This is a genomic window from Brevundimonas naejangsanensis (assembly GCF_000635915.2).
GTDB classification, from domain to species: Bacteria; Pseudomonadota; Alphaproteobacteria; order Caulobacterales; family Caulobacteraceae; genus Brevundimonas; species Brevundimonas sanguinis.
In genome coordinates, this window is sequence record NZ_CP015614.1 from 1824695 (window position 1) to 1936783 (window position 112089).

Consider the following 112089-nt stretch of genomic DNA (forward strand, 5'->3'; position numbering starts at 1 on the left):
CAGAGGCTGGAGCTCAGGATAGATGCCGACCAGTTCGTTCGCCTCGACGCTCGCGACCGTCCGCTCGGCGCCCGCCGCGCGGGCCGAGTGAACAGCACTGCACACCGTCAGCGCCTTGTATCCCGCCGCCAAGGCGCGGTGATTGGCCGAAGCCTCAGTCTGGGCGAGAACCGTCGTCGGCAAGGCGAGAACGGCGGCGAGAACAAGCACACGGGACGCGATTTTCATGCGGCCACGCTTCAACGCCGGGCCCCGGCTGTCAACGCTTCTTCCTTCTCCTGCGACGCGAGAAGAAGACGCGGGCTTCCCACGCCCGCCTTCGCGCGCCACCTTGCCGGCTAAGCTCAGGAAAGACCTGTCATGACCTACGCCGCCACCGACCCCACCGGACGCGCCTCGCTGGATGGCGCGCGCGGGCTCGCCGCCCTTCGGATCGGCATCGGCCTGATGCAGGGGCTGATCCTCTATCTGCTCTACCGCTCGGCGTCGGACAGTGAAGCCCTGGCCTGGCCTGCGACCCAGCCGTCGCTGTTCGCCGCCCTGGTGCTGGCGACCCTGTTCGCGCCGGTGATGCTGCTGGCGGGCGTCGGGCGGATGGGATGGAAGGCGCTGGCGCTGTGGGGCGTCGTCGCGGCGGCGGTTCTGGCGCTGATGGGCTGGCATGACGCGGCCCAACGGGCGAGCGACTATTTCCACCCGCCCTATCTGCGCTTTCCGGTCGTCGCCTTCGCGGCGGCGGCCCTGTTCATCGCCCACCATCTGATCGTGCCGGCCGTCGCCGCCAGACGCTGGATCGCTGATTTCGACGACTATTTCGACACGGCCTGGAAGGCCGGCGTGCAACTGGTGCTGTCCCTGGGCTTCACCGGCGCCTTCTGGCTGCTGCTGTTCCTGGGAGCGGCACTGTTCCGCGTCATCGGCCTCAGCTTCCTGAGTGACCTGCTGGGCAAGGAGTGGTTCTCCATCCCCGTCACCTGCCTGGTCTTCGCCGTGGCGGTGCAGCTGACCGACGTGCGCGGCGGGCTGATCCGGGGCGTGCGGACGGTGGCGTTGATGCTGTTATCCTGGCTGCTGCTGGTCATCACCGTCCTGGTGGCGGGTTTTCTGGCCGCCCTGCCCTTCACCGGCCTGGACGGGCTGTGGAAGACGGGCAGCGCCACGGCCCTGGTGCTGTCGGCGGCCGCCGCCCTGATCGTGCTGATCAACACCGCCTATCAGGACGGACGCGAGGATAATCTGCCGCCCGCCGCCCTGCGCCTGGGCGCGCGCGTCGCCTCGGTGCTGCTGACGCCGCTGATCCTGATCGCGATCTGGGGTCTGAGCCTTCGCATCGGTCAGCATGGCCTGACGCCGGACCGCATCATCGCCTCGGCCTGCGCCCTCGTGGGCGTCATCTATGCCGCCGGATACGGGTGGGCCGCCCTGTCGCCGCTGTGGCGAAAGACCGCGTGGATGAAGCCGCTGGAGCGCACCAATGTCCTGGCCGCCGTCCTGACGGTGCTGGTCATCCTGGCCCTGTTCAGCCCCCTGGCCGACCCGGCGCGCCTGTCGGTCAACGATCAGATGGCGCGGCTGAAGCGCGGCGCCGTCAGCGCAGCCCAGTTCGACTACGCCTTCCTGCGCTATGATGCGGGCAAGGCTGGGCGCGCCGCCCTGGCCGAGCTGGCGAAATCACCCGACGCGGAAGTCGCCCGTCACGCCAAGGCCGCTCAAGCCTCGACCTCGCGCTATGAGCTGACGGACGCGACCACGCCCCCGCGCGCGCCCAACATCGCCCCCTGGCCAGCGGACAAGCCCCTGCCCGCCGCCTTCCTGGCCCCGACGGCGCCCCCGGATCCGCGCTACGCCTGCAACAGCGACGACAACTGCCTTGCCGCTCAGCGCGACCTGAACGGCGACGGCCGCGATGAAATCCTGCTGGCGACGACCTACAGGATCGCCCTGTTCGCTCAGGACGCCGACGGCCGCTGGGTTCATCAGGGCGACTATCAGGTTCCGCATTGCCCCGGCCCCGGCGCCGGCGGCCGCGACCTGCGCGAGGCGCTCAAAGATCCCGATCTGAAGACCGCCGCCCCGCCCTGGCCCGATCTGAAAATGGGCGACGTAACCGGTCGACTTCAGCCGGAAACCGTCTGCCCGAAACCCGCTGTCGTTAACCCCTGACTCAGGTCTCCGAAACCCGATCTTCATTCCCTCCGTTCTAGGATTGTGTCGAAACGAGCCAGTCCCGAGCCAATGAGGACGGCCGTTCGATGGTGATGTTGAAGGGTGTGCTCCAATGGCCAAGACCATTCTGGTCGTCGACGATGATCCTACCCAGCGCCGCCTGCTGCAGGCGGTGCTGGAGCGTGAATCCTATGCCGTCGTCCATGCCGAATCCGGCGGCGAGGCCATTGATCGGCTGACCAAGGGCGGCGGCGCCGATGTCGTGCTGCTGGATCTGGTGATGCCGGGCCTGTCGGGTCTGGAAGCCCTGGCCGAGCTGCGCACGGCAGGCGTGACCACGCCGGTCATCGTGCTGACGGCCAACGGGGGCATCGAGACGGTGGTCAAGGCGATGCAGGCCGGGGCCCAGGACTTCTTCGTCAAGCCGGTCGGGCCGGAACGCCTGCTGGTCGGCGTGCGCAACGCCCTGCAGATGACCCAGCTGACGGCCGAGATCGGCCGTCTGAGGAAGCGCGCCGCCGGCCGGACCTCCTTCGACGACATGGTCGGCGACAGCGCGCCCATGCGCATGGTCAAGGCGCTGGGCCAACGCGCGGCCAAGTCCTCCATCCCGGTGCTGATCACCGGCGAGAGCGGCGTCGGCAAGGAAGTCATCGCCCGCGCCCTGCACGGCGCCTCGGACCGGGCAGGCAAGCCCTTCATCGCCGTCAACTGCGGCGCCCTGCCCGCCAATCTGGTCGAATCCATCCTGTTCGGCCACGAGAAGGGCGCCTTCACCGGCGCTCATGAGAAACACGCTGGCAAGTTCGTCGAGGCGAACGGCGGCACCCTGTTCCTGGACGAGATCGGCGAACTGCCGCTCGACATGCAGGTCAAGCTGCTGCGCGCGCTGCAAGAAGGCGAGGTCGATCCCGTCGGCGGCAAGCGTCCGGTCAAGGTCGATGTCCGCATCGTCTCGGCCACCAACCGCGACCCGGCCCAGCAGGTGAAGGAGGGCGCCTTCCGCGAAGACCTCTTCTATCGCCTGAACGTCTTCCCGATCGAGGCGCCGGCCCTGCGCGAACGGCGCGAGGACATCCCCGCCCTGGTCGACCACTTCATCGCCCGCTTCAACGTCGAGGAAGGCAAGCGCGTCACCGGCTGCTCGGCCGAGACCCTGGCGCTGCTGCAGGCCCACGACTGGCCCGGCAATGTCCGCCAGCTGGAGAACGCCGTCTATCGCGCCCTGGTGCTGGCCGATTCGCCCCTGCTCCAGCCGCACGATTTTCCGGCCATTTCCGGCGTCGCCGTGCCGCTGGGGTCGATCACAGCCGCCCCAGCCGGAGCGACAGCGTCCGACCCGACGACAGCCGCCTCGCCGGCCGACGGCGACGACGGCCAGCACGACAGCCCGGTCCGCATCACCGATGAACGCGGCCATGTCCGCACCCTCGAAGAAATCGAACGCGACCTGATCCAGCACGCCATCGAGGTCTATTCCGGCCACATGTCGGAGATCGCCCGTCGTCTGGGCATCGGCCGCTCCACCCTCTACCGCAAGGTCCGCGAACAGGGGCTGGAGGAGCAGGTTCGAGAAGCGGGCTGAAGGCCCCGCCATCGTCAGGCGTCGTCGACGACCGGTCATAGGCATGCGGCGCCTGGATGTTGCGAATTTCCGACAATGGAACCTAGCGTGGCCGATCCACGCTTGCTGGTGAAGGCAACGGACAGCAACAGGCGGCGCAGACGATGGACGCACATTTCCGACTGGATGGGCACGTCGCCCTGGTGACGGGGGCTGGCGCTGGAATCGGCCGCGCCATCGCTGAGACCTTCGCTGCGGCGGGCGCCGCGGTGGCCGTCACCGATCTGGACGCGGCCAAGGCCCTGGCTGTGGCGGACGGGGTTACGCAGGCGGGCGGACGCGCCGTCGGCCTGGCCTGCGACGTCACCGATGAAGACCAGCGCATCGCCGCCGTTCAGGCCGTCGTGGCGGCCTTTGGCAAGCTGACCCTGCTGGTGAACAATGCGGGCGGCGGCGGACCCAAGCCGTTCGACATGCCGATGAGCGATTTCGAGCGCGCCTATCAGCTCAACGTCTTCGCCCCCTTCCGTTTCATGCAGCTGACGGCGCCGCATATGCAGGCCGCAGGCGGCGGGGCGGTGCTGAACATCACCTCGATGGCGGGCGACAACAAGAACGCCCGCATGGCGTCCTACGGCTCGTCCAAGGCGGCGGTCAGCCACCTGACCCGCAACGTCGCCTTCGATCTCGGCCCCGCCGGAATCCGCGTCAACGCCATCGCGCCGGGCGCCATCAAGACCGACGCCCTGGCCAGCGTCCTGACGCCGCAGATCGAAGAGGCCATGCTGAAGCACACCCCGCTGGGGCGGCTCGGAACGGCCGACGACATCGCCCGGGCGGCGCTGTTCCTGTGTTCGCCCGCCGCGTCCTGGATCAGCGGCCAGATTCTGACGGTCTCCGGCGGCGGCGTTCAGGAGCTGGACTGACGCCCTTCGGGGTTCCATCGGCGGGTTTTACAGGCCAAACCTCTTCCCTCCTGTTCACGGAGGGGAGCCTTCCACCTTGCTACGTCCCGTTGTTATCGCCCTGAGTCTGGCGTCCGTCTCCGCTCTGACCGCCGCCTGCTCCAACGCCGAGGCGCCGGCCAAGGCTGAGGCCGCCGCTTCCGCCGCGAGCAAGATCGCCCTGCCGCCCGAGTGCCAGAACCACCCCCTTCTGGCCGCCATGCCGACGGCCCAGACCATCGCCGGCAAGCCGCTGACCGAGGTCGAGTGTCAGGCCTTCTCCGTCGCGATGACCTATGGCGAGCCGGGAGCCAGCGCCAAGATCACCCTGATCGACGCCCAGGCGCCGATTCCCGAGGACGCGGGCGCCCTGGCGGGTCTGCTCTCCAAGGCCCAGCAGACCGCCTATGAGAGCGTCTCTCGCGGCGTCATCATGGTCAAAGGCGTGCGCGAGGCCGCCCTCACCTCCCCGACCGCCGTCGCTTCCGTCGGCGGCGAAAACTATCTGTCCGTCGTGATGGACGGCCCCACGGGCGAGCCCGCCGTCATCAGCGTCGAGCCCAAGGACGCCGACGGCCGCGTCGGCGCGCTGATGAGCGTGCTCAAGGGCCGCTACGCCCTGAGCATCGGCATCGAACAGGACGACCTGTCCGGCGCAGACGCGGCGCGCGCAGCCTACCAGCCCTACTTCAGCGCCATGCGCCTGAACGCCTTGCCCTGAAGCAACAGCAGGGCGGCGGAGTTTGTCTCCGCCGCCCCCTTTCGGGTTTTCCCGGATCAGTTGCGGCTGATCGTCAGGCTGTAGCTTCCTTCCGATCCCCGACGCGCCATGGCCCGAGGCTGATAGGGCGTGATGACGTAGGTCGTGTCCTTGGACGCTTTCAGCTCAGTCGTTTCGCCGTCGACCTCGCCTCGAAATACGGCCGCGCCGCTCTGATCGGCCGCATCGCTGATGTTGACATACAGATTAGCGTTCGACGGCTTGAAGGCGACCTTCAGGGTCTGCCCTGACGCCACGGGCACGGCATAGACCGGCGCCGCATACCCCTTCACCGTCCCTTCTTTCGTCACCGAACCGATCCGCTCGAAGGACAGCGCCTCCAGCGTGGAGCCTGCGTCCCTGACAAAGGCGCGCGCGGCCGCTTCATCGACCGCAGGCAGGGGCGAGACCGCGTCCGGCGCCGCGGTTACCGCCTGGGGCGCGGCCGCAGGACCGCCACTGAGATCCGTCGTCGCCGCTGTAGCGGCCTCGGGCGCGGCGCCTGGACGATCCCCGCACGCAGCCAGGGCCAGGCTGAGGCTCAGAAGACCGCCGGTCAGGGCGGCGGGGCCGAAGCGTGTCATCAGTCTTCTCTCTCGGGAAATACGGAAAATCAGCAGGCGCAACGCACAGCCAAGCTGGGCGGTTGCCTTCAGTCTTCTGTCTTGGGCGGCGCAGGTCGGCCCCAGCCCCGCGCAGATCGGCGCGGTTCGCCCTTGGCCTTGGCGGTGATCTCTTTCAACTTGCGGCCCTGCATGGCCGACAGCGGTTGACCCGGCGCGCCCTTTTCCGGATCGGCGAAGGCGCGGCCGTGTTCACGAATCCGCTCCCCGACCGAATCGAGAAACTCGCCCTCCCATTCGGACAGGGAAACGCCCGCCTTCTCGGCCGAGCGGCGGGCGCGTTTCAGGGCGTTTAGCGCGGACCGCTTGGCCGCCTCCTTCTGCTGCTCCCAGGGGCTCAGCGAAGGCTTGGTTTTAAGGGCGCTATCGCCCTTCGGGCTGCTTGAGCGCAGTTTAGAAGCGCTATCGCCCTTCGGGCTGCTTGAGCGCGAAAGGCCGCTGGAACGCAGCTTCGCGTCGCCGTCCTTCAGGCTGCTGGAGCGTGAAGGGCCGTGGGAGGGCTTGAAGGGCGTACGCTTCAGGCCCGCCTCCCTTAGATCTCGCCGAGCGCCGACAGATAGAGGTCCAGAATCGCTTCTTCTTCCTGACGCTTGGCCTTGTCCTGCTTGCGCAGGCGCAGAACCTTGCGCAGCACCTTGACGTCATAGCCTTCGCCCTTGGCCTCGGCGAAGACCTCCTTCATGTCGCCCATGACGGCCTGCTTGTCCTCTTCGAGGCGCTCCAGGCGCTCGATGATGGAGCGCAGACGGCCCTGGGCCGTGGCGGTCAGGACGTCGGGGCTGGCGTCGAAGGAAGCGTCGTCCATGACTGAACTCCAGAACTCATAAACAGGCTGCGCCCTCAAACAGGCCAAGGGCCGTTAGGGCAAGAAATAAAGCTCTCAAACAGGCCGAAGGCCGTTAGGGCGACTAAGCACGCCCTCAAGCAGGCCAAGGGCCGTTAGGGCCGCTTGAGAAAGAATCACTAATCACGCGCAAGGGCCAGGCTCAACGCCGGACGCGAAAAAGCCGCGGACAACGCCCGCGGCCCTGTGGATAGTCATCCCATCCACCGACGATCGGCGCGCGCCTCGCCTTCAGCAGGCGGGGCGCGCCGGATCGCGCCTGATCAGCCTTGTTTGGCTTTGAAGCGCGGGTCGGTCTTGTTGATGACGTACAGAACGCCCTTGCGGCGAACGATCTTGCAGTCGCGGTGGCGACCCTTCAGCGATTTCAGCGAGCTACGGACCTTCATGGTCGGACGTCCCGGATTTGGAGGCCCGTGAGGGCGGGTAAAACAAAAGAGCCGCGGGCGAACCTGCGGCGGAGGCGGTCGTATAGAGAGGCCTTGGCCTTTCGTCAACATTCCGCGCGGGGAATCCGCTGGAGGCCTGGCCTCCGAGTCGAACGGAGGATCTCCGGACATGCACGTCCGACGCGTCGCCCCTCCGCCACCAGGCCGTGCTCAGGGAACGGCACAATGTAAATTCCCGCCCCTTAACCGCCTGCTGTCGAAAAGGGTTAACGGCGCTTTCACCCTTATCACGGAAACTGATCCTGCCTTCGCGCGCTTGTGATTGGTCGTGGAATTCGGGGGCGTTAGCCTGTGCTCATGCGTATCGCTTATCGCCTTGTTTTGTTGGGTTCGGTCGCCGCGTGCGCCCCTATGGTCCCCATGCCGCCGCAGCCTCAGCCGGCGCCGCCGCCCGTGGTCGAGCCTGCGCCTGCTACGCCTGCGCCCACGCCGCCTCCGGCCCAGACCGATCTGAGCGAGGCCTATGACCACGCCAGCTTCGACGCCTGGAAACAGAGTTTCCTTGAGCGCCACGGCGGCGCGCATAAATGGGAATACGCCCGCGAACTGGAAGGCGTGACGCCTAACCCCAGCGTCGTGCGCCTGGACCGCAACCAGCCTGAGTTTTCACGCCCCGCCGGGGTCTACATCCAGAACGCCACCACCCCGGCGCGAATCGCCATGGCCCGCCAGCGCGTCGACCGCGTGCCCTGGGAGGTGACCCAGAAATACGGCGTGCCGACCGAGATTCTCTTGGGCATCTGGGCGCAGGAGAGCGCCTTCGGCCAGGTCCAGGGCGACTTTGACGTCATCCGCTCCTTGGCGACCCTGGCCTATGACGGCCGCCGCCGCGACTGGGCCGAGGAACAGCTGAAGCACGCCTTGGACATCGTCGTGTCGGGCAAGCGCGACCGCGCAGGGCTGAAGGGCAGCTGGGCCGGGGCGATGGGCCAGACCCAGTTCATGCCGGACAACTATCTGAAGCTGGGCGTCGACCAGAACGGCGACGGCAAGGTCGACATCTGGGGCTCGGACGCCGACGCCCTGGCCTCGGCGGCGAACCTGCTGGCCCAGGCGGGCTGGAAGCGCGGCCAGGGCTGGGCCTATGAAGTGACCCTGCCCTCCAACTTCGACTACAGCCAGGCTGAGGGGCCGAAACACCCGTGGTCCTATTGGGTCGCGCGCGGGGTGCGCCTGGCCGACGGCGCCTCGCCCAACAGCGCCGAGGCGGCCGAGGGCGCGGCCATCCTGCTGCCGCAGGGCGCCAAGGGGCCGACCTTCCTGGCCCTGCCCAACCACTATGTGATTCGCCGCTACAACAACTCGGTCAGCTATGCGCTGGCCATCGGCATGATCGCCGACGGGGTGGCGGGCAAGCCGCCCCTCAAGGCCTCCTGGCCCAACGACGGCCCCCTGACGCGGGACCAGAGAATCGGCGCTCAACAGGCCCTGACCCGCATGGGCTTCGACACCCAGGGCGTGGACGGCGTCATCGGCTCCAACACCCGCGCCGCCCTGCGCCGCTGGCAACAGGCGAACGGGCGCACAGCGGACGGATACCTGACCGACGTCTTGGCGGACGAGTTGATCAGAAAAGCGCGGTAAGCCTCTCCCTCTCCTGTTGGGAGAGGGCTTGAGCCTCCAAGAGCCGAAGGCGATTGGAACAGGCGAAAGGGTGAGGGTTCGCGGGTGAAGTCGGCCGCAGGCCGCAGCGAGACGGCTGACGCCGACTGACAGGACAAGCCCCGCACCCTTTCGCGCAAGAACGATCGCTAACGCTCTCGTGCGCTCAAGCCCTCTCCCGCAGGGAGAGGGTTTCCTAGCCCTTCATCCGCCAGGTCGCGCCTTGCGGGCCGTCCATGACCACCACGTTCAGTTCGTTCAGGCGGTCGCGGATACGGTCGGCTTCGGCCCAGTTCTTGGCCGTGCGGGCAGCGGCGCGTTGCTCCAGCAGGCCTTCGACCTCGGCCTTCAGCCCTTCGTCGACGCCCGAGAACCATTCCGCCGGATCGGCCTGAAGCACGCCCAGGATCGAAGCCGCCGCGATCAGCTGGCCCTTGGCCGTCGCCACCGCCCCCTCGTCGCCCGCCGTCATGCCGCGCTCGATCTCGCTGGACAGGGCGAACAGGGTCGCCATGGCCCCCGGCGTGTTTAGGTCGTCCTCGATGAACTTCAGGAACTCCACCGGCGGCTCGACCGAGGCCGCCTCGACCGAGGCCGCGCGGTGCAGGGCGCCGTAGAGGCGGTCGAGGTTCTTGCGGCTCTGCTCCAGCAGGGTCTGGTTCCAGTCCAGCGGCTGACGATAATGCGCGCTCAGCAGGGCCCAGCGCACCACCTCGCCCGGCATGGCCTGCACCAGGTCGTGCAGCAGCAGGACGTTGCCGATCGACTTGGACATCTTCTCGGCGTCCACGGTCAGGAAGCCGTTGTGCATCCAGTAGCGGGCGTATTCGTCATGCGCGTCGTCGCCATGGGCGTGGCCGTGGGCGCAGACGCCCTGGGCGATCTCGTTCTCATGGTGCGGGAAGACCAGGTCGATGCCGCCGCCGTGGATGTCGATGGGCAGGCCCAGCGTCTGTTCGATCATGGCCGAGCATTCGATGTGCCAGCCGGGACGGCCTTCGCCCCACGGCGACGCCCAGGACGGCTCGTCCGCCTTGGACGGCTTCCACAGCACGAAGTCGTGCGGGTTCTTCTTGTACGGCGCGACCTCGACGCGGGCGCCGGCGATCATGTCGTCCAGATTGCGCCCCGACAGCGCGCCGTAGGACGGATAGGACGACACATCGAACAGCACATGGCCCTCAGCCGCATAGGCGCAGCCGGCGTCGATGATGGCCTGGATCTGCTTGGTGATCGCCTCGATGTAGTCGGTGACGTGCGGGGCGATGTCGGGCGGGCTGACGTTCAACAGGCCCATGTCGGCCAGATAGGCGGCCTCATAGCGGGCCGTGATCTCGCCGATGGCGACGCCTTCCTTGGCGGCCTTGGCGTTGATCTTGTCGTCCACGTCGGTGACGTTGCGGGCGTAGATCACCTTGTCGGCGCCGTAGGTGCGGCGCAGCAACCGCACCAGGACATCGAACACCACCGGCGGGCGCGCATTGCCGATATGGGCGTAGTCATAGACCGTCGGGCCGCACACATAGAGGCTCACCCGGTTCGGATCACGCGGCGTGAAAAGGCGCTTTTCACGGCGCAGGGTGTCGTGGATGTGCAGGGCCATGGGTCAGGTCTTTTGCGAGTTTTCTTGCGGGACGGACGGGGTGTCCCATATAGCGGCCTGATAGACACTCAGGGCCGCGCGCCCAAGTCCATATATAATAGTATTCTGAACAGGCGCTCTCGCCGCCGCCGGATCGTTTCATGAGCAGCACCCCCGCCAAGCCCGTCCTTGTCGCCAATGAGGCGCCCCAGCGTCCCAGCCGCGAACAGGCTCTGGAAGCCGTGCGCACCCTAATCGCCTGGGCCGGCGACAACCCCGACCGCCCCGGCCTGCTGGACACGCCCAAGCGGGTGGTCGACGCCTATGGCGAGTGGTTCGACGGGTATGACGCCGATGCGGGCAAGGAGCTGTCGCGCACCTTCGAGGACGTGACCGGCTATGACGACATGGTCATCCTGCGCGACATCGAGGTCGAGAGCCACTGCGAGCACCACCTGGCCCCCTTCCTGGGCAAGGCCTACGTCGCCTATCTGCCGGGCGAGAAGGTGGTGGGCATCTCCAAGCTGGCGCGCGTGGTCGAGATCTTCGCCCGCCGTCTCCAGAACCAGGAGACCCTGACCAACGACATCATCGACGCCATCGAATCGCACCTGCAGCCGCGCGGCGTGGCCGTCATGGTCGATGCGGCGCACCAGTGCATGACGACGCGCGGCGTGCACCACCGCCACGTCTCGACCATCACCACCCGCTTCACCGGCGCCTTCAAGGCCGACCCGGCCCTGGCCGAGCGATTCCTCAAACTTGCCCGGGGCTGAGCCGCAAAGGGCTGTGATACGGGGCTGAATTGATCGCGGCCAAGGCGGGCTTACGCCGAATTCGCAATCTTATTCCCCCAGCGGCGTCATTTCCTCGCATTCAACGGCTTTACAAGCTCGCTTGAGGACGCCAAGAGACGAGCGAGACTTTCAGTTTGGCCCGCCGGAGGGTGCGGGTCTTGATAGAGACGAGGGCGTAATGGGCGCGAGACTTTCTTCGGGCGGCGGCGGCGGCAGCGGCAAGCTGGCGGCACAGAACGCGGACATCAACGTCACGCCGTTCGTGGACATCATGCTGGTGCTGCTGATCATCTTCATGGTCGCGGCCCCGATGGCCACCGTGTCGATCCGTCTGGACCTGCCGCCGGCGACGCCGCCGGCCGACAACGCCGAGCCCAAGGAACCGGTGTACATCACCATCCAGGAATCCGGCTCGCTGTTCATCGCTGAACAGGAAACCACGCTGGCCAAGCTGGCCGGCGACGTCTGCGCCGCCCAAGGCGCCGTGGCCGACTGCCGTGAGGAGCGCGTCTTCGTCCGCGCCCAGCCGGAAGTGAAGTACAATCAGTTCATGGAAGTCATGAACACCCTGCAGGAAAACGGCTACTTCAAGGTCGGTCTGCTGAACGAAGACATCACCTGATCGGGTCTTCCAGTTGAACATCGAAAGGGTCGCCTTCGGGCGGCCCTTTTTCTTTGCGGCAAGCCTATCTGCGGCTTGCGCCCTGCCCCTGTTCCGGCCTCAATGCGCGCGTCGAACGAGGGGGAGTACAACATCATGCGTCGCCGCACTTTTCTGTCGGCCCTGCCGGCCGGAGCCCTGATGGCGGGCGCCGCCCGCGCCCAGCAGGCGCCCGCCGCTGCGCCGGTCGCCAATCCGGCTTCGGTCCAGCCCGCGCCGACGCCCGACCCTTACGCCGGCGTCGGCATCGGCGACCGCATCACCGGGCCGCGTTTCGTCGGCCGTTCGACCGTCTGGGGCGCCAACGGCGCCGCCGCCACGGCCCATCCGGCCGCGACGATGATCGGCCTGGACACCCTGCGGCGAGGCGGCTCGGCCATCGACGCGGCCATCGCCATCAACGCCGCCCTGGGCTTTCTGGAGCCGACCGCCAATGGCATCGGCGGCGACGCCTTCTGCCTGATGTGGGACCCGGCCCAGAAGAAGGTCGTCGGCTTCAACGGTTCAGGCGCCAGCCCGCGCGGCCTGTCGCTGGAGACCGCGCGATCCAAGGCCGGGCCGGACGGCTACCTGCCGCGCTACGGCGCCGTGACGGTCAATGTTCCCGGCACGGTCGACGCCTGGTGGAGCGCGCACCAGCGCTACGGCAAGCTGCCGTGGAAGGACGTCCTGCTGCCCGTCGCCGAACTGTGCGAGCAGGGCGTGCCCGTGCCGCAGGTCGTGGCCTACTACCTCGAACGCAACATGGCCGGCTTCGACCGCAGCGCCGCGACGATCGAGGAAAACGACAACCGCAAGAAGGTCTGGCTGACCGGCGGCCGCACGCCCAAGACCGGCGAGATCTTCGCCAATCCGGACCTCGGACGCACCTACCGCCTGATCGCCGAGGGCGGGCGCGACGCCTTCTATGACGGGGTGATCGCCGACCACATCGAGCGCTATTTCAACCGTATCGGCGGCTGGATGACCCGCGCCGACCTGGCCGCCCACCGCACCGAATGGGTCGAGCCGCTGATGACCACCTATCGCGGGGTCGAGGTCTATTCGCTGGGCCCCAACACCCAGGGGCTGTCGACCAATCAGATCCTGAACATCTGCGAACAGTTCGACCTGAAGGCCATGGGCTTCCAGTCCGCCGCCTCGATCCACATCCAGGCCGAGGCCAAGCGCCTGGCGTTCGAGGACCGCGCCCGCTACTTCGCCGATGAGCGCTTCGCCAAGGCCCCGACCACCTGGCTGAACTCCAAGGCCTACGCCGCCGAGCGGGCCAAGCTGATCAACCCGAACCGCGTGATGGACCGCGTCTTCCCCGGCGACGCCCCGACCCAGGGCGACACCACCTACTTCAGCGTGGCCGATAAGGACGGGATGATGGTCAGCTGGATCCAGTCCAACTATCGCGGCATGGGCGGCGGCCTGGTCGCCGACGGGCCTGACGGCCGCACCCTGGGCTTCATGTTCCAGAACCGCGGCGAGTTGTTCGCCCTGAGCGACGGCCACCCGAACGTCTATGCGCCGGGCAAGCGCCCCTTCCACACCATCATCCCCGGCTTCGCCTGCAAGGACGGAGAGCCGTGGATGGCCTATGGCGTCATGGGCGGCGGGATGCAGCCGCAAGGCCAGGCCCAGATCATCATCAACATGGTCGACTACGGCCTCGACCCCCAGGAAGCCGGCGACAGCCCGCGCTGGCAGCACTACGGCTCGTCCGAGCCGACAGGCCAGCCCGCCGAGGGCGTCGGCAAGCTGCATCTGGAATCCGGCGTGCCGGAGGCCACCAAGCGGCAGCTGACCGCCATGGGCTGGGATCTCGGCCCGCCCGACGGCGGCTTCGGCGGCTATCAGAACGTGATGAAGCAGATCAACGAACAGGGCCGCTGGACCTACGGCGCCGCCACCGAGATGCGCAAGGACGGCAACGCCCTGGCCTATTGATCAGCGCCCACATGAGGAAGACGCCATGATCGCGACTTTGCTAGCCGCCGCCGCCCTTGCTGCGCCTTCCGCCTGTGCGCCCATTCCCGGCGTCGAGGCCCTGTGGAAGGACGAGATCCGTTACGTCGTCGTCGGCGAGATGCACGGCACGACCGAGACCCCCGCCGCCTTCGCCGATCTGGTCTGCGCGGCGCGGGACAAGGGGCCGGTGACGGTCGCGCTCGAATTCTCAGAAGGCATGCAGCCGATGCTGGACGCCTTCATGGCGGCCGAAACCGAGCAAGCCGCACGCGCGATCCTGGCCGCCTATCCGCATGGTCCCTTCGTCCACCACGACGGGCGCGGCAGCGTCGCCATGCTGGACCTGCTGCTGCGCCTGCGGGCGATGAAACGTGAGACGCCCAGCCTCAAGGTCGTCGCCTTTGCGCCCGACAGCCCGCGCGTTCAGGGCTTCAGCCAGTCCTATTACGACCTGGACATGGCCCACCGACTGGCGACCGCCGCCCGCAAGGCGCCCGATAGCCGGATGCTGGTTCTGGTCGGCAACATCCACGCGCAACGGAAAACGATCGAGCGCATGAACCTGATTCCGGCCGTCGTGCACCTGCCGCCTGCCGAGGTCCTGAGCCTCTACGTCGTTCAGCAGGGCGGAACATCCTGGAACTGCCGCCGCGACGGCTGCGGCCCGGCCCCCTTGCCTATGTCTTACGACGCGGCTGTACGGGGTGTGATCGTCCAGCCGTACGAGAACGGCGCCTTCGACGGCGTCCTTGCTCTGGGCCCAACCACCGCCGCCGAACCCGCCAAGCCTTGATCTGACGCGGCGTCCATCGCCTAGACGGTTAGCCCGCCCTGATCAGCGTCCACGCCCCCAGCGACTTCGGCGCGCGTCGCATCGGTCACGAGGGAGCCTTCCGCGAGGGGATGGAGCCGCTGAAGGACCGGATTTTCCACTGGCTGGACAATGGCGACGCCCGAGCGGGCGCCTATATCGAAGGCTCCTGAATCTCGCGGAGCCTCCCATGCCCTATTCCAACCAGCCGACCGTCACCGCCTCGGGCGTGGAGATTCCGCTGCTGGGCTTCGGCACCTGGCAACTGGAGCCCGACGACGCCCGCCGCATGGTGCGCGAGGCCCTGCGCATCGGCTATCGCCACATCGACACCGCCTGGATCTACAAGAACGAGAAGACGGTCGGCGACGGCATCGCCGACGCCGTGGCCGAAGGGATCGTCACGCGCGACGACATCTTCGTCACCACCAAGATCTGGGTCGAGCATTTCCATCGCGACGCCCTGCTGCGTCAGGCCGAGGAATCGGCGCTCAGCCTGGGCCTGACGCCCGACCTTCTGCTGCTGCACTGGCCCAAGCCGACGCCCGCTCTGGATGAGACCATCGGCGCCCTGAACGAGGCGCAGGAGAAGGGGTTCACCCGCCACATCGGCTTGTCCAACTTCCCTTCAGCCCTATTCCGCCAAGCGGCCGCCCTGTCGACGGCGCCGCTGATCACCAACCAGGTCGAGTATCACCCCTATCTGTCGCAGAAGACGCTGATCGAGACGGCGCGCGAGCTCGGCTCTTCCATCACCGCCTGGTCGCCGCTGGCTCAGGGCCAGATCGCCGACGACGCCGTGATCGGCGACATCGCCAAGGCGCACGGCAAGACCCATGGCCAGGTGACGCTGCGCTGGATCATCCAGCAGGGCGTGATCGCCATTCCGCGCACCGCCAAGGAAACCCGCGCCGCCGAGAATTTCGACATCTTCGACTTCGAGCTGTCGGCGGAGGAGATGGCGCGCATCCACGCCCTGGCCCGTCCCGACGGGCGCCTGGGCGACTGGCTGGACGCCGCCTTCCAATGGGATAAGGATGCCGTCTGACAGCGCCATCTGATCAGGGCGTCGGGAGGCGAAGGATGGGTTCGGTTCTGGGGTTCCCTAACATTGACCCGGTCGACGCCGTCATCGGCGCCCGTATTCGGCGCTGGCGAGATCAGCGGGGCGTCGCTTCGTCCGATCTCGCCGCCGCCCTGAACCTGACGCCCGAGGCCCTGCGACGGGTCGAGGCGGGCCGCCAGCATCTGGATTCCGCCGGCATCGAAGCCGCCACTCGCGCCCTTCGCCTGCCGGTGTGGGCGCTGGTGTCCGACGTCCCGGTCTATTGACGCGCGCATGGCGTGACAGACGGGCGATTGCCGCCTAAGCGTCAGCGCATGGCCTACAAGTCCCTGCGCGATTTTCTTGCGACCCTCGAAGCCGACGGCGAACTGGTCCGCGTGTCGGAGCCCGTCTCCACCACCCTGGAGATGACCGAGATCCAGACCCGCCTTCTTCGGAATGGCGGCCCGGCGGTGCTGTTCGAGAAGCCGGTCATGCCCGACGGCTCGATCAGCCCCATCCCCTGCCTGGCCAACCTGTTCGGCACGGTGAAGCGGGTCGCCATGGGCGTGACGCTGGAGGGCAAGCAACGCACCACGGCGGGCGAGCTGCGCGAAGTCGGCGAACTGCTGGCCTTCCTGCGCAACCCGACGCCGCCGCGCGGATTCTCCGACGCGATGGAGATGCTGCCCCTGGCCCAGACCGTCATGTCCATGCGGCCCAAGACGGTGAAGAAGGCTCCGGTGCAGGAGGTGGTGCTGAAAGGCGATCAGATCGACCTGACCGCCCTGCCCATTCAGGGCTGCTGGCCCGGCGAGCCCGCGCCGCTGATCACCTGGGGTCTGGTCGTCACCAAGGGGCCGTCGGACGACCGCGAGGACGACTTCAACCTGGGCATCTATCGGATGCAGGTGCTGGGCAAGGACAAGGCGATCATGCGCTGGCTGGCCCATCGCGGCGGGGCCCAGCACTACGCCCGGCACAAGAAGGCGGGCAAGCGCGAGCCCCTGCCCTGCGCCGTCGTTCTGGGCGCCGATCCGGGGACCATCCTGGCCGCCGTGACCCCGGTGCCGGAGACCCTGTCGGAGTATCAGTTCGCCGGCCTGATGCGCGGCTCCAAGGCCGAGCTGGTTCCGTGCAAGACCGTACCGTTGATGGTCCCGGCCAACGCCGAGATCGTGCTGGAGGGCCACGTCCTGCTGGACGAGTTCGAGGACGAGGGCCCCTACGGCGACCACACCGGCTACTACAATTCGGTCGAGAAGTTCCCGGTCTTCCAGGTGACGGCTATCACCATGCGGAAAGACCCCATCTATCTGACCACCTTCACCGGCCGTCCGCCGGATGAGCCGAGCGTACTGGGCGAGGCGCTGAACGAGGTCTTCATTCCCCTGATCCGGCAGCAGTTCCCCGAGATCACCGACTTCTGGCTGCCGCCCGAGGGATGCAGCTATCGCATCGCCGTGGTGTCGATGAAGAAGGCCTATCCGGGCCACGCCAAGCGGGTGATGATGGGCTGCTGGAGCTATCTGCGCCAGTTCATGTACACCAAGTGGATCATCGTCGTGGACGACGACATCAACGCTCGCGACTGGAAAGACGTCATGTGGGCCGTCTCGACCAAGATGGACCCGGCGCGCGACATCACCGTCATCGAGAACACCCCCATCGACTACCTGGACTTCGCCAGCCCCGAGAGCGGCCTGGGCTCCAAGATCGGTCTGGACGCCACCGACAAGTGGGAGCCCGAGACCAAGCGCGAATGGGGCGAGGAAATCCGCATGGACGAGGATGTGATCGAACGGGTCAACGACATCTGGGATCGCCTGGGCCTGCCGGGCGACAAGACTCCGATCTGGAAATAGCTGACTTCTCCCGGTGGGAGAGGGCTGAAAGCTTGCCTCATCGGACCATTCGGCCCACCAAAGCGCATGCGCTCCTGTCTGCTGTTCGCCGCCGCCCTTCTGCTTGCGAGTCCCGCCATGTCCCAGACGCCCCCATCGGCCCTGCCCAATGTCGCGCCGTGGGATCAGGCCTTCCTTCCGCCTGCGCCTGCCTGGAACGGCCCTAGCCGCGCCCTGTTGCGCGACGCCGCCGACCCCTGGGTCACGGGCTTCGAGGCCGATGCGGCGCATGACTTCTCGCCGACCTACGCCGACACCCGCGCTTGGTTCGACAAGCTGGACGCCGCCAGCGACCTGATCCGCATCGAACAGTTCGGAACCTCGCCGGAGGGGCGCCCGATCTACGCCGTGATCGCCTCCAAGGACGGCGCGACCTTCGATCCGAACAAGCCCGTCCTACTGGCCCAGGCCGGGATCCATCCCGGCGAGATCGACGGCAAGGACGCGGGCATGATGCTGCTGCGCGACATCGCCTTTTACGGCAAGGACGGCCTGCTGGACCAGGCCAACCTGATCCTGATCCCGATCCTGAGCGTCGACGGCCATGAGCGCACCGGCCCGTATTCCCGCCCCAACCAGCGCGGGCCGCGCAATCAGGGCTGGCGCCACACGGCGACGAACCAGAACCTGAACCGCGACTTCATGAAGCTGGATCAGGCCGAGATGCAGGCCGTCATGGGCCTGATTCACAAGTATCAGCCGGACCTCTACGTCGACATCCACGTCACCGACGGCATCGATTATCAATACGACGTCACCTTCGGCTACAACGGCGAGGACGGCGTCTGGAGCCGCAGCCCGGCCATCGCCAAATGGCTGGACGCCGCCTTCAAGCCCGTCATGTACGAGGCGCTGGAGGCTCAAGGGCACATCCCCGGCGAACTGATCTTCGCCATCGACGACCGCGATCCCAAGAAGGGCCTGAACGACGGCGGTCTGGGCGAGCGCTTCTCCAACGGCTGGGGCTCGGCGGCCCACATCCCGACCATATTGATCGAGAACCACAGCCTGAAGCCGCACGAACAGCGGGTGCTGGGAACCTACGTCTTCCTCGAACAGGCGCTGAAGCTGCTCGCTGAAAAGTCCGGCGACCTGCGCGCCGCCATCGCCGCCGACCGCGCCCTGCGCCCCGCCGAACTGCCCGCCAATTTCGCCAGCGACGAGACGCCCACGCGCACCCGCCCCTTCAAGGGCATCCGCTATGAGACGTTCGACAGCGTGGCCTCGGGCCGCCCCGAGATCCGCTGGCTGGGCCAGCCGGACGCCGAACTTTGGCAGATGCCCTTCTACGGTTCGCACCCCACGCTGACGCTGAAGCGGCCGAGCGCCTATTGGGTGCCGTCCTATCGTCAGGACGTGATCGAGCGCCTGCGCACCCACGGCGTGCAGATGGAGACGCTGGACGCCCCGCGCACCGTCGCCGTCGAAATGCTGCGCCTGGTCGATCCCAAGGTGTCGGGCCGCACCAACGAAGGCCATGTGCCGATCTCGGTCAGCGACGTCCGGCCCGAGGCCCACGACTGGACCTTCCCTGTCGGCTCCGTGCGCGTGCCGACCGATCAGCCGATGGGCGACGTCGCCATCCTGCTGCTGGAGCCGCAGTCGAACGAGAGCTTCTTCGCCTGGGGCATGTTCCCCGAGGTGCTGAACCGCGTCGAATACATCGAGGCCTACGCCATCGCCCCGCTGGCCGAAAAGATGCTGGCCGCCGATCCGGCGCTGAAGGCCGCGTTCGAGGCGAAACTAGCGGCCGACCCCGCCTTCGCCGCCGACGGCGATGCGCGCCTGGCCTGGTTCTATGAGCGCACGCCCTTCTACGACCAGCGCTATCGCCTCTATCCGGTGGGGCGTGAGAAGTGAGCCTGATCCCGACCATTCAAGCGGCCGCCCTGTGGGGCGGACTGCTGATCCTCCTGCTGCTGGTCCTGTCGGGCGTGGTGGTGAACCGGCGGCGCAAACATCTGGTCGAGTTCGGCGACGGCGGCGTGCGCGAACTGGTCTGCGCCACCCGCGCCTTTTCCAATGCGGCCGAATACATCCCCGCCGGCATGTGCGGCCTGATCCTGCTGGCCTTCCTCGGCGCCCCGGCCCTGTTGATCCATGCGGTCGGCGGGATGCTGTTCGCCGGGCGGGTGATTCATGCGCTGGGCCTGCTGTTCCAGGAAGGGCCGTCGCTGGGCCGTTCGGTCGGCATGATCCTGACCTGGCTGGCCCTGCTGGTGGCCGCGGTCAGCCTGATCGCCTGGTCCATTCTCTAGTCTGGCTGTTGCGGGCGCGGGTTCCGTCCGCCATATCGGGGCATGTCCGATAAGACGCCCTCCCCCGACATCCTGAACGATCTGATCTCCGCCGCGCTGAAGGCCGGCGCCGATGCGGCCGAGGCCGTGTCCGCCCATCGCGCTTCCCTGTCCGTCGGCGTGCGCAACGGCGCGCTGGAAGACGTGGAGCGTGAAGAAGCCCGCGACCTGGGCCTGCGCGTCTTCATCGGGCGGCGTCAGGCGACGGTGTCCGCCTCTGACCTGTCCGACGCCACCCGCGCCCGTCTGGTGGAGCGCGCCGTGGCCATGGCGAAGCTGGCGCCGGAAGATCCCTACGCCTCGCTCGCGCCGCAGGACCGGCTGGCCGCCGCGCCCCATGCCGATCTCGACCTCTATGATCCCGCCGAACGCTCGGCCGAAGCGCTCGAAGCGGCCGCCGCCGAAGCTGAGGCCGCGGCTCTGGCCGTATCCGGCGTGTCCAAGTCGGAAGGCGGCCACGCCTCATGGTCCGCCAGCGAGTGGCGCCTCGTCACCTCGCACGGCTTCGACGGCCGCCATCGCGGCAGCGCCTTCTCTCTGGGCGTCGGCGTCATCGCCGAGAAGGACGGCGCCATGGAGCGCGGCGGCGAAAGCCGCACCGTCCGCCACCTGTCCGACCTGCCGGACGCCGCCTCCATCGGCCTGAAGGCGGGCGAGCGCGCGGTCGCCCGCGTCGGCCCGCGCAAGATCGCCTCGACCACCGCCCCCGTCATCTTCGAGAACCGCGTCGCCACCCAGGTGCTGTCGCCGCTGCTGGGCGCCATCTCCGGCCCGTCGATCGCGCGCGGCAGCTCCTTCCTGAAGGACAAGCTGAACCAGAGCGTCCTGCCGACCGGCGTCGATCTGGTCGACGACCCGTTCCGCCCGCGCGGCCTCGGCTCCACCCCCTTCGACGACGAGGGCGTGGCCGTCGAACGGCGCGAGATCGTCAGGGACGGCGTGCTGACCACCTGGCTGCTGAACACGGCCTCAGCGGCGCAGTTGGGCCTTCAGACCACCGGCCACGCCTCGCGCGGGCTGGCGGGGCCGTCGGGCGTCTCGACCCACAACCTGCATCTGACGCCGGGCGAAGGCGATCTGGACGCCCTGATGGCCCAGGCCGGGACCGGCCTGCTGATCACCTCCATGTTCGGCCCCTCGCTGAACGGCAACACCGGCGACTGGTCGGCGGGCGTGTCCGGCTTCTGGTTCGAAAACGGTCAGCGCGCCTATCCGGTCAGCGAAGTCACCGTGGCGGGCAATCTGATCGACCTCTACGCCCGGCTGCAGCGCGCGGGAGACCTGGAGTTCCGCAGCGCGTTCAACAGCCCCTCCCTGCTGTTCGACAAGGTGGCGATCGCAGGCAAATGAGCGACGCTTCTTCAGCGCTTTGGGCCGCCGACCTCGCCCTGATCCGCGACGCGGCGCTGGCCGCAGGCCGGCTGGCGCTCGAACACCGCGAGGCCGGGCTGAAGGTCTGGTCCAAGGACGGCGGCTCGCCCGTCACCAGCGCCGATCTGGCGGTGGATCAGCTGCTGCGCGACACGCTCCTGACCGCCCGCCCCGACTACGGCTGGCTGTCCGAAGAGACGGCCGACAGCACGGAACGCCTGTCGAAGAAGCGCATCTTCGTGGTCGACCCGATCGACGGCACGGTCGCCTTCATGAAGAACAAGCCGTGGTGGTGCGTGCCCATCGCCGTGGTCGAGGACGGCCGCCCGGTCGCCGCCGTCATCCACGCCCCGATGATGGACGAGCTGTTCGAGGCGACGCTGGGCGGCGGCGCGCGCCTGAAGGGACGGCCGATCAGCGCGTCCGACACCGACGACCTGGAGGACGCCGAGCTTCTGGCCGACGCCCGGCTGATGGAGGCGCGCGAATGGGACGAGCCGTGGCCGCCGATGCGCTTTTCCAAACGCAACGCCCTGGCCTATCGCATGGCCCTGGTGGCGGCCGGGGCCTTTGATGCGGCCATCGCCATCAGCCCCAAATGGGACTGGGACGTCTGCGCCGGCGCCCTGATCGCCGAAGAGGCCGGGGCGAAGGTCAGCGACCACATGGGCCGTCCCTGGCGCTTTAATCGCCCCGATCCGCGTCAAACCAGCCTGATATGCGCAGCACCGGCCCTTCACCCGTTGATCGTAAGGCGCACAGCGCCTATCCCGCTGGCCATCTGACATTCCTCCCGCAATGGACCCCCTCTCCATGGCCGACTCTCACGATCCCCAACTGCTTCACCTCGTCATCGGCGGCGAGATGCGCCACCCGGCCGAGCCGGTCTTCCGCGATCTGTCCCAGGTCGAGTTCGTCGGCGCCTTCGGCAACTATGAAGAAGCCAAGAAGGCGTGGAAGGCCCGCGCCCAGGCGACCGTCGACAACGCCCACATGCGCTATTTCATCCTCCACGCGCACAAGCTGATCGACCCGCGCAGCGACGTCTGATCCAGCGCTCAGGGCGTCATCACGCCGCTGTTCCGGAACCGTCGAGGCGGCTGATGCGCTTTCGTGTCAGTCGCCTTTGTTCTTGAACAGGATTTCACATGCTGCCGACGATCATTGTGCTGCTGCTGGTCGTGGTCGCTGTCGCGGCGATCGTCTGGGTCGTGCGTAGGGGCCCCAAGCACGTCCCCCGTCCCGGCGAGGATCAGGACACCGCCTGGAACGACCCCATCACCCCGGCTGATCGAGACCCTCGACCTTGACCTTTTTCGGCCAGTCGCTGGACGGCCAGCAGATTTTCAGCCTGGTCTCCATGCTCGCCGTGTTGGCGCTTTGCATGGTCACCTTGCGGCGCCGCATCGAACACGACCGTCAAATGAAACGGTGGAAAAAAGAGCAGTCCGTGCGTCAGGCTCCGTCTCGCGGCCCCGAGCCCGGCGGCCCGTGGGGCTGAGCTATTCCCGTCTCAGCAGGCGATCCACCACCAGCTTGCCCCACCAGCCGGCCTTGAACTCGGCCCGAATGGCCTTGGGATCATAGGCGTCGCTTTCGACCCAGTCCTCGAAGCTGACGCCCGTGGGTTCGACCTCGGCGACATATTTCTCGAGCGTATAGTCCAGCACGCCGGTCAGCCCCTCGCGGCTGTGCAGGGTGCGCTTGCCCAGCTCCTTCATCGCCGCCGAGATCGGCTCGCCCAGGTGGAAGTGGCGATAGAAGACCGCCATCATCCCCGCCCGGTCCGCGCCCGACTTGCAGTGGATCAGGGCCGGATACTCCATCGTCTGGAACAGGGCCTTGGCCCGGCGCACCCGGTCCTTGCCCGGCGGATCGCGCGAATCCAGCGGCGCGTCGATCAGGGTCAGGCCCAGCCGTTCGCAGGCGTCCTTCTCCAGCCAGTAATAGGCCTCGTCCCTCTGGCCGCGCAGATTGACGACGGTGCGGACGCCCTGCCGCTTCCACCAGGCCAGCTGGCGCGGCGACGGCTGATTGGTCCGCACCAGGTCCGGTCCTAGCCAGTGGGCGTTGGTGAACGCCGTGCGCAGAAAGGCGTGATCCTTCCAGAAATAGGACCAGCGCGCCTTGAAACGGCCGAACGGCGTAGTCAGATCGTAGCGCCCCATGACGGCGAGATAGCGCCGTTTGCACCCGGCGTCACCCGTCCCAAGGCCGTCTCTCTCGCGCGCGGCCGCTTGACTTGACGCCTCAGCCGTTCGACCGAAGGCCGATGACCGTTCCCGCCCCTCATGACGACGCCCGCGAGCCGCTGCGGCCCCTGCTCGCCCGCATCTGGCGCGAGTATCTGTCGCGGCACAAGCCGGCCTTCTTCGCCTCCATGCTGCTGGCCGGCGTGTCAGGCGGCCTGACGGCCCTGCTGCTGAAGTTCCTGGAACCGGCCATCGACCTGCTGTTCGGCCAGCATCAGGGGCCCGTGACCATCTGGAAGACCGTCACCATCCCGGCGGACAAGGTGCTGATCGCCATTCCCCTGTTCATCATCGTCGTGGCGGTGATCCGTTCGCTGAGCATGGCGGGCCAGGCGGCGCTGGTGAACCGGCTGGGCCACGGCATCGTCGGCGACATCCAGAAGCAGCTGTTCTCAGGCATGATCCGGGCCGACCTGTCGCGCCTGCGCAGCCAGCATTCGGGAACGTTCGTCTCCTCCGTCCTGTTCGACGCCAACCTGGTGCGCGAGGCCTTCACCTCGGGCGTGGTCAACTACACCCAGAACGCCCTGATGCTGCTGGGCGTCATCGTCGCCATGGGCTTCATCGACCTGCCGCTGACGCTGATCGTCCTGCTGGGCGTGCCGGTCGTCAGCTGGATCATCCGCCGCTTCGGCAAGAAGTCGCGCAAAGCCGCGCGCGGGGCCATGGTCGAGACCGAGGCCCTGTCCAGCGCCCTGATGGAGAATCTGGACGGCGTCCGCGTCATCAAGATCGAGAATCGTGAGGCGGCCGAGGAAGCCCGCGTCTCCACCGTCATCGACCGCCGCCAGCGCCATGTCATCAAGGGCGCCGACAGCCGCGCCTTCTCCGGCCCGGCCAGCGACATCGTCGCCTACGGCGTCGTCGCCGCCGTCATGGCCTATGCCGGATGGAGCGCCAGCCAGGGCGAGATGACGGTCGGCGCCTTCGCCTCTTTCATCGGCATGTTGCTGCTGGCCGGTCAGGCCCTGCGCCAGGTGACGAACCTGACGACGGTGCTGAGCGAGGGCTTCACCGCCGCCCGCCGCCTGTTCGCCGCCCTGGACATCGAACCCGAGATCCGCGAGGCCAGCAACGCCGCCCAGGTCGCGCCCGGCCCCGTCACCGTCGCCCTCGAGCAGGTCTCCTTCGCCTATCGCGCTGACGAGGACGGCTCCGCCCCGACCCTGTCGGACGTCAGCCTGCACGTCGCGCCGGGCGAGACCATCGCCCTGGTCGGCCCCTCGGGCGGCGGCAAGTCGACCATCCTCAGCCTGTTGCCGCGCTTCTACGACGTGACGGCGGGCCAGGTGACGCTGAACGGCCGCGACATCCGCGAGCTGAGCCTGTCGTCCTTGCGCGACCACATCGCCCTGGTGACGCAGGAGCCCTTCCTGTTCGACGACACCATCGCCGGCAACATCGCCTATGGCCGCCCCGGCGCGACCGCCAAGGACATTGTCGAGGCCGCCCGCGCCGCCGCCGCCCACGATTTCGTCGCCGCCCTGCCCGACGGCTACGCCACCCGCGTGGGCGAGGCCGGCGCCCGCCTGTCTGGCGGCCAGCGCCAGCGCATCGCCATCGCCCGCGCCTTCCTGAAGGACGCGCCCATCCTGCTGCTGGACGAAGCGACCAGCGCGCTGGACACCGAGAGCGAGGCCCTGGTTCAGGCCGCGCTGGAGCGGCTGATGGACGGCCGCGCCACCCTGATGATCGCCCACCGCCTGTCGACGGTGAAGAACGCCGACCGCATCTACGTCGTCGACGGCGGTCGCGTGGTCGAGGAAGGAACCCACGACGCCCTGGTGGCGCGCGGCGGCCTCTATGCCCGGCTGGCGCGGCAGCAGTCGCTGGACAGCGACCCGGAGGCCTTGCCCGGGTTCGACACCCTGCCGCCTCTGGCCGAACTGCCTGACGAGACGGGCGCATGAGGCCGCTGCGCAACCCGGTCATCCAGGACGCCGCAGCCTGGCTTTTGTCCGAGTGGATGCGGTTCTGCTACGCCACCACACGCTGGACGCATGAGAACGAACATCTCGCCGAAGAGGTGTGGGCCGACGGCGGCGGCGTGCTGTGCGCCTTCTGGCATTCGCGCCTCGCCCTGGCTCCGGTCTGCTGGCCCATGAAGCGGGCGCAGCAGGTCAAGGGGCTGGTTTCGCTGAGCGCCGATGGCGAGTTCTTCACCAAGGCCGTGGGCCGCCTGGGCATTCCCGCCGTGCGCGGCTCTTCCTCCAACAAGGACAAGGCCAAACAGTCCAAGGGGGGCGCTCAGGCCCTGCGCGACGGCCTCAAACAGCTGAAAATCGGCGGCCTGGCCATTACGCCGGACGGCCCGCGCGGCCCGGCGCGCCAGATGGCCGAAGGCCTGCCGCTGATGGCCAAGATGTCCGGCGCCCCGGTCCTGTTCATCGGCCTGTCGTGCAAGCCGGCGATGCGACTGAACAGCTGGGACAAGGCGGTCCTGCCCCTGCCGTTCGGACGGGGCGCCATTGTCTGGGACAAGGCCTGGTATCCCCAAGGCGCCGATCTGGCCGAGGTCGCCGCCGACTGGACCGCGCGCATGAACGCCGTCGAGGCGCGCGCCGACGCTATCACCGGTCTGGAGCGCGTCTGAGCGTGGCCTTCAGCCCTGCCCTGATCGTCTATCAGCTGCTGACCCGCCTTCTGGAGCCGCTGGCCCCGCGCCTGCTGGACGCCCGGGTCCGCAAGGGCAAGGAAGACCCCGCCCGCGTCGATGAACGGCTGGGCCAGCCCGGCATGGCGCGCCCCGACGGGCCTCTGGTCTGGATCCACGGCGTCAGCGTCGGCGAGGCCCTGTCCATCCTTCCGCTGGCCGAGCGAATCCGCAAGGATCGGCCCGATGTGACCGTGCTGGTCACCACCGGCACCCTGACCTCGGCCCAGGTGCTGGCGAGCCGCCTGCCGCGCGGCGTCATTCACCAGTTCGCCCCGGTCGACGGGCCCTCGGCGGTCGCCGCCTTCCTCGACCACTGGCGGCCCAATGTCGGCGTCTTCGTCGAGAGCGAACTGTGGCCCAATCTGCTGACCACGGCGCAAAAACGCGGCGTGCCGCTGGCCCTCGTCAGCGCCCGCATCACCGACAAGACGGCGCAAGGGTGGAGGAAGGCCCCCGGGATGGCGCGCGCCCTGATGAACGGCTTTTCGCACGTCTGGCCCCAGGATCAGGACAGCGCCGACCGGCTGACGGCGCTGGGCGCCCGCGTCGACGGCCAGGTGAACCTGAAGCTGTCCGGCGAGCCCCTGCCCTATGACAGGGGCGAGTTCGCCCGCCTGTCGGCCTTGATCGACGACCGCCCCGTCGTCGTCGCCGCCAGCACCCACGAGCATGAGGAAATGGCCATCGTCGGCGCGCTGGATCATCTGGCCGACCGCCTGTTTCTGATCGTCGTGCCGCGCCACCCCGAACGCGCCAACGCCATCGCCGAGGCTCTGAGCCACGACGGCTACGGCTTTGCGCGGCGCAGTCAGGGCCAGCCGATCTGCGACCAGACCGACATCTATCTGGCCGACACCCTGGGCGAACTCGGCCTGTTCCTGCGGCTGGCCGATGTGGTGGTCATGGGCGGCTCCTTCGCCCCGGCGCTGGGCGGCGGCGCGGTCGGCGGCCACAACCCGCTGGAGCCCGCCCGGCTGGCCAAGCCCATCGTCACCGGGCCGGACGCCAGCAACTGGCAGGCCGTGACCCGAATGCTGAAACAGGCGGGCGGCCTCGTCTCCGTCCTGTCGCCCGCCGAACTGCCCTCGGTCGTCGGCCCCATGCTGGCCGACCCGGACGCCGCCCGCGACATGGGCGAACGCGCCCGCCGCTCCGCAGAGGCCGCCGCCGCCGGGCTGGACCGTCTGTGGCTGGCGCTTCAGACCCACCTGCCCGCCGCCCCGTCGCGGAGGCGCCCGTGAAACTGAACACCCCCCGCTGGTGGTACAGCCGCGAGCGTCGCCACGCCCCGGTGACGCGGATGCTGCTGAAGCCCGCCTCATGGCTGTGGGCGGGCGTGACGGCGCGCAGGATCGCCCGCGCCACGCCCGTCGATCCGGGCGCGGCGGTCGTCTCCATCGGCAATCTGACGGTCGGCGGCTCGGGCAAGACGCCGGTCGCGCGTGAGACGCTGCGCCTGCTGCGAGATCGGGGGATCGAGGCCGCCGCCCTGTCGCGCGGCTATGGCGGCAAGCTCGAAGGCCCGGTCCGCGTCGATCCGGCCGTCCACACCGCCGCCGACGTCGGCGACGAGCCGCTGATGCTGGCGCAGGGCTCGCCCGCCTGGATCGCCCGCGACCGGGTTGCAGGCGCCCGGGCCGCTGCAGCCGACGGCGCCGCCGTCCTGGTGCTGGACGACGCCCATCAGAATCCCGCTCTGAAGAAGGCGATCAGCCTGATCGTGGTCGACGGCGAGACGCGCGGCGACGAATGGCCGTTCGGCGACGGCTCGGTCTTTCCGTCCGGCCCGATGCGCGAGCCCCTGAAGGCGGGTCTGGCGCGCGCTGACGCCGTGGTGGTGCTGCTGCCCACCGACCTGGCCGAGGTCGATCCGGAACTGATCGACGTGTTCGGCGGCCTGCCCGTCTTCATCGCCCGACTGGCGCCCGAAGGCCCGCCGCCGCCGGGGCCGCAGGTCGGCTTCGCGGGCATCGCCAAGCCGTGGAAGGTGGAGCGGTCGCTGATCGCCGCCGGGTGCGATCTGAAGGACTTTGTCCCCTTCCCCGACCACGCCGAACTGTCGGATCGCGACTTCGCCTTCCTGAATGATCGCGCGTCGGTCTACGGCGCCGGTCTGGTGACGACGGAAAAGGACTGGGTCCGGCTCAGCCCAGAAAGAAGGGCCAGGGTTTCGCCCTGGCCCGTCGTCGCTCGTTTCGAGGATGAGGCGGCTTTCGCCGCCTTCCTGCTGGATCGGCTGAAACCTCAGTCCTGACGGAAGACCTGGCCGCCCTTCATGACGAAGCGGACGCGCTCAAGCTCGGTCACGTCGGTCAGCGGGTCGCCGGCGACGGCGATCAGGTCGGCCGGCATGCCCGGCGCGATACGGCCCGCTTCGGCCGAGATCTTCAGGTGCTCGGCGGCGCCGATCGTGGCCGACTGGATGGCCTGAAGCGGCGTCAGACCGGCGCGGACCAGCAGGGCGAACTCCTGGGCGTTGTCGCCGTGGGCCGAGACGCCCGAGTCGGTGCCGAAGGCGATCTTGACCCCGCCGCGATGGGCGCGGGCGGCCATATCCAGCATCTTGGGACCGGCTTCCAGGGCCTTGGCGCTCTGCGCCGGGGTGAAGAAGTTATCGGGCCCCGAGGCCACGCGCGCGACGAAGTCGCCCGCCAGCAGGGTCGGCACCAGCCAGGCGCCGTTGGCCTTGAACAGGCGCATGGATTCGTCGTCCAGATAGGTGCCGTGCTCGATGGAATCGCCGCCGGCCTTCAGGAAGGCGTTGATGCCGTCGGCGCCGTGGGCGTGGGCAGTCACCTGACGACCCATCCGGTGCGCGACCTCGACGATGGAGGCCAGCTCGTCCTGGGTGAACTGCTGGTTCAGGCCAGCGGCGGTGTTCGACAGCACCCCGCCCGTGGCTGTGATCTTGATGATGTCGGCGCCCGCGCGCACCTGGGTCCGCACGGCGCGGCGGCAGTCCTCGGCGCCCGAACACACGCTCTCGTTCGACAGGACGTGCAGGATGTCTTCACGATAGCCGTTGGCGTCGCCATGGCCGCCGTGGACCGAGACGGACGAACCCGCGGCGATGATGCGCGGTCCGACCACGTCGCCGCGCCGCACCGCGTCACGCAGGGCGAAGATCGACTCATTGGCTCCGCCCAGGTCCGCCACCGTGGTGAAGCCCGCATTCAGCGTGCGACGGGCGTGGCGCGCGCCGACCATGGCCTGATCGGCGTTCGACATGGTCAGGCGGTCCAGCCGGCTGGTCGGGCTCTGCTCGCTGCCCAGGTGGACGTGGCTGTCGATCAGGCCGGGCAGCACGAAGGCCGAGCGCAGATCGACGACGTTCCCCTCGCCGACGAAGCCGTCGCGGATTTCGACGACCTGGTTCCCTCTGATCACGAGAGTTTTATCGCGCAGCACGCGGCCGCTGGCCGGGTCGGCCAAAAGCCGCCCCACTTGGACGAACTTCGTCGCCTGTTCAGCCGAAACCGGCGCAGCCGCCGGGGCTTGGCGCGCCTCGGCGCCGGTGGCAGCCAAAACAGCTGCGGTCACAATCAGGGCAAGCTTTTTCATGTATCCCTCCCGTTACTGAAGCGTGCAACATAACCATTCCAATCTTCACGCCAAGGCCAAGGTTGCGTTCCAACGACGCTTCATGAAACAAGCCGATACAGTTGTTTAACCGTGCGGGGGGCGTCGCATGCGGCTTTCCAGACGTGGCTTGATTTTGGGCGGTTCGGCCCTGTTGGCGGGGTGCTCCTCCGCCGCTTCCACCTCTCAACTTCACCTCGCCGGAGCCGTCGCTCCAGCCCTGCCGATCGTGCCTGAGCGCGCGCGCTCGGCTCACGTGCAGATGGCCAACGCCGGGACGACGATCGATCCCCACGGCGTCGTGCGCCCCGACCTGATCGAGCGCGCCCGCGCCGCGATGGACGTGCACGGTCATAAGATCTCGAAGCGCGACCGGATGTATCTGGTCGATTTCCAGAAATTCTCGGGCGAGGACCGCCTGTATGAAGTCGATCTGGAAGGCGGCTGGGTCACGGCCTATCGCACCAGCCACGGGCGCGGCTCGGACCCGGCGCATTCAGGCTTCGCGCAGCAGTTCTCGAACCGTCCGGACAGCCATATGTCCTCGATCGGCGCCTACGCCACGGCGGGCGCAAGCTGGGGCAGCCAGCAGGGGCCAAACGTCCTGCTGGACGGGCTGGAGTATTCCAACAATCTGGCGCGCGAACGGGCCATCATCATCCACGGCGCCGATTACGCCGACCCGGCCTTCCTGGCGCGCCAGGGCAAGCTGGGCCGTTCCTACGGCTGCTTCTCGGTGTCCCACGCCGACCTGGTTCCCTTGCGCGAACGCATGGGCGAGGGTCGGCTGTTGTTCGCCATGACCTAAAGCACGGCGGAGCCGCTTAGCGCGGCTCCAGCGCCCGCCAGCCGATGTCGGTGCGATGGAAACCGCCCGGCCAGTCGATCTTGGCGATGGCCTCATAGGCGCGCTCGCGCGCCTGGGCCACGTCGTCGCCATAGGCGCAGACGTTCAGCACCCGGCCGCCCGCCGCCGCCAAGGCGCCGTCGTCGCGCAGCTTGGTCCCGGCGTGGAAGACCTGGACGTGCGGCCCGAAGTCCTGATCCGCGCCGCGAATGACCGAGCCTTCCAGCGGGCTGTCGGGATAGCCCTTGGCCGCTAGCACCACGCAGATCACCACGCCCGGCTTGAAGGCGGGCGCCGACGCCTGGGTCAGGTCGCCGCGCGCGCAGGCCAGCAGCAGCGGCACGACATCGCCGTCCAGCCGCATCATCAGCACCTGGCACTCCGGGTCGCCGAAGCGGGCGTTGAACTCGACCACCTTGGGGCCTTCAGCCGTCGCCATCAGGCCGACATAGAGGACGCCGCGATAGGGAACGCCTTCCTCGGCCATCTTCTGGATAGTCGGAACAACCACGCGTTCGTTCGCCGCCTCGGTGAAGGCCGCCGTGAAGACGGGCGCGGGCGAATAGGCGCCCATGCCGCCGGTGTTCGGCCCCAGGTCGCCGTCGAAGGCGCGCTTGTGGTCTTGCGCCCCGCCGAACAACACCGACCGCGTCCCGTCCGACAGGACGAACAGGGAGCCCTCCTCCCCGTCCATGAATTCCTCGATCACCACGCGCGACCCGGCCGAGCCGAACCGACCCCCCAGCATCCGCTCGATCTCGGCCTCGGCGTCGGCGCGATCGGGGCTGATGGCCACGCCCTTGCCCGCCGCCAGACCGTCGGCCTTGATGACATAGGGGGCCGAATACCGATCCAGCGCCGCCTTGGCCGAGGCGACGTCCTCATAGACGCCATAGCCTGCCGTCGGGATGCCGTGACGTTGCAGGAAGGCCTTGGAGAAGGCCTTGGAGGTCTCCAACTGCGCCGCCGCCTGGGTCGGGCCGAAGCAGGGGATGCCCGCCGCCTCCAGCCGGTCGGCCAACCCTTCGGCCAGCGCCGATTCGGGGCCGACGACGACCAGGTCCGCCTTCATCTCGCGCGCCAGGGCCGCCAGGCCTTCAGCGTCCGTCGCCTTCAAGTCGGGCCGCATCTCGCCGAGCGAGGCCATGCCGGGATTGCCGGGCGCGACGACAAGCCGCGTGACCAGCGGCGACTGGGCGATCTTCCAGGCCAGGGCGTGTTCGCGCCCTCCCGATCCGACGAGCAGAATGTTCATCCGGGCGGAATGGCCGCGCGCGTCGTCCCGGTCAAGCGCCCGAAAGGGTTAGCGGACATGGGATCAAGCCAATCAGGGCGTCCAGGCGGGCATGGCCTTCAGCTGCTCAAGCGTCATATCGGCCACCAGATCATAGTCGTCGCCTTCCTTTCGGGGCGTCAAACCATCCAGCGAAATGCGCACCCAGCGCGGTCCGCCCTGCCCGGCCGGCTCGATGATCAAGCCCGTAACCGCGCCCGAGGCGTCCACATCGACCCGCTGGACGTCGCCCAGATCAACGCCCGCCGGGGTGATCAGATCGGCGTCCTCCAGTTGCTTGACGGTCAGGCCCAGCGCTGTGGCGCTTGCCGCCGGAGCGGGCGTAGGCGTCATCGTCGGCGCCGAGGCCGCATCGGGCGAAGCTTCCGGCGTCTTTGTCGGCTTGGAGGGCGCCTCTGAGCAGGCCGCCATCAGGGCCAAGGCCGAGGCCGCGGCGAGCCATATCCTCGTCATCACATCCTCCTGTCCTAGATCAGGGCCGAGACCACATAGACGACGGCGCCGGCCAAAAGAATCACGCCCAGTATCAGCCAGGGACTGAGCGCCGGGTTATGACTGCGGCGGGCCAGATCGCGCTCGCGCGCCTGATCAGCCGGCAGGTCATTGTCCGTTGCGTCGTCCGGAGTCGGGTCTGGGGACTGCACCATGATGCGCGAACGCGCGCGGAGAGGCGCCCGTTCCGCCACGCTTGTCGCCCATGTCTTTGCGACGGCGACCGCGCCGGTTAGGGTGGCGTCATGACCTCCGACGACGACTACGCCTTCGAGGGCGCGGCCCTGCAGCCCGCCCGCGACAACAATCCGCCGCTGTCGATCTCGGAGCTGAGCTTCGCCCTGAAACGCACGCTGGAGGAACGCTTCGGCCATGTGCGGCTGCGCGGCGAGATCTCCAAGGTGAACCGCCACGCCTCGGGCCACGTCTATCTGACGCTGAAGGACGACAAGTCGGCCATCGACGGCGTGATCTGGAAGGGCGTGGTGCGCGGATTAAGCGTCCAGCCCGAGACGGGGCTGGAGGTCATCGTCACCGGCAAGATCACCTCCTATCCGGCGCGCTCTTCCTATCAGATCGTGATCGAGAGCATGGAGGCGGCGGGCGCGGGCGCCCTGCTGGCCCAGCTGGAGCGGCTGAAGGTCCGCTTGCGCGACGAAGGCCTGTTCGATCCGGCGAAGAAGAAACCGCTGCCGACCTTCCCGGCCACCATCGGCGTCATCACCAGCCCGACCGGCGCCGTCATCCGCGACATCCTGCACCGCATCGCCGAGCGCTGGCCCTGCCGCGTCATCGTCTGGCCCGTGGTGGTTCAGGGCGACGCCGCCTGCGGCCAGGTGTCCAACGCCATCCGCGGCTTCGACCAGATGACGACGGACGGGCCGATCCCCCGCCCCGACCTGCTGATCGTGGCGCGCGGCGGCGGTTCGGTCGAGGACCTGTGGTGCTTCAACGACGAAGGTCTGGCGCGCACGGTCGCGGCCGCCCGCATCCCCATCATCTCGGCCGTGGGGCACGAGACGGACACCACATTGATCGACTTCGTGTCGGACCGCCGAGCGCCGACGCCGACCGGCGCGGCCGAGATCGCCACGCCGGTGCTGGCCGACCTGCGCTGGGCCCTCAGCGATCTGGAGGGCCGCCTCTCGCGCGCCGGGGCGCGGATGTTGGAGGACCGCCGCACCCGCCTGCGCGCCGCCGCGCGCGGCCTGCCCGCCCGGCCCGAAGACCTGCTGGCCCTGCCGCAGCAACGGCTGGACCACGCCGCCAGCCGCCTCGGCTCGGGCCTGCATCGCAACGTCGCCGTGCATGAGCGACAGCTGGCGGTCGCCGCCGGTCGTCTGACGCCCGGCCTGCTGCGCGCCCGCGTCGAGCGCGGTCAGGACCGCCTGCGCGGCGCCGCCGACCGTCTGACTTCCGCGCTTCAGGCCGGCGTCGCCCGCAACGAGCGCCGCCTGCTGCAGACGGCCGGCCGCCTGAGCCCAGCGCCCCTGCATCGCCGCCTCGACCAGCGGCAGGCGCGGCTGCAGGCGCTCAGCCTGCGTCTGGACGGCGTCATGCCGCGTCGGCTGGAGCGGGCGGAGGACCGCCTGGCCGCCCTGTCCCGCGCCCTGACGACGCTGAACCCCAAGACGCCCAAGCCCGGCTTCGCCCGCATCGAGGACGCCGACGGCGCCATGATCGCCTCGGCCGCCGCCCTGTCGCCGGGCCAGACGGTGCAGATCGTCTTCGGCGACGGCGCCAGGGGCGCGACCATCGACGGCGAGGGCGCGCCACCGCGTCCGACGCCTGCGCCCAAGCCCGCCCCGCGCCCGAAGGCGCCGCCTGCAGGCCAAGGCGACCTGTTCTGACCTTTCCTCCCCATCGCTGCGCGACACGGAGGAGAAATCAGCGCCCCGTGCCGAGCGCCGACGACAGGGACACGCGGCCGGATGACCGCGATTCGGCTCTCGTCCTGCACCCGGTCCGCGCTATGATGGCGTCATGAGCACGCAGATTTCTCAAGACTCGGGCCAGACGGCCAGCCTCCACTATGGCGACGGCGAGTTCGCTGTTCTGTCCGCCGGCGCCTTTGTGCGCTGCGCCGTCAGCGGCGTCGCCATTCCTCTGACGGCCCTGCGGTACTGGTCGGTAGAGCGCCAGGAGGCCTATGCCGGGCCGCGCGAATATCTGGCGGCCGCCTCCTCCCCCAACTGAGCCGCGTCCGTCTTGCGCCACTGTGTCCGCCGGATGCCCCGGCTTCTCCGTTCGCCGGTGTTCCGATGTCCGCCCTGAGTTCGATCCACGTCCTGCTGGTGGACGACAATCCCAATATGCGCGCCATCATCGCCGCCATGCTGAAGTCGGTGGGGGTCGGTCGCTTGACCGAGGCGGAAGACGGGGCGGCGGCGCTTGAACTACTGGGCCAGAAAGCCATCGACATCGCCATCGTCGACTTCCGCATGAAGCCGATGGACGGGGTGGCCTTCACCCGCGCCGTCCGCAACGAGGGCGACAGCGCCAACCCCTATCTGCCGGTGATCATGATGACCGGCCATTCCGAGAAAAGCCGCGTGACCGAGGCGCGCGACGCGGGCGTCACCGAATTCGTCTCTAAGCCGGTCAAGGCGCAGACCCTGCTGACGCGGATCGAGGCGGTGATCCTGCGTCCGCGGCCCTTTGTGCGTTCGGCCAACTATTTCGGGCCGGACCGTCGCCGCACACGAACTGAGAGCTACGCCGGTCCGTTCCGTCGCGCCGACGACACAGGGACCTAAGCCTCAGCCTCTCTCAGCGCCTCATAGACCTGAGACGGCCAGCGCTTATGCACCCAGAACCAGTCGACCGGATGCTCGCGCACCCGGTCTTCGACGAACCGGTTGGCCGCCTGGACGCCCGCCAGGACATCAGCCGCCTTATCGCCCGTGTCGGGCACGGCGATCGGTTCATGCGCCGTGACGCGGAAGCGCACGCCGGGCAGACGCACCACCGACAGGGGTTGCATCACCGTGCCGAACTTCAGCGCCATGCGCGCCGCCCCGGGCGAGGCGTTGACCGGCTGGCCGAAGAATTCGACCTCCGGCCCCTGATTGTATTTCTGGTCGACCAGAAGGGCGATGGATTCGCCGCGCTTCATCCCCGCCATCAGTTCGCGCGTGCCGTCGCCCTTGGGCGCGAACAGCTTGATGCCGTAACGCTCGCGGCTCTGGCGGATCAGGGCGTCGACGTAAGGGTTGTTGGCCGCGCGATAGGTCACCTGGCACGGCACCCCCGCCGCCATGATGACCGCCGCCATGACCTCGAAATTGGCCAGATGGCCCGAGATCAGCACGACCGGGCGGCCAGAGTCGCGCACGGCGTGCAGCCGCTCCAGCCCGACGATGTCGATGCGTCCGCTTTCCGGCGTCAGCCGGTCCATGACGGCCAGTTCTGCGAAGGTGCGACCCGTCTGCTCCCACTGATCCACGGCCAGGCGGTCGCGCTCGGCGGCGCCCATGTCGGGGAAGGCGATGCGCAGGTTGCGCGTCACCGTCTTGTGCGTGCCGGTCAAAGGCCCCAGCGTCCGCAGCAGCTTCCCGCCGAAGCCCGAGGCGCGCTCGACGCCCATCAGGCGCAGAAGGCCAAACAGCCCCTGGAACGCCGCCGCTTCCAGCCGCCAGTTCAGGTCCTGAAGGAACCCAGGCCTTTTCTCTTTCTCACCAGGCAATCGTCAGTCCGCCGTCCACCACCAGGGTCTGGCCGGTCACATAGGCCGACGCAGGACTGCACAGATAGACCGCCGTGCCCGCGATTTCATCCGGCTGGCCGATCCTTTTCAGCGGCGCGGGGTCGGTGACGGTTTTCAGCAACTCCGGATTCTCCCACAGGTAGCGGGCGAAATCGGTCTGGACCAGGCCCGGCGCGATGCAGTTCACCCGCACGTTCGACGGCCCGTACTCCACCGCCAGGTTGCGCGCCAACTGCATGTCCGCGGCCTTGGAGATGTTGTAGGCGCCGATCAGGCCGTTGCCGCGCAGGCCGCCGATCGAGGAGATGATCAGGATCGCCCCGTCCTTTCGCTCCAGCATCTCCGGCGCGACCATCTGGATCAGCCAGTGGTTGGAGATGACGTTGTTCTGAAGGATCTTTTCGAACTGCTCGTCGGCGATGCCGGCCATCGGCCCGGCGTAGGGATTGGTCGCGGCGTTGCAGACCAGGATGTCGATCCGACCGAAGGCGGCGCGCGTGTCATACACCAGCCTTTGCAGATCGTCCTTGGAGGCGATGTTGGCGGGAATGGCGATGGCGCGGCTCTCGCCATGCTTCTCATTGATGGCGACGGCGACCTCTTCGCACGGCCCGGCCTTGCGCGAGGAGATGACGACGCGCGCGCCGTGTTCGGCCAGACGCTCGGCGATAGCCTTGCCAATGCCCTTGGAAGAGCCGGTGATGATGGCGACCTTGCCGCTCAGATCGAACAATTCCATGCGTTAACCTCCTTTTACCGCCCGTTTATCCGCGCGGACCCTAGCCGTTAGGCTTCGTTAACGTGATACTTGATCGATTCTATATGGAAAGGCGGTTCTGACCGGCCCCATGCGAAAGATCACCGGCGGCTTCCTGTTCTTCGGCTACCTGTTCCTCGCCCTGACCATCGGGGCGATGATCTGGCGCGCCGGTCTGGGAGCGGGCGCCGGCGCGGCCGGGGTGCTGGGCGCGCTGGGGATACTGGCCGGCGCCCACGCCATCGTCACCGGCATCGCCGACCGCCGCGCCCTGCGCCTGGAGATCGGCAAGGTGCGCGAGGCCCACCGCCTGCTGGCCGATGCGATGGAGTCGACCCAGGGCGCCCTGACCGAACTGGCCCAGGCCATCGAGACCGGCGCCCTGTCGCGCACCGACGCCCTGACCGGCGAGGTGCGGATGCTGGAAGGCCTGGTCCAGCAGATGAGCGAATCCATCGAGGAGCGGCTGGCAGCCTCCTCCCTGACCGCCGACACCTTCGAGGGCCGTCGTCAGGTCCAGTCGAACACCCTGCTGAAGACCGTCCACGACGCCCTCAGCGAGAACCGCGTCGACCTGTACTTGCAGCCCGTCGTGACCCTGCCCCAGCGGCGGACGGTCTTCTACGAAAGCTTCACCCGCCTGCGCGACCCGTCGAACCGGGTGATGATGCCGGCCGAATACCTGTCGGTGGCCGAGGGCGAAGGCCTGCTGCCGGCCATCGACAACCTGCTGCTGTTCCGCTGCGCCCAGATCGTGCGCCGCCTGGCCGCCCAGGACCGCAAGGTCGGCGTCTTCTGCAACATCTCGCTCGCCTCCCTGGGCGACGAGACGTTCTTCCCGCAGTTCCTCGACTTCCTAAACCAGAACCGCGACCTGAAGGACGCCCTGATCTTCGAACTGGGTCAGGCCACCTTCGACGCGCGCGGCGCCATCGAGGCCCGCAACATGGCCAAGCTGGCCGACCTGGGCTTCCGCTTCTCCATCGACAAGGTGCAGACGCTGGACCTGGACTTCGCCGACCTGCAACGCTCGGACGTGCGCTTCATCAAGGTGGCGGCCGACCTGTTGATCGAACAGCTGCTGGATCTGGACGGCGCCGCCCCCCTGCCCAGCCAGCCGGACATCCGCGCCGCGGACTTCGCCCCTTTGACGCGCCGCCATGGGCTCGAACTGATCGCCGAAAAGGTCGAGAGCGAGAAACAGGTCGTCGACATCCTCGAACTGGACGTCGCCATGGGCCAGGGCCACCTGTTCGGCGAGCCGCGCGCCATCAAGGAAGCCGTCCTGGCTGAAACCGACCCGCCCGCCGACTTCGTCCTCTCGACGCTGAAATCGGCCGAGCAGAGGGTGCGATTGTAAGCTGCTCCCTTCTCCCCCTGTGGGAGAAGGTGGGCGCCGGAGGCGCTCGGATGAGGGGTGTCGGCGGGCCTCCTGACTTTTTGAAATCCAACGCCGCAACAGCCCGTCAGACCGAACCGCTCACACCCCTCATCCGTCAGGCTCCGCCTGCCACCTTCTCCCACAAGGGGAGAAGGAAGAAAAAGGCCCCTCCGTCGAAACGAAGGGGCCTGTCCTTTAAGCCTTCTGCGCGTCCAGCCAGCGCACCGCGTCGGCGTCGCGGGCCGACAGGTCGGGGTAGTCCGGGTCCGAGCCGACGTCCGGCGCCCGGCGCCAGGAGCGAGCGCACTTGGGATAGTCCGCCGTCTTAACCTCGACGGCGACGGCGTCGCCGCCGACCACCAGTTCAGCGCCCGAGGTGCGGAACACCTCGGCGGCGTCCAGCCCTTCGAACGGGGCCAGCAGTTCGGCCGGAGCCGTGACCACCGGCCAGGCGTCCAAGGCACCGCCGATGACCTTGTCGCGGCGCGCGGCTTCCAGGGCTTCGTTGACGACCTCCAGCACCGTCTCGACCTTGGCCCAGCGCTCGGCCTCGGCCGCGTTGCGCCACTGGCCTGGCGTCTCAGGGATCACCCGGGCGCAGTTGGTGCCGGCCTCCGGGAAGCGCGTCATCCACGCCTCGTCCATGGTGAAGGGCGTCAGCGGCGCCAGCCAGGCGGTCAGACGGCTGAACACCTCGTCCATCACCGTGCGGACCGCGCGGCGCTTGATGCTGTCAGGACGGTCGCAATAGAGGCTGTCCTTACGCACGTCGAAATACAGCGCCGACAGGTCGCCCGAGCAGAACTCCAGCACCGGCCGCACTACGTCCTGGAAACGGTATTCCTCGTAGGCCTGGCGCACCTGGCCATCCAGCTCCCACAGGCGATGCAGGATGAACTTCTCCAGCGGCGGGAACTGGTCGTAGTCGGTCAGGCGCTCGGCCTCGTCGAAGCCGTTCAGCGCGCCCAGCAGATAGCGGACGGTGTTGCGCAGCTTGCGATAGGCGTCGACCGTCGTCTGCAGGATCTGCTTGCCGATGCGCTGGTCGTCCGAATAGTCGACCAGGGCGACCCACAGGCGCAGGATGTCGGCGCCCGACTCCTTGATGATGGTCAGGGGGTCCGTCGTATTGCCCCGCGACTTCGACATCTTCTCCCCGTTCTCGTCCAGGGTGAAGCCGTGGGTCAGGACCGCCTTGAACGGCGCCCGGCCGCGCGTGCCGCAGCCCTCCAGCAGCGACGACTGGAACCAGCCGCGGTGCTGGTCCGAGCCTTCCAGATAGAGGTCGGCGGGCCAGTGCGACGGGCGGTCGCCCGTATAGCCGCTGTCGGCCGTGCGCGGGTCCAGCGTAAAGGCGTGGGTCGAGCCGCTGTCGAACCAGACGTCGAGGATGTCCGTGACCTTCTCGAACCGCTCGGGGTCGTGCGCGCCCAGGAAGTCGGCGTCAGGCGCCGAGAACCAGACGTCGGCGCCGCCCTCGGCCACGGCCTTGACGATGCGGGCGTCGACCTCGGGATCGTGCAGGGGCTGACCCGTCTGCTTGTCCACGAACATGGCCAGCGGCGTGCCCCAGGCGCGCTGGCGGCTGATCAGCCAGTCAGGACGACCCTCGACCATGGAGCGGATGCGGTTCTTGCCCGCCGCCGGGTGGAAGGCGGTGGCGTCGATGGCGTTCAGGGCGCGGTCGCGCAGGGTCGCGCCGTCTTCCAGCTCTTCATCCATGCGGATGAACCACTGCGGCGTGTTGCGGAAGATGATCGGCGCCTTGGAGCGCCAGGAGTGCGGATAGGAGTGCTCCATCCGGCCGCGCGCCAGCAGGTTTCCGGCCTCGATCAGCTTCTCCATCACCGCGCCGTTCGCGGGGCCGAACTTGCCGGTCTTCTTGCCCTCGGTCTCCAGCACCTTCAGGCCTGCGAACAGCGGCACGTGCTCATAATAGGCGCCGTCGGGATCGACCGTGTCCGGCACCTCGCGATGGCCGTGGGCCAGCCAGACGGCGAAGTCGTCCGCGCCGTGGCCCGGCGCCGTGTGGACGAAGCCGGTTCCTGCGTCGTCGGTGACGTGGTCGCCCGCCAGCAGCGGCACGGAGAAGCCGTAGCCGCTGTCCAGCGCGGCCAGCGGGTGGGCGCATTCCAGACCCGACGGGTCGATGTCGTAGACGCGCGTCCAGGCGGCGATCTTGGCGGCCTTGAACACCTCTTCGGCCAGTTTGTCGGCGAGGATGAAGCGGTCGCCCGGCTTGGCCCAGGGCTCATAGTCCAGCCCTTCCTCAAGGGCCGTGACCTCATACAGGCCGTAGTTGATGTCCGGTCCGTAAGAGATCGCCCGGTTGGCGGGGATGGTCCACGGCGTGGTGGTCCAGATCACCACGGACGGAGTCTGGTTGCGGAAGGCCAGCAGGTCGTCCGGGTGGCTGTCGGTCGCGCCGACCACCGGGAACTTGACCCAGATCGTGGGCGAGACGTGGTCGTGGTACTCGACCTCGGCGTCCGCCAGGGCCGTGCGCTCGACCGGCGACCACATCACCGGCTTGGAGCCGCGATACAGCTGGCCCGAGTTCTTGAACTTGTGGAACTCGGCGACGATGGCCGCCTCGGACGTGAAGTCCATGGTGGCGTAGCGGTTGGCGAAATCGCCGGTGATGCCCAGACGCAGGAACTGGTCGCGCTGAAGGTCGATGTATTTGCCGGCGTATTCGCGGCAGGCGGTGCGGAACTCTTCCTTGGACACCTCATCCTTGCGGCGGCCCTTGGCGCGGAACTGCTCCTCGATCTTCCACTCGATCGGCAGGCCGTGGCAGTCCCAGCCGGGGACGTAGTCGACATCATAGCCCAGCAGGAAGCGCGAGCGGACCACGAAGTCCTTCAGCGTCTTGTTCAGGGCGTGGCCGATGTGGATGTCGCCGTTGGCGTAAGGCGGGCCGTCGTGCAGCACATAAAGCGGCGCCTTCTGCGACTGACGCAGGGCGCGCAAGGTTCCGTACAGGTCGCCCCACTGGGCCAGGATTTCCGGCTCCTTCTTGGGCAGGCCGCCGCGCATCGGGAAGGGCGTCTCGGGCAGGAAGACGGTGTCGCGATAGTCGCGGCCGGAAGGGGTCTGGGTGTCGGCGTCGGCCATGAGATGTCTTTTCGTCTTTGCGCGCGCGGCCGCTCGAAAAGCGGCGTCAGGCGTCAGTCTAGCGTGAAGGCGCCGGACGGCCCATGCCCTGATGCTTCAAGGCGGCGTCGTCTCGGCGAAATGTTTCGAGAAAATCCCGACGTGCGCGGGGCTGTCAGCCCTGCAGCGCTACGCCGGGCGGCTAATCGAAATCGGACGGATCACGCGAACGGTCATGATGGGAAAGCTCTAGCAGACCCCGCGCCCCCTGCGCCATAGTCCAGAAGAACAGACGGGAGAGGGATCGGATGCGTATTCAAGCCTTGGCGACGGCGGCGGTGCTGGCCCTGACGGCGGCCGCCTGTTCGGAACAGAAGAGCGCCCCTGCGGCTGCGGAGACGCCCGCGCCCGTCCTGACCGGCCGCGCCGCCGTCTATGCGGCGGGCGAAAAGGACGCCGATGCTTTCGTGCGCGCCCTCTACGCCCGCGTCAGCGAGCCGAAGGACACGCCCGACCCGGCCGAGGCGACCATCACCCCCGGGCGCGATCCGCTCTATTCTCGCACCATGAACGCCCTGATCGGCGTCGACGACCGCGAAGCCAAACGCAAGAAGACCGCGCCTCGCCTCGACTACGACCCCATCTGCGCCTGCCAGGACGCCGAGGCCTTCGCCCTGAAGTCCGTGACGCTGACGCCCGAAAGCCCTCAGGCCGCGACCGCCGAAGTCGTCTTCGCCAACGCCGGCCAGGACCATCGCCAGACGCTCAAACTACTGAAGGAAGGCCCGATGTGGCGCATCGCCGACGTCATCGACGACAAGGGCAAGTCGCTGCACGACGACCTGATGGCCATCGCCGAAAAAGCGCCCGGTTAAGGCGTCAGGCGAAGGCCCAGACGCCCGCCGGTCCGTCGGCGTCGTTGGAGGGAGGCGGCGTACTCGGTCGGATGCGGCGCATCCGGATTCTGGGTTTCAATCGGCGCAGGGGCTGAAGGACCGCCGCAAGACGCCGCGCCATCACCGCCTTGATCGGCGCCAGTCGCGTCTGGGCGCCCATCAGACTGACGGCCGTCAGGACTTCAAGATAGGCCAGCACATCACCGGCGGCGAAAAGGGCCAATTCCAGGCCGACCGTCTGCCACAGCATCATCACGCCGATCATCACCAGAACCAATCGCAGCGAGGAGCCCGAAAAAGCCCACGACAGCTTGTCCCTCACCCAGCGTCGAACGCCTTGGCTGATGTTGCAGAGCAAGGCTCCGGCTCCGATCAAGGCGGGCATGGCGACGCCGGCGCCGCTGAAGACGGCCCAGATCGTCCAAATCACGCAAAAACAGGCGACAGCCAGCCAAGCCTGCGAGTTATCGTCCTTCATCCACCCCTCCCGCTCACATCATTCCATTAGCTGGGAACCGGGGGATGCGCGCGCAACCCGCGCAGACGGTGCGCTCAGCCCAGTACGGCCCTCGCGGCGGCGGCGTCGGCGTCGATCTGGACCTTGAGGGCTTCGAGGCCCTCGAACTTCATCTCGCCGCGCAGGAAGGCGACCAGCTCGGTCTCCAGCACCTGGCCGTAGAGGCTCTCATTGAAGTCCAACAGCCAGACTTCCAGCAGAGGCTGTTCGATTTCGAACATCGGACGGACGCCCAGATTGGCGACGCCGTTGATGATCCTGCCGTCCGGCAGGCGGGTGCGGGTCGCATAGACCCCATAGGCCGGACGCATATAGTCGCCCATGGCCATGTTGGCGGTTGGCACGCCGATGGTGCGCCCGCGCTTGTCGCCGTGGATCACCTCGCCCTGAATGGCGAAGGGGCGGCCCAGAATGGCGGCGGCGCGGTCCATGTCGCCGGCCTTCAGCGCCTCGCGCACGGCGCTGGACGACAGCTTGAGCCCGGAGGCGTCGTCGATGCGGTCGGTGACGGAGACGGTGAAGCCCAGCGTCTCGCCATAGGTTCGCAGCAAGGCGGGCGAGCCGGAGCGGCCCTTGCCGAAGGTGAAGTCGAAGCCGATGGCGGCGTGGACGATCCCGAGGCCTTCGGACAGGACGCGGCGGGCGAATTCCTCGTCCGACATGCCCGCCATTTCAGCATCGAACGGCAGCAGATACAGGCGGTCGACGCCCAGCGGCGCCAGGGCGCGCGCCATCTGGTCCGGCGTCATCAGGCGAAAGGGCGCGGCCTCGGGCTGGAACAAGCGGCGCGGATGGGGATCGAAGCTGACCACGGCCCGGGGAACGCCCAGCCGGTCCGCCGCCTCGCGCGCCGAGGCGATGACCGCCTGATGGCCGCGATGCACGCCGTCGAAGGCGCCGACGGCGACGGCCGCCCCCTTCTGCGCTGCGGTCAGACCGCGCCAGTCGCGAATGACTTCGACCACTTCAGGCGGCCTTCAGCGCGCCGACAGCTTGCGGCGACGCGGCACGCGCACGACGGCGACACCGTCCATGATCAGCTTGTCTTCGACAAAGCCTTCGCACTTCAGCTGGGCGCGGGCGCCCTCATGGTCCAGTTCGATGACGGTGATCTGAATGCGCACATCGTCGCCGATCCGCACCGGAAAATGGAACGAAAGCGTCTGAGAAATGTAGATCGAGCCCGCGCCCGGCAGGATGGTGCCCACCACCGCAGAGCCGAAGGCCGCCGACAGCAGGCCGTGGGCGATACGGCCGCGATAGGCCGTCTTGGCGGCGAAGGCCTCATCCAGATGCACCGGATTGAAGTCGTCGGACGCCTCGGCGAACAGACGGATCCGCTCTTCAGTGACGTGAACCGTCTTCTCGGCGGCCATGCCGACATGAAGTTCGTCGAGGATGTAGCCGCCCGACGGGTGCGCTTGGACCAGATCAACCATGTGCGGCCTTTAAGGCAGGTGCGACGAAATGGCGAGACTTACCAGGTCAGTTCCAGCGCAGCGTAGCGGGCGAAGGTCGTCTCGGCCCGGAGCAATTCCGCCGCGCGGGCCGGATCCAGGGTCCCGTCAGCCGCCTTGGCCGCGTCGCCGTGGATGCCCTGGGCGATGAACAGGCAGTCCAGCGCCTGCTCGGCGGCGCCGAGCACATCGGTCACCACCCCGTCGCCGATGCACAGCACGCGCGAGCGGTCCGCCGGGCCGCCCAGCAGCTTCTCGGCTTCCTTCAGCGCCAGGGCGTAGATGGGGGCGAACGGCTTGCCCGCCATGATCACGCGCCCGCCCATGGACTCATACAGATCAGCGATGGCGCCGCCGCAATAGATGATCGCATCCCCGCGCTGCACCACGCGATCGGGGTTGGCGCAGATCAGCTCCAGTCCGCGCTCGGCCGCCGGCGCCAGACGTTCGCGATAGTCCTCGGGCGTCTCGGTGGTGTCGTCATAAGGACCGGTGACGGAAATGAAGGCGGCGTCTTCGGCGCCGTGGGCGCTGGTCAGGTCCAGGCCTTCATACAGGGCGAAGTCCCGTTCCGGGCCGATGATCCACGCAGGGCCGGGCGCGCGGCGCGCCAGCTCCATCCGGGTGGCGTCGCCCGAGGTGACAAAGGCTTTCCAGGCGCTGCGCGGCACTCCCAGGCCGTCCAGCTGCGCCACCACGTCCGAAGACGGGCGCGGCGAGTTGGAGATCAGCACGACATGGCCGCCCTTCTCGTTGAACTTGGTCAGGGCGCCGCAGGCGGCGGCCCAGCTCTCGCGCCCGTTGTGGATCACGCCCCAGACGTCGCAGAGCAGGATATCGTAGTCATCGGCGACGGCGGACAGGCGGGGCAACGGATGAGGCTGGGTCATGCCCCGCTTATAGCGAGTGAAAGCGGGGGGGAAAGGCCAGGGCTGACGATCGATCCGTCTGCGCTTTCCCTCTTCGCCGCTGCACGTCTTCCTGCTAACCGGCTGGACATGAAGATTTCCCGTCTCGCGATTTCCCGTCTCGCGCTGGGCGCCTACGGCATCGCCCTGGCCGTCATCATCCTGGACCAGTTGACCAAGGCCTGGGTGCTGGGGGCCATCGACGCCGCCCATATCTCCCACATTCCCGACGGCTACCGGATCGCCGAGGTCGCGCCGCCGGTCTTCAACCTGACCTATGTGCTGAACACCGGCGTCAGCTTCGGCCTGTTCGGCGGCGGCGCCGGGCGCTGGATCCTGAGCATCTTCTCGGTCGTGGTGGCGGGCCTGCTGGCCTGGTGGGCGACGCGGGCGAATCGCCGCCTGCTGGTCGCGGCCATCGGCCTGGTCATGGGCGGCGCCGTCGGCAACGTGATCGACCGCATCCGCTTCGGCGGCGTGGTGGACTTCCTCGATTTTTCGGGCACCGGCCTGTTCCCGTGGATCTTCAACGTGGCCGACAGCGGCATCACCGTCGGGGTCGTGCTGCTGATCCTGGACAGCTTCCTGTCCGAGCGTCGCACGACTGTTGGCGCGGCCCACGAAAAGTCGTAATCACACCCTCTTAACTTATCGACCCGAGCCAGCGCCCCGACGGGCGCGCCTCCCGGAGCCGAACGACCCATGCGTATCCGTCCCGTCCTGATCGCGACCCTGGCCGCCGGCGCGGCCCTCAGCCTGAGCGCCTGCGGATCGATGAAGCAGAGCATCGGCCTGTCCAAGGTCGTGCCGGACGAATTCGTCACCGTGGCCAGCGCCCCGCTGGTGGTGCCGCCCGAATACGGCCTGACCCCGCCGACGCCGGGCGCCCCGCGTCCGCAGGAACTGGCCCCTGAAAGCGCCGCGCGTCAGATCCTGCTGGGTCAGCGCCAGGCCGTGACCCGCACCCCGGGCGAACAGGTCCTGGCCGCCGAGGCCGGCGCCGATCGCGCCGACCCGCTGGCTCGCTATGTCGTCGATGACGAGTTCGGCAACCTGGCGCACAAGGAAGAAAGCTGGGCCAATCGCCTGATGTTCTGGCGCAAGAACGATCCCGCCAGCCAGGCGGCGACCGTGACCCAGACGCCGGAGGGCGCCAAGACCATCGACGCCTCCAGCGAACACGCCCGTCTGGAAGCCCTGACCGGCGGCCGCGAGGGCATCACCATCGCACCGCGTCGCGACACTCGCTTCAAGCTGCCGGGCCTGTAATCGACCCCAGCCGTGCGGAAGTTTAGAGGCGCGTTCGTTTCGACGGACGCGCCTTTTTGCTGTTCCGATCAGGTCGTCAGGGCGCGCGGCAGTTTGAAGGTCACGGTCTCGCGGGCGCCGTCATCCTCCGTCACGGTCACGTCGAAGCGGGTCCGCAGGGCGTCGATCACCCCCTGCACCAGTGGCTCGGGCGCCGAGGCCCCGGCGGTCAGGCCCACCGTCTCGACCCCGTCGAACCAGCTCCAGTCCAGATCGCCCGCATCATCGACCAGGCGCGCGTCCCCGGCCCCCGCCTTCAGCGCCACATCCACCAGCCGCGCCGAGTTGGAGGAGTTCTTGGAGCCCACCACCAGCACCAGGCCGCAGCCGTCGCCCAGACGTTTGACCGCCTCCTGACGGTTGGTGGTGGCGTAGCAGATGTCTTCCTTGTGCGGGTCGGGCAGTTCGGGGAAGCGCCGCTTCAGCGCCGCCAGAATTTCGGCCGTATCGTCCACCGACAGCGTCGTCTGGGTGGCGTAGGCCAGCGGCTGGTCGCCGGGCCGCTGAAAGCCCTCCGCATCCTCAACCGTCTCGACCAGGCTGATGGCCCCGGCGGGCAGTTGGCCCATGGTGCCGACCACCTCGGGGTGGCCCGCGTGGCCGATCAGGATGACGTGGCGGCCCGCCGCAAAATTGCGCTCGGCCTCGACGTGGACCTTGGACACCAGCGGGCAGGTGGCGTCCAGAAACAGCATCTCGCGCGAACGGGCGGTGGCCGGCACCGACTTGGGCACGCCATGAGCCGAGAAGACCACCGGCCGGTCGTCCGGACACTCGTCCAGTTCCTTGACGAAGACGGCGCCCAGCCCTTTCAGCCGGTCGACGACGTGACGGTTGTGGACGATCTCGTGGCGCACATAGACAGGCGCGCCGTATTTCTCGATGGCGCGCTCGACGATCTGGATGGCCCGGTCCACCCCGGCGCAGAAGCCGCGCGGCGTCGCCATGCGGACGGACAGGGGGCGGCGTTGAAACTGCGAAGGGGGGACAGGCGCGTTCATGGGCGCGAACTTAGGACTTTGCGCGCCGGATCGCCACCGGAAGTCCGCGCGCCGTTTGCCGCGCCTCGCTTTAGCCGCTATCACCACCCAGCGTGGCCCGTTCGGGCGTCTGATCGGCCCGCCTTCATTCGACTGCCGGAAAGCTCCTGATGCGTCGCGTCCTGACCGCCCTCGCCGCCCTTTCTCTTACGGCCGCGCTGATCCCCCACGCCGCCGAGGCCCAGAGCGGGCGCCCACAAGGCGGCCAACAGGGCGGACAGAAGGCTGAAAAGGCGCCGTCGCGCCCGATGCGTTTCGCTCCGCTCAGCCGCCGCGCCAACGCCGGCCCCTGCCCGTATGTGAAGATTCTCTACGACGCGGCCCGCTACGTCGAGCTGGCGGACTATGAGCGCCCGTCGGCGAGCGGCGTCGGCTTCACCGGCGAGATCGAAGGCGTGACCTCGGACTGCGCCTATCGCGAAGACGATCCGATCCGCCTGGACATGAACCTGCTGTTCAGCCTGGGCAAGGGTCCGCAGGCGCAGGGCGACGCCCACACCTATCGCTACTGGATCGCCGTGACCGAGCGGAACTCCGCCGTCCTGGCCAAGGAATATTTCGACCTGCCCGTCACCTTCGGCGGCGCCGACCGCACCCAGGCCGAAGCCAGCCAGACCATCGTCATCCCGCGCGCCGAGGCCACCACCAGCGGCGGCCATTTCGAGGTCCTGATCGGCTTTGAGATCACGCCCGAAAACGCCGAGTTCAACCGATCCGGCAGCCGGTTCCGTCCGACTGCGGGCCAACAGAACGACTAAGACATGACCGACCTCAAGACCTCCCTCAGCGAAGCGGTCGGGGCCGCCTTCGCCGCCGAAGGCGTGGACAAGGCCCTGGCCCGCGTCACCGCCTCCGACCGTCCCGACCTGGCCGACTTCCAGTCGAACGGGGCCCTGGCCGCCGCCAAGGCGCTGAAGGCCAATCCGCGCGAACTGGCCGCCAAGGTGGCCGAACGCCTGAGCAACGATCCGCGCCTGTCGTCGGTCGAGGTGGCCGGTCCCGGCTTCATCAACATGAAGCTGTCGAACGCGGCCCTGGCCCAGCGCGCGGCCGAGGTCGCGGCGGACGTTGAACTGGCCGGCGCCTCGCGCGTCGAGCCGCGCAAGGTGGTCATCGACTACGGCGGCCCGAACGTGGCCAAGCCCATGCACGTCGGCCACCTGCGCAGCGCCATCATCGGCGAGAGCCTGAAGCGGCTGTTCCGCCTGCGCGGCGACGACGTGGTCGGCGACGCCCACTTCGGCGACTGGGGTTTCCAGATGGGCCTGCTGATCACCGCCTGCGGCGACGAGGGTCTGGCCGACGCCTTCATGGCCGAGGGCGACGGCCCCTTCCCGGCCGAAACCCCGGTCACCCTGGCCGACCTGGACCGCCTCTATCCGCTGGCGGCGGGCAAGGCCAAGGAAGACCCCGCCTTCCGCGACCGCGCCCGCAAGGCGACCGCCGAACTGCAGGGCGGCCGCCCCGGCTATCGCGCCCTGTGGCGCCACTTCGTCGCCGTCAGCCGCGAGGCGCTGAAGCGCGAGTATGACGACCTGTCGGTCGACTTCGACCTGTGGAACGGCGAGAGCGACGCTGATCCCCTGATGGACGAGATGATCGCCGACCTGAAGACCAAGGGTCTGTTGGTCGAGGACGACGGCGCCCAGGTGGTCCACGTCGCCCGCGATGGCGAGACGCGCAAGAAGAAGCTGGCCGACGGCTCGGTGATCGAGGCCCCGTCGCCCCCGCCCCTGCTGGTCATCAGTTCGGAAGGCTCGGCCATGTACGGCACGACCGACCTGGCCACCATTCTAGACCGCAAGAAGTCGATCGGCCCGGACCTGATCCTCTACGTCGTGGACGAGCGTCAGGCCGAGCATTTCGAACAGGTCTTCCGCGCCGCCTACCTGGCCGGATACGCGCCTGAGAAGTCGCTGGAACACCTCGGCTTCGGCACCATGAACGGCGCCGACGGCAAGCCGTTCAAGACCCGCGCCGGCGGCGTGCTGAAGCTGCGCGACCTGATCGATCAGGCGACGGAAAAGGCGCGCGAGCGTCTGCACGAGGCCAAGCTGGGCGACGACCTGCCCGCCGAGGAGTTCGAGGACATCGCCCATAAGGTGGCGATCGCCGCGCTGAAATTCTCGGACCTGTCGAACAACCGCACCACCAGCTACGTCTTCGACCTCGATCGCTTCATGAGCTTCGAGGGCAAGACCGGCCCCTATCTGCTGTATCAGGCCGTGCGGGTGAAATCCCTGCTGCGCAAGGCGGCGGAACAGGGCGTGGCCCTGGCCCCCATCGTCATCGAGGAAGCCGCCGAGCGCGACCTGGCCCTGACGCTGGACGCCTTCGACGCGGCCACGGCGGACGCCTATGACAAGCGTTCGCCCAACCTGATCGCCGAACACGCCTATCGGCTGGCGCAGAGCTTCTCGAAATTCTACGCCGCCTGCCCGATCCTGGTTGCGCCCGACGCCGCGACCAAGGGCTCGCGCCTGGCCCTGGCCGCCGCGACCCTGCACCAGCTGGAGACGGCCCTGCGCCTGCTGGGCATCGAGACGCCCGAGCGGATGTAGCATCGACTTTCTCCTCCCTATCGCAGAGCGATGGGGAGGTGGATCGACGGCGAAGCCGACGAGACGGAGGGGCCGCTTTGTTCCGCCCGGCTCCGCCCCTCCACCGCTTCGCGGTCCCCCTCCCCATTGCATGGGGAGGAAAAGTGTTAGGCTGTTTCCAAGCTACGGAGCCTCCCTCATGTCCCTCGACGCCTTCATCGCCGGCCTGCCCAAGGCCGAACTGCACCTGCACATCGAAGGCTCGCTTGAGCCCGAACTGATGTTCGAACTGGCGCAGCGCAACGGCGTCGCCATCCCCTACGACAGCGTCGAGGCCGTGCGCGCGGCCTATGACTTCTCGAACCTGCAGGACTTCCTCGACATCTATTACGCGGGCGCCGCCGTGCTGCTGACGCGTCAAGATTTCGAGGATCTGGCCTTCGCCTATTTCCAGCGCGCCGCCGCCGACAACGTCCGCCACGCCGAGATCTTCTTCGACCCCCAGACCCACACCGACCGGGGCGTCCCCTTCCCCGTCGTGGTCGAGGGCCTGATCGCGGGCATGGACCGGGCCAAGGCCGAGCTGGGCGTGACGTCGGGCCTGATCCTCAGCTTCCTGCGCCACCTCAGCGAGGACGAGGCCTTCGCCACACTGGAGGCCGCCAAGCCCTACCTGCACCACTTCATCGGCGTCGGACTGGATTCCTCCGAGGTCGGCCACCCGCCGTCCAAGTTCCAGCGCGTCTTCGCCGCCGCCCGCGAACTGGGCCTGAAACTGTGCGCCCATGCCGGTGAGGAAGGCCCGCCGGAATACGTGCGCGAGGCGCTGGACCTGCTGCACATCGACCGCATGGACCACGGCAACCGCTCGATGGAGGACGAGGCCCTGATCGCCCGTCTGGCCGCCGAGCAGATGACGCTGACGGTCTGCCCCCTGTCGAACCTGAAGCTGTGCGTGGTCAAGGACCTGAAGGACCACCCCGTTCCCGAGATGTTGCGCCGCGGCCTGCACGTCACCCTGAACTCAGACGACCCCTCCTATTTCGGCGGCTATGTGAACGCGAACTATATCCAGTTGGCTGAGGCGGTCGGCCTGACGCGGGAGCAGGTGACGCAACTGGCCAAGAACAGCTTCGAGGGCAGCTTCCTCAGCGACGCCGACAAGGCTGCGAGGATCGCCGAGGTGGAGGCCTACGCGGCGGCGAACTGAGGCGCCCTCCCCCTCTCCGCCGTCATCCTCGGGCTTGACTCGAGGATCCAGCCAGGCCGACAGCCACGGCATGAAACACCGGCGCCTGCACGCATCCGGCCGGAGCGGTTCTGGATCCTCGGGTCAAGCCCGAGGATGACGGCAGTGGGGAGCAGGCCGGTCATCCGACATCCGACTCCCCCGCACCTAATGTTCCTGATATGTTCACAACATGGAGCACCCCGGCCGACAGCCCGATGAAGACGCCGCCGGCCTGCGCTGGCTTTTCGTCGACCTGAACGCCTTCTTCGCCAGCGTCGAACAGCAGCAGAACCCCGACTGGCGCGGCAGGCCCGTCATCGTCCGCCCTGTCGAGAGCGAATATTCCGGCGCCATCGCCGCCAGCTATGAGAGCAAGGCCTTCGGCGTCCGCACCGGGATGCAGGTGGCCGAGGCGCGCCGCCTGTGCCCCGGCCTGATCGTCGCCGAAGCGCGGCCCGACCTCTATGTCCAGATCCACAAGCAGATCATGGCCGAGATCGACCGCCATGTGCCGGTGTGGAAGGTCGGCTCCATCGACGAATGCTCGTGCCAGCTGATCGGGCCTGAGCGGCGCGAGGCGAACGCCGTCGCCCTAGCCCGGCGCATTCAGGCGGGCATCCTTGAGAACGTCGGAGAATGTCTGCGGTCGTCCATTGGACTGGCGCCCTCGCGGTTTCTGGCCAAGACGGCCTGCGGCATGAAGAAGCCCGCCGGGCTGACCATATTGCGCGCCCATGAACTGCCCGGCGCCATCCTGCACCTTCCGCTGTCGCAGTATCCGGGCGTCGGCTCGCGGATGCGCGAGCGGCTGGCGGCGGCGGGCGTCACGGACACGGCAGGCCTGTGGAACATGACGGCCAAGGAGGCGCGGGCGGTCTGGAACAGCATTGAGGGCGAGCGCATCTGGCGCGGCCTGCACGGCTTCGACAGCGAGCCGACGCCGGAAAAGCCGCCCGCCTCCATCAGCCACAGCCATGTGCTGGCGCAGGCCATGCGCAACCCGGACAAGGCGCGGGCGGTGGCGCGAAGGCTGATGGTCAAATGCGGGGCGCGGCTGCGGCGGATGGGGCTGACGGGCGCAGGCATCAGCCTGCATCTCGACATGGGGCCGAAGGGGACCAAGCGCGGCTGGGACACGACCGGTCTGACCCGCGCCGTCGCCCCGACGCAGGACACCTTCGCCCTGCTGGCCGCGCTGGACGACCTGTGGCGCCGGGTCGAGCCGGAACTGGAGGCCGGGCGGTTGAGCTATGTCGGGGTCGGCGTCCACGGCCTGAAGGCGCGCGACGCCTTTGAGGCCGACCTGTTCGACATCGGCCCGGATCAGGGCGGCGATGCGCCGTCCTTACGCCTTTCGCAGGCGCTGGATGCGCTGAACAAACGCTATGGCAAGGACACGGTCAGCATCGGCCCCAAGGCGGGCTTGCCCGACTACATCGGCGCCAAGATCGCCTTCACCCGCATCCCCGACGAGGCGGACTTCTATGAGTGAGAGATCAGGTCTGCGGCCGCGATCTCGGCGATCTTCAGCAAGCTGAAGCTGGCCTTGGCGGCGGCCGCCGTGTCCGGGGCGATGGCGCGGCAGGCGTCTTCGATGACCACGGCTTCAAAGCCTTCGCGCACCGCATCCTCGGCGGTGAAGCGGACGCAGTAGTCATAGGCCAGGCCGCACAGGAAGACGCGCTTCACGCCCAGATCGCGCAGCAGGCCCGCCAGACCCGTCGCCGTCCTGTGGTCGTTCTCATAGAAGCCGGAATAAGAATCGACCGACGGGTTGTAGCCCTTGCGGACCACGGCCAGCGCCTTGGTCACGGCAGGCGCGGCGTCGGGGTGAAAGTCCGCGCCCGGCGTCCCCTGCACGCAGTGATCCGGCCACAGCATCTGCGGGCCGTAAGCGACCTCGATCTGCGTGAAGGGGGCGACGCCCGCGTGGTTGGAGGCGAAGCTGATCTGGTCCGGCGTGTGCCAGTCCTGAGTGGCTATGACGGTGGCGAATCGCTCGGACAGCCGGTTGATCAGGGGCATGATCGCCGCCCCGCCCTGCACCGCCAGGGCGCCGCCCTCGCAGAAGTCGTTCTGGGCGTCGATGACCAGGAGCGCATCAGTAGCGGCGATCTGCATGGCGTCAGGCCGCCGCGATCTGATCGACTTCGTTGGCCGAGCCGAGGACGACCGGCACCCGCTGGTGCAGTTCGGTGGGGGTCACGTCCATGATGGCCTGCTTGCCGTCGGTGGTGGACTTGCCGCCCGCCTGTTCGACCAGGAAGGACATGGGGTTGCCTTCGTACATGAGCCTGAGTTTGCCCGGCTTGTTCGGCTCTCGCTTGTCCCACGGATAGAGGAAGACGCCGCCGCGCATCAGGATGCGGTGCACGTCGGCCACCATGGCGGCGACCCAGCGCATGTTGAAGTTCTTGCCGCGCGGGCCGTCGGCGCCCTGCAGGCAGCCGTCGACGTAGCGCTGGACGCTCTCGGCCCAGTGGCGCTGGTTCGACATGTTGATGGCGAACTCTTTCGTATCGGCCGGGATGCGCACGTCCTCATGCGTCATCAGCCAGCGGCCGTCGGGCGCCAGGGTGAAGCCCGCCACCCCCTTGCCCGTCGTCAGCACCAGCATGGCCTGACCGGCATAGACGGCGTAGAGCGCCGCGACCTGATGGCGGCCGGATTGCAGGAAGTCGGCCTCGCTCGGCTGGGGCGAGGGCGCCTTCAGCACCGAGACGATGGTGCCGACCGGCGCATTGATGTCGATGTTGGACGAGCCGTCCAGCGGGTCGAACAGCACCAGATACTCGCCCGCCGCATTGGCCGAGGGCTGCACCGTGTCTTTTTCCTCGGACGCCACGCCGGCCACGGCGGGGCAGGCCAGCAGGGCCTCGGTCAGCAGATCGTCGGCGATGACGTCCAGCTTCTTCTGCTCTTCGTCCTGCACATTCACGGCGCCCGACGCTCCCAGCGCCCCGACCAGGGCGCCGCCCGCCACCACCTGACGGATCTGGACGCAGGCGGCGGCCGCCGTCGTCAGCGTCTCGACCAGTCCCTGAGGCAGGTCGAGGGAGGCGAGGTGGGCGGCGAGATCGGTGCGGGCGGTCATGACGTCCTTCAAATCCTGTGGGCGAAGCGCGGTTCCGCCCCTCATGGCCCCTAGGATCGATGGCGGCAAGTCCGGCGCCGCTTGACTCGGCGCTGGATTCGCGGCCTTAGGTCGAACGCTCTCGCGGGAGAGACCGGGGCCGTTCGCGGCGCCCGGAGCCGAAGGCGCAACCGCCCCGGAAACGCTCAGGCAAAAGGACCGCGAAAGCGCACGGACGCTGGAAAGTCGCCGAAGGACGGAGGGTCCCGACGCGCGCCGACGGAGCAAGGCCGAACCTTTTCGGGAACGGTCGGAATCTCTCAGGCTTCAGGACAGCGGGGGCGCAACGACGGCGAAGCTATCGCCGCAACCTGCGACCCGGAGGCGACGCCATGAGCGATCAGGCCCTTAAGACTACCCCCCTCAACGCCGCGCATCGGCGCTTAAGCGCCCGCATGGTCGGCTTCGGCGGCTATGACATGCCGGTCCAGTATGAAGGGGTGCTGGCCGAGCACCGCTGGACCCGCGAGCACGCCGGCCTGTTCGACGTCTCCCACATGGGCCAGGCCAAGATCACCGGCGCCGACGCGATTGCGCAGTTCGAACGCTTCGTGCCCGGCGACTATGCGATCGTGAAGCCCGGCAAGCAAAAATACACCCTGTTGCTGAACGAGCGGGGCGGCGTGATGGACGACCTGATGGCGGGCAAGCCGTTCGAGGACGGCCTCTACATCGTCGTCAACGCCGGCAACAAGGACGCCGACTTCGCCTTCCTGAACGCCGAGCTGTCGGCAGACGCCAAGCTGGAGGTCCTGGACCGCGCCCTGCTGGCCATCCAGGGCCCGGAGGCGGCCGAGGTCATGGCCGCCCATTCGGCGGAGCTGGCGGACATGGGCTTCATGGATTGCCGCGCCATCCGCCTGTTTGACGAAGACTGCATCGTCTCGCGCTCGGGCTACACGGGCGAAGACGGCTATGAGATTTCCCTGCCCAGCGCCGCCGCCGAGCGCGTCTGGAACCTGCTGCTGTCGGACGCGCGGGTGAAGCCGGTCGGTCTGGGCGCGCGCGACTCTTTGCGTCTGGAAGCCGGTCTGCCGCTGCACGGCCACGACGTCGACGCCGAGACCACCCCGGTCGAGGCCGGCCTGACCTTCGCCCTGTCCAAGTCGCGCAAGGAGCGCGCCGACTTCGCCGGGGCCGACGTCATCCTGAAGCAACTGGCCGACGGCCCGGCGCGCGTCCGCATCGGCCTGCACGTCAAGGAAGGCGCCCCGGCCCGCGAAGGCGCCGAGATCGCCGACATGGACGGAAACCTGATCGGCAAGATCACCTCGGGCGGCCCCTCGCCGTCGCAGGGGCGCAACATCGCCATGGGCTATGTGCCGCCCGCCTTCGCTGAAGTCGGCACGGAACTGAAGGTTCTGGTGCGCGGCCGTCCCGCCGCCGCCGAAGTCGTCGCCACCCCCTTCGTGCCGACCCGCTACTATCGGAAGCCGAAATAAGATCGTCGCCCTCGGGCTTGACCCGAGGGCCGGGCGGTCCGCCGCTCGACGCTGGAAGTTTTAGCCCAATCGCCCGCTCCAGGGCTCGATCCTCGGGTCCAGCCCGAGGATGACGAGACAAAAAAAGGAAGACCAGAATGAAGTTCACCAAGGATCACGAGTGGGTTCGCCTGGACGGCGACGTCGCCACGGTCGGCATCTCCAAGCACGCCGCTGACGCCCTGGGCGACGTGGTGTTCGTCGAGACGCCGGAAGCCGGCAAGACCGTCTCGGTCGGCGACAGCTTCGCCGTCGTGGAATCGGTCAAGGCCGCCTCGGACGTCTACGCGCCGATCGCCGGCGAAGTGATCGAAGGCAACGCCGTGCTGGCGACCGCCCCGGAAACCGTCAACGCCGACGCCGAGGGCGAAGGCTGGTTCGCCAAGATCAAGGTGTCCGACGCCTCGGTGCTGGACGGCCTGATGGACCGCGCCGCCTACGACGCCTATCTGACCACCCTCTAAGGTCTCCCCTCTCCGCTCATCCCCGCGGAAGCGGGGACCCAGTTCTTTGGGATCAAGCAGCGGTTGTTTGAAGCTTAAACCTGGGTCCCCGCTTCCGCGGGGATGAGCGGAATAAAGTAATGCGCTACCTCCCCCTGACGCCCGACGATCGCGAGGCCATGCTGGCCGCCATCGGCGCCAAATCCATCGACGACCTGTTCATCGACGTGCCGCAGGCCGCGCGCCGCGACGGCTTCGTCGACCTGCCCCGCGTGGCGGGCGAGCTGGAGGTCGAACGCGCCCTCTCGGCCATGGCGGGCAAGAACGCCACGGCCTCGACCGTGCCCTTCTTCTGCGGCGCCGGCGCCTACAAGCACCATATCCCGGCCACGGTCGATCACGTGATCCAGCGGTCGGAGTTCCTGACCAGCTACACCCCCTATCAGCCGGAAATCGCTCAGGGCACGCTGCAGTACCTGTACGAGTTCCAGACCCAGGTCGCGAACCTGACCGGCATGGAAGTCGCCAACGCCTCGCTCTATGACGGCTCGACCGCCATGGCCGAAGGCGTGCTGATGGCCACCCGCGTGACCCGCCGCAACAAGGCCGTCATCTCGGGCGGCGTGCATCCCCACTACGTCAAGGCGACCGAGACCGTGGTCCACGCCGTCGGCGTCGAGACCCAGGCGCTAAAGCCCGCGGTCGACGCCGAAGACGCCGTCATCGCCGCCATCGACAAGGACACGGCCTGCGTCGTCGTCCAGACCCCGAACGTCTTCGGCACCGCCACCGACGTCACCAAGATCGCCGAGGCCGCCCAGGCTGCAGGCGCCCTGCTGATCGTCGTCGTCACCGAAGCCGTGTCGATGGGCCTGCTGAAGTCGCCCGGCGAAATGGGCGCCGACATCGTCGCCGCCGAAGGCCAGTCGATCGGCAACGCCTTGAACTTCGGCGGCCCCTACATCGGCCTGTTCGCCACCCGCGAGAAGCTGCTGCGCCAGACGCCCGGCCGCTATTGCGGCGAGACCGTGGACGCGGAAGGGCGGCGCGGCTTCGTCCTGACCCTGTCGACGCGCGAGCAGCACATCCGCCGCGACAAGGCCACGTCGAACATCTGCACCAACTCAGGGCTCTGCTGCCTGGCGTTCAGCATCCATATGAGCCTGCTGGGCGAGACGGGCCTGCGCCAGCTGGCCCTGCTGAACCACGAGAAGGCGCTCGCCACCCGCGACGCCCTGGCCGCCATTCCGGGCGTCGAAATCCTGACCCCGCGCTTCTTCAACGAGTTCGCGGTCAAACTGCCGAAAAACGCCGCTGACGTGGTGCAGACCATGGCCGACAATGGCGTCCTGTGCGGCGTGCCCTACAGCCGCCTGAACCCGGATGCGGGCCTCGACGACGTGCTGCTGGTCGCCGCCACCGAGACGACGCTGGACGCCGACATCAAGATCCTGGCGGGTGCGCTCGCCAAGGTTCTGGCCGCCTAAGGGGAGATTGGAATCATGAGCACGATGAACACTGTCGGCCGTCCGACCGCCCCGAACGAAGGCCTGGACGCCAACTACACACCCGCCACCCTGACCGGCGGGCGCGGCCTGCTGCAGGATGAGCCGCTGATCTTTGAAGGCGAAGGCTGGGGCAAGACCGGCGTTGACCTGCCTAAGCCCGCCACCGACGGCTCGGACCTGGGCGACCTAGTCCGCAAGGATCCGATCGGCCTGCCCGGCCTGTCCGAGCCCGAGGCCATGCGCCACTATGTGCGCCTGAGCCAGAAGAACCACGCCATCGACCTGGCCATCTATCCGCTGGGGTCGTGCACGATGAAGCACAACCCGCGCCTGAACGAGAAGATGGCGCGCCTGCCGGGCTTCTCGGACATCCACCCGCTGCAGCCGCAATCGACGGTGCAGGGCGCGCTGGAGCTGATGGACCAGTTGGCCCACTGGCTGACGACGCTGACGGGGATGCCCGCGGTGGCTCTGTCGCCCAAGGCCGGGGCCCACGGCGAGCTGTGCGGCCTGATGGCCATCCGCGCCGCCCATGAAGCCAAGGGCGAGCATGAGCAGCGCCGCAAGGTGCTGGTCCCGACCTCGGCCCACGGCACCAACCCGGCCACCGCCGCCTTCGTCGGCTATTCGGTGGTCGAGGTCGCCCAGACCGACGACGGCCGCGTCGACGTGGCCGATCTGGCGTCCAAGCTGGGTCCGGACGTGGCGGCCATCATGGTCACCAACCCGAACACCTGCGGCCTGTTCGAGCGCGACATCCTGGAGATCAGCCGCCTGACCCACGAGGCGGGCGCCTACTTCTACTGCGACGGCGCCAACTTCAACGCCATCGTCGGCCGGGTGCGCCCCGGCGACCTGGGCGTCGACGCCATGCACATCAACCTGCACAAGACCTTCTCGACGCCGCACGGCGGCGGCGGGCCCGGCGCCGGTCCGGTGGTGCTGTCGGAAGCCCTGGCCCCGTTCGCGCCGGCCCCGTGGGTCGTGAACACCGGCGACGGCTACAAGTTGGTCGAGCGCGAGGAAGACGAGGCCGAACAGGCCTTCGGCCGTCTGTGCGCCTTCCAGGGACAGATGGGCATGTATGTGCGCGCCCTCAGCTACATGATGAGCCACGGCTCGGACGGCCTGCGTCAGGTCGCCGAGGACGCGGTGCTGAACGCCAACTACATCAAGGCCCGCCTCGAGGACCTGATGAGCCCGGCCTTCCCCGAAGGCCCTTGCATGCACGAGGCCCTGTTCGACGACGAATGGCTGAAGGGCACGGACATCACCACGCTCGACTTCGCCAAGGCGATGATCGACGAAGGCTTCCACCCGATGACCATGTACTTCCCGCTGGTCGTCCACGGCGCCATGCTGATCGAGCCGACCGAGACGGAGTCCAAGGCCGAACTGGATCGCTTCATCGAGGCCATGCGTCTGCTGGCAGGCGCCGCCAAGGCTGGCGACGTCGAACGCTTCAAGGGCGCGCCCTTCCATGCGCCCCTGCGGCGTCTGGACGAGACCCGCGCCGCGCGCTCGCCGCGTCTGCGCTGGGCCGCCCCGGAAGGCTCGAACCGCGCGGGCTGATCGCTCCCGCAAGCTGGGGTTCACGGAACGCCGTGTCTTTCAGGACACGGCGTTCTGCATTTCTGAGCCGACTTACGAAAGCGTCATGGCGACGCCGCCTTTCGGCCTTGTCTCGTGCGTTTACTGATTGTCGGCCCTCCCTGGCCGCAATCTTGATTGAGCCGCCGCCCTGTGACCCTGGTCCTGCCCTCTCTGAACCCGCCGCCGCCCCGTCTGGGGCTGGCGCGGCGCGTGCGCCGTCTGGCGCTGATGGGCGTGGGCTTCATCGTCATCCTGCTGGGCATATTGATCGCGCCCCTGCCCGGCCCCGGCGGCGTGCCCGTCATAGCCCTGGGTCTGGTGATCGTGCTGCGCAACTCCTGGTGGGCCAAGCGACAGTTCATCCGCGCCCAGCGCGCCCGGCCCAAATGGGTGTACCCCTTCCGCCGCCTGATGCGGAAAAAGCCCGAGATCGCCCCCGTCTTCTGGCAGCAGACCCTGCGCGCCGAAAAGATGGTGCTGCGCCGCCGTCGCCGCCCGCTGGCGCGCTTTCGTCGCCGCCTGCGCCGGGGCTGGCGCGCCTTCCGGCAATAAAGGCCAAGCTAAGGCGAACACAGGAATGTGAACCGGGTTCACCCCCGAGCGTCCGTGAACGGCGTATGCTCCCCCTTGCGTAGTCACGAGGTTGATAGGCGTTGGGAGGCGCTGTTCACATGATGTCACGCGTAAAAAAGGGAATTATCGCCGGTTTCATCGCTACCGTCGTGGTTTCCGTGCTTGAGCTCGCCAATCTGTTCCTCAACCACCTGTTCGATCCCTTCCCTGGGGTCGTAGCCCGCATGTTCGGCATGCCGGGCAATATGGCGGCGGGATGGGCCATCCACCTGGTCATGGGCACCTTTGTGCTGGGGTCGCTGTTCGGCGTCCTCTATCCGCGACTACCGACGGCCACGCCCATCACCAAGGGCATCGTCTTCGCCGTCGCCGCCTGGGTGGCGATGATGCTGGTCATCACTATGAGCGGCGATAACCGGACCTTCACCGGCTCGTCCGGCTTCGGCACAATCGGCTGGATGCTGGCGCTGCACATGGTCTTCGGCGGCGTCCTGGGCAATGCCTACGCCCGGCTGGTCGAACGTGAGAAGCGCGGCGCCGCGCCGATCGGAGCCGCTCCGGCCCATTAACCGACAGTCTGAACCGTCCTGGATCCCGACAACCGGATCTTGAACAGCAAAAGGCCCCGCCGTCGCCGGCGGGGCCTGATGTTTTTTCGGGTCTGACTAAAACGCGCTCGGCGATCAGTTCAGCTTGCCGCCGATCTGGCCGATGGCCTGGTCGAGCAGCGGGTCCGACTTGGCGTCGGCGATGCGGGCGGCCAGGATCTGTTGAGCGGCCTTGGCGGCCAGGTCTGCGGCGGCGGCCTTGACCTCTTGCGTGGCCTCGGCCTCGGCCTGGGCGATCCGGCGCTCGGCCAGAGCCTGACGGCGAGCGGTCGATTCCTCGATACGGGCCTTGGCTTCGGCTTCCAGACGCTTGGCGTCGGCTTCAGCCGTGGCCAGCAGGTCGGCGGCCTGAGCTTCAGCCTCGGCCTTCTCCTGACGGATCTGGGCCAGCATGGCTTCGGCTTCGGCGCGCAGGCGGGCGGCCTCGTCCAGGTCGCCCTGGATCTTGGCGGCCTTGGCGTCCAGGCTGGTCGCGACCAGCTTGGGCACGCCCGCCATCACCACGATGGCGATGAAGATCAGCAGGCCGACGGCGACCCACAGTTCAGGGTTGGCGACATCATAGAAATGGCCGGTCAGGAAGGCGGGCATATCAGGCGGCTCCCTTGATGGCGGCGGCCAGTTCAGCGTCGGTCGCGGCCTTGCCGGTCAGACGCTCGAGCATGGCGCCCGCCGCGTCCGAGGCGATGGTCGAGACGTTAGCCATGGCGGCGTCGCGGGTCTTGGCGATGGCGCCTTCGGCTTCGGCGATGCGCGCGTTGACCACGGCTTCATCGGCGGCCAGGCGTGCATTGAATTCTTCGGTGACGCGCTGCTTGGCGGCGACAGCGGTCGCGCGGGCGTCGGCGCGGGCCTTGTCCACCTCGGCGCGGGCGGCCTCGGCTTGAGCGGCCGCTTCGGTCTGGACCGAGCGGGCGGCGGCGATCGCGGTGTCGATCGTGTCGGCGCGTTCGTCCATCACCTTGCGCAGGCGCGGGGCGAAGACCTTGGCGACCAGGACGTACAGAAGGACGAACAGGATCAGCAGATAGCCGATCTGGCCCGCCCAGTGCTGGAATTCGAACTGGGGCAGACCGCCCGAGGCATGCTCGGCCGTCGCCTGCGTCTCCGCATGGAGGTCGCCCGGCGCCGGGGTCTGAACGTCAAGTGTGGGTGTGCTGGCCATGAACCGTCTTCGCTAGATCAGGACAGCGGCGCGCAGGTCAGGCCCGCGCGCCGCCGATTCTGAGAGATCGTGGGCTGGGATCAGCCGAAGATCATCAGGACGCCCAGCACGAAGGCTAGGATGCCCAGGGCTTCGGCCAGAGCCGCGCCGACGAACAGGTTGCCGACTTGCGAGGCGGCAGCAGCCGGGTTGCGCAGAGCGCCGGCCAGGAAGTTGCCGAAGATGTTGCCGACGGCCAGGGCCGAGCCGATCATGCCGAGGGTGGCCAGACCAGCGCCGATGTACTTAGCGGCTTCAGCGTCCATGATGATTTCCTAATTTCTTGGAGCGTTGGAGGGTAGGGTTACGAACTGAACTCAAGCCTTAGTGGCCATCGCCCAGGTTGACCACATCATTGAGGTAGATGCAGGTCAGAACGGTGAAAACGAAGGCCTGAAGGAAGGCCACCAGGAACTCGAGCGCCGTCATCGCCACGACCATGCCCAGCGACAGGGCCGCCACCGGGATGAAGGCGTAGGCCAGGCCGCCGGTGACGATGGCCACCGCGCCCAGTTGAACGACGAACTGGGCGAAGATCTTCAGCGCCACGTGACCGCCCAGCATGTTGCCGAACAGACGAAGAGCCAGGGTGGCCGGGCGCAGCAGGAAGGAGACGAACTCGATCAGGCCGACGACGGGGCGCAGCAGCAGCGGCGCGCCTGCGGGCCAGAACAGCTTCAGGAAGCCGACGCCGTTCTTGACCAGACCGACCACGACAACCGTCAGGAAGGAGATCAGGCCCAGGGTGACGGTCACGGCCAGTTGCGAGGTGGCGGTGAAGGTCAGGAACATGCCCAGCAGGTTCATCGACAGCACCATCAGGAACATGGTGAAGGCGAAGGGGAAGTACTTGCGGCCTTCGTGCCCGATGATGGAGTTGGCCAGGTTGTCGACCATGCCGAACAGGCTCTCGCCCGCCGCTTGCATCCGGCCCGGCACCACCTTGGCGCCCGAGGTCGCCAGGGCCAGGAAGCCCACCACGCCGGCGAAGGCGATGGTCATGGCCACGTGCGAATTGGTGATCGCGATCACCTGCTCGCCCAGGACGGGAACATTGACCGTGCCGAACTCTACGAGCGGCTTGACCTCAAATTGTTCAATCGGACCGGCCATTAAGCCTATCGTTCCCTGTTTTCTTCGTCAGCCTCGACGATAGGTTCGCCCTGTTGGGGCAAACCCGCCGCCTTGGCCTGCGCCATCAGCCGGTTGGCTGTGCGGCGCGCCATATAAACCGATAAGGCGAAGCCCAGAAGGACCCCGCCCACAACGCCTATCGGCGTCGTCCCGAACAGCCGGTCGACGCCAAAACCAAGTGCAAGACCGATCAGCACCCCGCCCAGCAGCTCGGCGATGATGCGATAGGCCTGGCCGACCACCTTCTGCGCAGCGACCTCGACGGACTTGTCCGCCTGAACCTTCGCCTCCAGCGCGGATGCGCTTTGGTGGAGGCGTTTGATCGCCTCTTCGCGCGATTCCTTCGTCGGGGACATGGGCCTGTTTGGTCAGCGCCCGGCCGGGGCCGGATCGGGTCTGAATTTCGGCGCGGAACCTATAGGCGGGAGGCCTTCAGGTCAAGGCGGCCTCCTTGGGACTTAAGTCCATGAGTTTTCGCGGTTTCTTGCGGGCGCGACGATCCGTCCCGGCTAAGGTTGCGACTCTTCGTCCTCGCTGATGAAATCCTGGGCGAATTCGGGGGTCTCGCCGTCCAGTCCCGTCAGCAGATCCTCGCCCTCGTCGTCGCCGGCGCGCGAGGGGTCCGGCACCTCGAAACCGACCGGCATGGACAGGTCCAGCAGGCCCGCCGCCTTCATCTCCTGCACGCCCGGCAGGTCATAGAGGCTCGCCAGGCTGAAATGCTCCAGGAAGCGGTCGGTCGTGGCGTAGGTCACCGGCCGTCCGGGCGTACGGCGCCGCCCGCGCAGGCGCACGAAGTCCATCTCCAGCAGCAGGTCCAGCGTGCCCTTCGACAGAGAGACGCCGCGCACGCTCTCGATCTCGGCGCGCGTGCAGGGCTGGTGATAGGCGATGATGGCCAGGGTCTCGAGCGCGGCCTTGGACAGGCGACGCGGCTCCTCGCGCTCCTCGGTCATCAGGAAGCCGAGATCAGGGGCTGTGCGGAACCGCCAGCGCTCGGCCACGCAGTCCAGCTCGACGCCCCGGCCCTGATAGCGTTCCTGAAGGGCGGTCAGCGCCCCGCCGACGTCGGCGCCTTGCGGCAGGCGCCGCGCGATCTCGGCCAGCGACAAGGGGGCGGCGGCCGCGAACAGCAGGGCCTCGACGCGGCGCTCGATCTCCAAATGGTCGGGGGTGAAGTCGAGGGTCACGGCGTCAACTCCAGGGGCTGGCCCAGCCCTCTGCGCTTCAGCCACACCGCGTCGAATGGCCGCTCCTGGCGGATGTCCATGCCGCCCTCCTTCACCAGCTCAAGGCTGGCCGACAGGGTGGAGGCGGTATAGCTGGCCTGGCTCGGCCCCTCCTGCCCGTCCGGCTTCTGCGGCGCGACGCGCTCCAGCGGCGTCCATTCGGCCAGGCGCGGCATGATCTCGCGCAGCCAGTCGCGCGCGGCCTCCAGCTGGAAGGCCTCGACCCGCTGGCCGGGAGCGTATTTGCGGCGCTCCTCGCGGCGGCGTTGGGCGACATAGGCGCTCATCAGTTCATAGAGGCTGGCGTCCACCCGGTCTGACGGGATGATGACCGTCGCCTGAGGGTCGCCGCGCGTGAAAACGTCGCGCTTCAACTGCGGGCGGCCGGTGATGGCCTCGACCGCTGTGCGCATGGCCTCCAGCTTCTGCAGACGGAAGGCCAGGGCGGCGGCGATCTCTTCGGCGGGCGGCTCCTCCGGCTTGTCCTTCTCGTTTCGCGGGATCAGCAGGCGCGACTTCAAATAGGCCAGCCACGACGCCATCACGAGGTAGTCGGCCGCCAGCGCGAAATTCCTCCGCCGCGCCTCATGCACGAAGGCTAGATACTGTTCCGCCAGACGGGTGATGGACAGCTTCAGCAGGTCCACCTTCTGCGTCCGCGCCAGGGCCAGAAGGACGTGCAGCGGGCCTTCATAACCCTCCAGATCGACGACGAAGGCCTCCTGCGCCTCGACCTGTTCGACAGCGGTGAAGTCGAGATTCGGCTGGAAGGCCTCGCTCATGCGCCCTCCCCGGCGATCACCCTTGCGCCTCGCCCACGTCCGGCCCCTTGGCGGCGTCGAAGCGGCCGCTCAGGGCCGCCTCCAGCCGGGCGCGGCCCTCGGCGACATCCAGCGGCTCGGGCGCGCGGACTATGCGGTTCAGCGCGGCCTCGGCGCGGCGCCTGGCCTCGCCTTTCAGCTTCTTCGTCCCCTCGGCGACGGCCGCCATCTCCGCCAGGTCGCCGTTGCAGTGGAGCACCACGTCGCAGCCCGCCTTCAGCGACTGTTCGGCGCGCTCGGTCAGGCTGCCCGACAGGGCCTGCATCGACAGGTCATCGGACATGATGAGCCCCGAGAAGCCCAGCCGCTCGCGCATCAGGCGGATCGCCTTCTTGGAGGTGGTGGCCGGGCGCTTGGCGTCGACGGCGGTGAAGACTACGTGCGCCGTCATCGCCATCGGCATGTCCGACAGAGCCTTGAACGGGGCGAAGTCCCAGGCGTCCAGGTCCTCGATCGCCGTCTCGACCACCGGCAGGTCGTGGTGGCTGTCCGAGAAGGCGCGGCCGTGGCCGGGAATATGCTTGATGATCGGCAGGACGCCGCCCGCCAGCAGCCCTTCCGCCGCCGCGCGGCCCAGTTGGGTCACGGTCGCCGGATCCTGAGCGTAGGCGCGGTCGCCGATGATGTCGTGGGCGCCCGGCACCGGCACGTCCAGCACCGGGACGCAGTCGACCGTTATGCCCAGTTCGCGCAGGTCATGGGCGATCAGCCGCGCGCCCAGCCGCACCAGTTCGCGCGCCGCCGCCGGATCGTTGGTCGCCTTCAGATAGGCGGCGCCCGGCGGATATTTGGGCCAGTGCGGCGGGCCGAGGCGCTGGACCCGGCCGCCCTCCTGATCGATCAGCACCGGGGCGTCGTCGCGCCCCACGCTGTCGCGCAGCTCGGAAACCAGCGCCTTGACCTGTTCGGGGCTGTCCACATTGCGGCGGAACAGGATGAAGCCCCACGGCTTGGCCTCGGCGTAGAAGGCGCGCTCCTCCGCCGTCAGCCGGTGGCCGGAACAGCCGTAGATGGCGGCGGAGGTCATGTTGCGCTCGCCCCTTAGCGGACGATGCAGTCGCGGCCCGCAGCCTTCAGCGCATTGCAGAAGGCGACGGCGCGTTCACGGCTCATGCCGGTGAAGGTGGTGCGGTAGACGGTCGAACCGTTGGAGGCGGTGACTTCCTGAACGCGCTTCTCGGCGCCCGAGGCGTACTGGCCGAAGCGGGCGGCGACGGCGGCGTATTCGCGGTCGGCGATGGCGGTCGAGGAGAAGGCGCCGATCTGCACGCCGGACGATCCGCCCGTCGCAGCCGGAGCGGGTGCGGGCGCCGGAGCCTTCGTCGCCGGAGCAGGCGTTACGGGCGCAGGCGCGGCCGGGGCCTTGGCCGCCGGTGCGGGCGCGGCGGGCGGCGGGGTCGAGGACTCGACCGGCGCGGCCGGGGTCGTCGGCGCGGGGCGCGGCAGCACCTCTTCCGGACCGGGGGTGAAGGTCGGCGCGGCGTCGCTCGGCTCGCCGCCGTCGCGATAGACGCGGATGTCGGCCTCCGGGTCGATCGGCTGCGCGTCCAGCGGCGCCTCGACCTTCATGCTTTCGACCGGGGTTCCAACGGCTGGCGGCGCGTCCGTCGAGGAACGCACGCCCGAGCGGTAGAAGACCACCACGGCCACGATCAGCAGAAGCAGGACGATGGCGCTGATGATCAGGGTGATCGGCGGCGACTTGGCGGCCGGCGCCCGACGCGGGTCATAGCCGCCGCGCGTGAAGGGCAGGTCGTCGTCGGTCGGCGGCGTGTAAGCGCCTCGGTCCCGGCCCCCATTCGGCCCAGCGTTGGGGTTGCCTCGGTGATCGTCGTCGTAGGACATGGGTCGCGCCTTGGTGGTCGTGGGACACGCGCGCGAATCGGCGCGCGTCGGCGCTCAGTCTAACGCGCCGTGAAGCCCTTCTCGAATCACAGATCGAGGGCGAGGTCGAGGCTGAACAGCTTCCTGTGGACCTCGATGGCGTAACGATCCGTCATCCCGGCGATGTAGTCGCACACGGCCCGCGCCCGCGCGTTCTTGTCGTCGGTCAGGGCCGAGGCCTGCCATTCAGGCGGCATCACCTCCGGCTCGGCCATGAACAGCTGGAACAGCTGGGCCAGCACCCGGCGCGCCTGACTGCGGGTGCGGTTGACGCGGTAATGGCGATACATCCGCTCGAACAGGAAGCGGCGCAGGACGGCCAGCTCCGCCATCATGTCGGCCGAGAACTGCACCAGGGTCTCGGGCGCGTTGCGGACATCCTCCACCGTCTCGATGCGGTGCTTGGCCAGACGGGCTTCGGTCTCTGCCAGAACGTCGTCGACCATGACGCCGATCATCCGGCGCACGGCTTCCAGCCGCAGCATCCGCTCGTCGATGTCGGGCCAGTCGGCGCGCGCGCTGGCGATGCAGCGCCCGATCAGCGGCACGTCGGCCAGGTCGGCCAGGCTGAACAGCCCCGCCTGCACCCCGTCGTCCACGTCGTGGTTGTTGTAGGCTATGTCGTCGGCGATGGCCGCGCACTGGGCCTCCAGCGAGGCGAAGGTGCCCAGCCGCAAATCCCACTCGGCCGATCCGCCCGGCGCATAGGCGGCGACCGCCTTCCAGGCCGGGTCGGACAGCAGATGCGCCACCGGGCCGTTGTGCTTGACCACGCCCTCGACCGTCTCCCAGCTCAGGTTCAGGCCCGGGAAGCCGGGATAGCGCGTCTCTAGTTCCGTCACGACGCGGAAGCTCTGGACGTTGTGGTCGAAGCCGCCGAAGGCCTTCATCTGCTCGTGCAGTTCGTCCTCGCCCGCGTGGCTGAACGGCGGGTGGCCCAGGTCGTGGGCCAGGGCCACCGTCTCGGCCAGGTCGTCGTCCAGCCGCAGGGCGTGGGCCAGAGACCGGGCGATCTGCGCCACCTCCAGGCTATGCGTCAGCCGCGTGCGGTAGTGGTCGCCCTCGTGCGCCACGAAGACCTGCGTCTTCTCCTTCAGGCGGCGAAAGGCGGTGGCGTGGATGATGCGGTCCCGGTCGCGGGCGAAGGCGGTGCGGGTGCGGCTGGCGGGCTCGAAAACATGGCGGCCGCGGCTCGCGGCGGGGTTTTCGGCGTAGGAAACGCGGGGCAGGCTCAAGGCGGCGGCACTTCGTGATGGCGACAGGCCTTTGCGAACGCCTGTCAGACCCTCATATAGAGGGCTGTGAGCACCGTCCAATCTACAGAATCAGCCCGCGACCTGTCGCTGTCGATCGCGACCCGGTCGCCCGAAGGCATCACGCTGGCCGAAAGCGGAGCGCGCCGCCTGTCCAAACTGTCCGAAGCCGAGGGCAAGCCGGTGCTGCTGCGCGTCGCCGTCGACGGCGGCGGCTGCTCAGGCTTCCAGTACCGCTTCGAGCTGGTCGACGGTCCGCAGGCCGATGATCTGGTGGTGCGCCGCGACGGCCAGGCCGTCGTGATCGACCCGGTGTCCGTGCCCTTCCTGAAGGATTCCGAGATCGCCTTCGTCGACGAACTGGCGGGGGCGCAGTTCGTGATCCGCAATCCCAACGCCGCCTCCAGCTGCGGCTGCGGCGTCAGCTTCTCGATCTGACGGCCTAGTGGGCTGACGGCCGCGCTTCTTCCGACTTCGCCTCGCGTCGACCTGAGCGAGGCGCCTCGGCGAAGGCCTGGATCATGGCCGCGTTGAAGGCGGGCAGATCGTCGGGGCAGCGGCTGGTGACCAAGCCGCCATCGACCACCACCTCCTTGTCCACCACCTCGGCGCCGGCGTTGCGCAGATCGGTGCGGATGGACTTGTAGGCCGTCAGGGTGCGCCCCTCGGCCACGCCCGCCTCAATCAGAATCCATGGTGCGTGACAGATGGCGGCCACCGGCTTGCCCGCGTCGAAGAAGGCGCGGACGAACTTAAGCGCCGCCTGCTCCGTCCGGAGCTGATCCGGATTTGCGACTCCGCCCGGCAGAACCAGGCCGTCGTAGCGAGAGGCGTCCGTCGTCTTCAGCGTCTTGTCGACTGCGATCCTCTCGTCGGGCGTCAGGTGATCGAAGCCCTGAATCCAGCCGGGCTCCAGAGAGATCACCTCGACCGTCGCGCCCTCTGCGCGCAGCGCCTTCACCGGCTCCTGAAGCTCGATCTGCTCGACCCCGTCGGTCGCCAGGACAGCAATGGTTTTTCCAGCCAGGGTCTTCTTGGAAGTTTCGGCCATGTGAGAGGCTCCTTGGGTTGCGAGGATAAGGATCGGGGGTCCGCTTAGAACCGCTCTTCCGGCCAGAGGTTGCGGCCCCGCTTGGCGCGAAGTGACGCGATGCCCATCTTCTTTCCATGCGCCCCCTTCCGGTTATCCTGTCGCTGTTCGTCGCCCATCTGGGCCTAGCGGGTTCGGCCCAGGCGCAAACCTGGCCTGGATGGCCCGGCCCGCCGCCTGCTGGCTACAGCCCTCAGACGGCGGCCGCTGAACAGCACCGCCAAGCGATCGAGCAACTGCGCCTGCAAGCGGACCAGCGCGAGGCCGACGCCGCCCGGCTGCGGTTTCAGACAGAGCTCGCCCTACGTCAGTTGGAGGCGGCGCGGATCCCTGTCCCCGTTGCTCCGCCTCTGACGGCGTATGAGCCCTATTCAGCCCCCCTGCCCCCGCCACAGCGTCTATCGCCGCCCGTGGATCAAGACGCGGCGGGCGTCCCCGAGATCGACGCCTGGCTGAACCGACCCCCGCACTGATTTCTTAGGATCGGAGAGGTTGCCTTTGCATCTCTTCACCTGCGCCTGCGTTTCAGCCTAGCTTCAGAACAGACGACACAGCGGAGAGCGATAGATGCGTTGGCAGGGCGGACGGCGCGGCGGGGGGATCGAGGATCGGCGCGGCATGGGCGGCGGCGCGGTCGCGGGCGGCGGCATCGGCGTGCTGGTGCTGGCGGCCATCGGCTATTTCGTCTTCGGCATCGACCCCAACACCACCCAGCAGGTCGCCAGCCAGTTCGGCGGCGTGGGTCAGGCCGAGCAGCAGGGCCAGATCGGCACGCCCGAGGACCAGGCCGGTCAGTTCGTCGACGTGGTCGGCACCAACATCAACGACGTATGGACGGCCAAGCTAAACGGCTACACAGCCCCGACCACGGTCCTTTACGAACAGGGCACGTCGACGGGCTGCGGCTATGGCCAGTCGGCGATGGGGCCTTTCTATTGCCCGACCGATCACAAGGTCTATCTGGACCTGAGCTTTTGGCGCGAGATGGAGAAGCTGGGCGGGTCCAGCGCCGATTTCGCCAAGGCCTATGTCCTGGCTCATGAGTACGGCCATCACGTCCAGACCCTGACCGGCGCCAGCCAGCAGGTGCAGCGCGCCCAGCAGCAGGCGGGCAGCAAGGCCGAGGGCAATCGCTATTCCGTGGCCCTGGAGCTGCAGGCCGACTGCTACGCCGGGGTCTGGGCGCGCAACGCTCCGGCAGCCTCGGGCGGCCAGGTGGCGCTGGAGCCGGGCGACCTGGAGGCGGGCATGAAGACAGCTCAGGCGATCGGCGACGACGCCCTGCAACGGCGCGGCGGCGGGCGCGTCTCGCCCGAGAGCTTCACCCACGGCTCCTCGGCCCAGCGGGTCGAGTGGCTGCAACGCGGCTATCAGACCGGCGATCCGGCCGCTTGCGATACCTTCTCCCAGCTTTGAACTGAGCGGATCAGGCGGCCTTCGCGCGTTTCAGCGGCGAGGGCCGCCCATAGGCGAACCAGCGCAGCGCCCATTCCAGCGGTCCCATGCTGAACGCGCGCAGCCACAGGGCGCTGAACGTCATCTGAACCACCCAAATGCACGCCGCGACGCCCCACAGGCCCCACCAGTCCAGCTTGCCCCACAGGTTCAGCCCATAGAACAACAGGGCCCCGATCGCCGACTGTCCCAGATAGTTGGTCAGGGCCATCCGTCCCAGGTTGCGCAACGCCCGTCCGACGAACCCCAGGGCGTTCATCTTCCATAGAGAGAGCAACAGGCCGACGTGTCCCAGGGTCATGGCGCAGCGGCCCAGTTCATAGCTGCTCTGCGTCGCCCAGGCCTGGGACGAGAACTGGCTCAGCCACAGCACCACCGCCTGGCCGCCGTTGACCGCCAGCCCCACGCCATAACCACAGGCCGTCAGAACCAGATAAAACCCCAGCGACCGGGCGCCGCCCAGCACGCCCAGCTTGAACAGCGCCATGCCCAACAGCATGAAGGCGACCGTTTCAATGACCAGGGTGATGGTGTAGCTGGACGCCGCATAGTCCAGCCAGGTCCGCACGCTCCACTTCAGCAGGCCAGCGACGCCGCCGGTGCGCACGGCGACCTCTTCAGCGACAGCCTCCGGCGACAGGCTCTGCGCCTGCTGGGCGCGGCTGTGCGCCTGCAGGGCCTCGGCGTCTTCGGCCGACAGTGACGCGCCCGCCTCGACCTGCAACGCCAGTTCAGACCCGCGACGCGCCTCAATCGTCTGATAGGCGCCCACCACGGCCGACTCGGCCGTCAACAGCAGCAGAAAGGCGGCCGACAGGGCGATCAGGGTACGCGGCCGCGCCATGCGGAAAACAAACAGCAGAAAGCCTGACAGTCCGTAGACGTAGAGAATATCGCCCGGAAACAGCAGGGCCGTGGCGTTGAACACGCCCAGCGCCAGTAGCGCGATGCAACGTCGAAAGTACACGTCCGCCGCCTGGATCGTCCCGCGTCCGTCTTCGCCGCGCAGGGTGATCAGCAGCATGCCGGCGCCGAACAGCAGGGTGAACAACCCCCGCATCGACCCCTGCACGAACAGATGCTGGATAATCCACGCCGACCAGTCCGGGTTGGCCAGCGTCGGCGGCAGGTCCGGATGATACTGGTCCCAGGCGCCGCCCATCATCATGATGTTGACCAGCAGAATGCCGCACAGGGCGAAGCCGCGCAGCAGGTCCAGGCTCTCCAGCCTTTGACCCGGCGATACGGACATCATGGACGGCGAGGCGCTCATGCGGGCCGCTTATCCCCCTTCAGGCCGCGGATGAAACGGATTCTCCGCACTGACAGTCTGCAAAGCTAAACAATCGTCACATCCATCAACGGCGCCACGTGCAACTCTCCGTCGCCAAGGTTGAGAATAATATCGCGCCCTGCGAACGCCTCCATGCCCAGCAGGGCGTCGGGGTAGTTGGGCAGCGCCCGGTCGGCGTAGACGGCGATCGTCGCATCGCGCCAGATTTCCGGCCCTAGAGCCACGCTCTTGGCCTTAATCAGACGCGCCCTGGCCACCCCGCCCAAGACGATGCTTGACCCTTCTCGTTCGGGGCGGCCGTCCAGCAGGCCCGCCAACTGCGCGACGCCTTCGCTCAGGGCCAGAAGGGCGGAAGAGCCAGTGTCGAGCACGGCCTCAACCCTGACGCCCTCCACCACCGTATCGGCGATCAGGGACGTGCCGGCCCGCCGCACGGGCATGGCGCGATAGGCCGGCGACAGCTCCGTCTGCGCCTTGCGGAACAGCCGCAACCGCCGTCGCCGCAGGTCCATTTCCAGCCCCGCCTGCATCAGCAGATCCTGCCCCAGGATCAGCGGCGCCCCCAGCCCCTCTTCTTCCGACAGAGGCCCAAGGTCGAGAATTCCGGCGCGCAGGCGCTCGATGCGCGCCTCGCCAAACGTCAGGTCCAGCGTCACGCCTCGTCCCATCTGGGCGCGCCCGTCCACGCCATAGGCGATCAGCGGCATGTCGAAGAAACGATCCAGCCCCAGCTCGCCCACCAGTCGCCGGTCGATCACCGAATATTGGGCGCCGCTGTCGACCAGCGCCGTCAGCTCGCGCCCCGCCAACCGCACCGGCACGGTCGGCAACAGGGTCCGGGGCGCGACGAACTCCAGCCAGCCGCTGCCCCCGTCTGCGCCGAAGGTCACGCCAGGACGTCGCCACAGCACATGATCCTTGAGCCACAATCCGCCGCCGACGGCGGCGGCGGCGGCTCCGGCGCGAATGAAAAGAGAGCGGCGGTTCATCGGCCTGACATGAACCGGCCACGGCTCCGACGCCAGCCCTTTTCCCTCGAGACAGCGGTCGCGACGGGGCAAGCCGCGCCGATCGCCCAGTCGCAACCAGGTTGTTGCGTCATCTGGCGAAATTTCCCTTCGCACACGCAAAATAATCATGACGAAGCGGCCAACGACGGCTAGAAACAACCTCGATATGACGAATTCAGCTGACCGCTACCTCTCGACGCGCGGCGACGCCGCTCCGACCCGTTTCTCGGACGCCCTGCTGCGCGGAATCGCGCCGGACGGCGGCCTCTACATGCCCCAGGCCTGGCCCGCACTGCCGGTCGACGCCACCCGGCCGGGACGCAGCTACGCCGAGATCGCCAAGGCGGCGATGGCGCCCTTTATCGGCGACGCCCTGCCTGCGGGCGCGCTGGATCGTGCGTTGGACCGTCTGACCAAGGGCTTCGACCATCCGCTGGTGACGCCGCTGGTCGAGCTGGAGCCGGGCCTGTTCGTACTTGAGCTGTTCCACGGCCCGACGGCGGCGTTCAAAGATCTGGCCATGCAGCTGGTCGCCGCCCTGTCGGACGAGGCCCTGGCCGCGACGGGCGAGACTCTGACCCTGCTGACCGCCACCAGCGGAGATACCGGCGCCGCCGCCGTGCGCGCCTTCGCGCGCGCCGAACGCATCAAGCTGATCGTCCTGCACCCGCTGGACCGCGTCTCGCCGGTGCAGCGCAGGCAGATGACGACGGTCGAGGCCGACAACGTCCTGAACTTGGCCGTGCGCGGCGACTTCGACGACTGCCAGCGTCTGGTGAAGGGGCTGCTGGCCGAGGAATCCCTGCGTGAACAGGGCCGTCTGTCCTCGGTCAACTCGATCAACTGGGGCCGACTGGCGGGCCAGATTCCCTATTACGTCTCGGCCACGGCCCAGCTGGGCCAGGCGGCGACCTTCGTGGTGCCGACCGGCAATTTCGGCGACGCCTTCGCCGGGATCGCCGCCAAGAAGATGGGCCTGCCCGCCGCCGGTTTCGTCGCCGCCGTCAATCAGAACGACGCCCTGGCCCGCGCCATCAACGACGGCGTCTATGCTCGCCACCCGGCGGTCGAGAGCGGCAGCGTCTCCATGGACGTGCAGGCCCCGTCGAACTTCGAACGGCTGGTCTATGAAGCCTCCGGCCGCGACGCCGACGCGACCCGCGCCGTCTTCGAGACCTTTGCGCGCGAAGGCTCCGTCACCCTGTCGCCCGACCTGCTGGCCGCCTTGCGCGCCGAAGTCTCCGCCGTCTCGGTCGACGAGGCGACGACCAAGGCAGAGATCGCCCACGCCCACGCCGCCTGGGGCCGCATCGTCTGCCCGCATACGGCTGTCGCCCTGGCCGCCGCGCGCCGCCTGGACCGCAACGGCGCGCCGATCGTCGCCCTGTCCACCGCCCACCCGTCCAAGTTCGGCGCCTTCGTCTCAGACGTGCTCGGGTTCGAGCCCGATCCGGCCCCCGTCATCGGAGCCCTGGGCGACCGCCCCGAACGCCTGACGGTGATCGAGAACACGCCCGAGGCCGCCCTGGCGGCGGTGAAGGGGTTCGCGAAGGCGGGCTGACGCTCACCCTCTAGCGACTCTGGCTCAACGGTCGCCGGTCGAGCGGCTGATGGCGGCCCTCATCCCTTCGGCGTGAAGAGCGCCGGACGGAGCGATCTTGTCGTTCGGGGTGTCGGCGGGGTCGGTATGGGCCGTGCGGTTGTCCGGGATGCCGTCATGCGTCTGTTCGGCCTTGCGTTCCACAGCGGCTTTCAGATTGCGCGTCGCTGAGGTCGATGAGCGACGGCGCTTCTGTTCGTCAGCCGCGCGCTGGATCGCGTCAGCCAGCTGCGCCTTCTTTTCACGCGCGCCCGCATCGATATTGGCCTGCCCCTCGCGGCTGGCCTGACGGGTGCGGGTGCGGATCAGCCGCTGGGCGCGGTCGCGCCGCTCGCGCAGTCGTCGCAGAAGATCGCTCAGTTGGGCGTCAGTCAGGCGCGCGGCCGCACGGCTCATCTCGACCCACTCCGCTTCATTACGGTCCAGGGCGCGGTTCTTGTCGGCTGCGGTCATGCTGTCCTCCATTCTGAGATGTAGAGGGAGCGCATTGGCCGCCAAGCTTGTTCCCCGGTTGCGGCGCCTTGTCCTGCCGCATCAGCAGGGATGAAAAAGGCGGCCCTTTCGCATAAAGAGGCCGCCTTGATCACAGAAGGTTCACACCGCCTCCGCCGCCTTCCAGTAGTCCAGCCGCCGGAAGAAGGGCGCCGGGTCCTTGGGCGTGACCAGGTTGGCCGGGTCGTGGAACAGCCGGTCGTGCAGGCGCGTCAGGGTGAAGCGCACCGCCGCCGCCGCGCCGAGTTCCGGCAGGGCCTGACGCTCGGCGTCCGACAGAGGACGCACGGATTCATAGCCCTTCTGGAAGGCGCGCAGGGCCGACGGCATGGGTCGCCCCTCGGCGTCGAAGCCCCAGGCGCTGAGCGCGATGGCCAGGTCATAGGCCAGCACGTCGATGCAGGCGAAGTAGAAGTCGATCACCCCGCCCACGTCCGTCGCCCCATGCTCGTTCACCGCGAACAGCACGTTGTCGGGGAAGTAGTCGGCGTGGATCGGTCCGCGCGGCAAGGTCGGGTCGCTCCACGGTCGGGCCAGATCGGGCAGCAGGCGCTGCATCTGCTCCAGCATCCTGCGATCCTCGCCCGCAGCGACCGTATCGCAGCGCGCGGCCAGATCCGCCCAGGCGCGCGGCCCGACGGGGTTCTCGCGCACGCCCTCATAGTCGGACGCATCCAGATGAAGCAGGGCCAGCACTTGACCGGCGCGATACTGGTCCTTGTCCGTCGGCTGACGCTTCCAGGCGCCCGGCGTCCATTCGACGATGGCGGCGGCGCGATTGTTCAGGCGGCCGATCACCTGGCCCTCGCGGTCGGCGACGGGCGCGGGCGTGGGGAACCCTTGCGCCGCCAAACGTCCGGTCAACCCCAGGCAGAACGGCAGGGCCGAGGCGTCGGTCCGGCCCTCGAACAGGGTCAGGACGTAGGCCCCCTGTTCCGTCACCAGGCGATAGTTGGTGTTCTCGACCCCCTCGGCGATGGGGGTCAGTTCGACCAGCCCGCCGAGAGGGTAGCGCATGAGATAGTCGTCGGCCTGTTGCGGCGTGACGGGCGTGAAGACGGCCATGACTAGACAAGCTCCGCAGCGGCGCGCCGGGCGCGCATGACGTCGGCGACATCGGCCAGAACGCTCTCGGTGGTGGCCCAGCGCCCTGCGCCGCGCCCCTTGCACGTCCACACCCGTCCGTCCTTTCCATAGACCTTCAAGGCGTTGCGCTCTCCGTTCAGCGACAGGAAGAGCGCGTCCTCAAGCGCGCCGTCAAGACGGACATAGGCGTCCAGTTCGCCGTCGCGGTCGAAACAGGCGCCGATCTGGCGCACCGGCGCCTCGCCCAACGGGGTTTCGGCGGCCAGGACATCGCGCGGCAGGGCGTCGGGCGAGCGGCCGAAGGCCTCGAACGACAACAGTTTGACCTTGGCCTCGGCGTCGAAGCCTTCCAGGTCCGAGGACGGGTCCTCCTCGGCGAAACCCGCAGCGCGGGCGTCGGCCAGAGCGTCGGAGAAGGTCGCCCCCTCGCCCAGACGCTGCAGCATGAAGTTGACCGTGCCGTTCAGCACCGCCTCGAAACCGACCACCGGTCCGGCCGCGCGGGCGGCGCGCAGGGTCTCGATCATCGGCGAGCCGCCGCCGACCGAGGCCGACCAGGCGACGCGACAGCCGTTGGCGGCGGCCAGGGCCTGAAGTCCCTTGGGATCGCGAGCCACCGCCTGTTTGTTGGCGCTGACCACGTCGCAGCCCGCCTCCAAGGCGCGACGGATCAGGGCGTGTCCGGCCTCGCCCTCGGACAGCGCCTCCAGCAACAGGTCCGGCTTCTTGGCCAGTAGGGCGTCGACATCGTTGGTGAACAGTTCGGCGGGCGCGGCGACGTCGCGCGGCTTCTTCGGGTCGCGGACCAGGACGCCGACAACTTCGAAGCGGCTGTCGGGGAGAAGGCGGCTGAGCAGGCCGCCGCCGACGACCCCGCACCCGGCCACGGCCACCTTCAGCGGCGCCGCCGCCTGCACCGGGCCGGGAGGGGCGCCGCGATCGCCGACCACCGTGCCCTCAGCGCGGCCCAGGGCGGCCACTTCGATCTCGACCGCGCGGGCCTGCGCCAGGTCGATGGCGTCATGCTGGACCAGCGCCCCGCCCACCTGGCGCGCCGTGTCCCACGAGGCGCGGCGATAGCGCAGGGGCGTCCCGGCGCTGACAGCCGGATCGCGGTCGTAGAGGCCGTCGACATCCTTGACCAGACGCACGCGGTCCAGCCCCAGCTCAGCCGCCAGAACCACCGCCGTCAGGTCGGATCCGCCCCGGCCCAGCAGGGCGACGCGGCCGTTGGGCCGCACGGCGCCGAAGCCCGGAACGACCACCACCTCATGCGCCTCCAGAGCCCGCTGGAGCTGGTCGCCCTTCAGACAGACCGGGCGGGCGTGCTGGCTCGGCCCCTCGGCGACGATGCCCAGTTCCCGAACCGACAGGCCGATGGCGTCCAGCCCGACCCGGTCGCAGGCGACGGCGACCAGGGCGGCGGCCTTCTCTTCGCCCAGCACGACATAGGCGGGCAGCAGTTCGTTCTCGTGGTCCAGGCCCAGGCTGCGCGCCTCCGACAGCAGCTTGTCGGTCTGGCCGGCCAGGGCGGAGACGACGGCGACCACCTTACGGCCGGCGCGGACGTGGCTGTAGATTTCGCTGGCGACGGCGGGGGCCTGAGAGGCGTCTCGCAAGACGGAGGAGCCGAACTTGAGCACCACCACTTCGGCGGCGGGGACGGCGGCGGGAGCGAGCGGTTCGACCGGTTTGGGCTGATCGGCGACGAGGACGAGCGAGGCGGACATTGGGCGTTTCCTGGAGGCTGGGTCGGGGGAGGATTTCGAGAGAGCTGGGGCGGGTCCGGAGTGGATCTGAGGCAATAAAAAACCCGCCCGGGGGTCCGGGCGGGTGATCGGTTTTCTGCGTTTCTCGCCTAGACGGCGCGCATCATCCGGTCCCCGCCCGCAAGGGCATGGTGGTGGTACCGGTGGTGGTAATGGCGGACGCGAAGAGACCCGTCGCCGAGGCGGCGATCGTGGTCGTCTTCATGCTGGCGAGGCGGTAAGGCACAGGCGGCGTCCGGTTGAAAATCGTGCCTTAGGGTGAGCCAGGGCGCCGCGCCGCGTCAACCCCGCGCCGGAATAATTTTTCGCGACGAAGCCCGCGACCGCCGTTTTGACCGCCCAAGTCGAGCGCCCCTGCCAGATAGGGGTGAAATTTTTCGCTTGACCGGCGCTGTTCGCAACCGCACCGTAAGCTCACTCATCAAGACCGGCTGAGGGATTAGGCCCTTTGACGCCGGGGCAACCATCGGGTTCCGCCCGAAACGGTGCCAACTCCTGCGGGGTTCTTCGGGCTTGCCTGAATGGACCGCGAGAGATGGGTGGAGCGTCGACGAGGCGACGCGCCACAGGTCTGTCACTGCATGGGTTCCTTGGCGAGCCGTATCTGCTGAGTGACCGAGACCCATGACCCTGGCCCTGATCGACCCCGCGTCCCCCGCCGAAGAGCCCGCCTGTCGGTCGGCTTCCACACGCCGCCCGTCGAAACTGCTGCAACGCGAGGGCGCCCATGACGTCGTGGTTCCGATCCCGGACGGCTTGGAGCTGGATTTCGGCGGAACCCTGACCCAGAAGCGGGTCGTCGGGCGCCTGCACGGCAAGCCGGGCGCCCCGCTGATCGTGGTCGCGGGCGGGATTTCCGCCGACCGTTACGTCCATCGCACCGAAACGAAGGGCCTGGGCTGGTGGTCCGGCGCCGTGGGCGTGCGCGCGCCGATCGACCTGACCCGTTTCCGTGTCCTGGCCTTTGATTTCGCGCCGGAATTCGGCGAGGGCGTGACGGAGCCCAAAGCCCCCCTGACCATCACCACCCAGGATCAGGCGCGGTTGCTGGCCCACCTTCTGGACCATCTGGGGGTGGACAAGGTCGCCGCCTTCATCGGCTGTTCCTATGGCGGCATGATCGCCCTGGCCTTCGGCGAGCTCTTCCCCGACTGGGCCGAGCAGTTGGTGGTCGTGTCCGCCGCCCACCGCCCTCACCCGCTGGCCACCGCCTGGCGCGGCATTCAACGCCGCATCCTGCAACTGGGCCTTGAAACGGGTCGCATCGATCAGGCCGTGGGTCTGGCGCGCGAACTGGCCATGACCACCTATCGCACCCAGGAAGAGTTCGGCGACCGCTTCGATTCCGAGGCTCCCAGCCACGCCGGCCAGGCCTATCCGGTGTGCGACTACCTGACCTCGCGCGGCCGGGCCTATCGCGACCGCACCACCCCTTCGCGCTGGCTGACCCTTTCGGACTCCATCGACCGCCACCGCGTCGAGCCGGAGGCCATCAGCGCCCCCGTCACCCTGGTCGGCTTCACCACCGATCGCCTGTGCCCCATCGACGACATGCGAGAGCTGGCCGATCGCCTGCCCAACCTCTGGCGCTTTGAACAACACGCTTCCGTCTACGGCCACGACGCCTTCCTGAAGGAAGACAGACTGGTCGGCGACATCCTGACCTCCGTACTGAAGGATATCGACCAATGATCCGCGCCCGTCCTGCCGATCCCCGCACCATCGCCACCCGCTCGGGCGTCGATACGGACACGGCCCACGGCGCGGTCATGCCGGCCCTGTATCTGTCGTCAAACTATTCCTTCGCCGCCTTCGGCCAGCCGCGCAAATACGACTATTCGCGCTCGGGCAATCCGACCCGCGACGTGCTGGCCGAGACCCTGGCCGAGCTGGAAGGCGGCGCTGGGGCGGTCATCACCGCCACCGGCATGGCGGCGGTCGACCTGCCGCTCAGCCTGCTGGAGCCCAGCGACCTGCTGATCGCCCCGCACGACTGCTACGGCGGCACCCACCGCCTGCTGATCGCCCGCGCGAAGAAGGGGCATTTTCGCGTCGCCTTCGTCGATCAGAACGACAGCGCCGCGCTGGACGCCGCCCTGGCCGACGGCTGCAGGCTGGTGCTGATCGAGACCCCGTCCAACCCCCTGCTGCGCGTCACGGACATCGCCGAGGTCTGTCGCCGCGCCCACGCCGTGGGGGCCAAGGTGGTCGCCGACAACACCTTCCTGTCGCCGGCCCTCCAGCGGCCGTTGGAGCTGGGCGCCGACATCGTGGTCCACTCGACCACCAAATACATCAACGGCCATTCCGACGTGGTCGGCGGCGCGGTGATCGCGGCCGATCCTACCGACCATCAGCAGCTGGCCTGGTGGGCCAACTGCCTGGGCGTCACGGGCTCGCCGTTCGACGCCTATCAGACCCTGCGCGGCCTGCGGACCCTGTTCACCCGCATCGAGCGGCAGCAGGCGACGGCAGCCTTGGTCGCGGCGGCGCTGGAGCAGCATCCGGCGGTCAAGGCGGTCCACTATCCGGGGCTGACCAGCCACCCCGGCTATGCGCTGGCGGCCCGCCAGCAGTCGGGGCCGGGCGCCATGCTCAGCTTTGAGCTGACCGGCGGGACCGAGGCGGTCTGCGCGGTCATCGAGGGGCTGGAGATCTTCACTTTGGCCGAATCTCTGGGCGGCGTTGAAAGCCTGATCGCCCACCCCGCCACCATGACCCACGCCGCCATGACGCCCGAAGCCCGCGCGACGGCGGGCATCACCGACGGGCTGCTGCGCCTGTCGGTCGGACTGGAGCATCAGGACGACATCCTGGCCGACCTGACCCAGGCTCTGGATGCGGTGACGCTGAAGGCGGCGGCGTAATCCAAACACGCGCCTCTCCCTCCCCGTCCCGGGGAGGGTGGCTGAGCCTGCAAAGCGAAGCCGGGTGGGGACGGCAGGGCGATGGGTGCGCGTCTTCTATCTGGCCGTCATTCTCGGGCTTGACCCGAGAGTCCAGTAAACACGACGGCGGCCACATCAGCCCTCACGACGGTTCAGGCGTTGCGGGGCTGGATTCTCGGGTCAAGCCCGAGAATGACGGCGGGTGGGTGGTGTGGGGGGCGCTCAGGATCACCTCGCCCTCCCCACCCGGTCGCTTCGCGACCACCCTCCCCGGGACGGGGAGGGAGAGGGTCGGCGTCCTTAAGCTACGGCCCGCGCCAGGGCCTCCATCCGCCCGCGCGCGTCCAGATCGCGCGCGTCGTCCAACGCGAACTGCCCCATCATCCGATCCAGCTCGACCGCGTCCGACGCCAGAGCATGGCTGGCGGCGGTCGACTGCTCGACCATGGCCGCGTTCTGCTGCGTGACCTGATCCATCTGGGTCACGGCGATATTGACCTGCTGCAGACCGCTGGACTGCTCCTGCGAAGACGCGGCGATTTCTTCGGCGATGGTCGTCAGGCGTTCGATCTGACCGGCGATCCGCTCCAGCGCCTGGCCGGTATCGCCGACCAGGGCCACCCCCGCCCCGACCTGACGGCCGGATTCCGAAATCAGCGTCTTGATCTCCTTGGCCGCAGAGGCCGAACGCTGGGCCAGGGCCCGCACCTCGGACGCCACCACGGCGAAGCCGCGCCCGGCGTCGCCCGCCCGCGCCGCCTCTACCCCTGCATTCAGAGCCAGCAGATTGGTCTGGAAGGCGATCTCGTCGATCACGCCGATGATGGCGCCGATCTGGTTCGAGGATTGTTGGATCGCGCTCATGGCGGCGATGGCGCGGCCGACCACGGCCTGCCCCTCGACCGCTTCGGACCGGGCGCCGCGCACCACGCCGCCCGCCTCTATCGCGCCCTCGGCCGAACGGGCCACGGTGGCGGTGATCTGTTCAAGAGCGGCCGCCGTCTCTTCCAGGCTGGCGGCCTGCTGTTCGGTGCGGCGCGACAGGTCGTCGGAGGCGTGGCTGATCTCGCGGGCGCTGGCGCCGATGGCGGCGGCGCGTTCGACGATGACCCGCATCACGCCCTGCAGCCGATCCATCGCCGCGTTGAAATCGGTGCGCAGGCCTTCATATTCCGGCGCGAACGGGTCGTTCAGACGGAAGGCCAACTGGCCGCCCGACAGGCGCTCCAGCCCCCTGGCCACGCCCTGGACCACCTGGGCCTGCTGGCGGGCGGCCTCGGCGTCGCGGGCGGCCTGCGCCTGCTGTTCGGCTTCGGCGATCAGGCGCGCGGCCTCGGCCTCGGCCTCCAGACGCGCCTTCTCCTCGGCGTTCTGTTTGAAGGTCAGGACGGCGTCGGCCATGCGCCCGATCTCGTCGCGGCGGCCCATTGCCGGAATGGCCACGTTCAGATCGCCGCCGGCCAGACGGCCCATGGCGCGGGTCATGGCCTCGACCGGGCGGCTGAGGGCGCCGATCAGCCACAGGGCGGCGGCCACGGCGATGGCCAGAGCCAGCACCCCGCCGATGGCGAAGGAGACATAGGCCTGAACAAAGGCGGCGGATTTGGCCTCGGCGCGCGCCTGGGCCTGAGCCGCCTCCCTGGTCTGGATGGCGCTGACCGCCTGGCGAATGTCTGTCAGGCGGGCGCCGGCGGCCGCCTGCGACTGCGCCGCGCCATCGGCTGCGGGATCGCGGGCCAGAGCCATGATCTCTGCAGCGCTCTTCTCGAATGCGCCGGCGGCGGCGATCAGAGCCGTCTGTTCGGCGACATAGGCGCCCTCGACATCCGACGCCGCCAGGTCCGCCATGCGCGCCTTCACGTCGGCGCCGCTCGTGTCGAACACCTCGATGAAGGCCGGGTCGCGATTGGCGACATAGCCGCGCATGGCGTTCTGCTGCTCGACGGCGGCGGCCAGCAGGCGGTCGGACGCCTTCATCACCTCGCGCGACGTCAGGTCCGCCGCGTCGGCGCGCTGCAGCGAGACCACGCACCACAGGACGATCAGGGTCGCCGCCCCGCAGGCCCCGATCACCGCCATGAAGGACAGGATCAGCTTCTTGGGCACGGACAGGTTCTGCAGCATGGCTCACGGCTCAGACAGAGGGAGGTTCAGCCTCGCTCCTACCCCGCCGTTGTTCGACAAAGTGTTAGCGCCCGCCTGCGGGCATCTACTTAGTCGCGCTCACAGCGCCTTCAGCACCACCGACAGGGCCGTCAGCAACAGATAGGCCGCAAACGCCCGGCGCAGGATCTTGCGGTCCAGCCGGTGCGCCAGCCGCGCGCCATAGGGCGCCGTCAACGCCGTCAGCAGCCCCATGATCACCGCCGCCGGCACATTGACATAACCCAGCGACAGCGGCGGCCGCCCCGGCGCATCCCAGCCGAAAAAGGCGAAACCCAACGCAGCCGCCGCCCCGATCGCCAGGCCGAAGCCCGAGGCGGTGGCGACCGCCTGATGGATCGGCCGTCCGCACAGGGTCATCATCATGCCGCCGAAGCTGCCGCCCCCCACGCCCATCATGGCGGACAGCAGGCCGATGCCTGTCCCCGCCCCGCGACGGCCCCAGCCCGTCGGCAGGTCTTTTCTCAGGGTGAACCGCTCGGGCATCACCCCCATCTGCGCCGCGACCAACAGCAGACAGGCGCCATAGACGACCGCCAGACCCTCCATCGAGGTGAAGCCCGCAATCGCCGCCCCGACCAGACCGCCAAACGCCACCCACGGCGTCCAGGTCTTCAGCACCGTCTCATCCACCGCCCCATGCGCCCGGTGCGTGGCCAGCGACCTCAGCGAGGTGGCGACGATGGTCAGAAGCGAGGTGCCGATGGCGACGTGCAGATTGCTCTCGCCGCCCACGCCCAGCACCGAGAAGGCGTAGAACAGCGCCGGCACCAGCACCGTCCCGCCGCCGACGCCGAACAGGCCGCCGATCACTCCGGCGATCGCCCCGGCGCCGACAAGGGCGGCGAGCATCAGGGCGAGTTCGGATAGGGGAAGGGCGCTCATGGCCGATGGCTTAGCCGCACAGCCCGGCAGCGTCATCCCGGAAAGGGTGCAAGGCGGGTCCCTTTCGCCATCCTCCGGCGAGCATAGCAAGACCGGGGGATGACGAGAGAAATAGGTGACGCCTAAGGAATCAGGCCGCTTCTTCGCTCTCGCCCAGACGGGCCTGCCGCGCTTCGGCCTCACGCACGGCCGAGACCGCGCGATCCACCACCTCCAGCCCCGCGCCGGGCTTCACGCCCTCCACGGTCAGGATGCGACGAAAGGCCCGCGCCCCCGCCCGGCCGTGCATCAGCCCCAGCATGTGCCGAGTCATGCTCGCCAGATTGGCGCCCTCGTCCAGCCGCGCCGCCATATAGGGGCGGTAACGCTCCAGCGCCTCGAAGACGTCCACGTCTTCAACAGCCTCGCCGAAGATCCGGCGGTCCACCTGCCCCATCAGGGCCGGCTCGTGATAGGCCGCGCGCCCCAGCATGACGCCGTCCAACTGCACCCCGTCCGAGGCGTCCAGATGCGCCTCGGCCTGGTCCAGATCGCCGATGCCGCCGTTGATGCAGATGGTCAGATGCGGCCGCTCGCGCTTCAGCCGCCGCACCAGATCATAGTCCAGCGGCGGCACGTCGCGATTCTCCTTGGGCGACAGGCCCTTCAGCCAGGCCTTGCGCGCGTGGACGACGAAGTGGGTGATCCCCACCGCCGCCGAGGCGTCGACCGTGGCGAACAGGCTCTCCTGCGGGTCCTGATCATCGACGCCGATGCGGCATTTGACGGTGGCGGGCACGGCGACCGCCGCCTTGATCGCCGCCATGCAGTCGGCCACCAGCTCCGGCTCGCGCATTAGACAAGCGCCGAAACGGCCCGATTGCACGCGATCCGAAGGGCAGCCGACATTCAGGTTGATCTCGTCATAGCCATACGACTCGCCGATCTTCGCCGCCTCGGCCAGCTGGGCCGAGTCCGAACCGCCGAGTTGCAGCGCCACCGGATGCTCGACCGCGTCAAAGCCCAGCAGGCGGTCCCGATCGCCGTGAATCACCGCCGGCGCCGTCACCATCTCCGTATACAGCAGGGCGCGCGCGCTCAACGCACGATGAAACGCCCGACAGTTTCGGTCGGTCCAGTCCATCATGGGCGCTACGGACAGTCTATGAGCTTGATTTATAGACATTTTTTAGTATGATCAAAAGTTGGAAGGCGGCGTGTGCACTCGAATTTGCGACGTATTGCGACGTTTTTCCCGGGTTTTCGACACCTCAGTGCACACAGAGCGCACACGAAATGGCGACGTACTCGAAACTCCCGTCCGGAACGTGGCGGGTCCAGGTCAGACGGAAGGGTCGCTATATAAGCAAGACCTTCCTCAAACGCGATAACGCGCGCCGATGGGCCGCCGAAGCCGAGGGACGGATCGATCGTGGCGAGGTCCCTACCCCGTCGCGGTCAGCGCGGCTTCGCACGTTCGGCGAACTTATCGACCTGCACGTCGAGGACATGAAGTCCGTCGGAAAGACGCCCACGCGTTCGAAAGCGGCGATGCGGCGGCGCCTCTGGAGGCGTTTGCCCCCGACCGACTCGTCCTCTGGGGGCACAGCTTTGGCGCCTTTGCGGCCGTCGCCGCTGCGACCCAATCCGACCGCTTCTCCGCCGTCATCGCTGCGAACGGCCCCTATAATCTGCTCAGCGTCTGGGGGCAGTTTTCCCTAAAGCCATCCATTTCACCGGAGGCCCCCCTCCGCGTGAGGATGGCGCAGACATTCAACCGACGCCAACCCCCGACGCCAGACGCCCTGGCCGCTCAGGTTCCCCTTGGCCGTCCGCCTGCGGCAGGGTTTCATTGCGCCCGATCTCCCGACACTGGTCCGCAACCAGCGCATACCCCTCCCCTCGTCTTGTCTTCAGCCAACCGGCGTCAGGTTCGATCAAAGTCAGGCGCACACGAAGGCGGTGCACGCGGATGCGCCAGTCAATCCAGGCGCGGTTCCAGGGTTCAAGCCTGTGCGACAGTTCGTCGGGGCTGAAGGCCCTGCCGGGCTCGGTGAGGAGGAGCGCCAACAACCTCAGGTCATTTCGAGGCAGATACATCGTTCGGCCGCTCGGCCCCGTGAGTTCGGCGCGACCAGGAGTGAAGGTCCATCCGTCAAAGGCGTAGACCGGCCCCGAGGGGCCGGCATATTCCCGCGCTCGCTTGCGCCGGACCAGAGCCCTCATCCTGGCCACAAGTTCGTCGACCGCGAGGTCGGGCGACAAGCATTCGTCTGCACCGAGATCCAGGGCACGGACATAGTCGTTCACCTGATCAGGTTCATGGAGCAGAATCAGAAGCGATTCATCACGACCGCCCAGCCGCGAGCAGGCCCTCCAGCACGAGCGGACCATGCTCTTCGGCTTGAGCAGGACGACGTCGCGGCCCGACAGCATCGAAGCCTCGGCCGGCGTGCGCAGTTCGCCGACCTTCAGCTCAATCCCGGGCATCGCCAGCGAACGACGGGCCGCCGCAGCCCAGGTCCAGTCATCCGTGAGAAGCGCCAACTTCAACAGTTCGCTCGTCTCCTCAGGCCGGTCGGCCGCGGACGGGCGTTCCAGGGACTTCCTCACGCGCGCCCGTTTTGGCGTCTGCATGAGGCGATCTCTGGAACGCGGAAGGCGGGAGGGCGCGATGATCGGCATAGGCTTGTCCAGGCATGGAGGGGCTGACGGCGACGACGCTGACGGAGGGCTTCTCTCGTGTCGCGCAGGATCGGCCGTCGATGGTCATGATCGACCGACGCCTTCCGCCGCTCGTTGAAAGCCTGCAGGCTTAAAAACGGGGAGGCTGCACTATGAATTGCTTGTCCCTTCCCCGGCGCTCACGCCTCACGGCACGGCTTGTCCAGGTGTCAGCCGGCGACCATTCCCTGTCTCCCGCCCTGGATCATCGACTGCTTGTCCATCAGGGACCGCCCGTCTTTGCGATGAGCGCGTCGGACGGAATACGCAAGGCACGCCGGCTCCAGAGTGACGGCGATGTCGACTTCATCCCGGCCGGCTGTTGGGGATGGTGGCGGGATGAGGGCCCCAGCAGCCTGATCGCCCTCACCCTGTGTCCGAGCGTGATATCCAGCGCCGCTTCGACGATGGCCCGCCCCATCCGATCAGTCCGCCTGTCTCCTCGCCTGGGTTTCCGCGACGACAGGCTTGCAGCCCTGGCCCGCCTGACGCCGAAAGATGACGATCCGGCCTCCTGGCCCTTCGTCGACGCCCTCGCCACAGCCGTCGCCATCCAACTCATCATCCATGCCGAAGCCCCGTCAGCACCTTCGACGCCGACGCGACTGAAGCCCTTGGGTCAGCGCCGGCTGAAGGCGGTGCTCGCACATATGGACGCCAGACTAGATCAACCCCTGAGCCTCGACGGGCTGGCCGAAGTGGTCGGTCTGAAGCGATCACAGTTTGCGGCCGCCTTCCGCTTGGCCACCGGCCAGTCCCCGACCCAGTATCTCATTCGCAGGCGCGTCGAGGTCGCGGCGCAACTTCTCCAGTCGGGCCCTGTCTCGATCAGCGAGGTCGCCTTCCAGACCGGGTTCGCACACCAGAGCCACCTCTCTCGCGCTATGCGTCGCCACGTGGGCCTATCCCCCGCTGCGCTGATACGAGCTTCTGACAGCGCCTCTGCAGGACGTTCGGACGAAACGATCAAGCTCGCGCTCAGGTCGGCCTGACGCACCAGGTGCGTCCTTGCAGTCGCCCATTTCGCTTAAACAAAAACCTTATCCAGCCTCGCCGAACGGTAGCGAAGCCAGGATCAGGCTCGCCTCACAGTGTGTTCACTCGGCCCGCGACACGCCCAACCGCCTCATTCCTATCCACACCGCTCCGCGGAATATCTTCGTCAGCGAAGATGAGGCTCCGGGGACACAATTGCGACCTTATCGCGAACCGCCTGTGTAGATGTCGGCGGATATGGCTTTGAGACGTCCGATCAGGCGCGACCGCCTAGATGCACGCCCCCCAGTTTGTCCAAGGCCCGCTCGGCGGTCCGGAGCCGCGCAAGCGGCCAACCTTCTGGAGGAAGTCTATGAGCCCCACCCTAAACGCGCGCCTCATGCGCTCCACCGGCCTTGGCGCCTCGCTGATGATGGCCGTTGCCGTTTCCGCGACCGCCGCCGCCGCACAGACTGAGCCACCGGCATCGCCGGAGAGCAGTACCCAGCTCGACGAGATCATCGTCACCGGATCGCGGATCGCTCGAAAGGACTATAATTCCACCAGTCCCATCGTGACCGTGGGTAAAGAAGATTTCCAAGCTACCGGTTCAGTCACCATAGACTCGCTGATCACTGACCTGCCCCAGTTCGTGCCGTCGGTGAACTCGACATCCAATAATCCGTCCAATGGCGGACAGGCCAATATCGACCTGCGCGGTTTGGGCACCCAACGCACGCTCGTATTGATGAATGGCCGCCGCGTCATTCCCTCCAATCCCAACGGCACGGTCGACATCAACATCCTGCCGACGCCGCTGATCCGATCCGTCGAAGTCATCTCGGGCGGCGCCTCGGCGACCTACGGGTCCGACGCCCTCGCGGGCGTCGCCAATTTCATTATCGATGACCGTTTTGACGGCGTTCAGATCGACGCCCAGTACGGGGTCACGGACCGCGGCGATGGCGAAACTGAGTCCTATTCCGTCACGGTCGGCGGGGACATCGATGGCGATCGCGGCAACGCCGTCCTTTCGGCTAGCCGTTCGACTCGTCAGCTTATCTACAACGCCAACCGAGACTTCTCGGCCATTTCGGGTCCCTCCGGGACATCCCCTCTCGGCAGTACCGTGTTCGACGCCAACAATCTGCCGAACCAAACCGCCATCAACACCTATTTTGGTCGAGCCGGCATCGCCGCCACGGGCGGTTTCGGTTTCAATAACGACGGCTCACTCTTCGCCTACCAGGGGACGCGGAACTACAAGAGCCCGGGCGGGATCGATTTTGACGGCTACGCCAACCCCGGCTCCGACTACGCCTACAATACAGGAGCGCTCAACTATCTTCAGCTTCCGCTGGAAAGATGGAACCTGTTTTCGGCCCTGAACTACAGGATCTCGGACGCAGTGAAGGTCTACGGCAGCCTGCTCCTTACGGACTACCAGTCCGCCAATGAATTGGCGGCCTCCCCCGCGGCATCGAGCACCGGCTTCCGCGTGCCGGTCACCAATCCCTTCATTCCCGCCGACCTAGCGGCCTTGCTCGCCACGCGCGCCAATCGGGGTGCCTCCTTCCGGCTGGACAAGCGCTTCAATGACCTAGGAGGCCGTCGCGCAGCCGAGGATTACACGGTTTACCAAGGCACCTTCGGAGTACGCGGCGACCTGGTCGGTCTGCAGGACTGGACCTATGATGTCTACGGCCAGTACGGACGCTCGGAACGGACGACGACCCAGTCGGGCAACGTCTCCCGTTCGGCCGTGCAGGCCCTGCTGGACGCAGCCGACGGCGGCGCCTCCCTGTGCACAGGCGGCTTCGATCCATTCGGCCAGTCCAACCTGTCGCCAGCCTGCATCGCCTACATCGGCCGCACCACGGTCAACAACACCGTCCAGGAACAGACTGTTCTAGAAGCCTCCCTACAGGGCGGCCTCTTCAATCTCCCCGCCGGAGAGGTCCGTTTCGCCTCCGGCCTGCAATATCGAGGCGACAACTTCGACTTCCGACCTGACGCCTCGCTCGCCCGCATCAATCCTGTGGTCACGCGTCCCGACGGCGGTACGACTGGCGGTTCCGAAATAGCCGGCTTCAACCCGCAGCAGCCCCTCACGGGGACGACCTATTCGGTCGAGGCCTTCATTGAAGCCATCGTGCCGATCCTGCGCGACCTGCCGTTCGTCAAGTCGCTCGAGTTGAACCTCGGCTACCGCTACGCGGACTATGATACAGTCGGCGGCGCGCCTTCGTACAAGGCGGAGGTGAACTGGATCGTATCTGACGCCTTGCGCCTGCGAGGCGGGATACAACACGCTGTGCGTGCGCCGTCTATCGGGGAGTTGTTCCAGCCTCTCAACACCAACTTCCCCTCCATAGGCGGCGTCAGCGCGACCGGCCTGGGCGGCGACCCCTGCGACACGCGCAGCAGCTATCGCACAGGACCCAATGCGGCCAAGGTCGCCGCGCTCTGCTCGGCTCAAGCTGCCGCGGCCGGGTCGCCCAACTTCATCTACACCAACAATCAGGTGCCAGGCTTTGCAGGGGGAAACCCAGACCTGACCGAAGAGGTCGCGGATTCATTCACGGCCGGCCTTGTGGTCACCTCCCCCTTCCGGTCGGCATGGACATCCGGGCTGTCAGCCTCGCTCGACTATTACAGCATCGAGATTGAGGACGTGATCGGGGCCGTCTCCGCCTCCGCCATGCTTCAGGGGTGTTTCAACGCCCAAGGTCAAAACCCGACCTATGATCAGAGCAACGGCTATTGCCAACTGTTCCGGCGCGACCCCCTTTCGGGAAGCGTCATCGACGCCCGAGAACTGAACGAGAACCTCGCCACCCTGAAGACCTCGGGAGTCGACGCCCAGATCGACTGGCGCATCAATCTCGCCGAGGTCGGCTTGCCAGCCTGGGGCGACCTGAACCTGAATGTCATCGTGGGCTGGTTAGGAACTCGAGAGCGCCAGGATGTTCCGGGAGGCCCTGAGGTCGACCGCGTCGGCACGGTTGATGTCGTCACCGCCGGTCAGTTCAACAGCTTCCCTGAATGGAAGAGCCTGACCTCTCTCAACTGGTCGCACGGCGACTTTGGTCTCGGCCTGCGCTGGCGCTATGTGGACGAGATGACCGCCTTCACCTCCGGCGAAGTACTGAACGGCACCCACTATTTCGACCTGAACGCCCAATGGTCGATCACGGACGCCCTGACTTTGCGAGCGACCGTCAACAATGTGGCTGATGAACAGCCCCAGACTTGGAATCCGGGCGCCCAGGCCAACACTGATCCATCAACCTATGACGTATTGGGTCGTCGCTTCTCCGTCGGTCTCTCGGCGAAATTCTGACCTCTCCAGTGAAGCCATGCGTGTGAAGGGCGGCGGACCTCGGTCCCGCCGCCCTTTCGCTACGCCATGGAGGGAGGGAGGGAGGGAGGGAGGGAGGCGGACGACGGCGGCGTGGTTTGCGCGCTGGTTCGGCCTGTTGCCGCTCCTACGGCATTCCGGGATCAGTAAATCCGGCCCCCCGCACTGGTGGCGCCTTTTAGGCTCCCGTTCGCGACCGTAGGATGACCTCGCTCAGCCGGTACATGAAAGCGCTCAGGTCTGAAGGGGCCTAGTCTTTCGGCTTTCGGGCCGACGTCGATGATCAAAGCCCCTTATCCAGAGGTTTGCATGTCACCCGACCGAACGACGCCCTATGACGCCAGCGCCGCATCAGCCGAGGACGCCGAGACGACTTCCAAATGCCGACGCAGCTTCGTCCCCGCAGGCTGGAATCCGCGGAGCCAAGGGACCCAGCGCGGCATATCCATCGGGGATCCGATCATGAAGAGGAGCATCACGCGCCGCACCCTCATGGTTCTTGCAGCCTTTTCGGCCGCCACAGCCTCCCCTCTCGCCGCACAGACGGCGGCGTCAGACGGTAGGGATACGCTCGACAAGGAAGCCTGGCTCCAGGACATCAGCCAGTTTCGCCGTGAGGTCATCGAACGAGACGCCGCCTTCTCGGAAGAGGCGCGCAGCAAAGCCCTCCGAAGACTGGACGCGCTTGAATCTCGCCTTCCCAGCCTCTCAGACGCCGAGATCGCCGCTGAAATGGCGCGGTCCGCCGCACTTGCGGAAAACGCCCATACGCGGCTGGACCCGCTTCGCAACAGGGGCGTATGGCGCCGCTACCCCATACGGCTGTGGAAGTTTTCTGATGGCTGGCGTGTGATCGCAGCGCGCCCGGATCACGCGGCGCTTCTCGGCGCAAAGGTGATAGCCGTCGGCGACGTTCCTGTGAATGAAGCTGAGGCGGCCCTAACCCCCCTGTTCGCCGGCAACAAGGGCTGGTCGGCCTATATGGCCTCCTACAGCCTCACCGCCGCAGAAGCGCTGTTCGCCACAGGGCTTGCAGGTTCCGACCGCATGGTAATCGAGGTGATCACATCGACCGGTCCGCGGACCGTATCGCTGACAGCTGAACCGTCCGAGCGCCGGGGTCGTCCCGAAGAAAACTGGTGGTACCTCGCCGCCGGTGACGCGCGCCTCTCCGGGTGGGTTCACGCCGCCCATATCGCTCCCCTGGTCTTGCAAAACCACCAGTTGGGCTATGCTCATGCCGACTGCGCCGGTTCGGTAAGCTACATCAGACTGAACCGCACCGCCGACCAGCCGGGCCGGCCATCGCTCCAAGCCTGGGGGGAGGCCCTGCTGGACCGTCTGAAACAGGCTCCCCCGGATCGACTGATCGTCGATCTCCGTTTCAATACTGGGGGAGACCTTTCGAAGGCGCTTCCCTTCATCGCCGGCCTCATCGATTCTGATCCGGGTCGGCGCGGCGCACTGACAGTGCTGATCAACGGGCAAACCTTCTCAGCTGGCATCACTCAGGCCGCCTGGCTGAGACAGTACTCTACTGCGACATTCGTCGGCGAGCCCGTTGGCGACGACATGACCTTCTGGGCGGAAGGCGACAACGTCGTGCTGGCGCGTTCGGGGCTTACGGCCCGGTATTCCACAGGCGGACATCACTATCTTGCTACGCCGCAGCCGCCGCCAAGTATGCATGAACGACTGTTCTTCACGCTTCAGGCGCCTGACCTTGGCCCAGACAAAATCATAGCCTGGTCCTGGGATGATTTCGCCGCGGGCCGTGATGCGACGCTCGAGGCCGTCGCCCCCGGGCTAAGCTGCGGGCCGCTCGCCTAGCCCCAATTACCAAGGGTCCTCCTGATCTGGCGGGCCTGATTTACCGCCGGACACAGGAGCGCCGCTAGCCGATCGATCACATCCCCAAGGCCCGACCTCGCACATCTCGAGACGCCCCGAGCAGAAACAAATACTCCCGAAAGGCCATCGAAGCATGAAACTCTACCTGACGCCTGGTGCCTGCAGCCTCGCGGAACACATAGCCCTGACAGAGGCCGGCATCCATTTTGAGATCATCAAGGTCGATCTTCAAACGCGCCGCACGGAGCACGGCGATGATTTCACTGTCGTCAACCCAAAGGGCTACGTGCCGACGCTTATGTTCGACAACGGTGAAGTTCTGACAGAAAATGTGGCTATCCTGGACTGGATTGCCAGCGTCACCCCGCACCTTGCGCCCAAAGGCTCTATGGGAAGATCTCGCAACATTGAGCAGTTGGCCTTCCTCGCGACCGAAGTCCACCGCCCGTTCATGCGCTGGATGTTCTCGCCGGCCGATGCCGAGAAACAGGCGGCGCGAAAGGCAATTGTCGAACGGCTGGCGCTGATGGCCGAGCATTTGGACAGCGATTACCTGTTTGGCGACGCCTTCGCCACAGCAGACGCACTCCTCTACGTCATGGTGCGCTGGGCGCGCGATTCCGGTTTCGAGATTTCTGGCCGGCTGATCGCCTACGCCGAGCGCCTGGAAGCGCGCCCGTCTATCCGTGAGACGCTCCGAGCCGAGGGTCTGGCATAGCTTGCGCGTGCCTCAGCCCTTGCAGGGCCCCAGTATCAGCGGCCCCAACCTGTTCTAGACGCTCCCGCTCGCCCCGCCTCCTGATGAAAGACAGGCTCCCCCGCCCCCTCTAACCAGGAGGCAGTCTATCCGTCACACTCCTTGAGGACCATCATGAAGAAGTCGCTGGGCGCGCGCCCTCCGAACGGACTGAACCGTCGAACCGCCATTGCGGGATCTGCTGGTCTTGCCGCCCTGTCCGGCGCGTCGCTCACCTATGCGGGCCCACTGGACCCGAAGGCCGACCTTAGCTTCGTCAATCCTGCGGGCCTGCGCACACCCCGCGGCTATTCCCAAATGGCCGTCATTCGCTCAGGAAGGTTGGTGTTCTTCGCTGGCCAGACCCCCGTGGGAACCTCGGGCGAAGTGGTCGGGCCAGGTGATTTCAGAGCCCAGCTTGAACAGGTGTTTAGCAATCTGGACATCGGCATCCGCAGCGTCGGCGGAACATTCTCGAACATCATCAAGCTGAACTACTACTGCGCTGAAAGCGTGGACCCCGCGCTCCTGCGCCACGTGAACGAGGTCAGAGATCGTTTCACAAACACTACCAGTCCGCCAATCAGCACCTTCGTCTTCGTCAGTCGGCTCGCGCGCCCGGAGTGGTTGATCGAGATCGAGGCGGTCGGCGTCTTGCCAGAATGATCATCGTCCATGCAGAGCTGACCTATGCGCCGACCGACGTTCCAGAAGTCGCCCGCGCCATGCTCCACCTCGCTCATGCGACCCGGCGGGAATCCGGCTGCCTGCAATATTTCGTCGCCTACGATCTTGAGACGCCGGGATGCCTACGCCTTCAGGAGGTCTGGAGTGACGAGGAGGCTCTGGCGGCCCATTTCAAGACGCCCCATATGGCGGATTTCGTCAGGCAGACTTCGGGGCTTGTCCGACGCTCGCTTCGAGCGAAGCGCTACGTGGCCTCAAGCGCGCTTGATCTGTTTCCGTTGCGCTGAAAAAGGGCCCAGACGGCAACCGACCCCTCGAATCCGTCGCTGGATGAAAGGCTAGGGCGATCGAATGTGCATCCTGTCCCACCCCGATGAGGATAGACATGACACACACCTGCGCCACCACCCCCGCTCCGCTATTGCGTGACGACGACTCGGCCATCCCGGACAATGGTCCATCACACTTCCCTCTTGGTGACATGGTGATCACAGCTTTTTCCCAGGGGCTGGCCAATTTGTCCGGCCAACTAGACAGGGCTGACGCCTATGCCCGATGTGAAGACCGTTCTTTGCAGGAACTGCTTGATAGCCGTCTGGCGCCTGACATGGAGCCGCTGTCGAAGCAGATCGCATTGGCTTGCCATCAGGCCCAGGACTGTCTGGCGCGCATGCTCAGTGCACCGGCGCCATGCGTGCCTCTTGTCGACACCCCTGACATGGTCCGGGATGCGATTGATACCGCTCTGGCCGATCTGTGGGATTGTGATCGACGCGTCTTCGACGCCGTTTCAAGGCGGCAGTTGGAAGTCAAGTTTCCGTATGGTCCGATCATCCTCTTGACCGGGTTGCAGTATGTGCGGGACTGGGCGGTCCCCCAGTTCTACCATCATCTCGTCACAGCCTACGCCATCCTGCGCCATCAGGGCGTTCCTCTGGGCAATGCAGACCGTATCGCGCACATGAACCGCTACCGTCGCACACCTCTCTAGCCCTCGCCTCCAGAAGGACCAGGTCGGCGCCGCGTCAAGTTAGTCAGGGTCACTGCATCAGCGGACATGCGGCGTGATGTGGTCAAATCTTCGGATCCTTCAGCATCAACCAATTTTGGACGTGTTTGAACGAACCGGAAGCTGCATTGACCCCTTGCGCTTTGCGGATGGCAAACGTGGCCCGCCCACCGGCAGGCTCCACGACTCCTTGGGCGACGCCTCGCCGCGCGAACGCCTGCTCCGAACCGAAGTAGAGTGTTCTGTCGCTGGTCAGCCGGGGAAGAAGTTCAACGCAGGCCCAGTTGAACCGGCTTCTGCAGCGTGGACCAATGATGGGAGCACGGCCTGTCGTGCCTTGCGGGGCCAGCGGTGCCGCAGGAACGTCTTCTTCGCCCGCCGTAGTCAACACTTCTCCGCGCGTTGACATAGCCCCGCCTCTTGATTGTCACTCTCCGACCGACTCGACGCGGCGCCGCGAGCCGACAGCCCAGCCCGCGATCATCCAGGCCACGATGGGCCCGACGAGAAGGCTATGAACAAGGATTTCCAGACCCAGACGCCCTAGTGGAAGGGGCGGGATCGCTGGGGTTTGAGAAAGCGGGACAATGATCAGATTCATCACGATGAAGAGCGCAGTCCCGGCGCCGAACCCAAGAAGGAGCGGGTGAAGGCGGCGCAGGTCAGTTCGGCGGACAGCCAGGGCAAGGACCGCTGCAAAAATCGCCATCAGCGCATAATGGCTGGCAAGGCCGACTAAGCCGGTCAGCCCTCCGCCTTGGAAAGCGGTCGCCCCGAGCAGGCCGCTTGCGATATACTGGAGCACCCTGAGAGGCGGGACGCCGTAGGCCGCATTGACGCCCAGCGCATAGATGAGATCGAGCGTGCCCCCGATAAGGGCCGCCGCGACAACCCTGAGCGTCATTGAGTTGCACTCGTTCCTGACCATCGTCATACCCGGCTCCTTCATGATCACCTCCCATTCGGAAGCCACAAGGCTAGCGACGTGACGGAGCAGGCGATTTCATCCAGCGGCGCCAGGTTCCTTTCCGCCCCGTGATCCCGCGGCACCTAGCCAAGGCCGCCAGGCCGGCCAGCGCGCATGCCATCCGTCCTTCATTCGTCGCCAGCGCTCACAAAACACTGGCGCCCCAGCTTGATGTGCAATACACACTGTGCAACACACAGTCAGGATTTCGCCATGCTGTCTTCCTTAGCTTTCGCCCTGGTTTTCGGGACCCTGCCCGCCGACTCGACCGTATCCGCTGAAGTCTGTTCGGTTGAACGACCGGCATATGCCTCCGCGAAGGACGCCGAGCTCGCCTACCGGGACCTTGGCCCTGTCAACGGCCGGCCGGTTCTACTCATCGCTGGCACTGACCAACAGATGACGCAGTGGCCCGCTTCCTTTCTGGCGGCCATGCAGGCCCAAGGCCTTCGTCCGATCATCTATGACAGCCGTGATGTCGGCTGTTCCACCCATCACACCGCCAGAGGGCCAGTAAACTGGGGAGAGGTTTTCGCCGCGCTAGCGACCGGAAGGCCGCCGAACCTCGCCTACGATCTAGAGACCCTCGCAGCCGACCCCGTCGCCATACTCGACCAGCTGGGAATTACCAGGGCCGACCTCGTCGGGGTATCAGGCGGCGCGACCGTTGCCGGAGAACTGGCCGCCGCCCAACCGGAGCGGGTGGGACAACTGGTTCTTGTGATGGCGAACTCGGGCAATCCGGCACTCCCCATGCCCGCCGATCCCGCCCGGCTGGCGGCACTTCCCCCGCTCCCCGCCATGGACGCCCCAGTCGAAACCATCGCCGCCTATCGCGCAGCGGCGTGGCGGATTATGGACGGGCCGGATACGCTCGAGCCATCGGCGTCCTACCCTCAGATGGCGCAAGAGGCGACAGCCCGATCGTGGGACGTTGACAGCATTGGACGCGCCGGTGCCGCCTTGCTCGCGGCCGGTGATCGCCGCTCGCGCTTCGCGGTAATAAGATCGCCCGCGGTGGTCATCCACGGCGCAGCGGACCCCCTGGTTTCTCCCGCCGCTGGCCAGGAGGTCGCCACAGCCATACCCCAGGCGACCTTCGTGCTAGTGCCACGGATGGGACACAGCCTGACGCTCCCGGCGATCGAAGCCATCCTTCAAGGATTGTCGGTGACGACATCGCAAGGTCGACCGAATTGACCAGGGAACGGAACCCGCTGGATGGGCTTCGTCAGGAGTTAAGGCGGGGAACGCTCGTCCTGGCGGTTCTTTCTGCACTTCGGCACGAACGGTGCGGGGCCGACCTGATCGCGATTCTTGCTGGCGCGAACGTCCCCATCGAGCCTGGCGCGCTCTATCCCATGCTGCGACGCCTTGAAGACCAGGGACTGCTAGTAAGCGAGTGGCGAGTGGAGGACGCTCGGCGTCGGCGTTTTTATCGCGCCTCAACGGAAGGAGGAAAAACGGCGGACGAGTTGACGACGGACCTGGCCCGCCTGACCGCGGGCCTTCAATCTCTCAAGGAGGATGGAGAATGACATCGATAGACGATTACGTGCGCCGGGTTCGATTTTGGCTTCCGGGACACCGCGGCCGCATAGCAGCCGAGGATGTCAAAGCGACACTGGAAGGTCTTCTGGAAGAACGCGAACGACAACTGGGGCGCCCTCTCTACCCGACGGAAATCGCAGCGGAACTCCAGGCTTTTGGCTCGCCCGAAATCATCGCTTCTCGATATTCGTTGATGCGTCCGTTGGTAAGCGCAGGCTTGATGCCCGCCTACGTCAGGGTGCTGGGGATCGCCGTGGGGGGGGTGCTTGTGGTGCAGCTTGCGCTTGCGATAGGCATCAACTCAGGCGATGCAGGGACGATGCTTGCAACCGCCGGGGCGCGCATCATTGCCGGCCTTCTATGGAGCTTCACCTCGGTAACGCTCGTCTTCGCCGCCCTGACCCGGATCTACGTGCCCTCAGCCCATTCGGACGCGGGCATTGAATGCTGATATCCTCTGCTCCAAGGTGCCGGGGCTCACGCTTGAGTACGAGATTTCCCCGCTCGCCGTCCGCCTGGTTTTTGTCCAGATTTGCGACAGACTGAGCATCGCCCTCATTCACCAGCCAAAACCCGAATGGCGGAAAACGACCCAACATCTTTCCAGCCCACGGAGACATGACAATGATGCTTTGGAACCGATGGCGTGCACGTATCCGCCGGAAGAAAAGTAGGAGACCCGCTTGACCGCCAACATCCGGCTCATGTCATGGGGAATGCCCCTCCTCTATGTGGGACCGGCGTTTCCTCTGCCAAGCCACAGCAAGGCCGTGGGCCTGCTGTGCGTTTGCCTGGACGGACACATGGAGATTCAGACTGCCGCACGTGACAACACCCCCCGCCGACTGAGCTGCGTGTCCGCCTACATAGACCCTGGAGTTAGGCATGACATCCGCTTCCAAGCTGGAAGGATCGCCTGCCTATATACAGACGCGGCAAATGCCCACCTTGCCTCAATCGCATCAGGGATGAAGCCGTTGGACGACGGCGTGTATGTCGATCATGGTCGCCAGTCAGCCATCATTGAAGCACTCGCAGGCAAGGAACCCCTTGCTCACGGGCATCGCAAAGGAATCGCGGAAGCCTTCGGTTTTTCCGAACTGGTGACGCAGGGTTTCGATGAACGCGTAGCTGAGGTGATGGCCACGATTCTCTCCGATCCAGGTCAACCCCATCGCGCCACGACGCTGGCGCGACAGGTCGGACTATCCGAGTCGCGGCTTCGCCATGCATTCCGTCAGGCGCCCGGGATTTCGTTCAAGCGCTTTCGTCTTTGGGCTCGGATGGGTTCAGGATTGAGCTTGGTCGGGAGTGGCGCCAACCTAACAAATGCAGCGCACGAGTCAGGGTTTTCGAGCTCAGCCCATTTCAGCACAGCCTACCGCACCATGTTCGGAGTCAAACCGTCGGCGGTAGTCAGCGCCAACCCCCTTTTGAGGGGTTCGAGCAAGGCTTGCCCCCTGCCTGCATGAGACCATATCGCCGGGCCAGCCCCCTCGCCGCTCCGTAGGCGGACACCACCAAATTCGCCAAAGGGCGTGAAACGGCGATCCCTTGAGCCTGAGCCCATTGACATTTGCCTCGACGCCCAGACACTTAAGTGAATGCTACAATATCAACCTGAACCGCTCGACCTCGCCTTTCAGGCCCTCTCCGATCCTGGTCGCCGCGCCATGGTCGAGCGCCTGAGCTTGGGCCCTGCCTCGGTCAGCGAGTTGGCCAAGCCCCTGCCGATGACACTGTCGGCGGTGGTCCAGCACCTTCAGATTCTGGAGGCGGCCGGCCTGGTGAAGAGCGAGAAGGTGGGCCGTGTGCGGACCTGCGCCCTGCAGATCGAGACCATGACCCAGGTCGAGCACTGGATCGCCGAACGCAAACGCTTCTGGGAGCAGCAATACGATCAACTGGAGGCCTACCTGGCCCGGACCGCCCGTGAGGAGGCAGACCAATGACCATCACCAACGCCACATTTGTTATCGAGCGGCTTGTGAACGCCTCGCCGGCCCGGGTCTTTGCGGCCTATGCGAGCGTCGAGGCCAAGAGCGCCTGGTTCAAGACGCCGTCGGAGTGCCAGACCTTGAACCGGGACTTCGATTTCCGCGTCGGCGGCAGGGAGCGGTTCCGCGCCCTGTGGCCCAGCGGCCTGACCACCGACTTCCAGGCCACCTATCATGACATCGTCGAGGATGAACGGATCATCCTCGTCTACGACCTGCTCCACAATGGCGAGAAGCTGTCGGTGTCCTTGCAGACGCTTGAGATGAAGGCCGAGGGCGACAAGACCCGGCTGATCCATACTGAACAGGGCGCCTATTTGACCGGCGGCGCCGAGGCCGTTCAGGGCCGCGAGCATGGCACGACCTGGCAAGTGGACAACCTGGTCGCCGTGCTCGAGGGCCGTGAAGCGAGGGATCTGACATGACCGTCGAACTCTTCGCCCATCCGTTCTCGTCATACTGCCAGAAGGCGCTCATCGCCTTCTATGAGAACGACATCCCATTCACCTACCGGATGATGGAAGACCCCGGCGTCGGCGAGGCGTTCACATCCCTGTGGCCGATCAAGCGATTTCCGATCCTGCGCGACAAGGGGCACGTGGTGATGGAGGCGTCCATCCTGATCGAATACCTTCACCTCCACCATCCGGGACCTGTAAAGCTAATTCCGGAGGACCCAGATCTCGCTCTCGAAGCGCGGATGCTCGACCGCTTCTTCGACAACTATGTGATGACGCCCCAAGGTATGTTCGTGCGCAACGCCCTGCGACCGGCCGAGAGCCGCGATCCCTATGGCGTGGATGAAGCGCGCAAGATGCTGGACACCAGTTATGCATGGCTGGACCAGCACATGCAGGGTCGCACCTGGGCCGTGGGCGAAACCTTCACCCTCGCCGACTGCGCAGCCGCCCCCTCGCTATTCTACGCCGACTGGACCCATAGAATTCCTGAGCAATACGGGAACCTCGTGGCCTACCGCGCGCGACTGTTGCAGCGAGCGTCCTTCGCTCGGGCGGTAGAGGAGGCCCGGCGCTTCCGCCACTACTTCCCGTTGGGCGCCCCGGATCGAGACTAGGCTCCGGACCCATTGGCAGGATGCGCTCGACCCGTTTCAGGCTCCGCAAGGCCGAACATGCCGCACCCTGCACTGTGAAGATCGACGCGACCAAGCTGAAGACATACGGCACGGCTTAGAACTTGCGAGTAAAAAGGGCGGGCCCAAGTCCTGAATGCCTGGCCTTATTGAGATCGCCATGATCGCTAGATGAAAGTAGTCCATGCCCAGGCGCGGCAAGGTGAGAAAAAGGCTGGCCGGCAGGACGCTGGCTCAATCCTGAACGTGTCGGAACGCCCATGCGTCTGTTTATCCTGCTGTCGGCGACCGCCGCCCTCATCGTAGCCGCCTTACCAGCGCTTGCGCAGAATTGCGTAGGGCGACCGTCTGCCCAAGAAGGGCCCGCCCCCATCGTAATCGGGACCAGTTGGTCGCTGTCATCGACGGTCTTGGGCGAAAGCCGACAAATCAACGTCTGGGCACCGACCGCCCAAGCGGATGACGACCGGCGCTACACGGTCCTCTATGTCTTGGACGGAGGGCTCGACCAAGACTTCCAGCACGTGGCGGGGCTGGCGCAGTTGGGTGATCTCAGTTGGACATTCGAGCCCTTGATCGTGGTCGGCGTCCAGACGCGCAACCGACGCGCGGAGCTTACCCCGCCCGCCAAGGACGCGCGCTATGTCGCAGCGTTTCCCGAGGCCGGAGGCGCGACAAAATTCCTCCGGTTCCTCGAACAGGAGGTCATTCCCTTCGTGGAGGCGCGCTACCCGGCCTCCGACCGGCGAGCGATCGCCGGGGAATCGCTAGCCGGATTGTTCGTGCTCGACACCCTACTGCACGCGCCCCACATCTTCGACGACCATTTCGCGATCAGCCCCAGCCTTTGGTGGGACGATGGACGGCTGGCGCGCGACGCCGCCGCCATGGCCGGTCTGAACCTATCGGGGGAGCGCCTCTGGCTCGCCATGGCGGACGAGGGCGGCACGATGCAGTCCGCCGTTGACGCCTTCCGGGAGGCCGTCTCGTCCAGCCCAGGTACGGGGCCCACTCTCCGCTACGATGATCGCAGCGCCGAGGAGACGCACGCGACCGTCTACCATCCCTCCCTGCTGGACGGCCTCAGGGCGTTCTACGGAACGCCGCACGATAAACCAGAGACCCCGCCCTGGTACATGACGCCCGGCGGTCGCCCCGACACAGCGGTACGCTGAGGGCTCCGCCGACGGCGCGCTTCGGAGCGGCGCCTTGGCTCCCTCGAAGTCGGCCAATCCACCGCAACGATTTCAGCGTCAGCAACGGAGACTGAAAATGGCTTTAAAACAGACGATCTGCACGCTTCTAACAGTTGCTCTGGTGGGCTGCGAGATGCAACCCGGCGGCGCCCCATCCGACGAGAGAGCGCTCGACACGCCGGCGAGCCTGGGCAGCGTCCGATCGGCGGACGGGGCCGAGATAGCCTTCGATATCGTGGGTGCGGGAGAGACGGCGCTGGTATTCATCCACGGCTGGTCATGCGATTCCAGCTACTGGCAAGCGCAGCTTCCCGCCGTCGTCGGCGACTACACTACGGTGACCGTGGATCTGGCCGGCCACGGTCGGTCGAGTGCGGACCGGCGGGCGTGGTCAATGGCGGCCTATGGCCAGGATGTCGCCGCCGTGGTCAGTTCGCTGCCGAACCGGCGCATAATCCTGATCGGCCATTCTATGGGCGGCTACGTCGCCCTTGAGGCCGCCCGCCTGCTACGCGGGCGTGTGATCGGCGTCATCGGGGTGGACAGCCTGCAGGACCTGGATGGGCAGGCGACCGACGAGGCGGGCGCGCAGATGCTGCTGGCCGAACTTCGACGACATCCGCAGGCGACCACCCGCCGCTTCGTCCTCGAGACCTTCTTCAGCGAACAGTCCGACCCGCTCGTGGCCCGACGGATCGCCGACGACATGGCGGCCGCGCCGCCATTTGTGTCCGTGCCATCCATGGAGGCGCTGATGGACTACGATCCGAAGCCGGCGGCCTCGGCTCTACAACTCCCGGTCGTCGCGATCATCGGCGAGATGATGTCCGTCGATGAATCCACCGCGCGCAAGCTCGTCCCGGAATTTCGCGCCCGGAAGGTTCCCGGCGCGGGACATTTCCTCCAGGTTGAGGAGCCCGCAGCCTTCAACGCCGAACTCCGACTGGCGGTCGCCAGAATCGAGGCCAGCCGGAAAGGAGCCGGACGGGACGCCGAGCCCCGTCATGCCCCCATCGTCCTAGGGGGTGCTGCGTCGGCCGCGCCGTAACGGTTCTACAACCTGCGTTCCAGATCCGACTTCAGTTGAGTCATTCGACTCGCTCCCCCTTCCGGAGGTCGCGGTGCACGGCGGCCAACTCTGATCCGTGTCCGGACGCAAGTCGAACAGATAGACTTCACCTGACCGTTGCGAGTCGGCCTCCGCGAACAGGAGCCGGTCCCCATCTGGCGACTGAATCGGCCCAACTTGGAACACGTCGTCCCGGCCGGGGCCTCGGCCGACCTCGGTCCATCCACCGTCACGCCTGATGAACTGGTAAAGGTGCGACTTGGCGCCCCGGTCCGAAACAAGAACCATTGAACGTCCGTCGAAGGTGACGTCCGCCTCGTAGTCATTGGCGGCCGTGCTGACCGGGGGCCCGACATTGCGGACGGTCCAGTGGCCCGGGCGGTCTTCGTTGGCAACATAGATGTCGCTCTGTCCGAAACCGCCCGGTCGGTCCGAGCCGAAATAGAGCGTCCCGTCTGCGGTCACCCTGGGCAGGAGTTCCGCCTGTTCGGAGTTCACAGGCTCAGGCAGCCTCACGGCTGGTCCCCACCCCCCCTCCGGCCCACGCTCGACATACCAGATGTCAAAATCCTCGCGGGCGGGCGCATGGCGCGACGAGATGAAATAGAGGCGTCGACCGTCTGGCGTCACAAAGGGGTCTGCCTCAATGATCGGAAGCGGAAGCCCGAACGGAGCTGGCACGGGCGCCGACCAGTCGCCGTCTTCGCAGGTCGTCTTCAGAATCCTGTAGTTCCGGAAATTCCGATCTGCAGCAACGAAATACATCTCCCGTCCATCGGGGGTGAAGGTCGGAGAGGACTCGTAATTTTCGGTCGAGACGGCCGCCGGCGTCCAACGGACGGGCGACGCCCCCGCTCTCGGCGTCGGGGCCTGCGCGCAACCGGGCACGACCGTCAGGGCGGCCAGTGAAAAGATAGCCATCAGCCGCGCCATGCAAACGCCTCCGCCAGACAATCGACAATTCGCGGCGCATGCCGCCGATCTGGATCCAGGTCGGGGTCATAGATCGTCACGTCCAGGCCGATGACCCGGCCGGACGCCAGCAGCCTCCCTAGTAACTCCGCCAGTTCAGCGTAACTGAACCCCGGTGAACCCGGCGAATCCACCGCAGCCATGATCTCAGCGTCCAGCACGTCGAGATCGACGTGGAGCCACAACCCCGGTTCGCGTCCCTCGACCGGCGCGAGGACGGATCGGACCACGGACGCGAGCCCTGAGCGCTTGACGGCTCGTACGGGGAACCGCCGGATGCGTGTCGCCTCGATATCGCGGTAGTCATAGTCCGGATCGAGTTCGTCGCGCTCGCCGATCTGGCTGACGAGCGCGTCGTCGACTAGCGGCGCGCCGCCCCAGTCCGCGAGCAGCGGCTCGCCCCGGCCGGTGGCCAGGGCCAGGTCCATGCCTGCGGCCGAGCCGAGACGGGCGGCGCTGTCGTAGTTGCCCGGGTGATAGAAGTCGCTATGGCCGTCAACATGTACCAAGCCGATCGGCTCCGCCCCCCGCGCGCCCGACAGGCAGCCAAGGAGTAGACTGCAGTCCCCACCGATCACGACCGGAAAGCGCCCCGCCGAAAGGGCGCCCGCTACTATCTCGGCGAGCCGCTCATTGAACCGGCGGATCTCAGGACCATTGCGGATTCGCGACCCCGGGCTTGCCTCCGTTCTATAGGCTGGTCGCTCCAGCCGAACGACGCTCTCAATGCTGAGAGCGGCCGCGAAACCCGCGGCCTCCAGCGCCTCAGGCGCCCGCCAGGCGCCCGGAACGTGCCCAGGACGCAGCGGTCGCAGACCCAAATTGGTCGGAGCCATGATCGCCAACCTTCGAGGCTGCTCCGGCGGCGGCGCCTCCGACATCGCCGCCGCGATAAAGCCACCGCCCGTCAGCATTCCAAACGTCCGACGTGTAAGCATCGCCCCCTCCGTCGCAGCTTCATCGGCCCGCGCCTGCATTCGGCAAAGCCTGTTCGCTCCAAACCGCGCCCATCGGCCGCTCGAAAAGGACCAGCGGACGGTTCTTGTAGGAAGCGCGCGCATAGGGCCTGTAGCCAACGCCCTCCGCCAACGCCTGGGACGGGGTGTTCTTCGGACTAATAATGCAGACAGTGCGGGCGACCTTCAGGCTCCCGTCACACCATTCCAGCGCGGCCTGCACGGCTTCCAGTCCAATGCCCTTTTTCCATTGCGCGGGCGCCACGCCCCAGCCGAGCTCATAAAGCCCGAGCGGGGGCTCTATGGCTCGCCGGAAATTCAGGACGCCGACAACGCCCACGAATGCGCCAGTGTCCCGCGTGCGGATTGTCCAGTTTCCATAGCCCAGCGCCTGCCAGTGACCGATGTCCCGCAGCAGTCTGAGCCAAACGTCCTCGGGACCGAGCGGCGCCGGCAAAATGAACCGGGTGAAGTCCCTGTCCGACATCAACGCACACAAGTCGTCGAAGTCCCCCACATCAACGGGGGCGATGGCGAGGCGCGGGGTTTCGAGCGTGGTCCTCATCAAATCTCCAAAGCTTGATCGACGGATTTTACGCGCCTGCCCTGATGCGGACTTTCAGCCATCGCTTGCCGCCGACGATTCAGAATCGTGGATCGGACAAGTCTGGAGACACCGCCCTAGGGCGCGCCGTGGTGAATGTTGAGAGCCGTGACCATTGCTGAGGAAAGTCGTCTCTGTTAAAATTGGCAGCATGTGGATCCGCTTTTCGAGCAAGATTCCAAGTCGCGCCGCGACCTATAGAGGCGGTTCCCGCGCGGATGTAACTTGTCCAGAAGCAACACTCAGGAGCTACTTTTGGATCACGTCGGGATTAGCGTCACAGACATTGAAGCCGCACTGGCATTCTACGACGCGGCTCTAGCTCCGCTCGGCATCACGCGCCTCATGTCCTACGGGCCAACTGGAGGTCAGATCGACCACGTCGGGTATGGATCCAGGTTCAAGCCTTACTTCTGGGTTGGTCTTGGTTCACAGGCCAGCGGGCATGTCCACCTTGCCTTCGCCGCGCCGGACCGAGCTTCGGTCGATGCATTCTACGCTGCGGCGATCAAAGCTGGAGGTCAGGACAATGGACCGCCCGGCCTGAGGCCTCATTATCACCCAGGCTACTACGGAGCTTTTGTTCTTGCGCCGGGAGGTTTGAACATCGAGGCGGTGCATCACACGTTCAGCACGTAAGCGGTCTAAGCCAACCCTTCAGCGGCCCGCTCCCCGTCGCAAACCGTTCCACGGCACGCTTGTGACCGTAAACTCGTCACCTCTATTTCCTCTTGAAGCGCCATGACGGCCTCGCCCGATCGCGGGAACGAAAAGGGAAAGAAAAGCAGAACTTCGTGTGCAAATTTTGCACACATTGACTCTCAACTTACTGATTATAAGTCACAATCACCACCATCCATCATGGGCGCAACAGACAGTCTATGCGGTGGGTGCATCGGCCTTATTGGGAGAACGTCAGGATAGACGGAATGGGGGCTATATAGGCCAGACCCTCATCAAACGCGATGACCCGCGCCGGTAGGATACCGGGCGAGTTCGCCGGATCTACCCGCCCCCTCGCTACAGACGGGCACCGCCAGTTGGGGCTTGAAACCAAACCGCAGAGCTTTCGCCGACACAAGTTCTGGCGCAGTCAAGCTGCCCAAGGACGCAAGAGTGCCCTTTGTCGATGGAACGAAACGCCTTTTCAACGGCGATTATTGGCCGCGCGCAGCCGCGCGCCGGGCTCGAACCTCCTTTGCAAGCTCGACGGCTTCCGCGACCGTCTCGGGGGGGCGCGCCGTCGGCCCTGGCGATCTCGGGCTGGGAGAGAGTGGCTTTCGCCTCCGCCCGGCTGATGACATAGGACATAAACGCTGGTCCATCCGTGCCAAGGCCTCGGGCGATTTCCTTGACCTGGTCCATGTCGCCAAAATCAATCGCGGTGATTTTGAGCTGACCTATGCCGCCTTTGAGCGGGACCGACGCGTCAGCGGACTGGGCCGCGCGGCCGTTGATTTCGGCGCCGCTGTCGCATCCGACAAGCGCAAGTGCAGACGCCAGTGCAATCATTGAGTTTCTCATACCCACCTCCGTGCCAAGATATGATGGCCGCAAGAGTCACGAAAACCTGGATCAGATCAGCGGGGCGACGGGGGCGTCGCCCCGCTGACTGGCCGCGATGACGAAGCCCCAGCAGGTCAAGGCTGTCGATCGCGATCAGCGTTAGGCTTTCCTAAAAGCAGACAGTCTAGACGGGCCTAGGCCGTCCGACGCCGCTGGATCATCAGAGCCGCCCCGCCCGCCAAGGCCACGCCCAGGAAGATCATCGCCCATTCCGACAGGGTGGGGACAGAGGCGACGACAGGCGTCGTCGGATAGGGGACCAACGTGACCGCAGCGGGTCCCCCAAAGCCAAAGCCAACCTCTTCACCACCCGTTGCCGATCCGGCGGTCGTGAAAACGGCGATGTATTCGCCGTCAGAGAGGCTGATATCCTTATTGCCATCCACGCTTCCAACACAGTGCGCCATCGGATTCGCCGGATCAAACGCGCCTGAATACAAACCCAGGGCGCCATCAACCAGATTAGGAAAACCCGGCCCGACAGAATCCACCACACTGTATGTGCCAGATTGATGAATGGTGATAATCGCCACTTCGTATACACGACTACCGCCATTCGAAACATTACATGTAGCAAGGTCCGTATAACTATAATCAATCGGAGAATTTGCAGCAGTCATCGGGATTGCAAAATTCTGCGCAGCGACCGGGCTTACAGAAAAACCAACCACTAACGCGGCAACAAAAGACAGTACATACTTTATTTTCATAGCTTCCTTCTTTCTATGATAGCTATTTTTGAATAAAAAGCGAAATCCATGGGACTTTTTTATGCATTCCCATATTTCTACACCGCACAGAACGTGGGCGACTGAATTCCAAGCGCCCCATCCACGCCCTCTGCAGCGGAAAATATATTGACGGCGTTGGCGGCTACTCTTCCGCCCACGCTCAAGCCGCTCAGGAAGAAGGTCTTCACGACATTGCAGGCTAGACCTGCGAGCGCCTGTCGGACGATGGGATCCATCCCGCCTGAATCCGTCATCAGGACCGACATCGAGGCTGCCGCGTAAAGACGAGCCAGCGTCTGGCCATAGGCCGCCACGATCGCCAGGGAGGCCCCGCCGAGCACGCCCAGGCCGCCTGCGGCGGACGTCGCCGTCACCAGCAGGTTCAGCATGCTGATGACCTTGTCGAGTTCGGCCAGTTGGCGCTGCATGCCGGTGGTCATCTGCCCGCCGCCGCTGCCGTCCGGAAGCACGGCGAAGAGCTCGCCCGTAGCATTGTCGATCACCCAACAGGCTCGCGTGGACGCATCGTCGGCCGTCAGCGCCACATGGCCCGAAGGGAACATGTCCCTCAGTCGCCGCATGAAGGCCGTCCATTCGACCTGTTCGTCGGCCGAAAGCGCCGGCCTCTGCTGGCGCGGCAGGTCACTGCTCAGCAAGGCCAGCCGTTTGCCGCTCAGGGCCGCCCCGGTGTTGATCGGGAACAGAGCCGCCTCGCCCATCGCCAGCATCAGAGAGGCGTTCAATGACCTGGAAAGCTGGACCTCGCGATCAGGCGCAATGACGTGGGCGCGGCTGAGCGGCAGAATATCGATGCGGCTGGCGAACTGATCCGTGTTCACGATCGGATATCGGGAATGCAGCACGACGCGCATACCCTGCTCCGCAAAGGCGAAGCCTCTGCCCGACAGGGGGGCGGAGCGCATCAGCAATGCGGCCTGCTCCTTGGGCAGGGTCATCACGCCCTTGTCGAGAACCGCTATGATATCGTCGAGGCTTCGGCTTCTGTCGCGGGCCGTTTTGTCCAGAAGCTCGGTGGACAGGCGCGCGGCGATCAGGTCGTCCAGCACGGTCGACAGCGACGGCGGCGGCCCCTCGAACGCAATCAGATGATCGCCCAGCACGGCGCCGTGCAGTTCGTTCTGCCGATCTGGCGCCATGACGCCGCGCTCGTCCTGTCCGGCCAGACGGCGCTGTATCTGACGATCGCCGACCCGAACGGTGAGATGCAGGGCGCTGATCTTGCGCGCAGGCGCCGAGGCCGCGCCGACCTCATACGAAGCCTCGCCGTGGGCCTTCTCGGTAGCCACGCCGGCCTTGCGCACGCCGCTGGCCGCAACCGGCCCACGGTAGGTCAGCACATAGGGAAGATGCTGCGTCTCCTCGTTGAGAAACCGCCGGATGACGCCTTCGACCTCATCGGTGTCCTCGGTCGATACATTCAGGGCCACGCCGCCGGTCGCCCGGGCCATGGCGTCGAAGATGTTGTGCTCCCCTTCCTGCTCCCGGCGCCTCGCTAGCCGCGCGTTGACATCCATGACAATGGCCCGCGGCCCCGCGCCGAGAGCCTCGATTTCGGCCGCGGCGGGCGGCGCGCCCTCCAGATCGCCGTCGGTCGCGTAGACGATCAGATTGGCCGATGAACCAACATGGGCGAGCAGGTTCCGCCACATCCTGGAGTCGGTCGACTGCACCGTCACCATCGCCTTCGGATGCACGGCCCTGGCCATCGTCTCGACCCGGTTGATCAAGGCCTTCATCGCATCGCCCAGTCGCCAGGCGCCCTCGCCGATGAAGGCCTTCGGCATGGAGGCGGAGGCGTCGGCCAGAAACAGGATATGCGGCGCCCGCTCACGGTCGTGCAGCAGGTGGGCGACGGCCTTGCCTTCGTCCGTCAGCCTGAAATCGCTCGCGACCAAGCCCTCCACGATCCGACCGTCCGCGGCCTTGGGCCGGATCAGCAGCCGCATATCGGGATAGCGCGATGCGTCCGCCTCCGCCTCGATCACGGCGACATCGGCTGCGCGGCCTGAGGGCGGGCTGGCGTCCAACGGCCTGTCGTTGAACTCGACGACGCCCGTCTGCGCCTGCCGGATGCGGTCGCCCTCAAGGGTGAAGCTCTGCCCCATGACCAGGGCGCGTTCGGGGTCCAGCGCCTCGCCGTCCAGCGCCTGAATACTGAGAAAGGGCGTAAAGGCTCGCAGGTCGCCGATCCGAGCGTTCAGGACCGACAGGGTGTCGCCGAACGGCTTGAAGCCGATGCGGACCTGACGCCCCGCAACCTCTTCAGCCGTCCATTCCGCGCGGGCGATTTCAAAGGGCGCGACCGTTTCGTCCAGCACCGTCGCCGTCAGGCTGACGGTTACGGGCAGGATGCCGCGCGCCGGCCGGGCGTCACGCGGCGTGCGCGACCCCGCCGGCTCCAGCCCTCCATCCGGCCGGATCGGGTCGGCCAGAAACGCACCCTGCCCCGGCTCGACAAACAGGACGATCGGCGCCGCGCCTTCGATCCGGTCGCTATAGTTGGTCGACGCAATGCGGTTCTGCTCGTTCTGCGGGATGAGGGCGCGCAGGTCGCGCTGCAGGGTCTGCGCCTGGCGTTCGCCGGCGGCGAGGTTGATCTTGACGTCGGGCTGGCCCAGCGCCTCGCGCCACTGATCGACCTGGGACGTCTTCACCTGAGGCTCGAAAACGGGCGAGTAATCGCGAAAGAAGACGCCGCGATCCGCCTCATGGCCGATGTCGCCGCCCTCCACCACACGCGCCTCACGACCGGTCTGACGGATCAGATCCGCCAGGATCTCCGCCTTCTCCCGCGCCGTTCCAGCTCCTGCGCGCAGCGCCGCCCGCGCGCCCCACCCGACCTCATCCCCAAGACGCAGCCGCGTCGCGGAACTGGACACCAGGCGGATTTCATCGCGAACGAACCGATGCAGCGCTCCGACATCACCGGCCGCCACCAGGACGCCCGCCCTGGCGAAGGCGTGATCGGGACTGGTGCGCAAGGCTGCCTGAACCTGCCGCCACACGTCGTAAGGATCGCGCGCGCCGCCTTTAACCGCGCCCTGCCCCGATCCGCCCCGGCAGCTGTGAAGGGCGAAACCGCCGCCGCCCAGCACCAGTGCGGCCAGCCCCGCCCCCGCGCCGGCCTTCAACAGGCTGCGCCGCGATGCTTTCTGATCAGTCATCTCGCTACGGTCTCTGCGCCGCTCAACCGGCGAGCCTGGCGATGCGGTCCGGGCGCGCGGCCGCGACCGCAGCCTTCAGCTCCTTCATGTCGGCCACCTTGCCGGTCGCCGTGATCAAGAAGCGCTCTCCGGCCATGGTGGTGTAGCTGCCCTGACCAGTGGTCTGATCCCACTCCTCGGCGACGAAGGCGCCGTCGACCACGTGGGTGCGCTCATAGCCGGTGGCGGTCTTGCGCTCGCCGCGCACCTGCATGGCGGCGCCGATAGCGGCCATCGGGCCGGCCATCGGAATATCGGTCACCGACAGCTCGATATACTGATCGTCCAGAACATAGCGGGCCTCGGCGCGCGAGCCGTCCAGCTCGATCGTGCCGACCGAACTGCTTTCCGCCGACACCTGGCGGTAATGGCCGATGGAGGCCGGCAGAAACTCGGCCAGTTTTTCGGCGGCCACGACGGCCGCGGCGCCGTCGCGCGCGTTGCGCGTCATCTTCTCAGCGCGGGCGACGGCCTGCTGCATCTCGCCCAGATCGACCTGACGCCCGCCCGGCAGGGATACCCGCCCCGTCGGCAGGGAGACGCGGTCCTGCGAAAGAACCGAACCGGCGAATGCCCCCGACAGGGCGGCGCCGTGCGGACGCGCCATCAAGGGGCGGGTGATCGCCCCGGCGACGACGAACAGCAGGCCGGCAAGGATGACGACCACCGCCGTATAGGCCAGCGCCTTTTCCTTGGGCGCCTCCATCAGAACGGGCAGTCCCAGATAGAGGAGATACAGGCTATAGGCGCCCAGAATGGCCAGGAAACTGATCGCAGGCAGAAGGGCGGCGGCGCCGGCCAGCCAGGCGGCGGTGCTGCCATAGGCGGCGACCTTGAAGGCCTGCGTCAGGTTCCGGCGCCCGCCGAACTTCGGGGCCAGGACGTCGATCATGACGGCGATGACGCCGACCG

General features: G+C 67.1%; 112 protein-coding genes and 2 riboswitches (2 of these 114 only partly in view). Of the genes, 66 read left to right on the top strand and 46 right to left on the bottom strand.

From position 1 onward, the window contains the following. Positions 1 to 228, bottom strand: the beginning of a protein-coding gene (locus DA69_RS08635; RefSeq protein WP_025978325.1) for a serine hydrolase domain-containing protein. It extends 1122 nt beyond the left edge of the window; only the first 228 of its 1350 coding nucleotides appear in the window; its start codon is at positions 226 to 228; its stop codon lies off the left edge, out of view. A gap of 132 nt (positions 229 to 360) precedes the next feature. On the opposite strand from DA69_RS08635, the gene DA69_RS08640 reads away from it, so the two are divergent. The 4 genes from DA69_RS08640 to DA69_RS08655 all read left to right on the top strand — a co-directional run bounded on the left by DA69_RS08640 (position 361) and on the right by DA69_RS08655 (position 5395). Beyond that, on the top strand, positions 361 to 2163 hold the full coding sequence (locus DA69_RS08640) for a DUF4153 domain-containing protein (RefSeq protein ID WP_025978326.1): 1803 nt from the start codon (positions 361 to 363) through the stop codon (positions 2161 to 2163). A gap of 115 nt (positions 2164 to 2278) precedes the next feature. Beyond that, positions 2279 to 3751, top strand: a complete 1473-nt coding sequence (locus tag DA69_RS08645) for a sigma-54-dependent transcriptional regulator (RefSeq protein ID WP_025978327.1) — start codon at positions 2279 to 2281, stop codon at positions 3749 to 3751. Between the two features lie 143 nt (positions 3752 to 3894). Beyond that, positions 3895 to 4656 (top strand): 7-alpha-hydroxysteroid dehydrogenase, encoded by a 762-nt coding sequence (hdhA, locus tag DA69_RS08650; protein WP_025978328.1) that lies wholly within the window; start codon positions 3895 to 3897, stop codon positions 4654 to 4656. Positions 4657 to 4732: 76 nt separating this feature from the next. After that, on the top strand, positions 4733 to 5395 hold the full coding sequence (locus DA69_RS08655; RefSeq protein WP_025978329.1) for a hypothetical protein: 663 nt from the start codon (positions 4733 to 4735) through the stop codon (positions 5393 to 5395). A gap of 56 nt (positions 5396 to 5451) precedes the next feature. Here the strand turns inward: DA69_RS08655 and DA69_RS08660 are convergent, their stop codons facing one another. The 3 genes from DA69_RS08660 to ykgO all read right to left on the bottom strand — a co-directional run bounded on the left by DA69_RS08660 (position 5452) and on the right by ykgO (position 7290). Next, positions 5452 to 6018: a hypothetical protein gene (locus tag DA69_RS08660; protein WP_025978330.1), complete on the bottom strand. Its 567-nt coding sequence runs from the start codon at positions 6016 to 6018 to the stop codon at positions 5452 to 5454. A 571-nt stretch (positions 6019 to 6589) separates the two neighbouring features. Next, positions 6590 to 6862, bottom strand: coding sequence for a DUF2312 domain-containing protein (locus DA69_RS08670; protein WP_024353345.1), 273 nt, complete (start codon positions 6860 to 6862; stop codon positions 6590 to 6592). Between the two features lie 302 nt (positions 6863 to 7164). Then, the gene (ykgO, locus tag DA69_RS08675; RefSeq protein WP_003165750.1) at positions 7165 to 7290 is read right to left on the bottom strand and encodes a type B 50S ribosomal protein L36; all 126 of its coding nucleotides are present in this window, start codon (positions 7288 to 7290) and stop codon (positions 7165 to 7167) included. A gap of 357 nt (positions 7291 to 7647) precedes the next feature. Here ykgO and DA69_RS08680 point away from each other — a divergent pair, with 357 nt between their 5' ends. After that, complete coding sequence (locus DA69_RS08680) at positions 7648 to 8934, top strand: lytic murein transglycosylase (RefSeq protein ID WP_025978331.1); 1287 nt, start codon at positions 7648 to 7650, stop codon at positions 8932 to 8934. 214 nt (positions 8935 to 9148) lie between these two features. On the opposite strand, the gene cysS is transcribed toward DA69_RS08680, so the two are convergent. After that, positions 9149 to 10555 (bottom strand): cysteine--tRNA ligase, encoded by a 1407-nt coding sequence (gene cysS / locus DA69_RS08685; RefSeq protein ID WP_025978332.1) that lies wholly within the window; start codon positions 10553 to 10555, stop codon positions 9149 to 9151. Positions 10556 to 10695: 140 nt separating this feature from the next. Between cysS and folE the strand changes: the two genes are divergently transcribed. The 14 genes from folE (at position 10696) to DA69_RS08750 (ending at position 22877) form a co-directional block, all read left to right on the top strand. Next, positions 10696 to 11310 (top strand): GTP cyclohydrolase I FolE, encoded by a 615-nt coding sequence (folE, locus tag DA69_RS08690; RefSeq protein WP_025978333.1) that lies wholly within the window; start codon positions 10696 to 10698, stop codon positions 11308 to 11310. 199 nt (positions 11311 to 11509) lie between these two features. Then, positions 11510 to 11953: a biopolymer transporter ExbD gene (locus DA69_RS08695; RefSeq protein ID WP_025978334.1), complete on the top strand. Its 444-nt coding sequence runs from the start codon at positions 11510 to 11512 to the stop codon at positions 11951 to 11953. Between the two features lie 135 nt (positions 11954 to 12088). Then, positions 12089 to 13927 (top strand): gamma-glutamyltransferase family protein, encoded by a 1839-nt coding sequence (locus DA69_RS08700; RefSeq protein ID WP_025978335.1) that lies wholly within the window; start codon positions 12089 to 12091, stop codon positions 13925 to 13927. A 25-nt stretch (positions 13928 to 13952) separates the two neighbouring features. Next, a complete protein-coding gene (locus DA69_RS08705; protein WP_025978336.1) occupies positions 13953 to 14741 on the top strand; it encodes a hypothetical protein in 789 nt (262 codons plus the stop codon). Between the two features lie 208 nt (positions 14742 to 14949). Continuing rightward, positions 14950 to 15807, top strand: coding sequence for an aldo/keto reductase (locus DA69_RS08710; RefSeq protein ID WP_025978337.1), 858 nt, complete (start codon positions 14950 to 14952; stop codon positions 15805 to 15807). Between the two features lie 35 nt (positions 15808 to 15842). Beyond that, positions 15843 to 16091, top strand: coding sequence for a helix-turn-helix domain-containing protein (locus DA69_RS08715; protein WP_025978338.1), 249 nt, complete (start codon positions 15843 to 15845; stop codon positions 16089 to 16091). Positions 16092 to 16139: 48 nt separating this feature from the next. Next, the gene (locus DA69_RS08720; RefSeq protein WP_025978339.1) at positions 16140 to 17669 is read left to right on the top strand and encodes a UbiD family decarboxylase; all 1530 of its coding nucleotides are present in this window, start codon (positions 16140 to 16142) and stop codon (positions 17667 to 17669) included. Positions 17670 to 17786: 117 nt separating this feature from the next. After that, the gene (locus DA69_RS08725) at positions 17787 to 19568 is read left to right on the top strand and encodes a M14 family metallopeptidase (RefSeq protein ID WP_419177552.1); all 1782 of its coding nucleotides are present in this window, start codon (positions 17787 to 17789) and stop codon (positions 19566 to 19568) included. Further along, entirely contained in the window at positions 19565 to 19966 is a 402-nt protein-coding gene (locus DA69_RS08730) for an MAPEG family protein (protein WP_025978341.1), read from the top strand. Before DA69_RS08725 ends, DA69_RS08730 begins: the two co-directional genes overlap by 4 nt. Before the next feature lie 42 nt (positions 19967 to 20008). Continuing rightward, positions 20009 to 21355, top strand: a complete 1347-nt coding sequence (locus DA69_RS08735) for a TldD/PmbA family protein (RefSeq protein WP_025978342.1) — start codon at positions 20009 to 20011, stop codon at positions 21353 to 21355. After that, positions 21352 to 22161 (top strand): 3'(2'),5'-bisphosphate nucleotidase CysQ, encoded by an 810-nt coding sequence (locus tag DA69_RS08740; RefSeq protein WP_025978343.1) that lies wholly within the window; start codon positions 21352 to 21354, stop codon positions 22159 to 22161. The genes DA69_RS08735 and DA69_RS08740 overlap by 4 nt, the downstream gene beginning before the upstream one ends. Positions 22162 to 22174: 13 nt before the next feature. Then, the gene (locus DA69_RS08745; protein WP_035302662.1) at positions 22175 to 22426 is read left to right on the top strand and encodes a DUF4170 domain-containing protein; all 252 of its coding nucleotides are present in this window, start codon (positions 22175 to 22177) and stop codon (positions 22424 to 22426) included. A gap of 98 nt (positions 22427 to 22524) precedes the next feature. Then, on the top strand, positions 22525 to 22686 hold the full coding sequence (locus DA69_RS14705) for a hypothetical protein (RefSeq protein WP_167309442.1): 162 nt from the start codon (positions 22525 to 22527) through the stop codon (positions 22684 to 22686). Next, positions 22683 to 22877 (top strand): hypothetical protein, encoded by a 195-nt coding sequence (locus DA69_RS08750; protein WP_025978345.1) that lies wholly within the window; start codon positions 22683 to 22685, stop codon positions 22875 to 22877. The genes DA69_RS14705 and DA69_RS08750 overlap by 4 nt, the downstream gene beginning before the upstream one ends. Position 22878: 1 nt before the next feature. Here DA69_RS08750 and DA69_RS08755 read toward each other — a convergent pair whose 3' ends face one another. Continuing rightward, the gene (locus tag DA69_RS08755) at positions 22879 to 23544 is read right to left on the bottom strand and encodes a fused DSP-PTPase phosphatase/NAD kinase-like protein (protein ID WP_025978346.1); all 666 of its coding nucleotides are present in this window, start codon (positions 23542 to 23544) and stop codon (positions 22879 to 22881) included. A 104-nt stretch (positions 23545 to 23648) separates the two neighbouring features. Here DA69_RS08755 and DA69_RS08760 point away from each other — a divergent pair, with 104 nt between their 5' ends. From DA69_RS08760 to lpxK, 4 genes are read left to right on the top strand one after another with little or no spacing between them, the layout of a single operon-like run. Next, positions 23649 to 25538 carry an ABC transporter ATP-binding protein gene (locus DA69_RS08760; protein ID WP_025978347.1) on the top strand — a complete coding sequence of 630 codons (1890 nt, stop codon included), beginning with the start codon at positions 23649 to 23651 and terminating at the stop codon, positions 25536 to 25538. Further along, positions 25535 to 26221, top strand: coding sequence for a lysophospholipid acyltransferase family protein (locus DA69_RS08765; RefSeq protein WP_025978348.1), 687 nt, complete (start codon positions 25535 to 25537; stop codon positions 26219 to 26221). The genes DA69_RS08760 and DA69_RS08765 overlap by 4 nt, the downstream gene beginning before the upstream one ends. 2 nt (positions 26222 to 26223) lie before the next feature. Beyond that, positions 26224 to 27525 carry a 3-deoxy-D-manno-octulosonic acid transferase gene (locus DA69_RS08770; protein ID WP_025978349.1) on the top strand — a complete coding sequence of 434 codons (1302 nt, stop codon included), beginning with the start codon at positions 26224 to 26226 and terminating at the stop codon, positions 27523 to 27525. Beyond that, positions 27522 to 28538, top strand: coding sequence for a tetraacyldisaccharide 4'-kinase (gene lpxK / locus DA69_RS08775; RefSeq protein ID WP_025978350.1), 1017 nt, complete (start codon positions 27522 to 27524; stop codon positions 28536 to 28538). Before DA69_RS08770 ends, lpxK begins: the two co-directional genes overlap by 4 nt. Here lpxK and DA69_RS08780 read toward each other — a convergent pair. Next, positions 28529 to 29845, bottom strand: coding sequence for a metal-dependent hydrolase family protein (locus tag DA69_RS08780; RefSeq protein ID WP_025978351.1), 1317 nt, complete (start codon positions 29843 to 29845; stop codon positions 28529 to 28531). The genes lpxK and DA69_RS08780 overlap by 10 nt on opposite strands. Positions 29846 to 29972: 127 nt before the next feature. On the opposite strand from DA69_RS08780, the gene DA69_RS08785 reads away from it, so the two are divergent. Beyond that, positions 29973 to 30671: a murein L,D-transpeptidase catalytic domain-containing protein gene (locus tag DA69_RS08785; protein WP_025978352.1), complete on the top strand. Its 699-nt coding sequence runs from the start codon at positions 29973 to 29975 to the stop codon at positions 30669 to 30671. Positions 30672 to 30687: 16 nt separating this feature from the next. Here the strand turns inward: DA69_RS08785 and purD are convergent, their stop codons facing one another. The 3 genes from purD to DA69_RS08800 form a co-directional block, all read right to left on the bottom strand. After that, a complete protein-coding gene (gene purD, locus DA69_RS08790; RefSeq protein WP_025978353.1) occupies positions 30688 to 31965 on the bottom strand; it encodes a phosphoribosylamine--glycine ligase in 1278 nt (425 codons plus the stop codon). 72 nt (positions 31966 to 32037) lie between these two features. Continuing rightward, positions 32038 to 32457, bottom strand: a complete 420-nt coding sequence (locus DA69_RS08795; protein ID WP_025978354.1) for a hypothetical protein — start codon at positions 32455 to 32457, stop codon at positions 32038 to 32040. Positions 32458 to 32471: 14 nt separating this feature from the next. Next, complete coding sequence (locus DA69_RS08800; RefSeq protein WP_025978355.1) at positions 32472 to 32651, bottom strand: hypothetical protein; 180 nt, start codon at positions 32649 to 32651, stop codon at positions 32472 to 32474. A gap of 90 nt (positions 32652 to 32741) precedes the next feature. Here DA69_RS08800 and xseA point away from each other — a divergent pair, with 90 nt between their 5' ends. The 3 genes from xseA (at position 32742) to DA69_RS08815 (ending at position 35252) form a co-directional block, all read left to right on the top strand. Beyond that, on the top strand, positions 32742 to 34346 hold the full coding sequence (xseA, locus tag DA69_RS08805) for an exodeoxyribonuclease VII large subunit (protein WP_025978356.1): 1605 nt from the start codon (positions 32742 to 32744) through the stop codon (positions 34344 to 34346). A gap of 133 nt (positions 34347 to 34479) precedes the next feature. Then, positions 34480 to 34692 (top strand): DUF2093 domain-containing protein, encoded by a 213-nt coding sequence (locus DA69_RS08810; RefSeq protein ID WP_025978357.1) that lies wholly within the window; start codon positions 34480 to 34482, stop codon positions 34690 to 34692. Between the two features lie 65 nt (positions 34693 to 34757). After that, the gene (locus DA69_RS08815; protein ID WP_025978358.1) at positions 34758 to 35252 is read left to right on the top strand and encodes a response regulator; all 495 of its coding nucleotides are present in this window, start codon (positions 34758 to 34760) and stop codon (positions 35250 to 35252) included. On the opposite strand, the gene DA69_RS08820 is transcribed toward DA69_RS08815, so the two are convergent. Together DA69_RS08820 and DA69_RS08825 are read right to left on the bottom strand one after the other, a co-directional pair. Beyond that, entirely contained in the window at positions 35249 to 36181 is a 933-nt protein-coding gene (locus DA69_RS08820) for a lysophospholipid acyltransferase family protein (RefSeq protein ID WP_025978359.1), read from the bottom strand. The genes DA69_RS08815 and DA69_RS08820 overlap by 4 nt on opposite strands. Continuing rightward, on the bottom strand, positions 36171 to 36941 hold the full coding sequence (locus DA69_RS08825) for an SDR family NAD(P)-dependent oxidoreductase (protein ID WP_025978360.1): 771 nt from the start codon (positions 36939 to 36941) through the stop codon (positions 36171 to 36173). Before DA69_RS08825 ends, DA69_RS08820 begins: the two co-directional genes overlap by 11 nt. Positions 36942 to 37050: 109 nt before the next feature. Between DA69_RS08825 and DA69_RS08830 the strand changes: the two genes are divergently transcribed. After that, on the top strand, positions 37051 to 38319 hold the full coding sequence (locus DA69_RS08830; protein ID WP_025978361.1) for an EAL domain-containing protein: 1269 nt from the start codon (positions 37051 to 37053) through the stop codon (positions 38317 to 38319). 216 nt (positions 38320 to 38535) lie between these two features. Here the strand turns inward: DA69_RS08830 and ileS are convergent, their stop codons facing one another. Further along, a complete protein-coding gene (gene ileS, locus DA69_RS08835; RefSeq protein ID WP_025978362.1) occupies positions 38536 to 41457 on the bottom strand; it encodes an isoleucine--tRNA ligase in 2922 nt (973 codons plus the stop codon). 287 nt (positions 41458 to 41744) lie between these two features. Here ileS and DA69_RS08840 point away from each other — a divergent pair, with 287 nt between their 5' ends. Then, entirely contained in the window at positions 41745 to 42311 is a 567-nt protein-coding gene (locus tag DA69_RS08840) for a DUF3828 domain-containing protein (protein WP_025978363.1), read from the top strand. A 4-nt stretch (positions 42312 to 42315) separates the two neighbouring features. Here the strand turns inward: DA69_RS08840 and DA69_RS08845 are convergent, their stop codons facing one another. The 4 genes from DA69_RS08845 to DA69_RS08860 form a co-directional block, all read right to left on the bottom strand. After that, positions 42316 to 42810 (bottom strand): hypothetical protein, encoded by a 495-nt coding sequence (locus tag DA69_RS08845; RefSeq protein WP_025978364.1) that lies wholly within the window; start codon positions 42808 to 42810, stop codon positions 42316 to 42318. A 74-nt stretch (positions 42811 to 42884) separates the two neighbouring features. After that, the gene (locus tag DA69_RS08850) at positions 42885 to 43814 is read right to left on the bottom strand and encodes a bifunctional riboflavin kinase/FAD synthetase (protein ID WP_025978365.1); all 930 of its coding nucleotides are present in this window, start codon (positions 43812 to 43814) and stop codon (positions 42885 to 42887) included. Between the two features lie 12 nt (positions 43815 to 43826). Next, positions 43827 to 44288, bottom strand: a complete 462-nt coding sequence (locus DA69_RS08855) for a MaoC family dehydratase (protein ID WP_029972693.1) — start codon at positions 44286 to 44288, stop codon at positions 43827 to 43829. Positions 44289 to 44326: 38 nt separating this feature from the next. Beyond that, positions 44327 to 45196 (bottom strand): TIGR01459 family HAD-type hydrolase, encoded by an 870-nt coding sequence (locus tag DA69_RS08860; protein ID WP_025978367.1) that lies wholly within the window; start codon positions 45194 to 45196, stop codon positions 44327 to 44329. A gap of 108 nt (positions 45197 to 45304) precedes the next feature. Between DA69_RS08860 and lspA the strand changes: the two genes are divergently transcribed. Together lspA and DA69_RS08870 are read left to right on the top strand one after the other, a co-directional pair. Further along, positions 45305 to 45847: a signal peptidase II gene (gene lspA / locus DA69_RS08865; RefSeq protein WP_025978368.1), complete on the top strand. Its 543-nt coding sequence runs from the start codon at positions 45305 to 45307 to the stop codon at positions 45845 to 45847. A 69-nt stretch (positions 45848 to 45916) separates the two neighbouring features. Next, the gene (locus tag DA69_RS08870; RefSeq protein ID WP_025978369.1) at positions 45917 to 46483 is read left to right on the top strand and encodes a DUF3035 domain-containing protein; all 567 of its coding nucleotides are present in this window, start codon (positions 45917 to 45919) and stop codon (positions 46481 to 46483) included. 68 nt (positions 46484 to 46551) lie between these two features. Here the strand turns inward: DA69_RS08870 and ispH are convergent, their stop codons facing one another. Then, complete coding sequence (gene ispH, locus DA69_RS08875) at positions 46552 to 47523, bottom strand: 4-hydroxy-3-methylbut-2-enyl diphosphate reductase (RefSeq protein ID WP_025978370.1); 972 nt, start codon at positions 47521 to 47523, stop codon at positions 46552 to 46554. Positions 47524 to 47672: 149 nt separating this feature from the next. Here ispH and DA69_RS08880 point away from each other — a divergent pair, with 149 nt between their 5' ends. The 4 genes from DA69_RS08880 to DA69_RS08895 all read left to right on the top strand — a co-directional run bounded on the left by DA69_RS08880 (position 47673) and on the right by DA69_RS08895 (position 52825). Next, positions 47673 to 48320, top strand: coding sequence for a hypothetical protein (locus DA69_RS08880; protein ID WP_025978371.1), 648 nt, complete (start codon positions 47673 to 47675; stop codon positions 48318 to 48320). A gap of 3 nt (positions 48321 to 48323) precedes the next feature. Continuing rightward, positions 48324 to 50123, top strand: coding sequence for an arginine--tRNA ligase (gene argS, locus DA69_RS08885; RefSeq protein ID WP_025978372.1), 1800 nt, complete (start codon positions 48324 to 48326; stop codon positions 50121 to 50123). A gap of 178 nt (positions 50124 to 50301) precedes the next feature. Then, positions 50302 to 51312, top strand: coding sequence for an adenosine deaminase (locus DA69_RS08890; protein WP_025978373.1), 1011 nt, complete (start codon positions 50302 to 50304; stop codon positions 51310 to 51312). Between the two features lie 211 nt (positions 51313 to 51523). Next, positions 51524 to 52825, top strand: coding sequence for a type VI secretion protein ImpB (locus tag DA69_RS08895; protein ID WP_025978374.1), 1302 nt, complete (start codon positions 51524 to 51526; stop codon positions 52823 to 52825). On the opposite strand, the gene pncA is transcribed toward DA69_RS08895, so the two are convergent. Together pncA and DA69_RS08905 are read right to left on the bottom strand one after the other, a co-directional pair. Then, a complete protein-coding gene (gene pncA / locus DA69_RS08900; protein ID WP_025978375.1) occupies positions 52816 to 53454 on the bottom strand; it encodes a bifunctional nicotinamidase/pyrazinamidase in 639 nt (212 codons plus the stop codon). The genes DA69_RS08895 and pncA overlap by 10 nt on opposite strands. Positions 53455 to 53458: 4 nt before the next feature. Then, the gene (locus DA69_RS08905) at positions 53459 to 54427 is read right to left on the bottom strand and encodes a class 1 fructose-bisphosphatase (RefSeq protein ID WP_025978376.1); all 969 of its coding nucleotides are present in this window, start codon (positions 54425 to 54427) and stop codon (positions 53459 to 53461) included. A gap of 114 nt (positions 54428 to 54541) precedes the next feature. Then, positions 54542 to 54638: riboswitch (glycine riboswitch) on the top strand. A 160-nt stretch (positions 54639 to 54798) separates the two neighbouring features. Between DA69_RS08905 and gcvT the strand changes: the two genes are divergently transcribed. From gcvT to DA69_RS08935, 6 genes are all read left to right on the top strand, one after another. Continuing rightward, positions 54799 to 55908: a glycine cleavage system aminomethyltransferase GcvT gene (gene gcvT / locus DA69_RS08910; protein ID WP_025978377.1), complete on the top strand. Its 1110-nt coding sequence runs from the start codon at positions 54799 to 54801 to the stop codon at positions 55906 to 55908. A gap of 137 nt (positions 55909 to 56045) precedes the next feature. Continuing rightward, entirely contained in the window at positions 56046 to 56411 is a 366-nt protein-coding gene (gene gcvH, locus DA69_RS08915) for a glycine cleavage system protein GcvH (RefSeq protein WP_024353391.1), read from the top strand. Positions 56412 to 56530: 119 nt separating this feature from the next. Further along, positions 56531 to 57877: an aminomethyl-transferring glycine dehydrogenase subunit GcvPA gene (gcvPA, locus tag DA69_RS08920; protein ID WP_025978378.1), complete on the top strand. Its 1347-nt coding sequence runs from the start codon at positions 56531 to 56533 to the stop codon at positions 57875 to 57877. Positions 57878 to 57892: 15 nt separating this feature from the next. Beyond that, a complete protein-coding gene (gcvPB, locus tag DA69_RS08925; RefSeq protein ID WP_025978379.1) occupies positions 57893 to 59470 on the top strand; it encodes an aminomethyl-transferring glycine dehydrogenase subunit GcvPB in 1578 nt (525 codons plus the stop codon). Positions 59471 to 59626: 156 nt separating this feature from the next. Beyond that, positions 59627 to 60043 (top strand): PGPGW domain-containing protein, encoded by a 417-nt coding sequence (locus tag DA69_RS08930; protein ID WP_235599139.1) that lies wholly within the window; start codon positions 59627 to 59629, stop codon positions 60041 to 60043. A gap of 119 nt (positions 60044 to 60162) precedes the next feature. Beyond that, positions 60163 to 60633, top strand: a complete 471-nt coding sequence (locus tag DA69_RS08935; protein WP_025978381.1) for a DUF6789 family protein — start codon at positions 60163 to 60165, stop codon at positions 60631 to 60633. Between the two features lie 114 nt (positions 60634 to 60747). On the opposite strand, the gene DA69_RS08940 is transcribed toward DA69_RS08935, so the two are convergent. The 10 genes from DA69_RS08940 to DA69_RS08985 all read right to left on the bottom strand — a co-directional run bounded on the left by DA69_RS08940 (position 60748) and on the right by DA69_RS08985 (position 68206). Further along, entirely contained in the window at positions 60748 to 61263 is a 516-nt protein-coding gene (locus DA69_RS08940; protein WP_025978382.1) for a F0F1 ATP synthase subunit B, read from the bottom strand. Between the two features lies 1 nt (position 61264). Further along, positions 61265 to 61837: an ATP synthase F0 subunit B' gene (locus DA69_RS08945; RefSeq protein WP_025978383.1), complete on the bottom strand. Its 573-nt coding sequence runs from the start codon at positions 61835 to 61837 to the stop codon at positions 61265 to 61267. An 80-nt stretch (positions 61838 to 61917) separates the two neighbouring features. Then, positions 61918 to 62142 (bottom strand): F0F1 ATP synthase subunit C, encoded by a 225-nt coding sequence (locus DA69_RS08950; RefSeq protein ID WP_003168985.1) that lies wholly within the window; start codon positions 62140 to 62142, stop codon positions 61918 to 61920. A gap of 58 nt (positions 62143 to 62200) precedes the next feature. Continuing rightward, the gene (locus DA69_RS08955; RefSeq protein ID WP_025978384.1) at positions 62201 to 62989 is read right to left on the bottom strand and encodes a F0F1 ATP synthase subunit A; all 789 of its coding nucleotides are present in this window, start codon (positions 62987 to 62989) and stop codon (positions 62201 to 62203) included. Positions 62990 to 62994: 5 nt separating this feature from the next. Next, positions 62995 to 63366, bottom strand: a complete 372-nt coding sequence (locus tag DA69_RS08960; protein WP_024353399.1) for an AtpZ/AtpI family protein — start codon at positions 63364 to 63366, stop codon at positions 62995 to 62997. A gap of 153 nt (positions 63367 to 63519) precedes the next feature. After that, positions 63520 to 64200, bottom strand: coding sequence for an SMC-Scp complex subunit ScpB (gene scpB, locus DA69_RS08965; protein WP_025978385.1), 681 nt, complete (start codon positions 64198 to 64200; stop codon positions 63520 to 63522). Next, entirely contained in the window at positions 64197 to 65021 is an 825-nt protein-coding gene (locus DA69_RS08970; RefSeq protein ID WP_025978386.1) for a segregation and condensation protein A, read from the bottom strand. The genes scpB and DA69_RS08970 overlap by 4 nt, the downstream gene beginning before the upstream one ends. 16 nt (positions 65022 to 65037) lie before the next feature. After that, entirely contained in the window at positions 65038 to 66087 is a 1050-nt protein-coding gene (nagZ, locus tag DA69_RS08975) for a beta-N-acetylhexosaminidase (RefSeq protein WP_025978387.1), read from the bottom strand. A 14-nt stretch (positions 66088 to 66101) separates the two neighbouring features. Next, positions 66102 to 66905, bottom strand: coding sequence for an SPOR domain-containing protein (locus DA69_RS08980; protein WP_025978388.1), 804 nt, complete (start codon positions 66903 to 66905; stop codon positions 66102 to 66104). Between the two features lie 86 nt (positions 66906 to 66991). Then, positions 66992 to 68206, bottom strand: coding sequence for a deoxyguanosinetriphosphate triphosphohydrolase (locus DA69_RS08985; RefSeq protein ID WP_419177569.1), 1215 nt, complete (start codon positions 68204 to 68206; stop codon positions 66992 to 66994). Positions 68207 to 68293: 87 nt separating this feature from the next. On the opposite strand from DA69_RS08985, the gene erpA reads away from it, so the two are divergent. Then, positions 68294 to 68635 carry an iron-sulfur cluster insertion protein ErpA gene (gene erpA, locus DA69_RS08990; RefSeq protein ID WP_376787736.1) on the top strand — a complete coding sequence of 114 codons (342 nt, stop codon included), beginning with the start codon at positions 68294 to 68296 and terminating at the stop codon, positions 68633 to 68635. Between the two features lie 4 nt (positions 68636 to 68639). Here erpA and DA69_RS08995 read toward each other — a convergent pair whose 3' ends face one another. Then, positions 68640 to 69248 (bottom strand): type 1 glutamine amidotransferase domain-containing protein, encoded by a 609-nt coding sequence (locus DA69_RS08995; RefSeq protein WP_025978391.1) that lies wholly within the window; start codon positions 69246 to 69248, stop codon positions 68640 to 68642. 116 nt (positions 69249 to 69364) lie between these two features. Between DA69_RS08995 and DA69_RS09000 the strand changes: the two genes are divergently transcribed. Both DA69_RS09000 and DA69_RS09005 read left to right on the top strand, forming a co-directional pair. Next, positions 69365 to 69760 carry a hypothetical protein gene (locus tag DA69_RS09000; protein WP_025978392.1) on the top strand — a complete coding sequence of 132 codons (396 nt, stop codon included), beginning with the start codon at positions 69365 to 69367 and terminating at the stop codon, positions 69758 to 69760. A gap of 94 nt (positions 69761 to 69854) precedes the next feature. Next, positions 69855 to 70703, top strand: a complete 849-nt coding sequence (locus DA69_RS09005; protein WP_025978393.1) for a neutral zinc metallopeptidase — start codon at positions 69855 to 69857, stop codon at positions 70701 to 70703. Positions 70704 to 70713: 10 nt separating this feature from the next. Here the strand turns inward: DA69_RS09005 and DA69_RS09010 are convergent, their stop codons facing one another. Further along, a complete protein-coding gene (locus tag DA69_RS09010) occupies positions 70714 to 72015 on the bottom strand; it encodes a DUF418 domain-containing protein (RefSeq protein ID WP_025978394.1) in 1302 nt (433 codons plus the stop codon). A 65-nt stretch (positions 72016 to 72080) separates the two neighbouring features. Further along, positions 72081 to 73025 carry an aspartyl protease family protein gene (locus DA69_RS09015; RefSeq protein ID WP_025978395.1) on the bottom strand — a complete coding sequence of 315 codons (945 nt, stop codon included), beginning with the start codon at positions 73023 to 73025 and terminating at the stop codon, positions 72081 to 72083. A 187-nt stretch (positions 73026 to 73212) separates the two neighbouring features. On the opposite strand from DA69_RS09015, the gene thrC reads away from it, so the two are divergent. Further along, entirely contained in the window at positions 73213 to 74607 is a 1395-nt protein-coding gene (gene thrC / locus DA69_RS09020; RefSeq protein ID WP_025978396.1) for a threonine synthase, read from the top strand. Positions 74608 to 74631: 24 nt separating this feature from the next. Here thrC and DA69_RS09025 read toward each other — a convergent pair whose 3' ends face one another. The 3 genes from DA69_RS09025 to DA69_RS09035 form a co-directional block, all read right to left on the bottom strand. Next, positions 74632 to 75099, bottom strand: a complete 468-nt coding sequence (locus DA69_RS09025; RefSeq protein ID WP_025978397.1) for a hypothetical protein — start codon at positions 75097 to 75099, stop codon at positions 74632 to 74634. Positions 75100 to 75240: 141 nt separating this feature from the next. Next, a complete protein-coding gene (locus tag DA69_RS09030) occupies positions 75241 to 76203 on the bottom strand; it encodes a homoserine kinase (RefSeq protein ID WP_025978398.1) in 963 nt (320 codons plus the stop codon). Positions 76204 to 76205: 2 nt separating this feature from the next. Further along, on the bottom strand, positions 76206 to 77954 hold the full coding sequence (locus tag DA69_RS09035) for a homoserine dehydrogenase (RefSeq protein ID WP_025978399.1): 1749 nt from the start codon (positions 77952 to 77954) through the stop codon (positions 76206 to 76208). Between the two features lie 454 nt (positions 77955 to 78408). Further along, positions 78409 to 78535, top strand: a riboswitch (SAM riboswitch). Between the two features lie 82 nt (positions 78536 to 78617). Here DA69_RS09035 and metX point away from each other — a divergent pair. Further along, entirely contained in the window at positions 78618 to 79685 is a 1068-nt protein-coding gene (metX, locus tag DA69_RS09040) for a homoserine O-succinyltransferase MetX (protein ID WP_025978400.1), read from the top strand. After that, a complete protein-coding gene (gene metB / locus DA69_RS09045) occupies positions 79682 to 80860 on the top strand; it encodes a cystathionine gamma-synthase (RefSeq protein ID WP_025978401.1) in 1179 nt (392 codons plus the stop codon). Before metX ends, metB begins: the two co-directional genes overlap by 4 nt. Positions 80861 to 81181: 321 nt before the next feature. On the opposite strand, the gene DA69_RS09050 is transcribed toward metB, so the two are convergent. The 3 genes from DA69_RS09050 to dusA all read right to left on the bottom strand — a co-directional run bounded on the left by DA69_RS09050 (position 81182) and on the right by dusA (position 85094). Next, complete coding sequence (locus DA69_RS09050; RefSeq protein WP_025978402.1) at positions 81182 to 83005, bottom strand: methyl-accepting chemotaxis protein; 1824 nt, start codon at positions 83003 to 83005, stop codon at positions 81182 to 81184. Positions 83006 to 83104: 99 nt separating this feature from the next. Then, a complete protein-coding gene (locus DA69_RS09055; RefSeq protein WP_025978403.1) occupies positions 83105 to 83929 on the bottom strand; it encodes a sulfite exporter TauE/SafE family protein in 825 nt (274 codons plus the stop codon). Positions 83930 to 84059: 130 nt separating this feature from the next. Beyond that, the gene (gene dusA / locus DA69_RS09060; protein WP_029972696.1) at positions 84060 to 85094 is read right to left on the bottom strand and encodes a tRNA dihydrouridine(20/20a) synthase DusA; all 1035 of its coding nucleotides are present in this window, start codon (positions 85092 to 85094) and stop codon (positions 84060 to 84062) included. Positions 85095 to 85308: 214 nt separating this feature from the next. On the opposite strand from dusA, the gene DA69_RS15110 reads away from it, so the two are divergent. The 8 genes from DA69_RS15110 (at position 85309) to DA69_RS09100 (ending at position 95233) form a co-directional block, all read left to right on the top strand. Then, positions 85309 to 85944, top strand: a complete 636-nt coding sequence (locus DA69_RS15110; protein WP_419177553.1) for an alpha/beta fold hydrolase — start codon at positions 85309 to 85311, stop codon at positions 85942 to 85944. A 933-nt stretch (positions 85945 to 86877) separates the two neighbouring features. Continuing rightward, on the top strand, positions 86878 to 87624 hold the full coding sequence (locus DA69_RS09070) for a helix-turn-helix domain-containing protein (protein ID WP_025978406.1): 747 nt from the start codon (positions 86878 to 86880) through the stop codon (positions 87622 to 87624). 356 nt (positions 87625 to 87980) lie between these two features. After that, on the top strand, positions 87981 to 90950 hold the full coding sequence (locus DA69_RS09075) for a TonB-dependent receptor plug domain-containing protein (RefSeq protein WP_051582133.1): 2970 nt from the start codon (positions 87981 to 87983) through the stop codon (positions 90948 to 90950). Positions 90951 to 91430: 480 nt separating this feature from the next. Further along, positions 91431 to 92798, top strand: a complete 1368-nt coding sequence (locus tag DA69_RS09080; RefSeq protein ID WP_145915913.1) for a hypothetical protein — start codon at positions 91431 to 91433, stop codon at positions 92796 to 92798. Between the two features lie 154 nt (positions 92799 to 92952). Continuing rightward, complete coding sequence (locus DA69_RS09085) at positions 92953 to 93537, top strand: glutathione S-transferase N-terminal domain-containing protein (protein WP_025978409.1); 585 nt, start codon at positions 92953 to 92955, stop codon at positions 93535 to 93537. A 153-nt stretch (positions 93538 to 93690) separates the two neighbouring features. Then, on the top strand, positions 93691 to 94221 hold the full coding sequence (locus DA69_RS09090) for a RidA family protein (RefSeq protein WP_051582134.1): 531 nt from the start codon (positions 93691 to 93693) through the stop codon (positions 94219 to 94221). After that, positions 94218 to 94529, top strand: a complete 312-nt coding sequence (locus DA69_RS09095) for a putative quinol monooxygenase (protein ID WP_025978411.1) — start codon at positions 94218 to 94220, stop codon at positions 94527 to 94529. Before DA69_RS09090 ends, DA69_RS09095 begins: the two co-directional genes overlap by 4 nt. Before the next feature lie 98 nt (positions 94530 to 94627). After that, on the top strand, positions 94628 to 95233 hold the full coding sequence (locus DA69_RS09100; RefSeq protein ID WP_025978412.1) for a DUF1993 family protein: 606 nt from the start codon (positions 94628 to 94630) through the stop codon (positions 95231 to 95233). 445 nt (positions 95234 to 95678) lie between these two features. Here DA69_RS09100 and DA69_RS09105 read toward each other — a convergent pair whose 3' ends face one another. Next, a complete protein-coding gene (locus DA69_RS09105; RefSeq protein WP_145915914.1) occupies positions 95679 to 96200 on the bottom strand; it encodes a hypothetical protein in 522 nt (173 codons plus the stop codon). A 231-nt stretch (positions 96201 to 96431) separates the two neighbouring features. Between DA69_RS09105 and DA69_RS09110 the strand changes: the two genes are divergently transcribed. The 9 genes from DA69_RS09110 to DA69_RS09140 all read left to right on the top strand — a co-directional run bounded on the left by DA69_RS09110 (position 96432) and on the right by DA69_RS09140 (position 103103). Further along, positions 96432 to 97418 carry an alpha/beta fold hydrolase gene (locus DA69_RS09110; protein ID WP_025978414.1) on the top strand — a complete coding sequence of 329 codons (987 nt, stop codon included), beginning with the start codon at positions 96432 to 96434 and terminating at the stop codon, positions 97416 to 97418. Next, a complete protein-coding gene (locus DA69_RS14370; RefSeq protein WP_145915915.1) occupies positions 97415 to 97756 on the top strand; it encodes a PadR family transcriptional regulator in 342 nt (113 codons plus the stop codon). Before DA69_RS09110 ends, DA69_RS14370 begins: the two co-directional genes overlap by 4 nt. Beyond that, positions 97753 to 98220: a hypothetical protein gene (locus DA69_RS14560; protein WP_145915916.1), complete on the top strand. Its 468-nt coding sequence runs from the start codon at positions 97753 to 97755 to the stop codon at positions 98218 to 98220. Before DA69_RS14370 ends, DA69_RS14560 begins: the two co-directional genes overlap by 4 nt. A 232-nt stretch (positions 98221 to 98452) precedes the next feature. After that, the gene (locus DA69_RS14375; RefSeq protein WP_082891479.1) at positions 98453 to 99241 is read left to right on the top strand and encodes a helix-turn-helix transcriptional regulator; all 789 of its coding nucleotides are present in this window, start codon (positions 98453 to 98455) and stop codon (positions 99239 to 99241) included. 132 nt (positions 99242 to 99373) lie between these two features. Next, positions 99374 to 99721: an ArsR/SmtB family transcription factor gene (locus DA69_RS09120; RefSeq protein WP_025978416.1), complete on the top strand. Its 348-nt coding sequence runs from the start codon at positions 99374 to 99376 to the stop codon at positions 99719 to 99721. Beyond that, positions 99718 to 100191 carry an SRPBCC family protein gene (locus DA69_RS09125; protein ID WP_025978417.1) on the top strand — a complete coding sequence of 158 codons (474 nt, stop codon included), beginning with the start codon at positions 99718 to 99720 and terminating at the stop codon, positions 100189 to 100191. Before DA69_RS09120 ends, DA69_RS09125 begins: the two co-directional genes overlap by 4 nt. After that, on the top strand, positions 100188 to 100841 hold the full coding sequence (locus DA69_RS09130; protein ID WP_025978418.1) for a glutathione S-transferase family protein: 654 nt from the start codon (positions 100188 to 100190) through the stop codon (positions 100839 to 100841). Before DA69_RS09125 ends, DA69_RS09130 begins: the two co-directional genes overlap by 4 nt. A 278-nt stretch (positions 100842 to 101119) precedes the next feature. Continuing rightward, on the top strand, positions 101120 to 102034 hold the full coding sequence (locus DA69_RS09135; RefSeq protein WP_025978419.1) for an alpha/beta hydrolase: 915 nt from the start codon (positions 101120 to 101122) through the stop codon (positions 102032 to 102034). A gap of 97 nt (positions 102035 to 102131) precedes the next feature. Further along, complete coding sequence (locus DA69_RS09140) at positions 102132 to 103103, top strand: alpha/beta fold hydrolase (RefSeq protein WP_025978420.1); 972 nt, start codon at positions 102132 to 102134, stop codon at positions 103101 to 103103. Here DA69_RS09140 and DA69_RS09145 read toward each other — a convergent pair. The 3 genes from DA69_RS09145 to DA69_RS09155 are packed head-to-tail and all read right to left on the bottom strand — an operon-like array spanning position 103074 to position 105617. Further along, complete coding sequence (locus tag DA69_RS09145) at positions 103074 to 104057, bottom strand: TolB family protein (RefSeq protein WP_025978421.1); 984 nt, start codon at positions 104055 to 104057, stop codon at positions 103074 to 103076. The two genes, DA69_RS09140 and DA69_RS09145, sit on opposite strands and share 30 nt — an antisense overlap. Further along, positions 104045 to 105010, bottom strand: coding sequence for an arginase family protein (locus DA69_RS09150; RefSeq protein ID WP_201105611.1), 966 nt, complete (start codon positions 105008 to 105010; stop codon positions 104045 to 104047). Before DA69_RS09150 ends, DA69_RS09145 begins: the two co-directional genes overlap by 13 nt. Before the next feature lie 43 nt (positions 105011 to 105053). Continuing rightward, the gene (locus DA69_RS09155) at positions 105054 to 105617 is read right to left on the bottom strand and encodes a GNAT family N-acetyltransferase (RefSeq protein ID WP_025978423.1); all 564 of its coding nucleotides are present in this window, start codon (positions 105615 to 105617) and stop codon (positions 105054 to 105056) included. A gap of 264 nt (positions 105618 to 105881) precedes the next feature. Between DA69_RS09155 and DA69_RS14380 the strand changes: the two genes are divergently transcribed. Beyond that, the gene (locus DA69_RS14380; RefSeq protein ID WP_082891480.1) at positions 105882 to 106295 is read left to right on the top strand and encodes a VOC family protein; all 414 of its coding nucleotides are present in this window, start codon (positions 105882 to 105884) and stop codon (positions 106293 to 106295) included. Between the two features lie 477 nt (positions 106296 to 106772). After that, on the top strand, positions 106773 to 107171 hold the full coding sequence (locus DA69_RS14565) for a hypothetical protein (RefSeq protein WP_145915917.1): 399 nt from the start codon (positions 106773 to 106775) through the stop codon (positions 107169 to 107171). Between the two features lie 185 nt (positions 107172 to 107356). Here DA69_RS14565 and DA69_RS14710 read toward each other — a convergent pair whose 3' ends face one another. The 3 genes from DA69_RS14710 to DA69_RS14785 form a co-directional block, all read right to left on the bottom strand. Further along, positions 107357 to 107932: an IPTL-CTERM sorting domain-containing protein gene (locus tag DA69_RS14710; protein ID WP_167349650.1), complete on the bottom strand. Its 576-nt coding sequence runs from the start codon at positions 107930 to 107932 to the stop codon at positions 107357 to 107359. A gap of 77 nt (positions 107933 to 108009) precedes the next feature. Next, positions 108010 to 111138, bottom strand: coding sequence for a hypothetical protein (locus tag DA69_RS14715; protein ID WP_025978425.1), 3129 nt, complete (start codon positions 111136 to 111138; stop codon positions 108010 to 108012). Positions 111139 to 111160: 22 nt separating this feature from the next. Further along, positions 111161 to 112089: the 3' portion of a Yip1 family protein gene (locus tag DA69_RS14785; protein ID WP_025978426.1), read on the bottom strand. It continues 280 nt past the right edge of the window; only the last 929 of its 1209 coding nucleotides appear in the window; its start codon lies beyond the right edge, outside the window — the gene reads right to left on this strand; it ends in the stop codon at positions 111161 to 111163.

Coding starts and splice junctions, on each gene's coding strand:
- DA69_RS08640 (WP_025978326.1), top strand. CDS start 361: ATGACCTACGCCGCCACCGACCCCACCGGACGCGCCTCGCTGGATGGC.
- DA69_RS08645 (WP_025978327.1), top strand. CDS start 2,279: ATGGCCAAGACCATTCTGGTCGTCGACGATGATCCTACCCAGCGCCGC.
- hdhA (WP_025978328.1), top strand. CDS start 3,895: ATGGACGCACATTTCCGACTGGATGGGCACGTCGCCCTGGTGACGGGG.
- DA69_RS08660 (WP_025978330.1), bottom strand. CDS start 6,018: ATGACACGCTTCGGCCCCGCCGCCCTGACCGGCGGTCTTCTGAGCCTC.
- DA69_RS08670 (WP_024353345.1), bottom strand. CDS start 6,862: ATGGACGACGCTTCCTTCGACGCCAGCCCCGACGTCCTGACCGCCACG.
- ykgO (WP_003165750.1), bottom strand. CDS start 7,290: ATGAAGGTCCGTAGCTCGCTGAAATCGCTGAAGGGTCGCCACCGCGAC.
- DA69_RS08680 (WP_025978331.1), top strand. CDS start 7,648: ATGCGTATCGCTTATCGCCTTGTTTTGTTGGGTTCGGTCGCCGCGTGC.
- cysS (WP_025978332.1), bottom strand. CDS start 10,555: ATGGCCCTGCACATCCACGACACCCTGCGCCGTGAAAAGCGCCTTTTC.
- folE (WP_025978333.1), top strand. CDS start 10,696: ATGAGCAGCACCCCCGCCAAGCCCGTCCTTGTCGCCAATGAGGCGCCC.
- DA69_RS08695 (WP_025978334.1), top strand. CDS start 11,510: ATGGGCGCGAGACTTTCTTCGGGCGGCGGCGGCGGCAGCGGCAAGCTG.
- DA69_RS08700 (WP_025978335.1), top strand. CDS start 12,089: ATGCGTCGCCGCACTTTTCTGTCGGCCCTGCCGGCCGGAGCCCTGATG.
- DA69_RS08705 (WP_025978336.1), top strand. CDS start 13,953: ATGATCGCGACTTTGCTAGCCGCCGCCGCCCTTGCTGCGCCTTCCGCC.
- DA69_RS08710 (WP_025978337.1), top strand. CDS start 14,950: ATGCCCTATTCCAACCAGCCGACCGTCACCGCCTCGGGCGTGGAGATT.
- DA69_RS08715 (WP_025978338.1), top strand. CDS start 15,843: ATGGGTTCGGTTCTGGGGTTCCCTAACATTGACCCGGTCGACGCCGTC.
- DA69_RS08720 (WP_025978339.1), top strand. CDS start 16,140: ATGGCCTACAAGTCCCTGCGCGATTTTCTTGCGACCCTCGAAGCCGAC.
- DA69_RS08725 (WP_419177552.1), top strand. CDS start 17,787: ATGTCCCAGACGCCCCCATCGGCCCTGCCCAATGTCGCGCCGTGGGAT.
- DA69_RS08735 (WP_025978342.1), top strand. CDS start 20,009: ATGTCCGATAAGACGCCCTCCCCCGACATCCTGAACGATCTGATCTCC.
- DA69_RS08740 (WP_025978343.1), top strand. CDS start 21,352: ATGAGCGACGCTTCTTCAGCGCTTTGGGCCGCCGACCTCGCCCTGATC.
- DA69_RS08745 (WP_035302662.1), top strand. CDS start 22,175: ATGGACCCCCTCTCCATGGCCGACTCTCACGATCCCCAACTGCTTCAC.
- DA69_RS14705 (WP_167309442.1), top strand. CDS start 22,525: ATGCTGCCGACGATCATTGTGCTGCTGCTGGTCGTGGTCGCTGTCGCG.
- DA69_RS08755 (WP_025978346.1), bottom strand. CDS start 23,544: ATGGGGCGCTACGATCTGACTACGCCGTTCGGCCGTTTCAAGGCGCGC.
- DA69_RS08760 (WP_025978347.1), top strand. CDS start 23,649: ATGACCGTTCCCGCCCCTCATGACGACGCCCGCGAGCCGCTGCGGCCC.
- DA69_RS08765 (WP_025978348.1), top strand. CDS start 25,535: ATGAGGCCGCTGCGCAACCCGGTCATCCAGGACGCCGCAGCCTGGCTT.
- DA69_RS08780 (WP_025978351.1), bottom strand. CDS start 29,845: ATGAAAAAGCTTGCCCTGATTGTGACCGCAGCTGTTTTGGCTGCCACC.
- DA69_RS08785 (WP_025978352.1), top strand. CDS start 29,973: ATGCGGCTTTCCAGACGTGGCTTGATTTTGGGCGGTTCGGCCCTGTTG.
- purD (WP_025978353.1), bottom strand. CDS start 31,965: ATGAACATTCTGCTCGTCGGATCGGGAGGGCGCGAACACGCCCTGGCC.
- DA69_RS08795 (WP_025978354.1), bottom strand. CDS start 32,457: ATGACGAGGATATGGCTCGCCGCGGCCTCGGCCTTGGCCCTGATGGCG.
- DA69_RS08800 (WP_025978355.1), bottom strand. CDS start 32,651: ATGGTGCAGTCCCCAGACCCGACTCCGGACGACGCAACGGACAATGAC.
- xseA (WP_025978356.1), top strand. CDS start 32,742: ATGACCTCCGACGACGACTACGCCTTCGAGGGCGCGGCCCTGCAGCCC.
- DA69_RS08810 (WP_025978357.1), top strand. CDS start 34,480: ATGAGCACGCAGATTTCTCAAGACTCGGGCCAGACGGCCAGCCTCCAC.
- DA69_RS08815 (WP_025978358.1), top strand. CDS start 34,758: ATGTCCGCCCTGAGTTCGATCCACGTCCTGCTGGTGGACGACAATCCC.
- DA69_RS08825 (WP_025978360.1), bottom strand. CDS start 36,941: ATGGAATTGTTCGATCTGAGCGGCAAGGTCGCCATCATCACCGGCTCT.
- DA69_RS08830 (WP_025978361.1), top strand. CDS start 37,051: ATGCGAAAGATCACCGGCGGCTTCCTGTTCTTCGGCTACCTGTTCCTC.
- ileS (WP_025978362.1), bottom strand. CDS start 41,457: ATGGCCGACGCCGACACCCAGACCCCTTCCGGCCGCGACTATCGCGAC.
- DA69_RS08840 (WP_025978363.1), top strand. CDS start 41,745: ATGCGTATTCAAGCCTTGGCGACGGCGGCGGTGCTGGCCCTGACGGCG.
- DA69_RS08845 (WP_025978364.1), bottom strand. CDS start 42,810: ATGAAGGACGATAACTCGCAGGCTTGGCTGGCTGTCGCCTGTTTTTGC.
- DA69_RS08855 (WP_029972693.1), bottom strand. CDS start 44,288: ATGGTTGATCTGGTCCAAGCGCACCCGTCGGGCGGCTACATCCTCGAC.
- DA69_RS08860 (WP_025978367.1), bottom strand. CDS start 45,196: ATGACCCAGCCTCATCCGTTGCCCCGCCTGTCCGCCGTCGCCGATGAC.
- lspA (WP_025978368.1), top strand. CDS start 45,305: ATGAAGATTTCCCGTCTCGCGATTTCCCGTCTCGCGCTGGGCGCCTAC.
- DA69_RS08870 (WP_025978369.1), top strand. CDS start 45,917: ATGCGTATCCGTCCCGTCCTGATCGCGACCCTGGCCGCCGGCGCGGCC.
- ispH (WP_025978370.1), bottom strand. CDS start 47,523: ATGAACGCGCCTGTCCCCCCTTCGCAGTTTCAACGCCGCCCCCTGTCC.
- DA69_RS08880 (WP_025978371.1), top strand. CDS start 47,673: ATGCGTCGCGTCCTGACCGCCCTCGCCGCCCTTTCTCTTACGGCCGCG.
- argS (WP_025978372.1), top strand. CDS start 48,324: ATGACCGACCTCAAGACCTCCCTCAGCGAAGCGGTCGGGGCCGCCTTC.
- DA69_RS08890 (WP_025978373.1), top strand. CDS start 50,302: ATGTCCCTCGACGCCTTCATCGCCGGCCTGCCCAAGGCCGAACTGCAC.
- DA69_RS08895 (WP_025978374.1), top strand. CDS start 51,524: ATGGAGCACCCCGGCCGACAGCCCGATGAAGACGCCGCCGGCCTGCGC.
- pncA (WP_025978375.1), bottom strand. CDS start 53,454: ATGCAGATCGCCGCTACTGATGCGCTCCTGGTCATCGACGCCCAGAAC.
- DA69_RS08905 (WP_025978376.1), bottom strand. CDS start 54,427: ATGACCGCCCGCACCGATCTCGCCGCCCACCTCGCCTCCCTCGACCTG.
- gcvT (WP_025978377.1), top strand. CDS start 54,799: ATGAGCGATCAGGCCCTTAAGACTACCCCCCTCAACGCCGCGCATCGG.
- gcvH (WP_024353391.1), top strand. CDS start 56,046: ATGAAGTTCACCAAGGATCACGAGTGGGTTCGCCTGGACGGCGACGTC.
- gcvPA (WP_025978378.1), top strand. CDS start 56,531: ATGCGCTACCTCCCCCTGACGCCCGACGATCGCGAGGCCATGCTGGCC.
- gcvPB (WP_025978379.1), top strand. CDS start 57,893: ATGAGCACGATGAACACTGTCGGCCGTCCGACCGCCCCGAACGAAGGC.
- DA69_RS08935 (WP_025978381.1), top strand. CDS start 60,163: ATGATGTCACGCGTAAAAAAGGGAATTATCGCCGGTTTCATCGCTACC.
- DA69_RS08940 (WP_025978382.1), bottom strand. CDS start 61,263: ATGCCCGCCTTCCTGACCGGCCATTTCTATGATGTCGCCAACCCTGAA.
- DA69_RS08945 (WP_025978383.1), bottom strand. CDS start 61,837: ATGGCCAGCACACCCACACTTGACGTTCAGACCCCGGCGCCGGGCGAC.
- DA69_RS08950 (WP_003168985.1), bottom strand. CDS start 62,142: ATGGACGCTGAAGCCGCTAAGTACATCGGCGCTGGTCTGGCCACCCTC.
- DA69_RS08955 (WP_025978384.1), bottom strand. CDS start 62,989: ATGGCCGGTCCGATTGAACAATTTGAGGTCAAGCCGCTCGTAGAGTTC.
- DA69_RS08960 (WP_024353399.1), bottom strand. CDS start 63,366: ATGTCCCCGACGAAGGAATCGCGCGAAGAGGCGATCAAACGCCTCCAC.
- DA69_RS08970 (WP_025978386.1), bottom strand. CDS start 65,021: ATGAGCGAGGCCTTCCAGCCGAATCTCGACTTCACCGCTGTCGAACAG.
- nagZ (WP_025978387.1), bottom strand. CDS start 66,087: ATGACCTCCGCCGCCATCTACGGCTGTTCCGGCCACCGGCTGACGGCG.
- DA69_RS08980 (WP_025978388.1), bottom strand. CDS start 66,905: ATGTCCTACGACGACGATCACCGAGGCAACCCCAACGCTGGGCCGAAT.
- DA69_RS08995 (WP_025978391.1), bottom strand. CDS start 69,248: ATGGCCGAAACTTCCAAGAAGACCCTGGCTGGAAAAACCATTGCTGTC.
- DA69_RS09000 (WP_025978392.1), top strand. CDS start 69,365: ATGCGCCCCCTTCCGGTTATCCTGTCGCTGTTCGTCGCCCATCTGGGC.
- DA69_RS09005 (WP_025978393.1), top strand. CDS start 69,855: ATGCGTTGGCAGGGCGGACGGCGCGGCGGGGGGATCGAGGATCGGCGC.
- DA69_RS09010 (WP_025978394.1), bottom strand. CDS start 72,015: ATGAGCGCCTCGCCGTCCATGATGTCCGTATCGCCGGGTCAAAGGCTG.
- DA69_RS09015 (WP_025978395.1), bottom strand. CDS start 73,025: ATGAACCGCCGCTCTCTTTTCATTCGCGCCGGAGCCGCCGCCGCCGCC.
- thrC (WP_025978396.1), top strand. CDS start 73,213: ATGACGAATTCAGCTGACCGCTACCTCTCGACGCGCGGCGACGCCGCT.
- DA69_RS09025 (WP_025978397.1), bottom strand. CDS start 75,099: ATGACCGCAGCCGACAAGAACCGCGCCCTGGACCGTAATGAAGCGGAG.
- DA69_RS09030 (WP_025978398.1), bottom strand. CDS start 76,203: ATGGCCGTCTTCACGCCCGTCACGCCGCAACAGGCCGACGACTATCTC.
- DA69_RS09035 (WP_025978399.1), bottom strand. CDS start 77,954: ATGTCCGCCTCGCTCGTCCTCGTCGCCGATCAGCCCAAACCGGTCGAA.
- metX (WP_025978400.1), top strand. CDS start 78,618: ATGACCCTGGCCCTGATCGACCCCGCGTCCCCCGCCGAAGAGCCCGCC.
- metB (WP_025978401.1), top strand. CDS start 79,682: ATGATCCGCGCCCGTCCTGCCGATCCCCGCACCATCGCCACCCGCTCG.
- DA69_RS09050 (WP_025978402.1), bottom strand. CDS start 83,005: ATGCTGCAGAACCTGTCCGTGCCCAAGAAGCTGATCCTGTCCTTCATG.
- DA69_RS09055 (WP_025978403.1), bottom strand. CDS start 83,929: ATGAGCGCCCTTCCCCTATCCGAACTCGCCCTGATGCTCGCCGCCCTT.
- dusA (WP_029972696.1), bottom strand. CDS start 85,094: ATGTCTATAAATCAAGCTCATAGACTGTCCGTAGCGCCCATGATGGAC.
- DA69_RS15110 (WP_419177553.1), top strand. CDS start 85,309: ATGGGCCGCCGAAGCCGAGGGACGGATCGATCGTGGCGAGGTCCCTAC.
- DA69_RS09070 (WP_025978406.1), top strand. CDS start 86,878: ATGAGCGCGTCGGACGGAATACGCAAGGCACGCCGGCTCCAGAGTGAC.
- DA69_RS09075 (WP_051582133.1), top strand. CDS start 87,981: ATGAGCCCCACCCTAAACGCGCGCCTCATGCGCTCCACCGGCCTTGGC.
- DA69_RS09080 (WP_145915913.1), top strand. CDS start 91,431: ATGAAGAGGAGCATCACGCGCCGCACCCTCATGGTTCTTGCAGCCTTT.
- DA69_RS09085 (WP_025978409.1), top strand. CDS start 92,953: ATGAAACTCTACCTGACGCCTGGTGCCTGCAGCCTCGCGGAACACATA.
- DA69_RS09090 (WP_051582134.1), top strand. CDS start 93,691: ATGAAGAAGTCGCTGGGCGCGCGCCCTCCGAACGGACTGAACCGTCGA.
- DA69_RS09095 (WP_025978411.1), top strand. CDS start 94,218: ATGATCATCGTCCATGCAGAGCTGACCTATGCGCCGACCGACGTTCCA.
- DA69_RS09100 (WP_025978412.1), top strand. CDS start 94,628: ATGACACACACCTGCGCCACCACCCCCGCTCCGCTATTGCGTGACGAC.
- DA69_RS09105 (WP_145915914.1), bottom strand. CDS start 96,200: ATGAAGGAGCCGGGTATGACGATGGTCAGGAACGAGTGCAACTCAATG.
- DA69_RS09110 (WP_025978414.1), top strand. CDS start 96,432: ATGCTGTCTTCCTTAGCTTTCGCCCTGGTTTTCGGGACCCTGCCCGCC.
- DA69_RS14560 (WP_145915916.1), top strand. CDS start 97,753: ATGACATCGATAGACGATTACGTGCGCCGGGTTCGATTTTGGCTTCCG.
- DA69_RS09120 (WP_025978416.1), top strand. CDS start 99,374: ATGCTACAATATCAACCTGAACCGCTCGACCTCGCCTTTCAGGCCCTC.
- DA69_RS09125 (WP_025978417.1), top strand. CDS start 99,718: ATGACCATCACCAACGCCACATTTGTTATCGAGCGGCTTGTGAACGCC.
- DA69_RS09130 (WP_025978418.1), top strand. CDS start 100,188: ATGACCGTCGAACTCTTCGCCCATCCGTTCTCGTCATACTGCCAGAAG.
- DA69_RS09135 (WP_025978419.1), top strand. CDS start 101,120: ATGCGTCTGTTTATCCTGCTGTCGGCGACCGCCGCCCTCATCGTAGCC.
- DA69_RS09140 (WP_025978420.1), top strand. CDS start 102,132: ATGGCTTTAAAACAGACGATCTGCACGCTTCTAACAGTTGCTCTGGTG.
- DA69_RS09145 (WP_025978421.1), bottom strand. CDS start 104,057: ATGGCGCGGCTGATGGCTATCTTTTCACTGGCCGCCCTGACGGTCGTG.
- DA69_RS09150 (WP_201105611.1), bottom strand. CDS start 105,010: ATGCTGACGGGCGGTGGCTTTATCGCGGCGGCGATGTCGGAGGCGCCG.
- DA69_RS09155 (WP_025978423.1), bottom strand. CDS start 105,617: ATGAGGACCACGCTCGAAACCCCGCGCCTCGCCATCGCCCCCGTTGAT.
- DA69_RS14710 (WP_167349650.1), bottom strand. CDS start 107,932: ATGAAAATAAAGTATGTACTGTCTTTTGTTGCCGCGTTAGTGGTTGGT.
- DA69_RS14715 (WP_025978425.1), bottom strand. CDS start 111,138: ATGACTGATCAGAAAGCATCGCGGCGCAGCCTGTTGAAGGCCGGCGCG.